Source organism: Methylobacterium sp. NPDC080182 (genome assembly GCF_050281105.1).
GTDB lineage: Bacteria > Pseudomonadota > Alphaproteobacteria > Rhizobiales > Beijerinckiaceae > Methylobacterium.
The window spans coordinates 445296-557409 of sequence record NZ_JBNNWO010000002.1; the positions used below are offsets into that span (position 1 = coordinate 445296).

At 70.9% G+C, this 112114-nt stretch carries 104 protein-coding genes and 1 pseudogene (1 of these 105 running past the window's edge); 44 read left to right on the top strand and 61 right to left on the bottom strand.

What is annotated here, in order from left to right; all coding sequences use genetic code 11:
* Nucleotides 1-170: 170 nt before the first annotated feature.
* The gene (locus ACQKQD_RS05300) at nt 171-413 is read left to right on the top strand and encodes a hypothetical protein (protein ID WP_020091630.1); all 243 of its coding nucleotides are present in this window, start codon (nt 171-173) and stop codon (nt 411-413) included.
* A gap of 51 nt (nt 414-464) precedes the next feature.
* On the opposite strand, the gene ACQKQD_RS05305 is transcribed toward ACQKQD_RS05300, so the two are convergent.
* Complete coding sequence (locus tag ACQKQD_RS05305; protein ID WP_020091631.1) at nt 465-863, bottom strand: PRC-barrel domain-containing protein; 399 nt, start codon at nt 861-863, stop codon at nt 465-467.
* Between the two features lie 279 nt (nt 864-1142).
* On the opposite strand from ACQKQD_RS05305, the gene ACQKQD_RS05310 reads away from it, so the two are divergent.
* Entirely contained in the window at nt 1143-2030 is an 888-nt protein-coding gene (locus tag ACQKQD_RS05310; RefSeq protein WP_427507690.1) for a DMT family transporter, read from the top strand.
* A 30-nt stretch (nt 2031-2060) separates the two neighbouring features.
* Here the strand turns inward: ACQKQD_RS05310 and ACQKQD_RS05315 are convergent, their stop codons facing one another.
* On the bottom strand, nt 2061-2978 hold the full coding sequence (locus ACQKQD_RS05315) for a hypothetical protein (RefSeq protein ID WP_026604700.1): 918 nt from the start codon (nt 2976-2978) through the stop codon (nt 2061-2063).
* Between the two features lie 154 nt (nt 2979-3132).
* Between ACQKQD_RS05315 and ACQKQD_RS05320 the strand changes: the two genes are divergently transcribed.
* The 5 genes from ACQKQD_RS05320 (at nt 3133) to ACQKQD_RS05340 (ending at nt 7427) form a co-directional block, all read left to right on the top strand.
* On the top strand, nt 3133-3696 hold the full coding sequence (locus tag ACQKQD_RS05320; protein ID WP_427507691.1) for a nitroreductase family protein: 564 nt from the start codon (nt 3133-3135) through the stop codon (nt 3694-3696).
* 11 nt (nt 3697-3707) lie between these two features.
* The gene (locus ACQKQD_RS05325; RefSeq protein ID WP_427507692.1) at nt 3708-4337 is read left to right on the top strand and encodes a flavin reductase family protein; all 630 of its coding nucleotides are present in this window, start codon (nt 3708-3710) and stop codon (nt 4335-4337) included.
* Nucleotides 4338-4426: 89 nt separating this feature from the next.
* Entirely contained in the window at nt 4427-5536 is a 1110-nt protein-coding gene (locus tag ACQKQD_RS05330; protein ID WP_427507770.1) for a lytic transglycosylase domain-containing protein, read from the top strand.
* Complete coding sequence (locus tag ACQKQD_RS05335) at nt 5533-7044, top strand: DUF2336 domain-containing protein (protein WP_427507693.1); 1512 nt, start codon at nt 5533-5535, stop codon at nt 7042-7044. The genes ACQKQD_RS05330 and ACQKQD_RS05335 overlap by 4 nt, the downstream gene beginning before the upstream one ends.
* Before the next feature lie 41 nt (nt 7045-7085).
* Complete coding sequence (locus ACQKQD_RS05340; RefSeq protein ID WP_082557710.1) at nt 7086-7427, top strand: hypothetical protein; 342 nt, start codon at nt 7086-7088, stop codon at nt 7425-7427.
* Nucleotides 7428-7462: 35 nt separating this feature from the next.
* Here the strand turns inward: ACQKQD_RS05340 and bcsN are convergent, their stop codons facing one another.
* The 5 genes from bcsN to bcsA are packed head-to-tail and all read right to left on the bottom strand — an operon-like array spanning nt 7463 to nt 16581.
* Nucleotides 7463-8452, bottom strand: a complete 990-nt coding sequence (bcsN, locus tag ACQKQD_RS05345) for a cellulose biosynthesis protein BcsN (RefSeq protein WP_427507694.1) — start codon at nt 8450-8452, stop codon at nt 7463-7465.
* Nucleotides 8449-10458 (bottom strand): hypothetical protein, encoded by a 2010-nt coding sequence (locus ACQKQD_RS05350; RefSeq protein WP_427507695.1) that lies wholly within the window; start codon nt 10456-10458, stop codon nt 8449-8451. Before ACQKQD_RS05350 ends, bcsN begins: the two co-directional genes overlap by 4 nt.
* On the bottom strand, nt 10443-11594 hold the full coding sequence (locus ACQKQD_RS05355) for a glycosyl hydrolase family 8 (RefSeq protein ID WP_427507696.1): 1152 nt from the start codon (nt 11592-11594) through the stop codon (nt 10443-10445). The genes ACQKQD_RS05350 and ACQKQD_RS05355 overlap by 16 nt, the downstream gene beginning before the upstream one ends.
* Nucleotides 11591-14182 carry a cellulose biosynthesis cyclic di-GMP-binding regulatory protein BcsB gene (locus tag ACQKQD_RS05360; protein ID WP_427507697.1) on the bottom strand — a complete coding sequence of 864 codons (2592 nt, stop codon included), beginning with the start codon at nt 14180-14182 and terminating at the stop codon, nt 11591-11593. Before ACQKQD_RS05360 ends, ACQKQD_RS05355 begins: the two co-directional genes overlap by 4 nt.
* Before the next feature lie 5 nt (nt 14183-14187).
* Nucleotides 14188-16581 carry a UDP-forming cellulose synthase catalytic subunit gene (gene bcsA, locus ACQKQD_RS05365; RefSeq protein WP_427507698.1) on the bottom strand — a complete coding sequence of 798 codons (2394 nt, stop codon included), beginning with the start codon at nt 16579-16581 and terminating at the stop codon, nt 14188-14190.
* Between the two features lie 426 nt (nt 16582-17007).
* Here bcsA and ACQKQD_RS05370 point away from each other — a divergent pair, with 426 nt between their 5' ends.
* Nucleotides 17008-19419, top strand: a complete 2412-nt coding sequence (locus ACQKQD_RS05370) for a response regulator (RefSeq protein WP_427507699.1) — start codon at nt 17008-17010, stop codon at nt 19417-19419.
* Between the two features lie 159 nt (nt 19420-19578).
* Nucleotides 19579-20394, top strand: a complete 816-nt coding sequence (gene bcsS, locus ACQKQD_RS05375; protein ID WP_427507700.1) for a cellulose biosynthesis protein BcsS — start codon at nt 19579-19581, stop codon at nt 20392-20394.
* Nucleotides 20395-20458: 64 nt separating this feature from the next.
* On the opposite strand, the gene ACQKQD_RS05380 is transcribed toward bcsS, so the two are convergent.
* The 5 genes from ACQKQD_RS05380 to ACQKQD_RS05400 form a co-directional block, all read right to left on the bottom strand.
* A complete protein-coding gene (locus ACQKQD_RS05380; RefSeq protein WP_427507701.1) occupies nt 20459-20719 on the bottom strand; it encodes a hypothetical protein in 261 nt (86 codons plus the stop codon).
* 435 nt (nt 20720-21154) lie between these two features.
* Entirely contained in the window at nt 21155-21484 is a 330-nt protein-coding gene (locus tag ACQKQD_RS05385) for a CsbD family protein (protein ID WP_091678804.1), read from the bottom strand.
* A gap of 173 nt (nt 21485-21657) precedes the next feature.
* Nucleotides 21658-23589: a catalase gene (locus tag ACQKQD_RS05390; protein ID WP_427507702.1), complete on the bottom strand. Its 1932-nt coding sequence runs from the start codon at nt 23587-23589 to the stop codon at nt 21658-21660.
* A gap of 86 nt (nt 23590-23675) precedes the next feature.
* Nucleotides 23676-24395, bottom strand: coding sequence for a hypothetical protein (locus tag ACQKQD_RS05395; protein WP_427507703.1), 720 nt, complete (start codon nt 24393-24395; stop codon nt 23676-23678).
* A 14-nt stretch (nt 24396-24409) separates the two neighbouring features.
* A complete protein-coding gene (locus tag ACQKQD_RS05400) occupies nt 24410-25084 on the bottom strand; it encodes a MarR family winged helix-turn-helix transcriptional regulator (RefSeq protein WP_427507704.1) in 675 nt (224 codons plus the stop codon).
* Nucleotides 25085-25389: 305 nt separating this feature from the next.
* Here ACQKQD_RS05400 and ACQKQD_RS05405 point away from each other — a divergent pair, with 305 nt between their 5' ends.
* A complete protein-coding gene (locus ACQKQD_RS05405; protein WP_020091654.1) occupies nt 25390-25674 on the top strand; it encodes a hypothetical protein in 285 nt (94 codons plus the stop codon).
* 136 nt (nt 25675-25810) lie between these two features.
* Here ACQKQD_RS05405 and ACQKQD_RS05410 read toward each other — a convergent pair whose 3' ends face one another.
* From ACQKQD_RS05410 to ACQKQD_RS05420, 3 genes are all read right to left on the bottom strand, one after another.
* The gene (locus ACQKQD_RS05410) at nt 25811-26062 is read right to left on the bottom strand and encodes a hypothetical protein (RefSeq protein ID WP_427507705.1); all 252 of its coding nucleotides are present in this window, start codon (nt 26060-26062) and stop codon (nt 25811-25813) included.
* A 142-nt stretch (nt 26063-26204) separates the two neighbouring features.
* Nucleotides 26205-26468 carry a hypothetical protein gene (locus ACQKQD_RS05415; RefSeq protein WP_091924500.1) on the bottom strand — a complete coding sequence of 88 codons (264 nt, stop codon included), beginning with the start codon at nt 26466-26468 and terminating at the stop codon, nt 26205-26207.
* Nucleotides 26469-26690: 222 nt separating this feature from the next.
* Nucleotides 26691-26951, bottom strand: coding sequence for a hypothetical protein (locus ACQKQD_RS05420; RefSeq protein WP_056521516.1), 261 nt, complete (start codon nt 26949-26951; stop codon nt 26691-26693).
* 303 nt (nt 26952-27254) lie between these two features.
* Here ACQKQD_RS05420 and ACQKQD_RS05425 point away from each other — a divergent pair, with 303 nt between their 5' ends.
* A complete protein-coding gene (locus ACQKQD_RS05425) occupies nt 27255-27506 on the top strand; it encodes a hypothetical protein (protein ID WP_056521514.1) in 252 nt (83 codons plus the stop codon).
* A 124-nt stretch (nt 27507-27630) separates the two neighbouring features.
* On the opposite strand, the gene ACQKQD_RS05430 is transcribed toward ACQKQD_RS05425, so the two are convergent.
* From ACQKQD_RS05430 to ACQKQD_RS05460, 7 genes and pseudogenes are all read right to left on the bottom strand, one after another.
* Nucleotides 27631-28971, bottom strand: coding sequence for a hemolysin family protein (locus ACQKQD_RS05430; protein WP_427507706.1), 1341 nt, complete (start codon nt 28969-28971; stop codon nt 27631-27633).
* 339 nt (nt 28972-29310) lie between these two features.
* On the bottom strand, nt 29311-30033 hold the full coding sequence (locus tag ACQKQD_RS05435; protein ID WP_056521510.1) for an ABC transporter ATP-binding protein: 723 nt from the start codon (nt 30031-30033) through the stop codon (nt 29311-29313).
* Nucleotides 30026-32074 (bottom strand): ABC transporter permease subunit, encoded by a 2049-nt coding sequence (locus ACQKQD_RS05440; protein WP_427507707.1) that lies wholly within the window; start codon nt 32072-32074, stop codon nt 30026-30028. Before ACQKQD_RS05440 ends, ACQKQD_RS05435 begins: the two co-directional genes overlap by 8 nt.
* A gap of 38 nt (nt 32075-32112) precedes the next feature.
* Nucleotides 32113-32985 (bottom strand): branched-chain amino acid ABC transporter permease, encoded by an 873-nt coding sequence (locus tag ACQKQD_RS05445; RefSeq protein ID WP_020091659.1) that lies wholly within the window; start codon nt 32983-32985, stop codon nt 32113-32115.
* Nucleotides 32986-33120: 135 nt separating this feature from the next.
* Nucleotides 33121-34332 (bottom strand): ABC transporter substrate-binding protein, encoded by a 1212-nt coding sequence (locus ACQKQD_RS05450; RefSeq protein ID WP_026604708.1) that lies wholly within the window; start codon nt 34330-34332, stop codon nt 33121-33123.
* A 280-nt stretch (nt 34333-34612) separates the two neighbouring features.
* On the bottom strand, nt 34613-34810 hold the full coding sequence (locus ACQKQD_RS05455; RefSeq protein WP_427507708.1) for a tautomerase family protein: 198 nt from the start codon (nt 34808-34810) through the stop codon (nt 34613-34615).
* A 139-nt stretch (nt 34811-34949) separates the two neighbouring features.
* Nucleotides 34950-35333: pseudogene (locus tag ACQKQD_RS05460) on the bottom strand (LysR family transcriptional regulator); the annotation flags it as partial.
* Between the two features lie 117 nt (nt 35334-35450).
* Here ACQKQD_RS05460 and ACQKQD_RS05465 point away from each other — a divergent pair.
* Nucleotides 35451-35846, top strand: a complete 396-nt coding sequence (locus ACQKQD_RS05465) for a tautomerase family protein (RefSeq protein ID WP_020091663.1) — start codon at nt 35451-35453, stop codon at nt 35844-35846.
* Between the two features lie 63 nt (nt 35847-35909).
* Here ACQKQD_RS05465 and ACQKQD_RS05470 read toward each other — a convergent pair whose 3' ends face one another.
* A complete protein-coding gene (locus ACQKQD_RS05470) occupies nt 35910-36638 on the bottom strand; it encodes an SDR family NAD(P)-dependent oxidoreductase (protein WP_427507709.1) in 729 nt (242 codons plus the stop codon).
* A gap of 461 nt (nt 36639-37099) precedes the next feature.
* On the bottom strand, nt 37100-40831 hold the full coding sequence (locus ACQKQD_RS05475; protein WP_427507710.1) for a vitamin B12-dependent ribonucleotide reductase: 3732 nt from the start codon (nt 40829-40831) through the stop codon (nt 37100-37102).
* A gap of 514 nt (nt 40832-41345) precedes the next feature.
* Here ACQKQD_RS05475 and ACQKQD_RS05480 point away from each other — a divergent pair.
* Together ACQKQD_RS05480 and ACQKQD_RS05485 are read left to right on the top strand one after the other, a co-directional pair.
* The gene (locus ACQKQD_RS05480) at nt 41346-41762 is read left to right on the top strand and encodes an NADH:ubiquinone oxidoreductase subunit NDUFA12 (protein WP_020091666.1); all 417 of its coding nucleotides are present in this window, start codon (nt 41346-41348) and stop codon (nt 41760-41762) included.
* A 128-nt stretch (nt 41763-41890) separates the two neighbouring features.
* Nucleotides 41891-42547 carry a DUF2155 domain-containing protein gene (locus ACQKQD_RS05485; RefSeq protein WP_020091667.1) on the top strand — a complete coding sequence of 219 codons (657 nt, stop codon included), beginning with the start codon at nt 41891-41893 and terminating at the stop codon, nt 42545-42547.
* Between the two features lie 25 nt (nt 42548-42572).
* On the opposite strand, the gene ACQKQD_RS05490 is transcribed toward ACQKQD_RS05485, so the two are convergent.
* Nucleotides 42573-43634, bottom strand: a complete 1062-nt coding sequence (locus ACQKQD_RS05490; RefSeq protein WP_427507711.1) for a polysaccharide deacetylase family protein — start codon at nt 43632-43634, stop codon at nt 42573-42575.
* Between the two features lie 240 nt (nt 43635-43874).
* Between ACQKQD_RS05490 and ACQKQD_RS05495 the strand changes: the two genes are divergently transcribed.
* A complete protein-coding gene (locus ACQKQD_RS05495) occupies nt 43875-45059 on the top strand; it encodes a GNAT family N-acetyltransferase (RefSeq protein WP_427507712.1) in 1185 nt (394 codons plus the stop codon).
* Between the two features lie 12 nt (nt 45060-45071).
* Here ACQKQD_RS05495 and ACQKQD_RS05500 read toward each other — a convergent pair whose 3' ends face one another.
* On the bottom strand, nt 45072-47291 hold the full coding sequence (locus ACQKQD_RS05500; protein WP_427507713.1) for a GumC family protein: 2220 nt from the start codon (nt 47289-47291) through the stop codon (nt 45072-45074).
* A 189-nt stretch (nt 47292-47480) separates the two neighbouring features.
* On the opposite strand from ACQKQD_RS05500, the gene ACQKQD_RS05505 reads away from it, so the two are divergent.
* A complete protein-coding gene (locus ACQKQD_RS05505; RefSeq protein ID WP_020091671.1) occupies nt 47481-48059 on the top strand; it encodes a polysaccharide biosynthesis/export family protein in 579 nt (192 codons plus the stop codon).
* A 15-nt stretch (nt 48060-48074) separates the two neighbouring features.
* On the opposite strand, the gene ACQKQD_RS05510 is transcribed toward ACQKQD_RS05505, so the two are convergent.
* On the bottom strand, nt 48075-48713 hold the full coding sequence (locus ACQKQD_RS05510) for a hypothetical protein (RefSeq protein ID WP_427507714.1): 639 nt from the start codon (nt 48711-48713) through the stop codon (nt 48075-48077).
* A gap of 176 nt (nt 48714-48889) precedes the next feature.
* A complete protein-coding gene (locus tag ACQKQD_RS05515; protein ID WP_012317333.1) occupies nt 48890-49138 on the bottom strand; it encodes a hypothetical protein in 249 nt (82 codons plus the stop codon).
* A 268-nt stretch (nt 49139-49406) separates the two neighbouring features.
* On the opposite strand from ACQKQD_RS05515, the gene ACQKQD_RS05520 reads away from it, so the two are divergent.
* Nucleotides 49407-49625 carry a hypothetical protein gene (locus ACQKQD_RS05520; RefSeq protein ID WP_020091673.1) on the top strand — a complete coding sequence of 73 codons (219 nt, stop codon included), beginning with the start codon at nt 49407-49409 and terminating at the stop codon, nt 49623-49625.
* A gap of 15 nt (nt 49626-49640) precedes the next feature.
* Here the strand turns inward: ACQKQD_RS05520 and ACQKQD_RS05525 are convergent, their stop codons facing one another.
* Together ACQKQD_RS05525 and ACQKQD_RS05530 are read right to left on the bottom strand one after the other, a co-directional pair.
* The gene (locus tag ACQKQD_RS05525) at nt 49641-50702 is read right to left on the bottom strand and encodes a hypothetical protein (protein WP_427507715.1); all 1062 of its coding nucleotides are present in this window, start codon (nt 50700-50702) and stop codon (nt 49641-49643) included.
* 28 nt (nt 50703-50730) lie between these two features.
* The gene (locus tag ACQKQD_RS05530; protein WP_427507716.1) at nt 50731-53775 is read right to left on the bottom strand and encodes a penicillin-binding protein 1A; all 3045 of its coding nucleotides are present in this window, start codon (nt 53773-53775) and stop codon (nt 50731-50733) included.
* A 156-nt stretch (nt 53776-53931) separates the two neighbouring features.
* Here ACQKQD_RS05530 and ACQKQD_RS05535 point away from each other — a divergent pair, with 156 nt between their 5' ends.
* The 5 genes from ACQKQD_RS05535 (at nt 53932) to gyrB (ending at nt 60387) form a co-directional block, all read left to right on the top strand.
* Nucleotides 53932-55599 carry an alpha-amylase family protein gene (locus tag ACQKQD_RS05535; RefSeq protein ID WP_132366321.1) on the top strand — a complete coding sequence of 556 codons (1668 nt, stop codon included), beginning with the start codon at nt 53932-53934 and terminating at the stop codon, nt 55597-55599.
* A 67-nt stretch (nt 55600-55666) separates the two neighbouring features.
* A complete protein-coding gene (locus ACQKQD_RS05540) occupies nt 55667-56050 on the top strand; it encodes a hypothetical protein (protein WP_427507717.1) in 384 nt (127 codons plus the stop codon).
* A gap of 101 nt (nt 56051-56151) precedes the next feature.
* Nucleotides 56152-56796 (top strand): MBL fold metallo-hydrolase, encoded by a 645-nt coding sequence (locus tag ACQKQD_RS05545; RefSeq protein WP_020091678.1) that lies wholly within the window; start codon nt 56152-56154, stop codon nt 56794-56796.
* A 5-nt stretch (nt 56797-56801) separates the two neighbouring features.
* The gene (locus tag ACQKQD_RS05550) at nt 56802-57764 is read left to right on the top strand and encodes an aldo/keto reductase (RefSeq protein ID WP_427507718.1); all 963 of its coding nucleotides are present in this window, start codon (nt 56802-56804) and stop codon (nt 57762-57764) included.
* Between the two features lie 178 nt (nt 57765-57942).
* Nucleotides 57943-60387: a DNA topoisomerase (ATP-hydrolyzing) subunit B gene (gene gyrB, locus ACQKQD_RS05555; RefSeq protein WP_427507719.1), complete on the top strand. Its 2445-nt coding sequence runs from the start codon at nt 57943-57945 to the stop codon at nt 60385-60387.
* Between the two features lie 33 nt (nt 60388-60420).
* Here the strand turns inward: gyrB and ACQKQD_RS05560 are convergent, their stop codons facing one another.
* Genes ACQKQD_RS05560 through ACQKQD_RS05570 form a run of 3 tightly spaced genes read right to left on the bottom strand, consistent with a single transcriptional unit; the run spans nt 60421 to nt 62513 of the window.
* A complete protein-coding gene (locus ACQKQD_RS05560) occupies nt 60421-61086 on the bottom strand; it encodes a response regulator (protein ID WP_056521453.1) in 666 nt (221 codons plus the stop codon).
* Nucleotides 61083-62216, bottom strand: a complete 1134-nt coding sequence (locus ACQKQD_RS05565) for an ATP-binding protein (RefSeq protein ID WP_427507720.1) — start codon at nt 62214-62216, stop codon at nt 61083-61085. Before ACQKQD_RS05565 ends, ACQKQD_RS05560 begins: the two co-directional genes overlap by 4 nt.
* A 3-nt stretch (nt 62217-62219) precedes the next feature.
* A complete protein-coding gene (locus ACQKQD_RS05570) occupies nt 62220-62513 on the bottom strand; it encodes a hypothetical protein (protein ID WP_427507721.1) in 294 nt (97 codons plus the stop codon).
* A 233-nt stretch (nt 62514-62746) separates the two neighbouring features.
* Between ACQKQD_RS05570 and ACQKQD_RS05575 the strand changes: the two genes are divergently transcribed.
* From ACQKQD_RS05575 to ACQKQD_RS05605, 7 genes are all read left to right on the top strand, one after another.
* Nucleotides 62747-63226, top strand: a complete 480-nt coding sequence (locus ACQKQD_RS05575; RefSeq protein ID WP_427507722.1) for a cupin domain-containing protein — start codon at nt 62747-62749, stop codon at nt 63224-63226.
* Nucleotides 63227-63315: 89 nt separating this feature from the next.
* The gene (locus ACQKQD_RS05580; RefSeq protein ID WP_427507723.1) at nt 63316-63456 is read left to right on the top strand and encodes a hypothetical protein; all 141 of its coding nucleotides are present in this window, start codon (nt 63316-63318) and stop codon (nt 63454-63456) included.
* Nucleotides 63457-63766: 310 nt separating this feature from the next.
* On the top strand, nt 63767-64447 hold the full coding sequence (locus ACQKQD_RS05585) for a Crp/Fnr family transcriptional regulator (RefSeq protein WP_427507724.1): 681 nt from the start codon (nt 63767-63769) through the stop codon (nt 64445-64447).
* Between the two features lie 23 nt (nt 64448-64470).
* A complete protein-coding gene (locus ACQKQD_RS05590; RefSeq protein WP_091678736.1) occupies nt 64471-64992 on the top strand; it encodes a FecR domain-containing protein in 522 nt (173 codons plus the stop codon).
* Nucleotides 64989-66875 carry a CHASE2 domain-containing protein gene (locus ACQKQD_RS05595; RefSeq protein WP_427507725.1) on the top strand — a complete coding sequence of 629 codons (1887 nt, stop codon included), beginning with the start codon at nt 64989-64991 and terminating at the stop codon, nt 66873-66875. Before ACQKQD_RS05590 ends, ACQKQD_RS05595 begins: the two co-directional genes overlap by 4 nt.
* Before the next feature lie 118 nt (nt 66876-66993).
* Entirely contained in the window at nt 66994-67257 is a 264-nt protein-coding gene (locus ACQKQD_RS05600) for a hypothetical protein (protein WP_427507726.1), read from the top strand.
* A gap of 143 nt (nt 67258-67400) precedes the next feature.
* Nucleotides 67401-68129: a winged helix-turn-helix domain-containing protein gene (locus ACQKQD_RS05605; RefSeq protein ID WP_427507727.1), complete on the top strand. Its 729-nt coding sequence runs from the start codon at nt 67401-67403 to the stop codon at nt 68127-68129.
* Nucleotides 68130-68211: 82 nt separating this feature from the next.
* Here the strand turns inward: ACQKQD_RS05605 and ACQKQD_RS05610 are convergent, their stop codons facing one another.
* The 13 genes from ACQKQD_RS05610 to ACQKQD_RS05670 form a co-directional block, all read right to left on the bottom strand.
* On the bottom strand, nt 68212-69429 hold the full coding sequence (locus ACQKQD_RS05610; protein WP_042675772.1) for an ABC transporter substrate-binding protein: 1218 nt from the start codon (nt 69427-69429) through the stop codon (nt 68212-68214).
* Nucleotides 69430-69512: 83 nt separating this feature from the next.
* A complete protein-coding gene (locus tag ACQKQD_RS05615; RefSeq protein WP_020091691.1) occupies nt 69513-69809 on the bottom strand; it encodes a YciI family protein in 297 nt (98 codons plus the stop codon).
* Between the two features lie 13 nt (nt 69810-69822).
* A complete protein-coding gene (gene catC / locus ACQKQD_RS05620) occupies nt 69823-70107 on the bottom strand; it encodes a muconolactone Delta-isomerase (RefSeq protein ID WP_020091692.1) in 285 nt (94 codons plus the stop codon).
* A 164-nt stretch (nt 70108-70271) separates the two neighbouring features.
* Nucleotides 70272-71894, bottom strand: a complete 1623-nt coding sequence (locus ACQKQD_RS05625; protein WP_427507728.1) for a GMC family oxidoreductase — start codon at nt 71892-71894, stop codon at nt 70272-70274.
* A gap of 33 nt (nt 71895-71927) precedes the next feature.
* Complete coding sequence (locus tag ACQKQD_RS05630) at nt 71928-72737, bottom strand: shikimate dehydrogenase family protein (protein ID WP_427507729.1); 810 nt, start codon at nt 72735-72737, stop codon at nt 71928-71930.
* Between the two features lie 41 nt (nt 72738-72778).
* Nucleotides 72779-73585 carry a 3-oxoacyl-ACP reductase FabG gene (fabG, locus tag ACQKQD_RS05635; protein ID WP_427507730.1) on the bottom strand — a complete coding sequence of 269 codons (807 nt, stop codon included), beginning with the start codon at nt 73583-73585 and terminating at the stop codon, nt 72779-72781.
* Between the two features lies 1 nt (nt 73586).
* Nucleotides 73587-74291 carry an ABC transporter ATP-binding protein gene (locus ACQKQD_RS05640; RefSeq protein WP_132366330.1) on the bottom strand — a complete coding sequence of 235 codons (705 nt, stop codon included), beginning with the start codon at nt 74289-74291 and terminating at the stop codon, nt 73587-73589.
* The gene (locus tag ACQKQD_RS05645) at nt 74278-75981 is read right to left on the bottom strand and encodes an ABC transporter permease subunit (RefSeq protein WP_427507771.1); all 1704 of its coding nucleotides are present in this window, start codon (nt 75979-75981) and stop codon (nt 74278-74280) included. The genes ACQKQD_RS05640 and ACQKQD_RS05645 overlap by 14 nt, the downstream gene beginning before the upstream one ends.
* Before the next feature lie 137 nt (nt 75982-76118).
* Nucleotides 76119-77006: a branched-chain amino acid ABC transporter permease gene (locus ACQKQD_RS05650; RefSeq protein WP_427507731.1), complete on the bottom strand. Its 888-nt coding sequence runs from the start codon at nt 77004-77006 to the stop codon at nt 76119-76121.
* Nucleotides 77007-77062: 56 nt separating this feature from the next.
* Complete coding sequence (locus tag ACQKQD_RS05655) at nt 77063-78283, bottom strand: ABC transporter substrate-binding protein (RefSeq protein WP_427507732.1); 1221 nt, start codon at nt 78281-78283, stop codon at nt 77063-77065.
* Between the two features lie 67 nt (nt 78284-78350).
* On the bottom strand, nt 78351-80078 hold the full coding sequence (locus tag ACQKQD_RS05660; RefSeq protein ID WP_091678715.1) for an acetolactate synthase catalytic subunit: 1728 nt from the start codon (nt 80076-80078) through the stop codon (nt 78351-78353).
* Nucleotides 80078-81094: an NAD(P)H-quinone oxidoreductase gene (locus ACQKQD_RS05665; RefSeq protein ID WP_427507733.1), complete on the bottom strand. Its 1017-nt coding sequence runs from the start codon at nt 81092-81094 to the stop codon at nt 80078-80080. The genes ACQKQD_RS05660 and ACQKQD_RS05665 overlap by 1 nt, the downstream gene beginning before the upstream one ends.
* Nucleotides 81091-82149 (bottom strand): alcohol dehydrogenase catalytic domain-containing protein, encoded by a 1059-nt coding sequence (locus ACQKQD_RS05670; RefSeq protein ID WP_132366335.1) that lies wholly within the window; start codon nt 82147-82149, stop codon nt 81091-81093. The genes ACQKQD_RS05665 and ACQKQD_RS05670 overlap by 4 nt, the downstream gene beginning before the upstream one ends.
* Nucleotides 82150-82261: 112 nt before the next feature.
* Between ACQKQD_RS05670 and ACQKQD_RS05675 the strand changes: the two genes are divergently transcribed.
* The 3 genes from ACQKQD_RS05675 to ACQKQD_RS05685 all read left to right on the top strand — a co-directional run bounded on the left by ACQKQD_RS05675 (nt 82262) and on the right by ACQKQD_RS05685 (nt 85480).
* The gene (locus ACQKQD_RS05675) at nt 82262-82972 is read left to right on the top strand and encodes a GntR family transcriptional regulator (protein WP_026604719.1); all 711 of its coding nucleotides are present in this window, start codon (nt 82262-82264) and stop codon (nt 82970-82972) included.
* A gap of 138 nt (nt 82973-83110) precedes the next feature.
* Nucleotides 83111-83413: a hypothetical protein gene (locus ACQKQD_RS05680; protein WP_020091704.1), complete on the top strand. Its 303-nt coding sequence runs from the start codon at nt 83111-83113 to the stop codon at nt 83411-83413.
* 399 nt (nt 83414-83812) lie between these two features.
* Complete coding sequence (locus ACQKQD_RS05685) at nt 83813-85480, top strand: methyl-accepting chemotaxis protein (RefSeq protein ID WP_427507734.1); 1668 nt, start codon at nt 83813-83815, stop codon at nt 85478-85480.
* Between the two features lie 10 nt (nt 85481-85490).
* Here ACQKQD_RS05685 and asd read toward each other — a convergent pair whose 3' ends face one another.
* Complete coding sequence (gene asd, locus ACQKQD_RS05690) at nt 85491-86402, bottom strand: archaetidylserine decarboxylase (protein ID WP_427507735.1); 912 nt, start codon at nt 86400-86402, stop codon at nt 85491-85493.
* Nucleotides 86403-86434: 32 nt separating this feature from the next.
* Between asd and ACQKQD_RS05695 the strand changes: the two genes are divergently transcribed.
* Nucleotides 86435-88126 carry an aminotransferase class III-fold pyridoxal phosphate-dependent enzyme gene (locus tag ACQKQD_RS05695; protein ID WP_427507736.1) on the top strand — a complete coding sequence of 564 codons (1692 nt, stop codon included), beginning with the start codon at nt 86435-86437 and terminating at the stop codon, nt 88124-88126.
* A 40-nt stretch (nt 88127-88166) separates the two neighbouring features.
* Here ACQKQD_RS05695 and ACQKQD_RS05700 read toward each other — a convergent pair whose 3' ends face one another.
* Both ACQKQD_RS05700 and ACQKQD_RS05705 read right to left on the bottom strand, forming a co-directional pair.
* Nucleotides 88167-88778 (bottom strand): membrane protein, encoded by a 612-nt coding sequence (locus ACQKQD_RS05700; RefSeq protein ID WP_020091709.1) that lies wholly within the window; start codon nt 88776-88778, stop codon nt 88167-88169.
* Between the two features lie 50 nt (nt 88779-88828).
* Complete coding sequence (locus tag ACQKQD_RS05705; RefSeq protein WP_020091710.1) at nt 88829-89515, bottom strand: class I SAM-dependent methyltransferase; 687 nt, start codon at nt 89513-89515, stop codon at nt 88829-88831.
* 676 nt (nt 89516-90191) lie between these two features.
* On the opposite strand from ACQKQD_RS05705, the gene ACQKQD_RS05710 reads away from it, so the two are divergent.
* The 4 genes from ACQKQD_RS05710 (at nt 90192) to mqo (ending at nt 95322) form a co-directional block, all read left to right on the top strand.
* Nucleotides 90192-90986, top strand: a complete 795-nt coding sequence (locus tag ACQKQD_RS05710) for a lytic murein transglycosylase (RefSeq protein WP_020091711.1) — start codon at nt 90192-90194, stop codon at nt 90984-90986.
* A 229-nt stretch (nt 90987-91215) separates the two neighbouring features.
* Nucleotides 91216-92340 (top strand): DUF2778 domain-containing protein, encoded by a 1125-nt coding sequence (locus ACQKQD_RS05715; RefSeq protein ID WP_427507737.1) that lies wholly within the window; start codon nt 91216-91218, stop codon nt 92338-92340.
* A 146-nt stretch (nt 92341-92486) separates the two neighbouring features.
* Entirely contained in the window at nt 92487-93035 is a 549-nt protein-coding gene (locus ACQKQD_RS05720) for a lipocalin-like domain-containing protein (RefSeq protein WP_427507738.1), read from the top strand.
* Between the two features lie 556 nt (nt 93036-93591).
* A complete protein-coding gene (mqo, locus tag ACQKQD_RS05725) occupies nt 93592-95322 on the top strand; it encodes a malate dehydrogenase (quinone) (RefSeq protein ID WP_427507739.1) in 1731 nt (576 codons plus the stop codon).
* A gap of 52 nt (nt 95323-95374) precedes the next feature.
* On the opposite strand, the gene ACQKQD_RS05730 is transcribed toward mqo, so the two are convergent.
* The 3 genes from ACQKQD_RS05730 to ACQKQD_RS05740 all read right to left on the bottom strand — a co-directional run bounded on the left by ACQKQD_RS05730 (nt 95375) and on the right by ACQKQD_RS05740 (nt 98052).
* A complete protein-coding gene (locus ACQKQD_RS05730) occupies nt 95375-96109 on the bottom strand; it encodes a DUF3750 domain-containing protein (protein ID WP_331298416.1) in 735 nt (244 codons plus the stop codon).
* Between the two features lie 95 nt (nt 96110-96204).
* Nucleotides 96205-97119 (bottom strand): triphosphoribosyl-dephospho-CoA synthase MdcB, encoded by a 915-nt coding sequence (gene mdcB, locus ACQKQD_RS05735; protein ID WP_427507740.1) that lies wholly within the window; start codon nt 97117-97119, stop codon nt 96205-96207.
* Between the two features lie 90 nt (nt 97120-97209).
* A complete protein-coding gene (locus ACQKQD_RS05740; RefSeq protein ID WP_427507741.1) occupies nt 97210-98052 on the bottom strand; it encodes a glycosyltransferase family 2 protein in 843 nt (280 codons plus the stop codon).
* Nucleotides 98053-98132: 80 nt separating this feature from the next.
* Here ACQKQD_RS05740 and ACQKQD_RS05745 point away from each other — a divergent pair, with 80 nt between their 5' ends.
* Nucleotides 98133-99545: a class I SAM-dependent methyltransferase gene (locus tag ACQKQD_RS05745; protein ID WP_427507742.1), complete on the top strand. Its 1413-nt coding sequence runs from the start codon at nt 98133-98135 to the stop codon at nt 99543-99545.
* Between the two features lie 72 nt (nt 99546-99617).
* On the opposite strand, the gene ACQKQD_RS05750 is transcribed toward ACQKQD_RS05745, so the two are convergent.
* The gene (locus ACQKQD_RS05750) at nt 99618-101600 is read right to left on the bottom strand and encodes an acyl CoA:acetate/3-ketoacid CoA transferase (RefSeq protein ID WP_020091719.1); all 1983 of its coding nucleotides are present in this window, start codon (nt 101598-101600) and stop codon (nt 99618-99620) included.
* Between the two features lie 382 nt (nt 101601-101982).
* Here ACQKQD_RS05750 and ACQKQD_RS05755 point away from each other — a divergent pair, with 382 nt between their 5' ends.
* Together ACQKQD_RS05755 and ACQKQD_RS05760 are read left to right on the top strand one after the other, a co-directional pair.
* Nucleotides 101983-102159 (top strand): hypothetical protein, encoded by a 177-nt coding sequence (locus tag ACQKQD_RS05755; RefSeq protein WP_020091720.1) that lies wholly within the window; start codon nt 101983-101985, stop codon nt 102157-102159.
* 175 nt (nt 102160-102334) lie between these two features.
* Nucleotides 102335-102655, top strand: a complete 321-nt coding sequence (locus ACQKQD_RS05760; RefSeq protein WP_020091721.1) for a hypothetical protein — start codon at nt 102335-102337, stop codon at nt 102653-102655.
* 49 nt (nt 102656-102704) lie between these two features.
* Here ACQKQD_RS05760 and arsH read toward each other — a convergent pair whose 3' ends face one another.
* Entirely contained in the window at nt 102705-103472 is a 768-nt protein-coding gene (gene arsH / locus ACQKQD_RS05765) for an arsenical resistance protein ArsH (RefSeq protein ID WP_091678676.1), read from the bottom strand.
* A gap of 50 nt (nt 103473-103522) precedes the next feature.
* On the opposite strand from arsH, the gene ACQKQD_RS05770 reads away from it, so the two are divergent.
* The 3 genes from ACQKQD_RS05770 to ACQKQD_RS05780 are packed head-to-tail and all read left to right on the top strand — an operon-like array spanning nt 103523 to nt 105509.
* Nucleotides 103523-103882 carry an ArsR/SmtB family transcription factor gene (locus tag ACQKQD_RS05770; RefSeq protein WP_091678673.1) on the top strand — a complete coding sequence of 120 codons (360 nt, stop codon included), beginning with the start codon at nt 103523-103525 and terminating at the stop codon, nt 103880-103882.
* Nucleotides 103875-104312 carry an arsenate reductase (glutaredoxin) gene (gene arsC, locus ACQKQD_RS05775; protein ID WP_132366348.1) on the top strand — a complete coding sequence of 146 codons (438 nt, stop codon included), beginning with the start codon at nt 103875-103877 and terminating at the stop codon, nt 104310-104312. Before ACQKQD_RS05770 ends, arsC begins: the two co-directional genes overlap by 8 nt.
* 33 nt (nt 104313-104345) lie before the next feature.
* On the top strand, nt 104346-105509 hold the full coding sequence (locus ACQKQD_RS05780) for an MFS transporter (protein WP_427507743.1): 1164 nt from the start codon (nt 104346-104348) through the stop codon (nt 105507-105509).
* Between the two features lie 16 nt (nt 105510-105525).
* Here ACQKQD_RS05780 and ACQKQD_RS05785 read toward each other — a convergent pair whose 3' ends face one another.
* From ACQKQD_RS05785 to ACQKQD_RS05800, 4 genes are read right to left on the bottom strand one after another with little or no spacing between them, the layout of a single operon-like run.
* Entirely contained in the window at nt 105526-106815 is a 1290-nt protein-coding gene (locus ACQKQD_RS05785; RefSeq protein ID WP_427507744.1) for an NAD(P)/FAD-dependent oxidoreductase, read from the bottom strand.
* A gap of 8 nt (nt 106816-106823) precedes the next feature.
* A complete protein-coding gene (locus ACQKQD_RS05790; protein WP_020091727.1) occupies nt 106824-107555 on the bottom strand; it encodes an amino acid ABC transporter ATP-binding protein in 732 nt (243 codons plus the stop codon).
* Complete coding sequence (locus tag ACQKQD_RS05795) at nt 107552-108205, bottom strand: amino acid ABC transporter permease (RefSeq protein WP_012317380.1); 654 nt, start codon at nt 108203-108205, stop codon at nt 107552-107554. The genes ACQKQD_RS05790 and ACQKQD_RS05795 overlap by 4 nt, the downstream gene beginning before the upstream one ends.
* 5 nt (nt 108206-108210) lie before the next feature.
* Complete coding sequence (locus ACQKQD_RS05800) at nt 108211-108984, bottom strand: ABC transporter substrate-binding protein (protein WP_091978041.1); 774 nt, start codon at nt 108982-108984, stop codon at nt 108211-108213.
* A 139-nt stretch (nt 108985-109123) separates the two neighbouring features.
* Here ACQKQD_RS05800 and ACQKQD_RS05805 point away from each other — a divergent pair, with 139 nt between their 5' ends.
* Complete coding sequence (locus ACQKQD_RS05805) at nt 109124-109741, top strand: helix-turn-helix domain-containing protein (RefSeq protein ID WP_100251083.1); 618 nt, start codon at nt 109124-109126, stop codon at nt 109739-109741.
* 15 nt (nt 109742-109756) lie between these two features.
* Here ACQKQD_RS05805 and ACQKQD_RS05810 read toward each other — a convergent pair whose 3' ends face one another.
* The 3 genes in view from ACQKQD_RS05810 to ACQKQD_RS05820 are tightly spaced (at most 17 nt apart) and all read right to left on the bottom strand, a layout consistent with a single transcriptional unit that may run on beyond the window.
* A complete protein-coding gene (locus tag ACQKQD_RS05810) occupies nt 109757-111070 on the bottom strand; it encodes a TadE/TadG family type IV pilus assembly protein (RefSeq protein WP_427507745.1) in 1314 nt (437 codons plus the stop codon).
* A 17-nt stretch (nt 111071-111087) separates the two neighbouring features.
* Nucleotides 111088-111726 (bottom strand): TadE/TadG family type IV pilus assembly protein, encoded by a 639-nt coding sequence (locus tag ACQKQD_RS05815; protein WP_427507746.1) that lies wholly within the window; start codon nt 111724-111726, stop codon nt 111088-111090.
* Nucleotides 111726-112114, bottom strand: partial view of a TadE/TadG family type IV pilus assembly protein gene (locus tag ACQKQD_RS05820; RefSeq protein ID WP_427507747.1) — the 3' portion only. It continues 205 nt past the right edge of the window; 389 of the gene's 594 nt are visible here — the last part of the coding sequence; the start codon falls outside the window, past its right edge; its stop codon occupies nt 111726-111728. The genes ACQKQD_RS05815 and ACQKQD_RS05820 overlap by 1 nt, the downstream gene beginning before the upstream one ends.

The window sequence follows — 112114 nt, forward strand, 5'->3', positions numbered from 1 at the left end:
CCCGTCGCCGGATGCCGTCCCGGGGCGGGACTACCTCATTTCGTGGATGCGCAGTCTTCGCGCTCGATTCAAAAGTTCACGTTGGCAACACTATTGCTCAGCTCCCGTGGAATCGCCATCTGTTGTTCCATAATCGGACAAGCGGCGAGTCGCGCTTCAGGATCGAGACCATGACGTCCGGAACACTCGAGAAGCCGCTGGATGTCGGCGGGCCGCTGAGCCGCAGGGCGGCGGCGCTGGCCAACGTCCGCTGGTTCCGCGCGCTGGCGTGGCGCGCCCTGCGCGACGGCGGCCCGCGGGCCGAGCTGCGCGCGTCCAACGCGCGGGCCGCGGCGCGGATCGTGCTGCGTCAGGCCAAGCGGGAGGCCCTCGTCGCCCGCCTGGCGCGACAGGCCCTCGACGCCTCCGTCTGAGTGCGGGGCGCCGGGTCGGCCGGGCGCCGGGCCCGGCCGCGGCGGTGCGCCTCAGCGCTTGAACTTGCCCTCGTACTTGAACTCCGGCGCCGCCTTCAGCTGGTCCTTGCTAGCGCCGATGATGGCCTTCCACTTCTTCGCGTCGGCGTCGTAGCCGAGCGCGATCGAGCTCGGCGAGACCGCGACGTAGCGCTCGCCCAAGCCGAGGAAGCCGCCCACCGAGACGATGTAGCCGGCCAGCTTCCCGTGATCGATCACGAGGTCCTTGATCTCGCCGACCGTGTTGTTCTGCGCGTCGGTCACGTTGAGGCCGATGAGGTTGTAGCTGAGCACCGCGTCCTGCGGCACGGTCTCGAATTTGGGCGCGACCGTCTGCGGCGCCTCGTTGGCGGCGAGCGCGGGCCCGGCGAGGGCGGCGGCGGCGAAGGCGGCGATGACGAGGCGGCGCATGGTGTACTCCAGTGGCCCGGTATGGGTGGTCTGAAATGGCCGCCTCGCGCGCATCGTTCCGCGACTGCACGGAAATGTTAATGCGCGGAACATGGAACCTTCGGCCGGCGCGCGACCCGCGCGGCGACACCCCTCACGAGGCTCCGGCGCGGTGAACGGGGTGGCCAACTGTATCGAAGATCGACCGGGACAGATTGCCCGGCCGCGCCCCGACCGTTCCTGGCCGACGGCGCCCCGGCACGGCATGCCGGGACCCGCACGTATCGGGAGGGGACATCCGTGGCGGGGGGAGTGATCGAGACGACGCGCGGACCGGCGACCGGCGCCTGGGTGGACGGCCTCATCGGCGTCGCGATCTTCAGCGCGTCGCTGGTCGCGACGCGCCTCGCGCTGACCGGCATGGACGCCCTGTTCCTCAGCGCGGCCCGGGCGGCGCTCGCCGGCCTCGCCGGCGCGGCCGCCCTGCTGGTGCTCCGGCAGGCACGTCCGTGCCGGACCGATCTATCGGCGCTCGCCATCGTGGCCGCGGGCGTCGTGGTCGGCTTCCCGCTCCTCACCGCCCTGGCCCTGCGCACGGTCGGCGCCGCGCACGGCACCGTCTTCGTCGGCCTGCTGCCCCTCGCCACCGCCCTGTTCGGCGCGTTGCGCTCCGGCGAGCGGCCGTCACCGGTTTTCTGGCTGCTCTCGATCACCGGCGCGCTGGTCACGGTCGGCTTCGCCGCGCGGGGGCTCGACGGTCCGCCAGGTCCCGGCGACGCCTTCATGCTGGCCGCGATCCTGCTCTGCGGGCTCGGCTACGCCGAGGGCGGCGTCCTGGCCCGCCGGTTGGGCGGCTGGCAGGTGATCGCCTGGGCCACCGTCCTGTCGCTGCCCGTGAGCCTGCCCCTCGCGCTGCTGCTCCGGCCGGCCGAGCTGACGGCGATCCCGCTGCCGGCCTGGGCGGGCCTCGGCTACGTCGCGCTGTTCAGCATGCTCATCGGCTTCGTGTTCTGGTACCGCGCGCTGGCGCGCGGCGGCATCGCGTCGGTCGGCCAGCTGCAGCTGCTGCAGCCGTTCCTGGGCCTCGGCGTGGCCGCGCTGGTCCTCGGCGAGCGGATCGAGCCGGCGATGATCGCCGCCGCGCTGGCCGTCGCCGCCTGCGTGGCGCTGGCGCGGCGCTTCGCCTGAGAACGGCGCGGAGCCGTCGGCCCGGGAGCGTCAGCCGGACTTCGCCACGACCTCGATGTCGCGGTCGAGCCCGCTCTCGACCTTGAACTCGCGGGTGTAAACCTGCCCGTCGTGGCGGGCGATCAGCACGTAGTCGCCCTCCGCCAGGGTGACCTGCGGGAAGGCGCCGATCGCCTCGCGGATCGTGTCGCCGCCGGGGGTCAGGACCGAGAAGGCGGTGCCCGCGAAGGCCTCGGCGCCGGGGGCGGCGACGAGCTTCAGGGTCACCGTCGCGGCGCGGTGGTTGAGTGTCGCCTCCGTGACCTTGCCGTTCTCGACGCGCAGGTCCGCGCGCTGGATCGCGTTCGATTCTCCGTAGGTCGAGACGACGTGGTACGTGCCCTCCGGCAGGCGCAGCAGCTCGCCGGTCTTGATGCCGGCGCGCACGAGCCGGCCCTCGGAATTGGTCCCGACCGGGACGAAGACCGAGAACATCACCTGACCGGGCGGGATCTTCTGATCGCCAACCGCGCCCGCCAGCTTCAGGGCGCCGGCGGCCACCCGCAGCGTGTCGGTCGTCGGCTGCCCGCCCATCACGATCCGCTTCGAGGCGCTGGCGAAGCCGTAGGTCACGGTCGCCACGTAGGCGCCCGGCGCGAGGGTGAAATGCGGCTCGGCCTCGGTCGAGCGGGCGACGATCGACGGCCGCGTGCCGTCGCCGCGATCCTCGTAGATCCGCCACGCGAGCCCCTGGCGCAGGGCCGTGCCCGGTCCCGACAGGAGCGCCGACAGGGACAGCTGAGCGTCCGGCTCGGCCGGGGGCAGGGACGGCGGCAGGTTCGGGGTGGTGATCGACGGCGAGGGCAGGGCGCCGCCGAGCCGGTTCTGGAACGGGTCCTGCTGCGCGAGCGCGGCCGGCGGGCCGGCGGCGAGCATCGCCAGCGCGGTCGCTGCAAGCCTCATGCGCATCGGTCGGCCCTTCTTCTGCTCGTCTCGCCGGTCGCGGCACCGGATCGTCCGGGCCTGCCTCTGACTCCCGACCGTGGCGGCGGCAAGGCCGCTCTTCCACCGGCGGCCCGCGCATGCCACATCCCGGTCGGGACGCGATACCGGGACGGAGCGCATGACCGCCACCCTCGATCTCCTGAAGACCCGCCGCTCGGTGCCGCCGGCGCTGCTGGACGAGCCCGGGCCCGACCGGGCGCAGCTGGAATCCATCCTGACGGCCGCCTCGCGGGTGCCCGACCACGGCAAGCTCGCGCCCTGGCGCTTCATCGTCATCGCCGGCGAGGCCCGGGCGAAGGTGGGCGAGGTCATCGCGGCGACCTTCGCGGCCGACAATCCCGGCGCGGCGCCGGAGCGGCTCGCGCAGGAACGCGCCCGCCTGACCCACGCGCCGGTCGTCGTCGCGGTGGTCTCGCGGGCGGGCCCGCACGTGAAGATCCCGGACTGGGAGCAGGTGCTCTCCGCCGGTGCCGCCACCATGAACCTCGTGATCGCCGCGAACGCCGCCGGCTTCGCCACGTCGTGGCTGACCGAGTGGTTCGCCTACGACCGCCGCGTGCTCGACGCCCTCGGCCTCGCGCCCACCGAGAAGCTCGCCGGCTTCGTCCATATCGGCCGGGCGCGCGAGGTGCCCTCCGACCGGCCGCGGCCGGCCCTCGACGAGATCGTCACTCACCTCTGAAGGGACCGGCCGTGCACTACGACCTCGATCTGCCGCGCGAGTCGCGCGCCCTCCCGCACAACCCGCTGAAGGCCATCGTAGCGCCGCGACCGATCGGCTGGATCAGCGCCATGAACCGCGCGGGCGCGCTCAACCTCGCGCCCTACTCGTTCTTCAACGCCGTGGCCGACAACATGGTCGCGTTCTCCTCCTCGGGCCGGAAGGACGCGATGACCTTCGCCGAGGAGGGCCGGGAGTTCGTCTGCAGTCTCGCCACCTGGGACCTGCGCGACGGGATGAACGATTCCTCGGCGCCGCTGCCGCGCGGAACGAGCGAGTTCGCCTTCGCCAACCTGGAGACCGCGCCCTCGCAGAAGGTGCGGCCGCCGCGCGTGGCCGCCTCGCCGGCGGCCCTGGAGTGCCGGTGGCTCCAGACCGTGCCGCTGGTGCCCCTCTCGGGCGGGGAGGCGGAGAACTTCCTGGTGATCGGGCAGGTGGTGTCGATCTACGTCGACGAGCGGTACGTCTCGGACGGAATGGTCGATACGGCGGCGATGCACCCGATCATGCGCGGCGGGTACTTCGACTACTTCCACGCTACCGCCGACACGCGCTTCCAGATGCGCCGGCCGAAGGGCGCGGGGGAGTTCACCGGGTCCTGAAACAGGAACCGGTCGCGCGCGGCCGATTGAGGACTTGTTTACCATAGCGGGCGCAGGTTCGGGCGGTCTCCAGCACCGTGCCCGCCCGGATGTTCCTGTTCACCACGCCGTCGAGCCCACCGGAGAGCCCGCCGCCCCAGGCGCGGGCGCTGCCGGGCACGCCCGCCTCCGGGCCGGTGGTCCAGGCCATCCGCGACGGGGCGACGGCGAGCGGCGTCGGCTTCGACTATCTCCTCGCCACGGCGCGGCGCGAATCCGCCCTCGATCCCGCCGCCAAGGCCGGCACCTCCTCGGCCACCGGCCTGTTCCAGTTCATCGAGCAGACCTGGCTCGGCGTGATGAAGAATGCCGGGCCGCGGCTCGGCCTGCAGGCGCAGGCCGACGCGATCACCCGGCAGTCGGACGGCACCTACACGGTTCCCGACGCGGGCCAGCGGCAGGCGATCCTCGACCTGCGCCGCGATCCCAAGATCTCCGCGACGCTGGCCGGCGCTCTGACCCAGCAGAACGCCGACGCCCTCACGGGCGCCCTCGGCCGCGAGCCGACCGCCGGCGATCTCTACGCGGCCCACGTGCTGGGCGCGAAGGGCGCGGCCGCCCTGATCTCGACCGCCCGCGCCTTCCCCGAGCGCGCTGCCGCGCTCGACCTGCCGGAGGCGGCCGGTGCCAACCGGGCGCTGTTCTACGACCGCGCCGGCCGGCCGCGGAGTGCTGCCGAACTCTATGCCAGCCTCTCGGCGGCGGCCCAGGGCGCCGCCGCCACCGACCTCACCGGCCTGCGCCAGGACGGCGCCGCGGCGCCGCAGGCCGTCTCGGCCTACGCCAGCGCGGCGACCGCGTTCGGCGGGACCTCGGACCTGCGCAGCCTGTTCCAGACGGACCAGCGCGGCGCGGCCTCCGACGGCGCGGCCCGTCTCTGGCAGGCGCGCAACAGCGCCGCGCCGGTGCAGCACGCGGCGCCGACCTATTTCCCGCGCTCCGACGCCGAGCCGCCACCGCGCGTCGCCGTCGCGGAGCCCGCCGTCACGGGTGCCATCACGGGTGCCGTCACGGGCGCAACGGCCGGACCGGCGGCGACGCCGCCGGGCGCCGCCCTCCTCAATCCGCCGCTGCCGCCCCGCCGACCTGCGGAACTCGCGGCCGCGGCGTCCATGTCCGGCAGCAGGACCAGCCTGTTCGCCCCCCGGAGCGGTCGATGATCATCCGCGACTTTCTGGCCTGGACGCAGGACGCCTCGGCCGAGCGCCGGGCCGAGGCGACCGCAACGCTGGCCCGGACCTACCTCTACGGCGACCTGGGCGCCGACGCGGCCTGGGAGGCCAAGACCGCGCTGCTCGCGCTCCTCGACGACCCGTCGCCGCTCGTGCGCCGGGCGCTCGCCGAGACCTGCGCGGCCTCGGCGCGGGCGCCGCGCCCGCTGGTCGTCGCTCTGTCCTCCGACGTTCCCGAGGTGGCGCGGCCGGTGCTCGCCCGCTCGCCGGTCCTCACCGACGCCGACCTCGTGGACGCGGCCGCCCTCGGCGACGAGGCCACCCGCGCGGTGATCGCCGCCCGGCACCACCTCTCGCACGCGGTCGCGGGCGCCCTGGCGGAGATCGGCGAGACCGACACGCTGGTCGTACTCGCGGCCAATCCGACGGCGAAGATCACCGCGGGCCGGATGCTGCGCATGATCGAGCGCCGCGGCGACGAGGCCGCCCTGCGCGAGGCGCTCCTCGCCCGCGCCGACCTACCGCCGGAGGTGCGCCATGCCCTCGGGATCGCGGTGGCGCGGGCGCTCACCGACTTCGTCACCGACCGCGCCTGGCTCGGCGCCGAGCGCTTGGACCGGATGAGCCGCGAGGCCGGCGAGCGCGTCGCGCTCGAGGCCTGCGAGGGCTTCGGCGCGGCCGCCGTGACGCGGCTGGTGACCCATCTGCGCGCAAGCCGGCAGCTGACCGCGGGCCTGATCCTGCGCGCCGTGCTCTCGGGCCGGACGGACTTCGCGCTCGCCGCCCTGGCCGACCTGTCGGGGCAGGATCATGCCGGGGTCGCCCGGGCCATGCGCGACCCGCGCCTGTTCGCGGACCTGCACGACCGCGCCGGGCTGCCCGAAGCGCTCCTGCCGGCGATGCAGGCGGCGCTCGCCGCCTGGCAGGATCTCGCCCGCGCGGCGGCCCCGGTCCGGGGCACCGGCCTGTCGCGGCGCCTCATCGAATCCGCCATCGGAGCCTGCGGCGACCTGTCGGATCCGGACATGCACCCGGTCATCACGCTGCTCAACCGCTACGAGGCCGAGGCGGCCCGCGACGAGGCGCGCGAGGTGGCTCGCGCCATTGCCGCCCAGGCGCTGGCGCGCGAGACCGCCCGCCGGGAGGCCGAGGCCGCCGACGCCGCGTGGCGCGCCGCCCTGGAGAGCCAGCGCCGGACCGCCTTCGCGGAGGAGACCGATACGGCGACCCCGGTCGTCGTGGCGATCGCCGACGCCGCGGACGGGCCTGCCGAGGCCGAGCCGGTCAACCCGGTGGGCGCGATCCTCGACGCGCTGCCCGAGCAGATCCTGGCCTGGTACCGGCCCGAGGAGGTCGACCCGGAGGTCCAGGCCGCGACCGACCTCGTGCTCGACGGTCTGGGCGACAGCATCCTCGATCATTTCCGCGCCAGCCGGGACCCCGCCGGGCCGGAGCCGGCCGCGAGCGAGGATAAGCCGGAGCGGATCGCCGCCTGATCACCGCCTGAATCCGCCAGGCCTCGCCGCTCGGGGGAGCGATGGCACCGGACATTTCCCGATATCGCCGGCTGCCGGGGGAGGAGCCGCGCTACGTCCTGGCGGAGGCGCGGACGCTGATCGCGGAGCGCGCCTACCTGTTCAGCCTCTACGCGGTCGACGTGGTCGCTTCCGACGGGCTGACCGGTCGACACGTTCTCGCCGTGCCGGTCGCGATCAGCGCGGTCTCGATCACGGTGGGCCTCGTCCTGACCGAAGCGGATTCCCGCAGGGCCGAGGCGGGCGATCTCGCGGGCGTCGCGTCCCTCGCCCAGGCCGTGCAGGGCGGATACCGGCGCTTCCGAACCTTCCCGGCGAACGAGCTCGGGCGTTTCGTGCTCTGACGGCTCAGATCCGAGGCGGACGCCCGGACCTGAACTCAGTTCGGCGGCCGATAGGCCTCCGGCGGCAGGTCGCGGAAGAAGGTCTCGCCGGGGGCCTGCCCCGGCGCCGGCTTCGGTGCGATCCCGCTGCCGCTCCCCTCGGTGATGTAGCGCTGGCCGCCCGGCTCCGGCAGCACCGGTGCGGGGGTCTGGGGGGTCGGCGGCACGATGTAGCGCTTCTGATCCGGCGCCCCGGCGCTCGGGGACGGTGCCGGCGGCGCGACGGGCGGCGCCGCGGGTGGCGCGACGGGCGACGCCACGGGCACCTGCGGCGGTGACGCGGCCGGCGTCCGCACCGGCGGAACCTCGTCTCGGCGTGCTTCGGCCGCGGCCGGCCGGCTCGGGCGGCGGATGGCGGCCCGCGGCGCGACCCGACGCGGCGGGACGCGCGCGACAACCGGCGGGGGGCGGATGCCGGGCAGGGCGATCCTGAGTCCCTCCACCGCCCGCACGAGGTCGCCGAGGCTGGCCTCGGCGGTGCGGCACAGCCGGATCCGCAGGGAGATCGCGCGGCGCGCGACCGGCTCCGCCTGGAACAGAGCGGGCGGCTGCCAGCCGGCGGACGCGGCGCCGCGTCCGCCCTCGATCCACTGCCACGCGTAGAGGCAGTCGGCGCCGAGCGCGATGCCCACCGGGCCGTAGGCGTTCCGGAGCGGCGGCCGCACCGTCATCGCCTGCCCGGGAAACCGGACGGCGATCTCCCCCGCGATCCCGAACTCGCTGGGCTTGGCCAGCCGCGGCGGGAAGGCGAGGAGCAGGTCGGCGGTCTCCCGGCGCAGGGCGATCTCGGCGTGGTTGCGACCGTCGCCGCCGGCATAGCGCAGCCGCTGGTCGAACCCGTCGCGCTCGCGCGTCTCGATCACCGCGGTCAGCGTCCCGGCGCCGGGCAGGGTCAGGACCGGGACCGTCTGCGCCCGCGCGACGGCGGGCAGCAGGAGACACGCTAGGGTGCAGAGCCGGGCCGTACGGACCGCCGCGCGCCTCACGGGGTGGTCCGCTCGGTCGTGGCGGAGGTGTCGTAGGCCGAGCGCGCGGGCAGCTGGAACCGCTTCGCCTCGGAATTCTCGGGTCGCCCGCGCTCGGCCTGCTGGTCCTGCCACAGGGTGCCGGCGGCGGGCGGCGACAGGAATTCGGGCTTGTCGACGCCGCGATAGTCCGGGAGCAGGGCGTAGCCGAACCGCTCGTACGGCATCGGGCCCGCGCCGGGCACGCGCCGGGCCACCAGGGGGGGCGCCGGGGTCACGGGCTCGCGGGCGTAGGTCCCCGCGGGAACGGGTTCGGCCAGGACTCGCACGAGCCCCGGCGGCGGGTAGCGGAGCGCGTTCTCCATGGAGACCGCCAGGGGGAACTCGTTGCGCTGCACGGCGAGGGGCTTGGCGTCCGCGCCGGCCGGCGGCAGGTCCGGCCGCGGCACCCGGTTGATCGGCGGCGTCTCGACCCGCGCCGCGGGCGCGGCGTGCCGCCCGGGTGCGGGCCCGGTGGCGGCGGGCACGGGGTCGCAGGGCAGCGGCGACCCGCCGGCATTCTCGCGGAACAGCAGGTCGACCACCTTCGCGAAGAGGCCGTCGTAGCGGTTCACGACCTCGAGGTACGGACGCTGCCGCTTCAGGCGCTGCAGCGTGAGGGCGTAGCCGAAGACGGTCCCCTCGCTCGGCATCCAGGCGACGGCCCGCTGGAACCACTCCAGCGCCGTGTCGAACTGGCAGGAATTGTAGGCGTACCACGCCAGCCCCTGGGCGCCTTCGCCCGAGGTGGAGGCCGTCACGACCTGGGCGTAGCGGGCGATGCGCGCGGGCTCGATCGCGGGCGGGCGGGGCAGCGTCAGCTTCTGCTCCAGGATGTCGATGTAGAGCAGCTCGTTGCCCACGAACTTGTCGCGCCACGCGTAGGCGACCTCCTCGGCCTCGCGCGCCATGTCGAGCTGGCGCAGGGTCAGGGCGAGCCCGTGGGCGACCATCGCGTCGCCGCCCCGGGCGATCGCCTGCTTGAACCATTCGAGCGCCTCCCGGAACTGGCGGCGCTTGTAGGCGTACCAGCCGAGGAGGCTCGTCTGGGTGGGATCGCCGCTCTTGCGGGCGACGGCCTGGAAGGCCGCGAGATCGGCGGGGGTCGGGGTCTCGGCGCTCTCCTCGTGCAGGAAGGCCGCGATCCGGGCACGGGTGATGTCGAGGCGGATCGCGTCGAATTCCGAGGCCCCGTTCGCGCCCCGATGCCCCATCTCGATCAGGCGCTCCGCCTGCGCCATGCGCAGATGCGCCATCGCCTTCTGGATGGTGGCGAGGCGCACGCCGGAATCGGCGTTGCCGTCGAGGATCGACTTGTAGAGCTCGAAAGCCTCGTCGCCCGAGCCGGTATCGCCCAGGGCGTCGGCGACCATCCAGATGCTCTGGACGTCGAGCGGATCGAGGGCGCCGGAATCGGCGCGGTAGAGGTCGATGATCGCGTCGGCGTCCTTGCCGGTGAGCGCCGTGATCCGCGAGCGGAACTCGGCCCGGCGGAGCTTGCGCGCGAGCTCCTCGGAGGGCTGCCACGCGGGGTCGATCGACCTGCGCGCGACGATCGCCGCGCGGAGGTCGTCGAACCGCCCCGCGGTGAAGAGGTCCCACAGGGGCGCCTCTTCGGGCGGGCTCGGCTGCAGCGCGTTGAGGTCCGGCGGCTCGTTCCAGCCGGGATAGAGCCGCTTCAGGCGGGCGATCTCGGCCTTCATCCGAGTCGTCTGCTTCTGGGCCGCGTAGTAGCGCAGCGCGCTCTCGTCGACCATGTCGGTCGTGCGCGACGTGGCCGGGTCGGCCAGGATCGCCGGCGCGCGCGGGCCGTCGCCGTAGACGATGCGGGGCTCGGACCGTGTCGGCGCGGCGGGAGACTGCGGCGCGGGACCGGGTCGCGCGTCGACCTGCGCGGCGGCCGGCGCGGTGGACAGCGCCAGCATCAGGAGGCAGGGCGCGGCCGGTCGGAGGCGCGCCGGCGGACGACCGGTCAGGACTTCAGGCATGACGGGTAACGCATGCGGGCCGCGGTCAGGGCGAGGAGGCTCAGAGTGGCCGGGTAGTAGTTCTGGTTGCCGATGTCGCCGCGCGCATCCTCGGGGAAGGGCGTCCCGTCGAGGGCGCAGGCCACCAGGGCCGGGAGCCCCATGTAGCCGGCCTCGGTGAGCCACTCGACCTTCCGCCCGTCGCCGGTGTCGACGATCGGCAGCCGTTCCCGATCGGCGCCCGACCACAGGGCCTGGAACGGCGCGAGGTCGTCGGGCCGCACTAGCCCCGCCCAGACGAGGTAGAGCGGGATCCGGATGGCATTGTAGGAGAACAGCGGCGGGAAGCCATTTGCGGGACGAGGCGCCTCCTTGGCGGAGATCCACTCGGTGGGCAGGTTGCTCGGACCGAAGCGCGACTGCCGCAGCAGGGCGAGGCCGCTGCGCGTCAGGGCCGCCCAGTCGTATTCCGGCGCGACGAGGGCGAGGCGCGGGAAGGCGGGGAAGATCCAGTAGGAGAGATTGATCAGCGGACCGTCCGGGCGCTCCCGGGCCGAGAAGCCCGAGACCGCGGGGAGCAGCAGCGCCCCGTGAGAGTCCCGGAACAGGATGGTCTTGCGCCCGAACTCGATGGCGATCCGGCGCGCGGCGGTCCGGTAGCTCGGCTCGTTCCAGGCCTCGGCCGCCTCGGTGAGCGCCCAGGCGATCAGGATGTCGCCGTCGGTGGCGTTGTTCATGTCGCTCACCGCCGGACGCTTGTCGGGTGACCAGCGCCACGCCAGCAACTCGTCGCCGCGGACCATCAAATTGGCCCGGGTCCAGCCCCAGATCCGCTCGAAGCTGACCCGATCACCGGCCGCCACGGCGAGCAGCATGCCGTAGCCCTGGCCCTCGCTGTGGCTGATCTGACCGTTCGCGGTGTCGACCACGCGCCCCTGGTCGGTGATGAACCGCGCGCGGTAGGCCCGCCACGCGGCGTCGTTGCCGAGCTTGCCGGCGAGCCCCTGGGTCGCGGTCCGGGGCGCCTGCGCGGGCTGCGTGCCCGGCTGCGCGGTACTCGGAGGCACGGCGGGCTCGTCCTGGGGGGAGGCCGCCGCGGGCAGGATCGCCGCGGCGAGGACGGCTGCGGCGAGGGGGGTGCGGGCGCGGCGGCTCATGGATTCTTCCTGCCGACGTTGCGCACGAGGCTCGTGGTGGCCAGGCCGAGGCAGAGAGCCATCGCGAGGGTCATGCCGACGTAGTATTCCGTGTTGATCGACAGCCAGGCCGCGGACACGAGGCGCAGGTTCGCCAGGGATCGCGGCTGCGTCTCGACGATGTCGATCCGCTCGGGCCGGGACGTCACCAGCGTGCCGTTGGACGCGTCGAGGAAGGCGGCGCTGCCGCCGAGCTTCGCCCAGACCACCGGGTCGACGAGGCAGGAGACGGACGCCTTCAGCAGCGACGCGTTCGGCGCGGTCACGATCACGGTGTTGCTCGCCTGGACCGGGGGTCCCTCGGCGATGAGCAGCGAGGCCGTCGCCGGAACCTCGACCGTCTCGTCCGGCTTCACCTGCGCCGTGATCGTCTGGCGCAGGGAGCGCACCGTGCCGGTGATCTCGTTCCAGACGCTGTCCAGGGCCGCCCAGATCTGGCGCGAGCCGCGTGTCGACGCCTCCCAGCGGTCGATGAGCTCACGGTCCGACGCGGAGCCCGGCGAGGGGGCCGGGGCCGTGCTCGGGGAGGACCCGGCGCTCGTCTCGCCCTGGGATTGCGGCGCCTGCTGGGCCGGGGCGGGCTGCGCCGGGCGCACCTGCGGGATCAGGGTCGGCAGGGCGCAACGCATCGGGAGGTTGCGGCGAAGCCGATCGAGGGTGAGCACGCCCTCGGGACCGAACTGGCCCGGGGTGGCGACCATGTCGGCGCGGCCTTCCCAGACCCGCTGGACCTGCTGCGGATCGAAACCGACCGATTCCAGGAGCGCCGGGTCGAGGGCGCGGGCGGGCGCGACCACGAGCTGGCTCGTGTCGGACACGACCTGCTGCTGGGTGACGACCTCGAAATCGATGACGCGCTCGGCCGCCATCGCTAGTCGGGCGGCGAGGGTCGCGGCCGCGTCGGCGCTGTCGCGGTCGGGCGTCGGCAGCACGAGGCGCGCGCGCTGCCCCGGGACGACGAACGGTACGGCGCCCCCCTTGATCGCCGCGAGGTCGGGGCTGCGCGCCGCCCGGGCGAAATGCGGGATCTCGATCCGCGAGCGGTCGAGGAACAGGAAGCGCGCCTGCTTGGCCGCCGGGCTGAGGGTGTCACAGACTTGGTCGGCGGCGTTCGGCAACTGCGCCGAGATCTCGACGTGGTTCACCCCCGGGCGCCAGAGGCTGAAGGGCAGGGGGATCGCGCTGTCGTCGAACACCTCGCCGCGCCCGTCGGGCAGCGGGACGCTGGCCGCGTTGCGCCCGTTGATGTCGATGACGATGCGGGCCTCCGAGGAGAGCCCGGCCACGTAGGCCCCGGCCAGGTGAAGCATCACCTTGCCGTAATCGGCCGGGACGAAATCCCCGGGAAAGCGGAGGGCGAAGCCGACATGGAGCAGGCGCCCCGAGAACTCACGGGACGTCACGCCGAGGCGGTCGAGCGTCAGGTTCTCGCCACCGTGCACCATGTAGCCGCGGAAGAGCTGGACAGCCTTGAGCCCGCCCGGCGTCCCGGTGTCGGCCGGCACGGCGAGGTTGGTGATGGCCTGACGGACGTCCTCGTCGCGGGCGCCGGTGACCACCAGGGTCGGCGGTGTGTTCGGCCGCGCCGGCAGGATGGCGAGGCGCGGCCCGCTGATCGGGCCCAGCTCGGGAACGCCCTCGACTCCGGCGATCTCGGAGGCGGTACCGACGACGAGGTTGATGCCGTTCCGGCCCTGCAGGGGAGGGCCGAAGGTCACCGTCGGACGGGCGACCCGTCCCACGAGGGCGAGGGCCTGCACCGCCTCGATCATGCGCTCCAGGCGAGCGAGGTTCGGGCGCTCGTTCAGGATGACCTGGATCGGCAGGGCGCCGCTCTCGTCCGGCTCCGCGGCGGCGAGAGACCGGACGTCCATGTCGGTCGCCGGCGGGACCACGAGGCCGGATCGCGACGGGTCGATCTGCGTCCACAATTCGTAGGTCGCCCCGACCGAGCAGTCGACGCGGTGGCGCTGGCTGGCGGTGAAGGTGACGGCGTTGTAGCCGGGCTTCAGCACGCCGTCGCCGATGGCGAACTCCACCACCTTCACGGCACCGGGCGCCTGGATGCGGGTCCAGCCGACCTTCGTCCCGTTGACGAAGGCAGCGAGTTCGGAACTCTCCGGCGCCACCGAGATCGCCGACAGGTAGGAGAGGCGCAGCCGTGCCGGTCCCCGCGTCTGCGCCTCGGTGAGGTAGACGGGGTAGCGCAGAGAATCCTCTTCCCCGGTCAGGCGGAAGCCGCGCGGGCCGGACGGAAGCCGGCGCGCCGGCGCGATGGTCGCCTGGATCGCCGCGCGCGGCACCGTCTGAGGCGCGGCGGTCCGGGGCGGCTCGGACGGGCGCGCGGTCGGCCGCGTCTCCGTCGCCGACGCGTCCGGCCGGCGTGCGGGGCCCGACCCGTCCTCGGACGGCGCGCGCAGGGCGTTGCCGCTCGGCGGGACGGTCAGCCGCTCCGCCGGCCCCGAGCCCAGGAAGCTCTGGGCCAGGGCAGGAACGCTCGCGAGACCGAGCAGCAGTCCCAGCACGGGGAGGCGGAGCCGAGCACCCATCGCCGTCACGCCGCGCTCGTGCGCCGGCCGCGAAGCTCGGCCAGGGTGCGCTCGTTCTCGTAATCCATCATCAGGCGGACCCAGTCGTCCCCGCTCTCGATGTCGGTGGGTTTGGCGGTCGCGGGCAGCGACGGCGCCGCAACGGGGGCCGCCGGTGCCGGGACGGACGGCACCGGCGCCGGTGCCGCGGCGGCGTCGTGCGGTGCGTCGTAGACCGGCGCCTCCTCGATCTCGACGGGCCTGGGGCGTCGGCTCGCGAGAAGATAGCGGAGCGCGCGGAACGGCTCGACCAAGCCCCACCACGCGAATTGCAGCGTGCCGGTCGGAATGTCCTTGTGCCGCCGCCGCCGCAGCTGGAAGCGCCGCATCGCCTCGGCGTCCCCGTACATGAGTCCCGCGAGCGCGGGGTAGTCGCGGATGGCCAGCGTGCCGAAGTTCACCCGCATGACGAGCTCCTGTCCGTCGCGCGTCGCCTGGTCCAGGTGGACCGGAAGCGGCGCGGTCCGGCGCGCGCCGGCCGTCGGCTCGACGCTGAGCGTCCCCCGCAGCGGCGGGCGCGTGAGCCCCGGATCGAGGGCGCCGCCGAGGAGGCGCAGGGTGCAGGCTTCGGCGGAGACGCGCTCGATCGAGACGTCGACGCTGTGCCCGGCGACCGTGAGGACGCCGCGGCGATCGATCGCCAGGGAGGGCGTGCGCTCGAGCTGGCGCCGCTCGGCGCAGACCCCGAGGGACGCGCCCGCGGTGAGCAGGTTGAAGAAGTTCCACAGCCCGACCACCAGCATGAGGTTGGTCACGCCGGGCTCGTACAGGTAGCGCCACGCCGCGACGGCGCAGCCGAGCATCAGGAGCAGGTAGATCAGGAAGAACGGAAGGGCGAGCGAAGAGATGTGGTCGTGGTCGAGGGTCGCCCCCTTGTTGGTGACGTTGAAGGTCGGCTTGCGGGGCGACGCGATGACAGAGACGATTGCCTTGGCCAGGTAGACGCCCTGGATGTACTCGTAGAGTTCCGACACGAACGGCCATCGGAACTTGCCGTAGATGTAGTTCTGGATCATCAAGTTGATGATGATGTAGGTCAGCGTGTAGGCGATCGACTCGTCCACGCTGGCCACGAAGATCTTCAGGTCGAAGAAGATGTGCAGCAGCGGCGCGAACATGAAGATCAGCCGGGGGATCGGGAAGAACCAGAAGGTCATGCTGGAGAGGTAGGCGATCTTCTGAATGGGCTTGAGCCCCTTCTGGAAGGCCGGGTTCTTCAGCAGCAGGATCTGGAACATCCCCTGGCACCAGCGGGAGCGCTGGCCGATGAAGTCCGCCAGTGTGTCGGGCTGCAGGCCGGCGATCAGCGGCTTGTCGACGTAGGCGCTGTTCCAGTTGCGCGAGTGCAGCTCGAAGGCGGTCTCGCAATCCTCCGTGATGGTGATGCCCGAGAAGCCGCCGGCCTCGTCGAGGGCGGTGCGGCGCAGAAGGGCCGCCGAGCCGCAGAAGAACGAGCCGTTCCACTTGTCGAGGCCGCGCTGCGTGACCGCGTAGAACATCTCGTTCTCCGAGGGCATGCGCTCGAAGGTCCGCAGATTGCGCTCGACCGGGTCGGGGTTGAGGAACGCGTGCGGCGTCTGCACGAGGAACAGGCGCGGATCCTGCGCGAAATAGCCGACGGTCTCGGTCAGGAACGAGCGGAACGGGACGTGGTCGGCGTCCAGCACCGCCACGAGGTCCCCCCGGGCATGGGCGAGACCGTTGTTGAGGTTGCCCGCCTTCGCGTGCTCGTTCCGGGCGCGGGTGAGGTAGCGGGCGCCGAGCTCGTCGCAGAGCGCCTGCAGCTCGCCCCGACGGGCGCGCGCCGCCGCGGCCTTGGCCGGGTCGGCATCGCTGCACTTCTGGTCGGTGCCGCCGTCGTCGAGCAGCCACACCGTGAGCTTCTCGGGCGGGTAGTTCAGCTGTCGCGCCGCCGCCAGGGTCATGGCAAGGATCGCGGCATCCTCGTTGTAGCTCGGGACGAACACGTCGACCGTGGGCAGGTCGGCGGCCGGGGCAGCCGGCGGCGGCTCGCGCCGCAGCGGGTCCGCGTTGATGATCAGGCTGACGAACAGGATGAAGACGCAGTAGAGCTCGGCCACCAGCAGGATCAGGCCGAAGCCGAAGCTGACCGGGTCGCCCGGCGAGGGCAGCGTGTTGGTGAGCCGCCACAGGATGTAGCGCAGCACCACGAGGCTGCCGAGCGCCATGAAGACGAACCGCGTGCGCGGCCCGTCGAGCACGGCCCACAGCACGATCATCACCGCCATGGCGGCGAGGCTCATGGCGAGCTGAGCCTGCGTCCCGACCGGCTGGCTGAGCAGGGCGAGGCTGGCGACTGTCGCCCCAACCCAGGCCAGCCAACGCAACGCCTGCCTCACGCTACAGCCTCCCGGGCCAAAAATCCCTCGGATCGAGGTGCAACGGCTCTACCGCCGGGTTTGTACAGCGACGATGGTCAATGAACAAACCCATTCGTAATATCCAGCCCACTCAACTTCGCCGGAAATTACAGTTAACTTAGGAATGGGGGCAACCTAGATGATGCCCGGCACGGCGAAGTCGATCGGGCTACGAGAGCGGGATCGGGACGCGCCGTTGCGCCGATTACATTAATATTCCGTTCTAAAGCTTCGCTATAACCGGCTTCGGTGCGGCGCAGGCGACGCAGAGCGTCACGGATAGTCGGAACGACCCGCCCGGCGGACCGCGCCCGCGTCGGGTGGTACGGCCGGGGTGCGCCGCGGGCCTTAATCGACCCTTAACGAAAATCGCGCCTCGCTCGGGACCGACCCCCGGGCGTACGGATGACCGCGAAGCCGCTGCAGATCTCCCTCGGATTGCTCAACGCGCTGCAGGTCGCGATCGCCGCGGCGGCGGGGTTCGCGGCCGCCGTCCTGATCGTCGTCCCGGCCGCGCGGCCCGGACCCGCGGCGTCCCCGCAGGAGATGGTCGGTTCGGCCTCGCGCGCCTACGTCGCCGCCCTCGCGGCGCGGCTGCGGCAGACCGTGGTCGATGCGCGCAACGCGGGCCTGATGCTCCGCGACGACGAGGGCCTGCTCTCCGCCGACCAGCGCGCCGCGCGCCTGCGCGGGTGGCTCGACCTCAACCCGGTCTACCGGGACGCCGTCCTCGTCGCGCCCGACGGTACCGTGCTGGCGGCCCGGGACGAGCGCCGCGTCGGCAGCAGCGTCGCGCGGCAGACGTGGTTCCTGCGCGGCCGCGCGGCCGGGGTCATCGTGGTCAGTGACGGGGCGGAGGCCGACTCGCCGTTCGGGACCGCCGTCGCGCTGGGCGAGCGCGGTCAGGACGGCCTGCTGCGCCTCGACGCCGACCCGAGCTATCTCACCAAGGTCGAGGAGGAGGTGCGGCGCGCCGCGGCGCTGCCCGAGACCCTCGGCTTCCTCGTCGCCACCCCGGACAGCCGGGTCCTGTCGGGGGCCACGAGCCCATTCCGGACGACGGCCGTCTCGGCCACGACGCCGATGCGTGTCGCGGCCGAGATCGGTTCGCCGGGATGGCTGGTGACGGCGCAGTCCGTGCCCTCCGGCGCGGCGCTCGCCGCGTCACCGGACTGGCGGATGCTCGGCGTCGGGCTCGCCCTGATCCTCTGCGCGGCCGCGCTCGGCTTCGTCGCGGGAGAGCGGCTGACGCGACCGCTGCGCCGCCTCCTGAGGGGCGAGGGCGAGACCGAAGCGCCCCGCACGTGGATCGGCGAGTTCGCGGCGCTCTCGGACGTCTTCGCGGGGCATCGCCGCAGTGCCGGGCTGCAGATGGCCGGCGCCGGGTCCGAGGTCGCGCGCCTCAAGGCGCGGCTGACAACCTTCGAGGCGGTCTCCGGCTGGGCCTGCTGCGAGATCGATCCGGACACCGGCCGGACCCTGCTGGATTCGCGGAGCGCGGCCGGCGACGACGGAGCCCCCGTCGCCGCCCCGTTCGCCGCCTGCTTCGTCGCCGAGGACCGGCCCGTGCTCGACCGGGCGCGCGACGCCGCCCTCGCGGCCGACGGCCCGCACGACGTGACCCTGCACCTCCGCGACTGGCCGGAGCAGCAGGTCCAAGTGAGGCTGCTGTGCCTCGCCGACGCCAAGGGCGATCGGCGGCTCTTCGCCCTGATGCGGAAGCTGCCGGGCGGCGAGGGGGCGACCCTGCCGCAGCCCGTCGAGCCGCGTCGCAACCTCGTCCTGCGGCGGGTGACCGACGGCATCGTCCACGAGTTCAACGACGTCCTGACCGTCGTCCTGACGAATCTCACGCTGCTGGCGCGGCGCCACACCCTCGGGGACGACCAGGAACGGCTGGTGGGGCGGGCGACGGCCGGCGCGCGCCGGGGCGCGGCGCTCACCCGCCGGATGCTGCACCTCGTGCGCGGCGACGAGACCGGCATCACCCTCGCCGAGACCGACCTCGCCACGACCTTCGAGGGCTACCTGCCGTTCCTGGCCGCGAACGCCCTCGGCGAGATGCCGGTCCTCAACCGCATCCCCGCCGGTCTGCCGCCCGTCCTGTGCAGCGAGCGCGTGCTGGAGCTGCTGCTCCTCAACCTGGCCTTCCATATCCGCGACGCCGGCCTCGCCGGCTTCGCCATCGCGGCCGTCGAGGGCACCCCCGAGGACATGGGCGCCGCGGCGGAAGTTGCGGCCTACGTGCGCGTGCTCGTCAGCAGCGGTCGCCGACCCGAGGCCGCGCCGCTGCCGACGGCAGCAGGCCCGACCCTCGCGGCGGCCGCGGCGCTCGTGACCGAGAGCGGCGGCCACTGGCGCCTGATCCGCGACGGCACCGGCGCCGAGCCGTTCCTGGCCGAGTTCTGGTTGCCCGCCGCGCCCCCGGCCGTCGCCACGCTCCCTCTAATCCGCGCGTCGGGGCTGAAGATCCTGCTCGTGGAGAGCGACGGCCTCGTGCGGGCCAGCGTCGCAGAGGTGCTCGCCGATCTCGGCCACGCGGTGGTCCAGGCCGCCTCCGGGGCGCACGCCCTCGAGATCCTCGCCCGCGACGCCGCCTTCGACGCGATGATCGTCGATCAATCGATGCCGGTGATGGCGGGCCTCCAGCTCGCCGCCACCGTGGTCGAGCGCTACCCGCAGATCCGGGTCATCCTCGCCAGCCCACACGGCCAGCTGCCGCGCTCCGCCGACGCCTTCCTGCGGATCGACAAGCCTTTCCGCAACGAGGACCTGCAGGTCGTCCTCGACGCCGCGGTCCGCGCGCGCGCGGCCTGATCGCCGCGCGTCCCGCCCGATTGAGCGACCGCGCGGTTCTCGCGCTCGCTCTCGGCGCGGACGCCTTGCTCGAAACTCAGTCCTTCCAAAAGTGGATGTTAACTATTGTCGACGAGTGTTGGTTAAAGCGTAAATCGTACCTTAACGGAGCCTTTGAATATGGGCGGGACTGCGGAACCAGCTGCCCGACGTCCTCTCACTCTGTACACGACCGTTCTGGCCCTCTCGTGCGCCTGCGCGGCGGCCTCCGCCACGCAGGCCGCCGCCGCCGACCTCCCGGCGCGCAGCGCCGGCGCCGACTGGTACACGGGCGCCTCGCAGCAGGCGGTCGACGACAGCTGGGCCGTCGCGGTCGACGGATCCACCAGCGTCACGTCGAACAGCTCGGCCTTCGGCTCCGTGACGGTGACCGCCGCGCCGAACGGCTCACCCACCCGCGACGGCCTGCGGGTCCGCGTGGACGCCATCGGTGGCACCTACTCGTATCCAGGCCGGTCCGTCGCGACGCGGGTCACCGGCTACCAGCAGGAAGGCGCCCTGCAGGCGGGTTACGAGTGGATCTGGAAGGACGCGGCCCTCGCAGGGTTCATCGGCTTCAACGTCCGCAGCAACCAGCTGTCGATTCCCGATCCGGGCAACCCGGTCGTCGGTACGGGCGTCGGGCTGAAGGTCGCGGGCAATTTCTACGCGACGCCGACCGACCGGACCATGGTCTCGGCCTACGGCTCGTACTCGACGAAGTTCAACGCCTACTACTCGCGCCTGCGCGTCGGCTACATGCTCGCCGACGGCGTCTATATCGGACCCGAGGCGCTGTTCCTCGGCGACGACTTCTTCCGCCAGTACCGGATCGGCGCCCACCTGACCGGCGTCCGCTTCGGACCCGTCCAGATGTCGGTGGCCGCCGGCTACGTCCGGGATCGGGTACAGGGCTCCGGGTACTATTCCAGCATCGAGGCGCGCTCGACCTTCTAGATTTTGGCGCAGGCTGCCTGACGGGACGCGCGGCTCGCTTCAGAAGCCGCGCGGACCGGAGGCGCTATCGGGACGTCGTCAGCAGCCGGCCGGGCCGCAGCGGGTCCCAGACGCCTTCGAAGACGGGCTGCATCGCGTCGTTGAGCGATTGCACCTGGGACACCGGCGACGGGGCCACCTTGGGCTGGGTGCCGACGAGCGTGGCCGACACGCCTAGGAGACCGATCAGGCAGAGGCCGGCGATCGCCCAGCGCGGCGCACCCCAGGTGTGGAGCACGCCGGCCAGCGTGACGAAGATGGCAAATAGGCCGATGAACTGATGCATTAGACACCTCTCAGCGGTGTCTAGAGCGAGAATAAAGCCAAGGACTCTGTTCCATAATGGAACACAAGTTATCAACGGCGTGGATACTGAAGGCTCATTCCCGGACTCGGGCGTGGACCCTCGCAGGTCGCCGACACCCTCTGTGCCGCAAGGATCGGCCAGGCAGCGCCGATGGGCTTCCGACGGGCGTGGCGGCTGCGTGCGTATGTGCCTGCACCCGCTCGGGTCGCTTCCGACCGATATGCGATGGTTCGATTAGGACGGCGGTGCCCGGTCGAGAACCGGCGCATCCCCCCTCCCGCGCGGGAGAAGGGGGCCCGCGCCTTTCGCGGCATGGGCTCGGCCCTGGCCTCCGTGCCGATCTAATCGCGCACGGCGCTAGCGGCCCCGCGATCCCGTCGACGTGAGGCCGACGGCGGCACGTGGCGATCCGTGTCAGAGTCGGCTGACGAGGAAACCGAGACCGAAGCCGACGAGACCTGCCACGATCAGGGAGGCGTGCGGCCACTCGACGGATTTCTGATGACCTTCCCAGGCGACGTGGCGGCTCCGGTCGTAGGCCTCGGCGGCGTGGTCCGAGACCTCGTCGGCCGCGTGCCGCACGGCGTCCTTGGCTTGGCCGTAGAGATTCTCAGCGGTCCCCTGCGCCTCCCGGAGACGCCCCTCGAGCGCGTGACGGTCCGAGCCGACGGCGTCGCCGACCGCGCCCTGCACCTTCCCGCCGAGCGTGCGCGCGGCGCCCGTGATCCTGTCTGTGTCGACCATGACCATATTCTCCGAATGTGTCGCGGGAAGGTGCCGAAGTCGCGGCGGTCGGACTCCCAACCCTCTGTGGCGACTGGGGCAACAGCGATCTGCGCCGGGCGTTCCCCGGCTCCGTGGCGGAGTCCGGTCGAAACGATCGTGGGCGGTCGACGAATGCCCCGTCCTGCCCGCCGCTACCGCGCCCGACACGTGCGCTTCTTGAGCGGACGAGCGTCGCGCCAGGCGCAAGTCGCAGCCTCATTCAGGCCGCACTCACCGCCGAAGCGGCGAGCTTGAGCGTGAGGGGACCGGATGGACGAGGGCGGACGAGCACCGCGCGGCGAGCTGCCCATTCTGCGCAGGTCCCTGTCGCTCAGCCCGGTCGCGGCCCCGACCCACGGAGTGACGACGCCGCTCGACCGGCGACGGCTGAACCTGCGCTGGCTCTGCGCCAGCTGCCTGATCGCCACCTGCGGCGCGGCCCTCATGGGGGCGGCGCTCCGCATGTCCGTCGACAGCGATCTCGCGCCGGCCAAGCCGACATTCCGCCAGGGGCCTGCCCAGGTCGCGGAGGGGCAAGGGGTGGTCGGACAGCGCGGCGACCGCCTCGTGCGGCGCCAACTCGTCGCCTCGGACCGGGAGGAGTTCTCCGCGCCGGTGACCCACCAGGTCGGCGCGCGCGAGATCATCCGGACCCAGCCCTTCGTGCGACTGGTCACGAGCCTGTCCTCCGGCGACGCGGTCGAGGGGCAGATCCCACCCTTCGATCCGACGCGCCAGCTCGCCGCGGACGGAGAGGTCGCCCCTGTCGCAGACGAGCCGGTGGACGATCCGTCCGGGACCACGGTCACGATCACGCGCTCCGCGCTCGCGGGCACGCCGGTTCCCGACGACGCGCCCGGCCTGAGCGACGAGGACGTCACGGCCCTCGTGGAGAGGCAGTCGGATGAGGCGCGCGAGACGGGGCCGCGGATCGCCGTGCCGCTCGCGCCGCAGCGGCTGCTCTCGCAGATCCTGGTCGCCGCGCCGGCCGACGCCGCCGCGACCGCCGCCGGCGCCGATACGGGCCGCGACCCGTTCCATGCGATCGAGGTGCGGGTCGTCCCGGAGAACATCACCGACCTCGCCGAGACCCAGCCCGCCTCCGGCCTGAGCCTGACTGAGACGCGCGACGTCGTGCTCAAGCGCGGCGAGACTCTGGCCGACGCGCTGGCGGCGAACGGAGCCGGGCCGGCGCGCGTGACCGCCATCCTGGCCGCCTTCAGCGAGCATGCCCGCACCGGGCTGGCCGAGGGGCAGCACATTGATCTGCTCCTCGTCCGATCGCGCGCCGGCGAGGCCGCGCGCCGGATCGCCCGGGTGCCCGTCGCCTCCGCGTCGCTGAGGGTGATCTCGCCTGCTCGGGGCACGATCTTGAACTTGAAGGGCACGGCACGGCCGTCCGCGTTGAGCCCCGTGAACGTGTGCACGCCCCAATAGACGAGGCCGGCATAGCTGCCCGGGACAGGCTTGCCGGCGACGAAGGCCGCCTGGCGCGTCGTCTCCGGATTGGCCTTCGCGAAGGCCGCGATGGCCTCCGGATTCGGCTTGCCGTCGGGGCCGGGAACGCGGACCTGCAGGAACGCGAGCATCTGGTCGACGGTCCGCGCGAAGTGGACCGGCGTGTTCTCGAACAGCAGATGGGTCTCGCCACCGTCCGACAGGAGCTTGATCGAGAAGCCGCGCAGAACGGTCCTGGTCGCGTCCGGCACCGACGGGTTGCCGCCGCCGACCGAGAACCGCCCGACGAGAGGCCACGGCCGCGTGAAACTGATCGACCGCGTCACCTGTCCCACTTCGGCCGCAGGGGTGTAGGTGCCGCGGACGCACTGCCCTTTGGCGAAGGTCGGGCGCACGCCGGGCCGACTGCCGGCGACTGTGCGCAGAGCCTCCACCAGGTCCTGGGCATCGGCGGCGATCGCCCCTGTCGGCGGCGCGAGGAGCGCGAGAAGGATCCCGCCGAGGCGTGCCAGCGCCGCGATCCTCGGCGCGGTCGGCGCCCTCACGGGTCGGCGATCGATCACGTCTGCGCGCGGCGAGAGCCCGGCCGCGGCCGGGGGTGGATCGTCGAGGCGGGCATATGCCATGGTGACTCGTCCTTCTCTGATGCTCGGAGGGGGATCTTCTGGCGGTTCGGCGATGGCAGTCGCCGAACCGCTTCCTGTCGCGCGTCCTACTTCTGAGGGCTCACCTTGCCCGGCAGCGACAGGTTGCCCGAGGCGACCTTGAAGACGTCGCTGACGCAGAGCAGCGGCGCGTGCAGGTTGCCGTTGACCTTGAGGCCGGACGTCACCCCGTCGAACGAGGCACCCTTGATGCCGGTGATGAGCGAGACCGGGATCTCGACCTGAACCGTGTCGCCCCGGAAGGTGGTCGGGTAGTCCGGGCTGTCGATCAGGAGCGGGACCTTCGGCCAGGTCGGCGGAACCTTCGGCTTCGCGCCGTCCGGGATATCGACGACCTTCAGGCCGCCGCCGCAGGCCGCGTCCTTGGCGAGCACCACCCAGTGCGGGTGCCAGACATGGCGGTTCCTGGCACCGTAGGCCGCGTCGTCGAAATCGGGGTGGAAGGTGACGGCGAGCGCCACGATACCCTGAGCCTTGTCGAAGCCGATCGCGTCGCTGTCGAGGGTCGTCGGCCAGACGTAGGCGTAGACGCTCGAGCCCTCGAACTTGCCGGTGGCATCCGGCTTGTCCTTGCCCGCCTCGCCCCGGACCCGGGTGGTGAAGACGGCGGTGTCGCCCTTGGTCGCGATCGTCGTCTCTACGATGTCGAACGACGCCAGGACAGCGGGACTCGGCTGCGCCCGGATGGGCTCGGCCGAGGCGCCGGTGGAGAGCGCGCACAGAGCCGCCGCCACGAGGCCGACGCCCCGTGCCTTGATCCTCGTCATGACAATGTGTCCTTTCAGGTCTCTCGTGGTGCTCGGAGGGGCGGCGATCCATTCGCGAAGGACGTCCAGGTGGCAGCCTGGACGTCGGGATCGGCCGCTTCATGCTCGCCGCAATCGAGCCGGAGATCCCGGGTCCCGATCGCGGCGTTCACGAAGGCGCAATGGTGGGGCTGGGCCTCGGCCGGATGGGCGTTCGGCCTGAAATGGCGGCAGCTGACGCACATCCGCTGCACGGGGATGGCGCCCGCCTGCTGCAGGGTCCGGATGAGCTTGATCTGGGTCAGGAGGAGATCCGCCTGCTCAGGCGGCGTCAGCCGCGCCAGAGCCGACATCACCTGTGACGTGGCCGCGGCGAGGGCGCGCCCGAGCGCGCGGCCTTCGTCAGTCAGGCGCACGATCACCGCGCGGGCATCCGTGGGATCGGGCGCGCGCGTCAGCAGGGCCTTACGGGCGAGCGCGGCGAGCGTGTCGGCCATGCTCGGTGCCGAGACGGCCAGCTGCGCGGCGATCTCCTTCGCCCTCAGGCCGGCCGGGCGTCCCGCGAGCAGCGCCAGCACCTGCGCCTGTGTCGGATTCAGGCCCGCATCGCCCGCGGCCGCCCACAGATCGGCCCGCAGCACGAGGGCGACGCGCTCGAAGCCCTCGCGCAGGCGGATCAGGACGGGATCTGGGTCGGCCGCGTGGTCCATGGATCGATAATTAGGAGTCCTAAGTATTGGAGTCAAGCGGAGTGGCAACCGCCGCTCCGCACGCGCACCGCAGCTCTGGAACGGGCCATTGCTTGCGGAGGACGACCTCCGACGGCGTACGGCTCCGTCCGGCACGATCGTCGGTCGCGGAGCCACAGGATCGGCGCCGACATCAGGACGAAGCGACGCGCGCGAAACAGTCGGACCTCCGCGGCGACGAACAAGGGGGCGCCGACCCCTTTTCCGACGTCCGGAACGGTCGTGACGCAGGTGCATTCTCTTCCGGATCGAAGAGGAGCATCAGCATGCGCATCGTGGGACAAGCATCCGCCATCGCTCTCGTGACACTCATGAGCGTCGGTGCGGCTGAGGCGAAGGGCTGTATCAAGGGCGCGATCATCGGCGGTCTGGCGGGCCATTACCTCGCCGAGCGCGGCGTCGTCGGCGCCGTCGCCGGCTGCCTGGGCGGCCGCTACCTCGCCAACCGGCAGGCGCGGCGCAAGGAGATCGAGTACGGGTCGCGGGTCCAGCCGCGCGACACCGGGTACGGCGCGCCCCAGGCCTACCCGCGCCGGTCCTACAGCTACTGAACACCGGCGGGGGCGGCTCGGGCCGCCCCCGCGCGTACGGTCTTCGATCCGCTGTATTGCCTGTGCGGTCAGACCCGCGCGGGACCGACGGCGAGGCTGATCGCGTCCGATCTCGGGAGACGACAGCCGGGTTGGATCAGCCCTTCTTGCCCTGCTTGTAGCTCTGGATGGCGCCCTGGCAGCCCGGCGACAGCTTGGCCATATTCTTCTCGAAACAGGCCTGGGTCTCGGGCCCATCGTCGGGCGGCATGCCACCGCAGAAGGTCGTGAAATCGCCCATGCATTGCTGCTGGAGCGCCGCCTTGTCGTCGGCCGACATGGGCGCGGCGAGCGCGGCCGTGACCCCTGCGGACAGAAGCAGAGCAGTCGTGATCAGTCGTACCGGCATAGCGATGCTGTTCCTCGTGTCGATGAACCGCTCAGAAAGCCGGACGGGCGCCAAACCGTTGCATGCGGTGCGCCGGTGATCGGAAATAAAAAAAGAGGCGCCCTGCCGGGCGCCTCTCTGCTCCGCATGAATCCGAAGCGGATCAATCGTCCCAATCGTCGTCGTGATAACGATGACCGTACCCGCGACGCTCGATTACGCGAACATCCGGACGATCCCAGTCACGGTGGCCGAAGCGAACGCCGCGATAGCCGTCGCCGTAGCCTTCGCGCACGATCACGCGAGAATGGCCGTGACCCGGACCGTAGCCGTAGCCGTAGCCGCCACCCCACTCATGGGCCTGAGCGGCAGAGGCTGCACCCAGCAGCGCGGTGCCGGCGACCAGGGTCGTGATAAGCTTCTTCATACTCCAACCTCGTTCATCGAACTGAAACGAGAAATGCAGTCGCCAATCATCGCGTTCCACGGCTCACGAAATTAATCAATCTTGCCGTTCACCGACAATTCATCTTCGGCGATCCGCGCCTCACGAGCCGGAACCGAGCCCGGATCCTTATTGATCAGCATTGCTCGACTTGCGGCCGGTTCGTCCCGTCGGGCAAAATAGCCGGACGGGACGACGGTCGCGTCAGCGACGGGTGCCGGTCGAGCTGGTGCCGGTGGTGCCCGTCGTGCTTCCGCCGCTTCGCGACGTCGAACCGGTCGAGTCCGTCCCGCCGGACTTCATCTCGTGGCCCGGCGCGTAACCGGACGCGCCCGGGCTCCCGGCCCGGCTCCCGCGATCCTGCATCTCGTGGCCCGGAGTCTTGGACGAGGCCCCCTGCTCGGCGGCGACGGCGCTGCCCCCGAGTGCGAGGGTGGCGAGGACGATAATCGGCAAGCGTGTCATGGAGCGTCTCCTGTTTTGGAGCCCCTAAACGGCAGGATATCCGGAACCGTTCCGACCATTCGTGCCGCTATCGACGTCGTGACTGCGCACGATCACGCTGTGAACGCCTGTTCCACCGGAACCTGTGCCGTTCCATCGCCACCAGTGCTTATTCTCGGACCAGCGCGATCCTGAAGACCGCGCGATTAGTCGGAGAGGCTCCGAGCTGACCGGCCTCGTGCCTTCGCGACGGCGGGGAACTGTTTGCCGCGGAGCACCGTAACTGGGGCGACGCGGGACGCCCCCGCTGTGAGGAAGGCATCCATGATCCGCACGCCAACGCTGATCCTGCTCGGCACACTGACACTGGCCGGAGGCATCCTCGGATCGACCTCGGCCGCCTTCGCCGATCCGCCCTGGGCCCGCGGAGAGCGGGGCTTCCGTCACGGCGGCCCGCCACCCTGGGCGCCCGCGCACGGCTATCGCCGCCACCGTGAGTTCGGTGGCTACGGACGCAGGGACGCGCGCTTCTACGAAGGGCGACGTTACGGTGGCTATCGCTACGATCGCTACTGACGGTCGCGATATCGCTCCGAACTCGCGCGGTCGACGGCTACCGCCGCGCGAGACGACGCGCCCGCGATTCTCACGGGCATATGCGCCGATTGGATATGCGCCGATTGATGGTCCGGCGACGCGCTCACGCCCCTCCGACCGGCGCCCGCGCCGGCAAGCGGGTGGCGAGGACCTTGTCGATGCGACGGCCGTCCATGTCGACCACCTCGAGACGCCACCCCTCCGCCACGAACGCGTCCCCCGCCGCCGGAATGCGGCCGAGCTGGAAGATCACGTAGCCGGCCAAAGTCGTGTAGTCGTCCGTGCCCGGCGGATCGTTGAAGGCGAGACGCTCGAACGCGTCCTCGGCCGGCATCATGCCGTCGATGAGCAACGAGCCGTCCTCGCGCTCGACGACCGCCGGGTCCTCACCGACCTCGGGTATGTCGCCCGCGATCGCCTCGAGGAGATCCGTCTGCGTGACGATGCCTTCCAGGCTGCCGTACTCGTCGACGATCACCGCCAGCTGCACGGGGTTGCGCTGGAAGCTCTCCAGTGCCGTGAGCACCGTCATGCCCTCGTGGACGACGTTCGGGGGCCGCATGGCGGTGGCGATATCGAGGGGTCGCCCGTCGAGGATCTGATCGAGCAGGTCCTGCTTGCGCAGCACGCCGACGACCTCGTCGATGCCGCCGCGGCTCACGACGACATGGGCGTGGCTGCAGGCGCGGACCGCCCGCGTGATCTCCTCGGGCGATCCGTCGAGGTCGACCCACTCGACCTCGTGGCGCGGCGTCATGATCTCGCGGACCCGGCGGTCCCCCAGCCGGAAGATGCGCTCGACCGCTTCCTGCTGAGCCTCGCGGATGAGGCCTGCCTCGCGGCTCGCCTCGACCAGGAGGTTGAGCTCGGCCGTCGAGTGGTGGCCGCCCTCGCCGTGGCCGGGCTGCAATCCGCACAGGCGCAGGACGCCGTTGCCGAGCCCGTTGAGGAACAGGATGGCCGGGCGGAACACGAACAGGAACACGCTGAGCGGACGGATCACCGCCAGGGCCGTGCGCTCGCTGCGCTGGAGCGCGAGGCTCTTCGGCGCCAACTCGCCCAGCACGATGTGCAGCGCCGTCATGATGACGAACGAGATCACCACGGCGACCGTGTGGGCGGCCGCCGTCGAGAGCATGTCCGGCAGCCACGTCAGTGTGGGCAAGATCAGGTGGGCCAGCGCCGGCTCGCCGACCCAGCCGAGCGCCAGGGACGAGATGGTGATGCCGAGCTGCGTCGCCGCGAGGTGGGCGTCGAGGTGGTCCGTGGCCCAGAGCAGCGCCTTCGCGTTCACGCGCCGCTCGGCGACGAGTTCGGCGACGCGACTCCTGCGCACCGCGACCAGGGCGAACTCCGCTGCGACGAAGAAGCCGTTCGCCAGAACCAGGGCAAGGACGGCAAACAACCCTAAGGCAGTCGCCCAACCGTCGTCCAAAATCGACACCTCCCGTGTGGCCGTCGCGCCGGCCGCGTCCCGACGGTCTCTACAGGAGAGCGGCGGCGCGGCCTACGGGCATCAGTGCCCGACCGGCCTCAGCGTTGTCCCCGGCGAACCTCAGCAAACACCGGGCCGCCCGCGCCCGGCGTCGGACAATCCTGTAGGGCGTTCGCGAGCGCGGGCGCTTGTCCGCGAGGGTGATGCGCCGACCGTCAGGCACTCGCGAGCCGCGCCGACGACGGTGCGCCGGGCGTGACCCGCCGGCCCCGGCGAGACAGGTTCATGCCGGGCGCCGGGACTGGGGGACATCCCAGGCCGCGCGCGGCACCGATCCGCGGTCGGGTGTCAGTGGCTGCCGCCGAGATACGCCGCCCGCACGGCCGGATCGTTGCGCATCTGCTGCGCCGGGCCCTGGAAGCGGATCCGGCCGTTCTCCAGCACGTAGGCGTGGTCGGCGACGCCGAGCGCCGCCATGGCGAACTGCTCGACGAGCAGCATCGTCACCTGCTCGGCCTTGAGCAGCCGGATGATCCGGAAGACCTCCTCCACCAGCTTGGGAGCGAGGCCCATCGAGGGCTCGTCGAGCAGGAGGATCTCGGGCCGCAGCATCAGCGCCCGGCCCATGGCGAGCATCTGCTGCTCGCCGCCCGAGAGCGTGCCGGCGAGCTGCGCGCGCCGCTCCTTGAGCCGCGGGAACATCTCGAAGGCCCGCTCGCGGTCGGCCGCGACGTCGCCCTTCGGACGCGAGCCGGTCAGGCGCGGGAAGGCACCGAGGGTCAGGTTGTCCTCGACCGAGAGCGTCGGGAAGACGCGCCGGCCCTCCGGCGAGTGCGCGAGGCCGAACCGGGCGACGTCGTGGCTTTCGAGGCCGCCGATCTCCTGTCCGTTGAGGCGAATCGAGCCCGCCCGCGGCCGGATCATGCCCGACAGGGCGCGCATCGTGGTGGTCTTGCCGGCCCCGTTGGAGCCGATCAGCGCCACGACCTGGCCCTTCGGAACCTGGAAGTCGAGGCCGTGCAGAACCTCGACCTGGCCGTAGCCGGCCGACAGACCCGTGACCTCAAGCATGGGTCATCTCCTCGTCGGCGACGGGGCTGCCGAGATAGGCCTCGACCACCTTCGGATCGGCCTGGACCTCGCGGGCGCTGCCCTCGGCGATCTTGTGGCCGAAATCGAGGACGCTGACGCGGTCGCACAGGCCCATGACCACGTCCATGTGGTGCTCGATCAGGATCACCGTGATGCCGGCGTCGCGGATCTTGCGGATGATCGTCGTCAGCTCGGCGATGTCGGGGGCGGTGAGGCCCGCGGCCGGTTCGTCGAGGAGCAGCAGGACCGGGTCGAGGGCGAGCGCGCGACCGATCTCGAGGAGCCGCTGCTTGCCGTAGGGCAGGTTGCGGGCCTCCACCTGCGCCAGGGCGCCGAGGCCCACGAAGTCGAGGATCGCCATGGCGCGGGCGCGCTGCTCGCGCTCCTCCCGGCGCCGCCGGGGCGTGCCGAGGATCGCGTCGAACAGGGTGCCGCGGAAGCTGTGGTGCAGGCCGACCAGCACGTTCTCGAGCGCGGTCATCTCGCGGAAGAGCTGCACGTTCTGGAAGGTGCGGGCCACGCCGGCAGCGGCGATCTCCGACGGGGTGCGCCCGTCGAGGCGCTTCGTCCCCTGGCCGCGCGCGAGGGTCACGCTGCCGCCGGTCGGTTTGTAGATGCCGGTGAGCACGTTCATCATCGTGCTCTTGCCGGATCCGTTGGGACCGATCAGCCCGTGGATCGTGCCCGGCCGCACCGTGAGATCGACGCCGGCCAGCGCCTTGAGGCCGCCGAACTGCATCAGTGCCTGATCGACGGTGAGGAGCGGGTCGGCGCCCCGGTCGCCGCTCTGCACGCTGAGTGCCGCGCCCTCGGCGTGGAGGCTCTTGCCCTCGGCCGTGTGGGCCGGGCGCAGGGCGGGGATCTTCTCGCGGAGGAAGCCCACGATCCCGTCCGGCAGGTAATACACCACGAACAGGATCATCAGGCCGAACACGGTCAGCCGGAAGTCGGTGACCGATTCGAGCGCGAGCGTGGCCGGGAAGAAGGCGAGGCAGAGCGCGACCGGCACCAGCAGGGCGAACCGGTTCTCTGCGCGACGCAGGAAGGCGAGAGCGCCCACGACCAGTGCCGCGGCGGCGATGATCCCCGCCATGATCCGCACCAGGCCGATATCGGCGAGCACGTTCGGCATCATCACGATGATCGCCGAGCCGATGATCGGCCCCGCCCGCGACTTGCGGCCGCCCATCGTGACGGCGAGGAGGAACAGCACGGTCAGCTCGAACCCGTAAGAGTTCGGCGCCACGTAGCGCTCCGACCACGCGAACAGCGCGCCCGCGAGGCCGGCCAAAGCCGCCGAGATCACGAAGGCGTAGACCTTGTAGCGGTAGACGCTGACGCCCATGCAATCGCAGGCGATCGGCGAGTCGCGCAGCGCCTCGAAGGCGCGGCCGTAGGGCGAGCGCACCACCCGGTTGACGACCAGGATCGTGGCCAGGAGCGCCAGACAGACCAGGTAGTAGAACTCGAGCTTGCGGCCGGCCGCGCCCCAGGGGGCCTGGAGGCCCAGCAGCGAGAAGTCGAGGACCCGGGCCGGCGGCAGGGTGATGCCGAGGGGACCGTTGGTCAGCGGCGTCAGCTCGTTGATGAAGATCTGGACGATGGTGCCGAAGGCCAGCGTCACCATGGCGAGGTAGGGGCCGGTCACCCGCAGGGCCGGCACCGCGAGCAGCACGCCGAACGCGGAGGTCACCCCGATCCCGGCCAGGATGCCCCACCAGATCCCGAGCTTGAAGTGCAGGAACAGCACCGCCGCCGAGTAGGCGCCGACGCCGAACAGGCCGGCATGGCCGAGGCTCACCTGCCCGGTATAGCCGACCACGATGTCGAGCCCGAGGATCAGGATCGCGTAGATCGCGATCACGATCATCAGGTGGATGTAGTACGAGCTAGTGACCACGTGCGGGAAGACCGCGAGGCCGACGACCAGCAGCACGGCGCCGAGGATGCCGACGTGGCGCGACAGGCTGGGGGCGGCCGCCGGGGCGGGCGCTTCGGTGGGGGCGAGGGTCTGCGCCATGGCTCAGGCTGCCGTGAGAATTGCGCGGGAGGTCACGCTCAGACCTTCTTGATGACGGCCTTGCCGAACAGGCCGACCGGGCGGATGGAGAGGACGACGAGGAGCAGGATCAGGCCCGGCACATCCTTGTAGCCGGTCGAGATGTAGAAGCCGGTCAGCGTCTCCGCGACGCCGAGGATCAGGCCACCGACGATGACGCCGAGGCCGGATTCGAGGCCGCCGATGATCGCCACCGCGAAGGCCTTGAGCGCCAGCACGGAGCCCATCGTCGCACCGGTCAGGGTGACGGGCGCCACCAGCACGCCCGCGAAGGCCGCCGTCATGGCGCTGATCGAGTAGGAGAGGGTGATGACCTTCTGGGTGTTGATGCCCATCAGCCCGGCGGCGTCGATGTCGTTGGAGGTGGCGACGACCGCCTTCCCCCAGATCGACTTGCGATTGAAGATCTCCACCGCCAGCATCATCAGCAGCGCACCCGCGACGATCAGCAGTTCCATCGGCAGGACGCGCACGCCGCCGACCTGGAGCGCCGTCTCGGGCAGCGGGGAGGGGAATTTCAGGTCGTCACGTCCCCAGACGTTCTCGGCGACGTTCTTGAAGATGATGCCGAGCGCGATGGTGGCCATGATCCACCCGTACTCGGACTTGATCTTCACGGCCGGGCGCACGCCGAGGCGCTCGACCACGGCTCCGAGGGCGAAGCCGAAGACCAGGACCAGCGGGATCATCAGCCAGTAGCCGACGAACGGCACCAGGGTCAGGCCGAACAGGGCCCCGAGGGCCAGCGCCTCGCCCTGGCCGAAATTGAGGGTCTTCGAGGTCGCGAAGGTCAGCTGATAGCCGAACGCGATGGCGGCGTAGATCATGCCGACCGCGACGCCGGACGCGATGAGCTGGAGCAGGATTTCCATGGGATCGCTGTCGCCGGAGGGACGTCCGGTCGCGCGGCGGGCGCCGCGGGACCGCTGTGCTGAGCGCCAGCGGGCTGTGACGCCGCCGGCCCTTAGGGAGACGCCGCGCCCGTCGCGGGCGCAGCGTCCGGATCCTCAATTCGAGGACTTCTCCTTCAGACGAACCACGCCGGCGTTCTTGGCGTCCTCGTCCTTGGCGTAGACGATCTTGCCGTCCTGCACCTTCCCGAACACCACCATGTTGCGCGAGATGGCGTTGTGGTCCTTCGCCGTGAAGGGCTTGTCGTAGGTCGTGACCACGCCCTCGACCTTCTCGTTCAGGTTCTCCAGGGCGGCGCGGATCTTGGCGCCGTCGGTTCCGCCGGCCTGCTTGATCGCCGCAGCGAGGAGGTAGATCGAGTCGTAGCCCTGGGCGCCGGCCACGGGGGTCGGGATCTTCGTGACACCGTAGGTCTTGTAGTAGTTCTCAAGGAACGCCTTGCGCTTCGGCAGGGTCTGATCCTCGATGAAGGTCTGGGGCATGATCACGCCGTTGCCGTTCGTGCCGGCGATGTCGATGAAGCTCTGCATCGAGGACGGCCAGCTCGTGATCATCGGGACCTTCCAGCCGAGCTTGGCCATGCCGTTGGCGATCTGGGCCAGTTCCGGCCCGATGCCGTAGGCCAGGATCACCTCGGCGCCGGCCTGCTGCGCCTTCAGCAGCTGGGCCGTCATGTCGACGTCCTTGATGTTGAACTTCTCGACCGCGACGGGCTTCACGTTCTTGGTCGCGAGATACTTCTCGATGTCCTCGCGCCCGAGCTGCCCGTAATTGGTCGAGTCCGCCAGGACCGCGATCTTCTTATGGCCCTGGGCGAGGGCCTCGTCGACCATCAGGCCGGCCTGAAGCACGTCGTAGGCGGAGTTCCGGAAGACGTAGTTGGCGTCGTAGTCCGGCTCCTTGAACTGGTTGGTGATGATCGTCCCGGTCGCGACGTTGTTGAAGACCGGGATCTCGGCCTCTTGGTAGAAGCGCTGGGCGGCCAGAGCCACGCCGGTATTGATGAAGCCGACGCTCGCGACGACTTTCTCCTTGTTGATCAGTTCCTGCGCGACCTGCGCGCCGACCTCGTTCTTGGCCTCGTCGTCGCGCTCGATCAGCTGGATCGGCCGGCCGAGAACGCCGCCGGCCTTGTTGATCTCGGCGGCGGCGAGCTTGGCGCCGTCCCGCATCGAGACACCCATCGAAGACGAGCCGCCCGTATAGGGCCCGCTCAGCCCGATCTTGATCGGGTCCGCGGCCCGCGCCGGGGCCGACACCATCGTCAATAACAGCACCGCGGCTGCAGCGCGACCTGCGAAGACCATCGTTTCCTCTCCAAGATTCCGCGTGCGCGGTGTGCCCTTCACCGTGGCACTCTGGGAGGGAGATCTCCCGAGACGGGTCGAGCCGTCAAGCTGAGATTTTGGGCGATCCCAGACGATTAATACAGATTGTCCGTTCCACATGTCGTAAAAGCTGCAGGCACCACAATTTCACGTCGTTGGTGCCGGCAGTCGGATTAAGCGCCGGGCGCGTTCGTGACAGGCCGGCGGCGCCGGTCGGCCGACACATGATCCGGCGCCCCCACCTGCGGAACGCTGCGAGCTACGCGCGGCGGCGCCCGCGCTCCGCCTGGGTCAGGCCGTCGTAACCCCAGCTGTCCTTCGGCACCTCGTGGATGACGATGTAGGACACCTCCGCCAGTTCGGCCCCGAGGACGGTCTTCAGGAGCCGGTTTACTTCAGAAATGAAGCGCGATTTCTCATCGGGCGTGTTCGTGTCCGCGCTGATGATGGCGTCCACTTGCGCGGCGCGGGCGATCGGCTCGGCACCGACGCTCCATCCCGCGGCAGGCACCGCCTCGACCAGTACGCCGACCAGAGGCGCGACCTTGTGCAGGACAGTGGCCATCAACCGGGTGATGCCCGCCTGGATCGCCGTGATCTGCTCGGGTGCGAGGGGCGTAGGCCCGCGAGAACCGCTTGAGCACCGCCGGCAGCCAGCCCTCGGCGAAATCCTGCGCGAGGCCCAGCCGCGCCCAGCCCTCGAGCTCGGGTCCGCGCAGCCGGTCGACCGCCTCGTCGTTGAGTTCCAAGAGCCGCTTCGCGTAGCCGAGCATGCTCTCACCGGCGGCGGTCAGCGCGAGACCGCGTCCCGCCTTCTGCACGAGCGGCTGACCGACCTGTTCCTCCAGCTTCCGGAGCTGCGTGCTGACGGCCGATTGCGACCGCCCCAGTCGCTCGGCCGCGCGGGCGAAACTGCCGAGCTCGAACCCGGTCACGAAGGTGCGGAGCACGTCCATGTCGAGGTTGGTGCGCGTCGCCATGCTTCAATTTCCGGAAAGTCTTTATTCAGGTGTTTCAAATTTTCCGGACGATCCTGGGGGCGTAAACGGGGAGCGTCAAGGCGGCCAGCCGCTCGACGTCGCAGGAGACCGCAAGCCATGCCCCTCGTTCGCATCTCGCTCCTCAAGGGCAAGTCACCGGCCCATATCAGAGCCATCTCGGACGGCATCCATCGCGGCCTGCGCAACGCCTACGGCGTGCCCGCAGACGACCGCTTTCACCTCATCCATCAGCACGCGCCGGACGAGCTGATCTACGATTCCGACTATCTCGGGCTTCAACGCACCGACGACGTGGTGATCATCAACATCGTCGCGGGCAATTGGCGGGACACGGCGAAGAAGAAGGCTCTCTACAGAGCGATCACCGACAACCTCGTCGCCGATCCCGGTCTTCGTCCGGAAGACGTGCTCATCGTCCTGTCGCCGAACGCGCGCGACGAGTGGTCCTTCGGCAACGGCCTGGCGTCTTACGTCCAGGACGACGTGGACTGATCCGTCCGGGGCAATGCGATCTGCCTGGCGGGACCGCCGCCTCGCGCTGACCGGTTCCGAGCCCTAGGCCGGGACGCGCGCGCCGTCCCAGGCGAAGACGCTTCCGGTGTCCGCCACGTCGAGCTCGCCGAGCACGCGCAGAAGATGAGCTGCGCTCTCGTCGGGTCGAAAGACGCCGGGGGCGCCCGGATCTGGGCGGAAGGGCCGCGACAGGTTGGAAGCGACCGTGCCCGGATGGAGGCCGACGACGATCGCGTCCGGGCGGCTGCGGGCCACTTCGATCGATAGGGTCCGCAGGATCTGGTTCAGAGCCGCCTTCGAGGCGCGGTAAGCGTACCATCCGCCCGAGCGATTATCCTCGATCGATCCGACCCGTGCCGACAACGCTGCGAACACGCAACGTCCCTCTCGTGCCAGCAGCGGGACGAAATGCTTGGCGACGAGGGCGGGGCCGATCGCGTTGATGGAGAACACGGCGGCCATCGCGCCGGGATCGAGCGCCTTCAGCGCCTTCTCGGGCGCGACGCCGTCCTGATGGAGGATGCCGGTCGCGACGATGACCAAACCGACCGGTCCGGCCTCCGCGACCGCAGCCGCGGCCGCAGCGACCGACGCCTCGTCGGTAAGGTCGATCGCGTGGCTGCGGATGCCGTGCGGGAACGATGGCTGCGAGCGCGAGAGGGCGAAGATTGGAGCGTAGGCTCCGCTCGCAGCCAGTCCGGAGACAAGGGCTCGGCCAATGCCGCCGGAGGCGCCGATCACGACCGCGCTGGTCGAAGTCGATGAGGTCATGGCGACGTCGTCTCAGCGGGCGCGCGGATCGGCTACCTTCAGTCGAGACCAGCCCGGTTCGATGGCTGGCGTTGCCTCGCACGATACATAGGCGCCCTCTGGCCGCTTGGCAGCCGCGATGACCGCGTCGTCGTGCACCCTTCCGGCTCTCGGTTAGGGCGAAGGCCTGATCCGCACCATCACAGGTGCGACCGGCTCATCGCGAACAGGTCTCGATCTCGTCGCACGCGCAGCGCAGAGACCATTGGTCCGTCTAATCGCAGCTTCCCCCGAACATGCTCGACATGTTCGGGGGATCACTGACCGGTACAGCGAGCGCGGATACCGTCCGCTAATCGGCGCCCCTCTCGGACGCAGGCGGTCGAATGCCGCTCTGAGATATATCTCGCTGAAACCTCAGCAGGTTCAACTCAGAGCGGCAAGCAACTTAGGCCTTCTTTATCGTACGAGCCGTCGGCGTATCAGGAGCACCCTGTCGTCGAACCGCAGGTGTCGCACTTCAGGCAGGTGCCGTTGCGGACCAGCGTGAAGTTCGCGCATTCCGGGCAAGCCTCGCCGACATAGCCCTTCATCTTCGCCTCGGCCCGCCGGTCTGCGACGCTCCTCTCCGCCTTGGCGAAGGGGAGGGTGTCGGCGATCGTCTCGGCCTGACCGGCCACCGCAGGCTCCGCCTTCAGCGCCGTGCTGCCGCGGAGCGCGTGGACCGTGCCGCCGGCAGGCGCCGACTGTCCGGTGCCAGCCGCGCCGACGCCGAGGCTGGCACCGGCCGGGCCACCCTGGATCAGCGTCAGCCGGTCGGCCGAGCCGCGCAGCAGGCCGCGGGACACGACCGAGGAGGCCGGCGCGGGCTTCGGGCCCTCGCGGGTCGTGTCGCCGCTCTCGCCGCCGCCGATCACCGTGCCGCCGATCTCGGCGGGGCTGACATGGGCGAGGTCGGCGCGGCCGAGATACGAGACCGCCAGCTCGCGGAACACGTAGTCGAGGAGCGAGGTCGCGTTCTTGATCGCGTCGTTGCCCTGCACGAAGCCGGCCGGCTCGAACCGCGTGAAGGTGAAAGCCTCCACGTACTCCTCGAGCGGAACGCCGTACTGGAGGCCGAGCGAGATCGCGATGGCGAAGTTGTTCATCAGGCTCCGGAAGGTCGCGCCCTCCTTGTGCATGTCGATGAAGATCTCGCCGAGGCGGCCGTCGTCGTACTCGCCGGTGCGCAGGTAGACCTTGTGGCCGCCCACCACCGCCTTCTGGGTGTAGCCCTTCCGGCGGGCCGGCAGCTTCTCGCGGGAGCGGATCCGCTCGACGCGCTCGATCACGCGCTCGACGATCTTCTCCGCGGCGGCGGCGGCCTTGGCGGCCGCCGGCGCCTGGATCAGGGCCTCGATCCCCTCATCGGCCTCGTCTTCGTCATCCGAGATGAGCGCCGAGTTGAGCGGCTGCGACAGCTTCGAGCCGTCGCGATAGAGGGCGTTCGCCTTGAGGGCGAGGCGCCAGGACAGCAGGTAGGCCGCCTTGCAATCCTCGACCGTGGCGTCGTTCGGCATGTTGATGGTCTTGGAGATCGCCCCCGAGATGAAGGGCTGCGCCGCTGCCATCATGCGGATGTGGCTCTCGACCGAGAGGTAGCGCTTGCCGATCCGGCCACACGGGTTGGCGCAGTCGAAGACCGGGTAGTGCTCGAGCTTCAGGCCCGGCGCGCCCTCCAGGGTCATCGCGCCGCAGATGTGGGTGTTGGCGGCCTCGATCTCCTTCTTGGTGAAGCCGAGGAACGGCAGCAGCTCGAAGGTCGGGTCCGACAGCTTCTCGGCGGGGACCCGGAGGGTCTGCGTGAGGAAATCGTCGCCGAGCGTCCAGCGGTTGAACACGAACTTGATGTCGAAGGCCGACTTCAGGCCTTTCTCCACCGCGGCGATCTTCTCGTCCGTGAAGCCCTTGGCGCGCAGCGTCGTCGGGTTGATGCCCGGCGCCTGACCCATCGAGCCGTGGCCGACCGCGTAGGCCTCGATCTCGGCGATCTCGGATTCGCGGTAGCCGAGAGCCCGCAGGGCGTCCGGCGCGGCCTGGTTGATGATCTTGAAGTAGCCGCCGCCGGCGAGCTTTTTGAACTTCACCAGTGCGAAGTCGGGCTCGATGCCGGTCGTGTCGCAATCCATCACGAGGCCGATCGTGCCGGTCGGCGCGATCACGGTGGCCTGGGCGTTGCGGTAGCCGTGCTCCTCGCCGAGCTTCAGCGCCCGGTCCCAGGCGGCGCGGGCATGGTCGCCCAGATCCGCCTGCGGGATGTTCGCGTGGTCGAGGGCGACCGGCGCGACGTTCAGGAACTCGTAGCCACCGGCCTCGCCGTGGGCGGCCCGGCGATGGTTGCGGATGACCCGCAGCATCGCGTCCGCATTCTCGTCGTAGGCCGGGAAGGTGCCGAGTTCCGCGGCCATCTCGGCCGAGGTGGCGTAGGCGACGCCGGTCATGATGGCGGTGAGGGCACCGGCGAGCGCCCGGCCCGCGTCGGAATCGTAAGGAAGGCCCATGGTCATCAGCAGGCCGCCGATATTGGCGTAGCCGAGACCCAGCGTCCGGTAGCGGTAGGAGAGTTCCGCGATCTCCTTGGACGGGAACTGCGCCATCATCACGGAGATCTCGAGCACCACCGTCCAGAGGCGGTTGAGGTGCTCGAAGGCCTCCACGTCGAAGCGCTTAGTGTCCCGGTCATACATCGTCAGCAGGTTCGCCGAGGCGAGATTGCAGGCGGTGTCGTCGAGGAACATGTACTCGGAGCACGGGTTCGAGGCCCGGATCCGCCCGCCCGCCGGGCAGGTGTGCCAGTCGTTCATCGTGGTGTTGAAGTGCAGGCCAGGGTCCGCAGAGGCCCAGGCGGCCTCGCCGATCCGCTCCCACAGGTCGCGGGCCTTCAGGGTCTTGGTGACCTTGCCGGTGGTGCGGGCGGTCAGCTGCCAGTCGGCATCCGCCTCGACGGCGCGCAGGAAGTCGTCGGTCAGCGAGACCGAGTTGTTGGAGTTCTGGCCGGCGACCGTGAGGTAGGCCTCCGAATCCCAGTCGGTGTCGTAGACGGGGAACTCGATCTTGGTGAAGCCCTGGCGGGCGAACTGCACGACGCGCTTGATGTAGGAATCCGGCACGGAGGCGCGGCGGGCGGCCTTGATCTCGCGCTTGAGAGCCGGGTTGCGCTCCGGATCGAAGCAGGCATCGCCCTCGGCCTCGCACTGCGTGCAGGCCTTCATCACCAGGGTCAGGTGCTTGGAGACGACCTTCGAGCCTGTCACCAGGGCGGCGACCTTCTGCTCCTCTTTCACCTTCCAGTCGATGAAGGCCTCGATATCCGGGTGGTCGATGTCGACGATCACCATCTTGGCGGCGCGCCGCGTGGTGCCGCCCGACTTGATCGCGCCGGCCGCCCGGTCGCCGATCTTCAGGAAGCTCATCAGGCCCGAGGACTTGCCGCCGCCGCCGAGCTTCTCGTTCTCCGAGCGCAGCATCGAGAAGTTCGAGCCGGTGCCGGAGCCGTACTTGAACAGGCGCGCCTCACGCACCCACAGGTCCATGATGCCGCCGTCGTTGACGAGGTCGTCCTGGACCGACTGGATGAAGCAGGCGTGCGGCTGCGGGTGCTCGTAGGCCGAGGCCGACTTGGTCAGCACGCCGGTCTGCGGGTCGCAATAGTAGTGGCCCTGGCTCGGGCCATCGATGCCGTAGGCCCAGTGCAGGCCGGTGTTGAACCATTGCGGCGAGTTCGGCGCCACCATCTGGCGGGCCAGCATGAAGCGCAGCTCGTCCATGAAGGCCGAGGCATCCTCCTCCGACGAGAAGTAGCCGCCCTTCCAGCCCCAGTAGGTCCAGCAGCCGGCGAGTCGGTCGAAGACCTGCGTGGCGGAGGCTTCGGAGACGAAGCGCTCGTCCTCGGGGATCTCGGCCAGGGCCGCGTCGTCCGGCACCGAGCGCCAGAGGAAGGAGGGGACCGCGTTCTCCTCGACCTTGCGCAGCCGCGCCGGAACGCCCGCCTTGCGGAAGTATTTCTGCGCGAGAACGTCGCTCGCGACCTGGCTCCAGCTCTCCGGCACGTCGATGCCGTCGAGGCGGAACACGACCGAGCCGTCCGGGTTGCGGATCTCGCTCAGGGCCTTGCGGAAGGGGATCCCGGCGTAGGGCGATTGTCCGGCCGTGGTGTAGCGACGCTCGAACCGCATGAAACACACCTCTCCCGTCGGGACACGAGGGTCCCGGCCCCGCGCGACGCGGGGTCTAGCCCGATAGTGGGATTCGCGGCCGACCACGCCCGGCTGAGAGACGTGCCTCGGTCCCGCGAACGAAAATTAGGAACGGCCGCCCCTGCCCAACGCACCACTTCCGCGGGGCGCGACCGATGCAGGGAGATTACCGCCGCCCTCACTCTCACGTCAACAAGTGGTGTTCGACGGCCTTGTTCCCCGCTAGATGTTGTGCCGGCTCGCAAAAGCCTGTGGATATCGTCCCGGGCCGGGATAAGTGTCCTTCCGGCTTTCGGGAATCGGATCGGGAAAATTTTAGATTCACAACCCTAGGGAGCGGAACCGGCGGATGGCCGGAACCGGAGTCCGAAAGCGCGGGCCGAGCGTTGCCCCGGGGCGACACTTCCGTCATGCGGCTGGACTCACACGCGCGCGGTCACCATAACGGCGCCGACGAGCGCCCTCGCGGCGCGCCACGATTCCGGGACCGGCGATGGCGCTGAAGGACACTTTGCTGCGCATCTTCACGTGGTGGAACGGCCAGACCGTCTCCGTCGCGCTCCAGACCGCGCGCACCGGCATCTTCGTCGGCGAGGACGAGTTCGGGAACAAGTACTACAAGGCGGAGGGCGCGCTGATCGACCGCTCGGTGGGCTCGGAGCGCCGCTGGGTCGTCTACAACGGCTACGCCGACGCCTCGAAGGTGCCCCCCGGCTGGCGCGGCTGGCTCTGCCACAACGTCGACGTCGCGCCGAGCGAGGAGACCTATCAGCCGAAGGCGTGGCAGAAGCCCCATATCGAGAACCAGACCGGCACCGCGAACGCGTACCGGCCGGCGGGCTCGCAGCTCTCCTGGGGCCAGCGGCCGGCCGCGACCGGCGACTACGTGTCCTGGACGCCGGGCGAGTAGAGCCGCGACCCGTCGCGGAGCCGGCGCCCTTTTGCCGCCACCGTTCCGGTGTTCATGACGGGTCAATCCCGATCGCCCGCCGCGCACCCGTTGGCGCGGCCGGTCACCCTCGTCCAGGGGTCCGAGCCTTGAGCCGCATCATCGCCCTCGCACGCCGCGCGCTCGCCCCCGGCCTCGCGCTCCTCGTCTGCGCCGGCCCCGCCGCCGCCGACAAGATCAAGAACCCGACCGCGGTGTTCTCCGGCCTCGACAAGATCACCGGCCGGATCGTCAATTTCGAGGTGGCGGTTGACGAGACCGTGCAGTTCGGCGCCCTGCAGCTCACCCCGCGGGTCTGCTACACGCGCCCGCCGACCGAGAGCGCCAAGACCACGGCGTTCCTCGAGGTCGACGAGGTCACCCTCGACAACAAGTATCGCCGGATCTTCACCGGGTGGATGTTCGCGTCGAGCCCCGGCCTGCACGCGATCGAGCACCCGATCTACGACGTGTGGCTGGTCGACTGTAAGGGCGGCAGCGACGTGATCGCCGAGGCCAAGGAGCAGGAGGACGTCCCGGCCGTGGCGGCCAAGCCCGAGAAGGCGAAGCGCCCCGGCAAGGACGCGACCAAGACCGCCCAGCAGCTCAATGCCAACGGGCAGGTGGACGTGGAGGCGCCGCGCGGCGTGCCGGTGCAGCCCCGCCAGAAGCCCTCGCGGAAGTTCTTCCCGTCGAACGAGGGGCCGGCGCCGGCCCCGCCGCCGCAGCAGCAGCCGCAGAACCTGTTCGACGCGCTGTTCCGCTGACGCCGCCCGCGGGCGGGTCGTCGCCTCAGGCGACGTTGAGCCGTCGCCCGCGATTCCATGCCAGGAACGGGACGCCGGAGAGCAGTCCGGCGAGCGCCGCGCGCGTCTGATGGCAACCGTTCACCGACACCCGGGGCAGGGCCTGGAGGTGCGCGGCGTGCTCGGCGAAGAGGTGGCCGGGCCGCGTGGTCACGGCCGTCGCGAAGCCCATCTCCCGCGCCAGGGCGAATTCCCGCGGGCCGGCGGAGGTCGGATCCCCGACTGGGTAGGACAGGTGCCGCACCGGCCGCCCGAGTTCCGTCTCGATCCGCGCGCGCCCCTCGGCGATCTCGCGCGCCGCGATCGCGGGAGCGTGCTTGGCGAGCATCGGATGGCTGACCGTGTGGGCGCCGACGGTGACGGCCGGGTCGGCGGCGAGGTCGCGCAGCTCAGCCCAGGACAGGCACAGGTCGGCGGTGAGGCGCCCGGGCGGGAAGCCGGCCTGCCGGCAGAGGGCCGCGATCCGGTCGAGGAGGTCCGCCTCGTCCCCGCGCCGCAGGTCGCGGTACAGGGCTTCGAAGGCCAGCGCCTTCTCCTGCGGGCTGCGCGCCGGAAGGTCGAGACTCCGCGCGCCGACGTCGATGCGCACCCGGTCCAGGCGCGCGATCGCCCGCTCCAGCTCGATCCACCAGAGCCGCCCGGCCTGGTCGGCGAAGCCGCTGGTGACGAACAGGGTCCACGGCGCGCCGTGGCGGGCCAGCACGGGACGGGCGTGCTCGACGTTATCGCGGTAGCCGTCGTCGAAGGTCAGGACCGCGAAGGGCGGCCCGTAATCCGGTTCGGCCAGCCGCTCCGGCACCGAATCGAGGCCGATGATCTCGAAGCCGCGGGCATCGAGCTCGCGCAGGGTCAGATCGAGGAACTCGGGGGTGATGCCGAGCAGGCGGTTCGGCGCGAAGGCCGGGACCGGGTCGGGGCTGACGTGATGGAAAGTGAGGATCACGCCGAGGCCGCGCGCCGCGGGGCTGAGCCAGCGGTCCGCCCCGAGCGCCTGGATCGCGCGGAATCCGGACGCGAAGACCCGATGCTTGGCACGCGACGACAGCATGGCCCTGAACCGTTCGGGCCCGCGGCCCAGCTCGGCACAGCCTTGGCTCGCCCGGGTAAACAAAGCCGAAAGCATGCGTGGCCGCGGCGAAAGCAAGCTATCATTAGCCACGACTGTTCTTTGACGGACCGTCCGGCGCCGGTATCGCGCCATCATCGATCGGAGTGACGGGCTGTTCAGCCGCTTGCCGTCAGGGTGCGCGCGGCACGGGATCGCGCGCGGTCCCCGGGAGATCGGATCATGGCGGTCGGTGTCCACGTAGCGGGAACGGACATGGTCGATTCGCGCAGCGTCGGGGGGCTCGTCGCGGAGGTCATCCCCGATCTGGCCGCGGCGGAGGCGCTGTGGCGGCGCCTGGAAGCCGATCCGGCGAGCCTCGGCACGCCGTATCAGCGGTTCGACTGGATCAGCGCCTATCTGCGGGCGACGGGACAGGCCGAGCGCGCGCGCGTCGCCGTCCTCCGGGATGCCGACGGACGGCCGCGCATCCTCGTCCCGTTCACCCTGAGCCGGGAGCACGGGCTGCGCCTCGCGCGCACGGTCGGCGGCACGCACGCCAACTATCACATGCCGCTCTTCGCCACCCGCGACGCGGCGGCCATCGGGCCCGGCAGCATCGTCGCGGCGCTGATCCGCGCCGGCCGCGCTGAGGGTATCGACGCCTTCGCGCTCAAGCACCAGCCCCGGATGTGGGACGGGGCGGCGAACCCGCTCGCCGCGACCGGCGAGGCGGAGGCCAGCGACGGCTACGGCCTCATGCTCGGGCCAGATCCGGAGGCGACCGTGCGCCGGGTTTTCAGCGCGGACGCACGCAAGAAGCTGCGCTCCAAGGAGAAGCGCCTCGTGGAGGCGCACGGCGCGATCGTCTACCGCCGCGCCGAGACCGCCGACGAGGCGTTGCGCCTGCTGGCGGCGTTCTTCGCGCAGAAATCGGCCCGCTTCGCCGGCATGGGCGTGGCCGACCCTTACGCCGATCCCGCGATCCGGTCCTTCCTGACGGCCGCGTCGACCGGCGCAGAGCCCGCCGTGGAGCTGTACGCCCTGTGTCTCGCCGAGAGCAGCCGCGTTCTCGCCACCTTCGGCGGTGCCGTCAGCGACCGACGGTTCAGCGGCATGATGACGGCGTTCGACGGCGACCCCGAGGTCGCCCGTTACAGTCCCGGCGACCTTCTCCTGCAGCATCTCGTGCGCGACCAGACCGCCCGCGGCCGGCAGGGCTTCGATCTCGGCGTCGGCGAGGCGCGCTACAAGGCCAGCATCTGCGATGAGACGATCAGCCTCGTCGAGACGATCATCCCGGTCACCCTGCGGGGCCGGGCCTACGGCGCCCTGCGCCGGGGCCTGACGCGGACGAAACGGCGGATCAAGCGCGACCCGCGCCTCTACGCCGCCCTCAAGCGGCTCCGCACCTTGCGCCGGTCCTGATCGGCGCGCGGCCTAGGCGGCGTTGAGGCGCAGCTCCGCCCGCGCCTCCTCGACATCGGACGCGGCCGGGCGATCCTGCGCGACCAGGATCTGCCCCGCGCCGGCCTCCTCGGCGAGGGCGTAGAGGTCGGCCAGCGCCGGATCCTCGGCATCGGCGTTCGACGCGATGACGACGCTGTCCATGAAGCCGGCCACGAGCTCGAGGAGGTCGACGGCCCCCGGCGCGGCGTGGAGCCGGAAGATCACCCAGTCGTAGGCCTCGGCCATGGCCTCGAAGGTCAGGGCCAGGGCATCGGGCTCGTCGAACAGGACGGTCGACTCCAGCAGCCCCGCCTCGATCCGGTGCTGGCCGCCGTCCCGGCGTGCCTGGATCACGTCGAGGAACGCGGCCTCGCCGGCGATGAGGTCGGCGAAGCCGAGCCGCGCCGTGCCGTCGTTCGGCAGGTTCAGGTCGACGGCGACGAGGCTCCCCTCGCGACCGAGGGCGCGGGTCAGGGCCTCGGGCAGCGTCTGGACGCCGCGACGGGCTTCGGTCTCGACGATCAGGACGCGGCGACCCGCCTGCGCCTCCGGTACGCGGGGCGCCGCCGCGATGCGCGCGACGAGCGGCGCGAGATCGAACGTGTCGGGGGAGCGGAGCGCCGTGGCCGCGGCGGGCGCCGCCGACGCGGCGGCAGCCGCGCCCGACGCCTCGGACCAGCGGGCGGCCGGCGTCGCCTCCGGGAAGGTGAAGGACGGCCGATCCAGCACCGGCTCGCGGCGCCGCCGATCGTCTGCCGGATCGCCGTCGCGGTCGCCGGCGGCGCGGCCGGACTCGGCCAGCAGCGCGCTGGCGATGACCCCGCCGACCGAGAGCATCAGCGTCAGCAGCGTCGCGAAAGCGACGATCGGCAGCTTCTTCGGGAAGGACGGAACCTCGGGCGTTACCGCGCGGGACACGATGCGGGCGTCGGCGGGGGTCGCGGCCTCGCCGTCGCGCGCCGCCGCCTCGCGGTAGCGGCCGAGATAGGATTCGAGCTGCTCGCGCTGCGCCTTGGCCTCGCGCTCCAGCGCGCGGAGCTGGATCTCGCTGGCGTTGCCGCGGACGACGACGTCCTGCTGGCCGTCGACGGCGGCCTGGAGGCTCTCGACCCGGGCGCCCGCGATCTTGGCGTCGTTCTCCATCGTGCGCACGACGCGCTCGGCCGAGGCCTTAATCTGGGCGTCGAGGTCCTCGAGCTGGGCGTGCAGCTCCTTGATCCGCGGGTGAGCCGGCAGGAGGGTCCGCGACTCGAGGGCGAGCTGGGCGCGCACGGAGATCCGGTTCTCGACGATCCGGCGGATGACCTCGTTGTTGGCGACGTCGGGAATCTCGAAGGCGCGCCCGTCCTTGATCAGGTCCTTGATGGCCTTCACCTTGCCGTCGAGGTCGGCCTTCAGGCTCCGCGCCGCGGAGAGCTGGCTCGACAGCTCGCCGAGCTGCTGGGCGTTGAGCGGCCGCCCGGCCAGGCCGGTGCTGCCCACGAGGCCGTTCTTGGCGCGGAACGCCTCGACCTTGGCCTCCGCCTCGGCGACGCGCTTGCGCAGCCCGTCGATGTTGCCGCCGAGCCAAGTGGAGGCGTAGCGGGCGGTGTCGACCTTATCGGCCTCCAACGATCCGATGTAGAGCTTGGCGATGGTGTTGGCGGCCTCGGCCGCGAGCTTCGGGTCCTTCGCGCGGAACTCGATCGTCAGGATGCGCGACTTGCCGGCAGGGAAGACCAGGAGGTGGTCGAAGTAGGCGTCGAGGACCCGGTCCTCGGCGGGGCGGTCCAGGGGATTGGGACCGATGCCGAGCATCATCAGCACGCGCTGCACGGCGCCGATGCTGCCCGCGCCGGGATCGAACTCGGCGTTGCCGACGAGCTTGAGCCGGCGGATCGCCTCGCGGGCGAGATCGCGGGACATAACGACCTGCACCTGGCTCGCCACCGCCTGCTCGTCGATCGGCGCGAGCTGGTCGCCGCGCTCCTGCGCGGTGCGCGCGAAGGCCGGGTCGCGGCTCTCGAGGAGGACCTTCGCCTCGCCGGTGTAGCGGGGGCTGACCACGTTGACGAAGACGCTCGCGCCAAGGGCGACCACCAGGGTCGGCCCGACGATCCAGCCGATCGAGCGCCGCAGGATCCGCGGCAGCTGCGCGAGGCCGAGGCCTTCCTCGGCGCGCGGCTGGGATCCGGGCACGGCGTAGGTCGAGCGTTGACGGATCGTGGACATGCGGACGCTCTGAACGCGGAGACAGGCCGGGCGGGCATTACTGCCGTCCCGCGTCCATTAGTGGATGTTAAGGTTGCTCAAGAGTTAAGGGCCGCGCGGACCGGTGACGGCGCCGCCTCCGTCGCGCGGTGATCAAGTTTCATTAACCTTAACGGCCTACATCACCCCGCAACTGCATCCATGACGGCGATGGTGATGAACCGGCGCGCTCTGCTCCTCGCACTCGGCTCGACTCTGGCGCTCGGCGGCTGCCTGCGGCCGAGCTTCCGCACCGACCAGCTCGATGCCACCGGCACCGGCTCGATCGCCGCGCGGTACACGCTGGCGGCGGGCGACAAGCTGCGGGTGATCGTGTTCGGCCAGGACAACCTGTCCAACATATACGCGGTCGACGGCGCGGGGCGCATCGCCATGCCGCTGATCGGGACCGTGCAGGTGGGCGGCCAGACGACCGCGCAGGCGGCCAAGGCGATCGAGGCCAAGCTGGCCTCCGGATACGTGCGCGAGCCGCACGTCACCGTGGAGGTGGACGCCTACCGACCGTTCTACATTCTCGGCGAAGTCACCACCTCCGGTCAGTACCCGTTCGTCAACGGCATGACCGTGGAGACGGCGGTGGCGATCGCGGCCGGTTTCGGCCCGAGGGCAGCGCGCGATTACGCCGTCCTGACCCGCGACGCCGGCGGCTCGCTGATCTCCGGGATCGTGCCGATGACCTACGCGGTCCGGCCGGGCGACACGATCGTCATCAAGGAACGCTTCTTCTGAGCGGCGCGGCGCCGGTCACTGCCCGCCCTGCCACGGGTTGATCACCCGCATGGCGGTCTTCTGCGCTGGGATCGGCGTCGCCACCTCGGGCATCGGCTGCCGGGCACGGGCCATCATCCGCCGCGCCTCTTGCGCGGGCACGGCGCCGACTGGCGTGAACAGCCCGGCCAGGACCTTCCGCGTGCCCCGGCTCACGAGGCGCGAGTTCTGGACCGGCTCGAAATCCCGGATCGCGTGGCGCTTGTCGGGATTCCCGGTGAACACCCGGGCGCCCGAATTCAGCACCACGATGTCGCCCGGCCGCAGCGTCTCGTCCTTGAGCAGCGCCGCCGTCGCGCCGCCCTTCATGTCGATGGGGGTCTGGCGCTCGCTGATCTCCCGCTCCTTGACGCGGATCTTGAGCGGGAGCGCCGCGTAGCGGGTCTGGAAGCGGCGGCGCGCCGCCCCGAGCCGCGGGGTCGCGTGGCGGCCGAAGGTGCGGCCGTCGAAGGCGGGGGCCGTGGCAGGGGCCGGCTGGGCCTGCTGCGGGGCCGGCCGGGCGCCGAACAGCATCTCGAGGAAACCGACCTCGGCGGCCTGGGCGCGCAGCGCCGTCCCGGCGAGGAGACCGCCGGCCGCCATGACGGCCAGCAAGCTGCTCGTGCGAAGCCTCATAGCACCCTCCGGAAGCGACGCCCGACGCGAGCATCCGACCCTCAACCGCAAGGCGTACTGGAGGGTTCCGGATGATTTAGAGTCTGCTTAGGAACGCCCCGCGGCGATCTGCCGGCGCGGGATTCGACGTCCCCGCGGTGAGGAGCCCGGCGCGCCCGGGCGCGCAGGGACGCGGTCTAGCCCGGCGCCGACTGCTCGCCTTCGCCGATGCAGTCGAGGGCGCGCTCCACGGCGCTCACGGCATCCAGGAGGTGCTGGACGGTGCGCTCGACCTCGATCGCCGGACGCCCCATCGCGGCGGCGCGGGCGCTCACATCCTCGAGCTGCTCCAGCAGGGCGAGGAGATCACCGGCCACAGTCACAACTTCGCAGCGAGCGAGGCGGGTGACGGTCGGGCGCGGACGGAAGGGCAAGACGTTGCTCATCGCGGAGGGTTGTCGCCCGAAACGACCGGGATTCGCCAGGGGGAGGGGGCCGAACTCAACACGATTGGCCGGCCCTATCCGCCGCAATCCCGGTCTGTGGTGGATTTTCCGTGGCCGGCGCGCATCGGAGGCGGCAGAACGGATTTACATCTTGCGCGCGACCTTGACGGAGGCGCCTCCGCGCTGACCATGCCGCGAGACGTCCCGTGAGGGCCGCTCCGGCCGTGGCCGGTCGCGGCCCGGCCACGGCCCGCTTTCAGGATACGCGATGCGCTTGACCCTTCTCGCCCTCTCCGCGCTGACGCTCGGCGGCCTCTGCGCCTGCAGCACCAGCGACGGCCCGGATTCCCGCAGCGGCCTCGCCGAGACCTTCAACCTCGACAACTACCGGGCCTCGGGCAACACCAACGGCACCCAGACCCGCCGCGACGTGAACCGCGCCTACACCCAGCCGACGCTGCCGACGATCGGCAACCGCGGGATGTGAGGCGCGCGCGGCGCGTCACCGCTTGGTGAGCGCGTCCGCGAAGGTGGCGATCCGGTTGCGGGCGTAGACCGGCAGGCCGGCGCTGATCGAGTTGCCGGTGTTGAAGCTGGAATTGCCCATCAGCACCTGCGCGGGCAGCAGATTCTTGAGGACCGGCACGCGGGCGTACTCGGCCTTGCGGTCGAGGACGTCGCCCTTGATCGCCAGCGCCATGTAGGTCGTGATCACCGTCTTGGTCGGGTCGTTCGGCATCGGCTGGAACACGGCCAGGAACTTGCCGAAGCGCAGGATCTGATTGACCCAGAAGATCGTCTGCTCCAGGCCGCCGGTCACCGCAGTGTCGATCTTGGTCAGCGCCTTGAGCCGGTCGCCCTGGTCCGGCCCGAGCACCCGCAGCTCGCTCTGGAACGAGACGAACTCGGCGATCTTCTTGGTCGAGCCTTCCTCGAGCTTGTTGGCGAGCTTCACGCCGAGCGGCAACTTGCCCTCGAGGTCGTAGCGCGACTCGATGCAGGCGCCCGCGCCCTCACACCACGGGCGGTCGGGCCGCTTGGCGAAGGCGGCGGCCGGGTCCTTGTTGGGCGTCACGTCGGCGACCGCCAGGGTGCGGTGCTTGATCGCCGGATCCATCTTCTGGACGAAGGCGAGGTTGGCGAAGGCCTGGAGGTCGATCGCCTCGGGCGGCCGCGGGACGACGAAGCGCCCCTCGGCGACGTAGACCTTCAGGGTCTCGTGCCGCGGCTTGGTCACGCCGTTCACCGTGACCGTGTAGTCCGGCTCCTTGTAGCCGGGATACGGGGCGAGCGCCGCCGCCTCGGCCGGCCGCGCCTTCAGCCAGTCGAGGTACGGGATCAGGCCGTTCTCCGGCGCCGACGGGTTGTCGCGGTGGTCGGTGAACAGGATCTGGCCGGGCTTGATCGCGGCCGGATCGACGGCCGTGACCGAGGGCACCTCCTTGATCCGCTCGGGCCCCGGCGCCGGGGCGGTGTTGGCGGCGGGCGTCTGGGCGCGTGCCGGGAGGGCCGGGAGCGCGGCCGTGAGGGCGGCCGCCAGGGCCGCGGGAAGCTGCTGGCGCAACGGGATTCTCGTCTGTAGGGGAGGGCTGTCAGTAACCGGGGTCTTCGCCGAACAGGTAGTCGGGATCGCGGCGGCGCGGGCGGCGCGCGTCGTCGTCCCCGCCGAAGGGCGACCGATTCGTCTGGCCCGGCCAGGGCTTGTAGGGATCCTGACCGTAGAGATCCACGTCGCCCTGCGCGCGGCGGCTGCGCGGCGCGGGACGCTCGCCGAACGGGTCGAGGAAGTCGGATCGCGGCCGCTCGCCGGTCATGTTGCCGTAGTAGTCGCCCGCGACGCTCGCGCCGTCGTCGCCGGCGAGGTCGCCGTCCTGCGCGTCGGGCCGCATGGCGTAGAGCGTCTCGCGGGGGACGAGGCGGTACTGCGTGTCCGCCATCCGGCCGTCGCCGCTGGTGCGGAAATGCTCGAGGAATCCGCCGCCGGCGACCCGCACGCCGCTGCGCGGGTCGACCGGCAGGTCGGCGATGAACGGGCGCGCCTCGGGGGAGGGGCCCCGCAGCGGCGTCTTGGCGACGCCGTTCGCCCAGGCCGCCTGCAGGATCGCCGAGGCGATCGGCACCGAGACGTGGCCGCCGGTCTGGCCGCGGCCGAGCGTCTTGCGGGTGCCGTCGGCGTTGTCGTAGCCGACCCAGACCACCACGCTGATCTCGTTGGTCAGTCCGGCGAACCACGCGTCGTTCTCGTTCTCCGAGGTGCCGGTCTTGCCCGCGACGTAGGCCGAGACCTTCGCGAGCGCCGCGGCCGTGCCGTGCTGCGTCACGCCCTGCAGCATGGTCTTCAGCTGGTAGAAGGCCACGCGGTCCGCCGAGGCGATCCGCACCGGCTCCTTGGCGGCGTGCGCGTAGAGGGGCTTGCCGTCCCGCTCGACCGATTCGAGTGCGTAGGGCGCCGGGCGGGCGCCCTCGTTGGCCACCGCCGCGTAGAAGCCCGCGAGGTCGAGCATCCGCACCGGCTGCGCGCCGAGGACGAAGGGGTAGTAGGGCTCGCACTCGGCGTAGATCTGCGCCTCGAGGGCGATGTCGCAGACCCGCTTCAGGCTCGCCGGCGCCTTCGGGGCGATCCCGCCCTGGAGGAGCCGGGCGGTGACGAGGTTCTTGGAGAATTCCAGGCCGCGCCGCAGGGTCGTCGGTCCCGAGCCGCCGCCCTCGTAGTTCTTCGGCGACCAGGAATCGCCGGCCCCGCCGATGGGCGGCAGGGTCACGGCGGAATCCATCACCAGGGTGTTCGGCTGCAGGCCGGCGTTGAGCGCGGCGAGGTAAGTCAACGGCTTCAGCGTCGAGCCGGGCTGGCGCACCGTCTGGGTGACCCGGTTGAGCTGGCTCAGCGGGTAGGAGAAGCCGCCGGCCATCGCGAGGATCCGGCCGGTCTGGTTCTCCAATACCAGGGCCGCGCCCTGGACGGTCGGCCGGACGCGAAGCTGCGCGCGCGGGCCGCCCTTGCCGGCGCTGACCTTCACGCGGATCACGTCGTAGAGCTGCAGCTTGCCGCGGGCGATGCCGGGATCGAGGGGGGCGATGCGGCCGTCGGCGAGACCGACCTTCGCGCCGCCGCGGCCGGTCTCCAGCACCACCGCCATCGGCCAGTGAACGTCGTAGAGGACCGGGCGGGCGCTCTCGAGTGCCAGGAGCCACGCCGGCTTCTTCTGCGGCACGGCCGCGACCCTCTCGCCGCGGCGCGGCTTCGCAGCCGGCCCGGCCTCCGGCCTGGCATCGGATTTCGCGGCCTCCGGCCGCGCGCCGGTGACGGCGGGCGCGGCCGAGGCGGAGCCCTCCGGTGCCGGCGTCGCCGCCTGGATACGCCGGACGCTGTCGGCGAGGTTGAGTTCCGGCCCCGTGAAGGCCTGACGGCCGGTGGCGCGCTCGTAATTGGCGAGGCCGTCCTGAAGGGCGTCCTCGACGGCGCGCTGCAGCCCCGCGTTGATCGTCGAACGGACGGTCAGCGAGCCGGAGGTCAGCGAATCCACGCCCGCGAAGGTCCGGGCCTCGCGATTGAGGAAATCCACGACGTAGAAGCCGGAATCGCGCCGCGCGGTCTCGATCGGCTTCAGACCGAGATCGGACTTGATCGCCGCGCTCATCTCGGCCTCGGTGATCGTCCCCTCTTCCTTGAGGCGGGCGAGCACGTAGGCGCGCCGCTCCCGCGCGCGGTCGGGGTACTTGTCCGGGCTGTAGAAGTTCGGCCCCTTGGGCATGCCGGCGAGGAGCGCCGCTTCCGGCAGGGTCAGCTGCCCCACCGGCTTCCCGAAATAGCTCTGCGCGGCCATCTCGATGCCGTAGGCGCCGCGGCCGAGATAGATGCCGTTGAGGTAGAGCCCCAGGATCTGCGGCTTCGTCAGGATGCGCTCCAGCCGCGACGCGACGATCATCTCGCGGATCTTGCGCTCGTAGGTGACGTCGTCGCCGACCGAGAGGTTCTTGACCACCTGCTGGGTGATGGTCGAGCCGCCCGCCGGCCGCCCCGGCGAGGCGAGGTTGGCGATGAAGGCGCGGATCACCCCGCGCTCGTCGATCCCGTGATGAGTCTCGAAGCGCTTGTCCTCGGCGGCGATGAAGGCCTTCTGGACCAGGTTCGGGACCGCCGTGATCGGCACCACGATGCGGCGGCCGTTCGGCTCCGACGCCTCGGCGAAGGGCTTGCCGGCGCCGTCGAGGATCCGGGTCATCCCCGGCAGGGCCTTGTCGCGCAGGGCCTCGGCGCTGGGCAGATCCTTGGTGGCGTTGTCGTAGAACTCGATCACCGCCTTCGCGTCGAAGGGCGAGTTAGCCGGGTTCTCGCCCTTGCAGAACTGCTTGTAGCTCGTGTTCAGCTCGGTCAGGTCGAGACCGTGCAGGATCTTCGGCGCGGCCGGACCGGCGACCGTGGACGGATCCTCCATCGCGGTGGTGATCAACTCGTCGAGATTGATGTCCTCGATGTCGAAGGCCTTGCGCATGTGGGCGCAGCCTTCGCGCAGCAGGCGCACCACCTCCGGGCCGTCCGTCGCGGGATCGAACTGCGTCCGGACCGCGTCCGGCCGTGTCGTGACCTGGCTGAGCGTCAGGGCGGTCGCGAACAGCTTGATCAGGATGGCGTTCATACGGGCCGGGTTCGGGGGACGCGACGGGGCGAGCGCGGACCTTTCGGGAGCGCGCCTGAACAGGGCGTGCACAACGCGGCTGATTTAAGGAGACGCCGCACGGCAACGCTTCGGCCGGCTCCCACGTTCGTGAGGCGCGACGATGCCGGGGGGCCCATGATCAACGACCTGTGGTATAAGAACGCGATCATCTACTGCCTGTCGGTCGGCACGTTCATGGACGCCAACGGCGATGGCATCGGCGACTTCGCCGGGCTTGAACGCCGACTGGACTACATCCAGGGCCTGGGCGCCACCGCGGTCTGGCTGATGCCGTTCCAGCCCTCGCCCAAGAAGGACGGCGGCTACGACATCGCCGACTATTACGGCGTCGATCCGGATTACGGCTCGCTCGGGGACTTCGTCGCCTTCACGCACGCCGCCAAGCAGCGGGGCCTGCGTGTCCTCATCGACCTCGTCGTCAACCACACCTCGGACCAGCATCCGTGGTTCCAGTCGGCCCGGTCCGACCCCAAATCGCCCTACCGCGACTGGTACGTCTGGTCGAAGGAGCGCCCCGCAACCGCCGACGAGGGCATGGTCTTCCCGGGCGTTCAGGAAACCACCTGGACCTACGACACCAAGGCCAAGGCCTGGTACTTCCACCGCTTCTTCAACTTCCAGCCGGATCTCAACACCGCCAATCCGGAGGTGCTGGCCGAGATCCTGAAGATCATGGGCTTCTGGATCCAGCTCGGCGTCTCCGGCTTCCGCATGGACGCTGTGCCGTTCGTGATCGCCGAGAAGGGCGCCGATGTCGGCGGCAAGCCCCGCGAGCAGTTCGAGATGCTGCGCGACCTGCGCGAGTTCCTGCAGTGGCGCCAGGGCGACGCGATCATCCTGGCCGAGGCCAACATCCTGCCGAAGCAGGACCTCGACTATTTCGGCGACGACGCTGACCGCATGCACATGATGTTCAACTTCCAGGTCAATCAGGCGACCTTCTACGCCCTGGCGGCCCACGATGCGCGGCCCCTCGTCAAGGCGATCGAGCGGACGAAGCCGCGCCCGCTCTCCTGCCAGTGGGGCATCTTCCTGCGGAACCACGACGAGCTCGACCTGGGACGCCTCACCGACAAGCAGCGCCAGAGCGTGTTCGACGCCTTCGGACCCGAGAAGGGGATGCAGCTCTACGACCGCGGCATCCGCCGCCGCTTCGCGCCGATGCTGGCCGGCGATCCCCGCCGGATCCGCCTCGCCTACTCGCTGATGTTCACCCTCCCGGGAACGCCGGTGCTGCGCTACGGCGACGAGATCGGCATGGGCGACGAGCTGGCTCTGCCGGAGCGCGACTGCGCCCGCACGCCGATGCAGTGGACGAGCGAGCACCAGGGCGGGTTCTCGACGGCCGAGCGCACCGTGCTGCCGCTGATCGACCACGGCCCCTACGGCTACGCGCACGTGAACGTCGCCGACCAGCGCCACGAGGAGGGCTCGCTGCTCAACTGGATGCAGAGCATGATCCGGCAGCGCAAGGAGGCGCCGGAGATCGGCTGGGGCGACGTCGTCGCGATGGAGACCGGGCGCCCGTCAGTCCTGGCGCTGCGCTACGCGTGGCGCGGCAATGCCATCCTGTGCGTCCACAACCTGGCGCCGGAGCCCGTGGAGGTCGCGATGGCGTCGGGATCCGAGGATCGCGAGCACGACATCCTCGTCGACCTGCTCACCGGCGCCCGCAGCGAGGTCAAGGACGACGGCCGCCACTGCCTGTTCCTGGAGGGATACGGCTACCACTGGTTCCGCGTCGGCGGGCTCGACGCGCTGCTGAAGCGGCGGCCGACGTGAGGAACACCGGAGCCCGGCTCGCCCTCGTCCGGCCGACACGGTAGGACAGGCCGGAACGAGGTGGGACATGGCCCGGACGAAGCATCATCCCCCGGACGCGACGATCGCGGACGTCCTGCCGGATCTCGCCGACGGCGAGGCCTACCTGCGCCAGGTCCTGAGCACCATGCGGATGTGCCAGAAGCATCACGGCGACGCCTGGGTGCGGATCGGCGTGACCGGCCGTTCCCCGACGCCGTCCTACCGGATCGACCGGCCGGACGAGACGGCGCCCGGCGACGGTGCCGTCGAGGCGGGCAGAGCCGTGTTCGGCGCCTATGGCGGGCGGTCCCACGACCGGTTCACGCAGGTCAACGCTGCGGAGACCCGCTGGAGCTCGCGGGCGCTCGGCATGGCCGAGATGCTGGCGCTTCACGACAGCCTGCGCCGCCCCAGGGGCGACGCGGCCTGAGCGTGCCGCGCAGGGTGCCGCGCAGGGTGCCGCCCACCTGCGTTCTACGCTAAACTGGGGCGGAGGGCGTCCGGAGCGGCGCCACCAACACGCGGGACGACATGCCAGGTACGCCACGCGCCGGGATCATCCCGGTCACGCCCTTCCAGCAGAATTGCACCCTGATCTGGGATGACGCCACCAAGGTCGGCGCCGTCGTCGATCCCGGCGGCGACCTCGACCGGATCGAGGCGGCGATCCGCGAGCAGGGCGTCACCGTCGAGAAGATCCTGCTGACCCACGGGCACGTCGACCACGCCGCCGGCGCCGACGAGCTGCGCGAGCGCCTCGGCGTGCCGATCGAGGGCCCGCATCAGGCCGACAAGTTCCTGCTCGATTCCCTGCCCGAGACGGCGGCCAATTACGGCCTCGGCGCCGCCCGGCCCGTCACGCCCGACCGGTGGCTCGACGAGGGCGACGCCGTGACGGTCGGCGGGCTCGGCTTCGACATCCTCCACTGCCCCGGCCACTCGCCCGGCAGCGTCGTGTTCGTGAGCCGGGACGCGCGATTCGCCCTCGTCGGCGACGTGGTGTTCAAGGGTTCGGTCGGCCGCACCGACCTGCCCGGCGGCAACCACGAGCAGCTCATCCGCGCCATCAAGGACAAGGTCCTGCCGCTGGGCGACGACGTCGCCTTCATCCCCGGCCACGGACCAACCAGCACTCTCGGCGCGGAGCGCGTGTCCAACCCCTTCCTGCAGGATTGACGCGCATGGACAGGCGCCGCATCGGCCGCTCCGACCTGACGGTCGCGCCGTTCTGCCTCGGCGGCAACGTCTTCGGCTGGACGGCCGACGAGGCCGCGTCCTTCGCGATCCTCGACCGGTTCGTGGAGAGCGGCTTCGACTTCATCGACACCGCCGACGTCTACTCGCGCTGGGCTCCCGGCCATGTCGGCGGGGAATCCGAGACGGTGATCGGCAAATGGCTCGCGGCCCGTCCGGGCGCGCGCGACCGGATCGTCCTGGCGACCAAGGTCGGCATGGACCTCGGCGAGGCCGGCCAGGGCCTCTCGGCGGCCCATATCGAGCGGGCCTGCGAGGCCTCGCTGCGGCGCCTCGGGGTCGACCGGATCGACCTGTACCAGTCGCATCTCGACGACGCGGCGGTGCCCCTCGAGGAGACCCTGAGAGCGCACGAGCGCCTGATCGCGGCCGGCAAGGTCCGGGCGATCGGCGCCTCGAACTATACCGCGGCCCGGCTCGCGGAGGCGCTGGCGGTCTCGGCCTCCGCGGGCCTGCCGCGCTACGAGTGCTTGCAGCCCGATTACAGCCTCGCCCAGCGCGGCTACGAGGCCGAGCTTGAGCCGCTCTGCCGGGCGGAGCAGATCGGCGTGATCGGCTACTTCTCCCTGGCGGCCGGCTTCCTGACCGGCAAGTACCGCAGTGCCGACGACGCGGCGGGACGCCCGCGGGAGAACCGGGTCGCCAAGTACCTGAACCCCCGCGGCCTCGCGCTGCTCGACGTCCTCGATTCGGTCGCGCAGGCCCACGGCGCGAGTCCGGCCCAGGTCGCGCTCGCCTGGATCATCGCCCGCCCCGGCATCACCGCGCCCATCGCGAGCGCGACCTCCGTGGCGCAGCTCGACGAGCTGCTCGGCGCCGTCCGGCTGACGCTCGCACCCGGGGCGATCGAGCGCCTGGATGCGGCGAGCGCGGGCGGCATCGAGGGCTAACGCAGCGTTAAGCGACGGGCGTCACAAAAGCGACGGGACGGGCCCGCCGCGGACCCGTAAAATCGTGCAATCTCAACGCGGAACCCCTATATCAGGCGGACCAAGCGAGAGTTCAGGCGCGGGCGCCCGAGGGCGCATCTGCCACCGACGCGATCAGGCCCGCCTGCCGAGGAAGTTCATGGCCGACACCCCCCAGACCGAGCCCGCCGATTACGGCGCGGAATCCATCCGCGTGCTGAAGGGCCTCGACGCCGTCCGCAAGCGGCCCGGCATGTATATCGGCGACACCGACGACGGATCCGGCCTCCACCACATGGTGTACGAGGTCGTGGACAACGCCATCGACGAGGCCCTGGCCGGCCACGCCGACCTCGTCACCGTGACGCTCAACGCCGACGGTTCCTGCACGGTCTCCGACAACGGGCGCGGCATCCCGGTGGACATCCACAAGGAGGAGGGCGTTTCGGCGGCCGAGGTCATCATGACCCAGCTGCATGCCGGCGGGAAGTTCGACCAGAACTCCTACAAGGTCTCCGGCGGCCTGCACGGCGTCGGCGTCTCGGTGGTGAACGCCCTGTCGTCGTGGCTGCGCCTGCGCATCTGGCGCAACGACAAGGAGCACGCGATGGAGTTCCGCCACGGCGACGCCGTGGCGCCCCTGGAGATCATCGGGCCCGGAAACGGAAGGCGCGGCACGGAAGTCACCTTCCTGCCGTCGACCGACACCTTCACGATGATCGAGTTCGACTACGGCACGCTGGAGAAGCGCCTGCGCGAGCTCGCCTTCCTCAATTCCGGCGTCCGCATCGTCCTGACCGATGCCCGCCACGCCGAGAAGAAACGCGAGGAGCTGTACTACGAGGGCGGCATCGAGGCCTTCGTCCGGTACCTCGACCGCTCCCGCAAGCCGATCGACGGGATGACGAGTCCCGTCGTCGTCAGCTCCGAGCGCGATGGAATTCGCGTCGAGGTCGCGTTCTGGTGGAACGACTCGTTCAACGAGACGGTCCTGCCCTTCACCAACAACATCCCGCAGCGCGACGGCGGCACCCATATGGCCGGCTTCCGGGCGGCCCTGACCCGGCAGGTCACCGGCTACGCCGAGTCGTCGGGCATCGCCAAGAAGGAGAAGGTCTCGCTCACCGGCGAGGATTGCCGCGAGGGGCTCACCGCGGTCATCTCGGTGCAGGTGCCGGACCCCAAATTCTCGTCGCAGACCAAGGACAAGCTCGTCTCGTCCGAGGTGCGCCCGGCGGTGGAGAACGTCCTCAACGAGGGCCTGTCCACGTGGCTCGAGGAGAATCCGAGCCAGGCGCGGTCGGTGATGGGCAAGGTGGTGCTGGCGGCCTCAGCCCGCGAGGCCGCCCGCAAGGCGCGCGAGACCGTGACCCGCAAGGGTGCGCTCGATATCGCCTCGCTGCCCGGCAAGCTCGCCGACTGCCAGGAGCGCGACCCGACCAAGTGCGAGATCCTGCTGGTGGAGGGCGATTCCGCCGGCGGCTCGGCCAAGCAGGGCCGCGACCGGACCTTCCAGGCCGTGCTGCCCCTGCGCGGCAAGATCCTCAACGTCGAGCGCGTGCGCGCCGACCGGATGCTGTCCTCCGCGGAGATCGGCACCCTGATCACGGCGCTGGGCGCCGGGATCGGGCGCTCCTCCACGGACCGGGAGGGCTTCAACCCGGAGAAGCTGCGCTACCACCGCATCATCATCATGACCGACGCGGACGTGGACGGCTCGCACATCCGCACGCTCCTGCTCACCTTCTTCTTCCGGCAGATGCCGGAGCTGATCGAGCGCGGCCACCTCTACATCGCGCAGCCGCCGCTCTACAAAGCCGAGCGCGGCCGCCGTGCGATCTACCTGAAGGACGAGCGCGCCCTCGAGGATTACCTGATCGACCAGGGCACCGACGGCGCGATCCTGCGGCTCTCCACCGGCGCGGAATTCGCCGGGGCGCAGCTCAAGAGCCTCGTCGAGGAGGCCCGGACCTTCCGGAGCATCCTGCAGGGCCTGCACACGCGCTACGACCGCTCCGTGGTCGAGCAGGCGGTGCTGGCCGGCGCCTTCGATGCCGAGGCGGCGTCGCGGCCGGGCGAGGCCGAGGTGCTGGCCGACATGACCGCGCGCCGGCTCGACGCGATCGCCGACGAGATCGAGCGCGGCTGGCAGGGCGAGTCGTTCGAGGACGGCTATCGCCTCAGCCGGACGCTTCGGGGCGTTCGGCAGGTCTCGACCCTCGACGCCGGCCTGATCACCTCGCAGGAGGCCCGGCGCCTCTCCGAGCGGGCCGACGCCTTCCGGGAGATCTACGGCGAGCCGGCCACGCTGATGCGGAAGTCCGACGAGACGGTGCTCCACGGGCCCGTGGCGCTCTTCGAGGCGGTGATGGCCTTCGGCCGCAAGGGCCTTCAGCTTCAGCGGTACAAGGGCCTCGGCGAGATGACCGCCCAGCAGCTCTGGGAGACCACACTCGACCGCGACGTGCGCTCGCTGCTGCAGGTCAAGGTCAAGGACGTCACCGATGCCGACGACCTGTTCGTGAAGCTGATGGGCGACGTGGTCGAGCCGCGGCGCGAGTTCATCCAGGAGAACGCGCTGAGCGTCGCGAACCTGGACGTGTGACGCGCACCGCTGCGGGCCGCGCGCCCGCGCGTTCTAGTCCGCTCCGACGACCGCGAAGGGATCGATCAGCCCGCACCGGATGCAGCAGTAGACGAGTTCCACGTCCGAGCTGACGCCGAGCTTCGATTTGATGGCGTAGTGATAGTTCGCGACGGTCTTGGGCGAGAGGCTGAGATCGGCCGCGATCGCGTCCGTGTGCCGCGCGTCGAGGATCATCCGCAGGATCTCGAATTCCCGAGGCGACAGCTGGTCGATCGGCGACGTCTCCTCCGCCAGCCGGCTCGCGGCCAGCAGGTGCGAGATCTCCGCGCACAGGGTCAGCTTGTTGTTGAACACGCTTCGCACCGCTTCGATGAGGAGATCCGAAGCGCTGCTCTTGGTGATGTAGCCGCGGGCGCCGGCGCGTATGGCCTGGAGCGCGTAGCTCACCGCGGCATGCACGCTGAAGACGAGGATGCGGGCGCTCGGATCCACCTGCCGGATCTGCCGGATAGCGTCGATCCCACCGCGGCCGGGCATGCTGATGTCCATGATGACGACGTCCGGCTCCACCATGCGGTAGGCGCGATAGGCCTCCGCGCCGTCCCCGGCCTCGGCAGCGACCTCCATGTCGGGCTGCCGCTCCAGGAGCCGCCGATAGCCCTCCCGCACGACGGCGTGATCGTCGACGAGCATCACGCGTATGCGCCGTTTGGTCATGACACCTCATCGGCCGCGAGCGCGGCGTGAAAGCGGACCCGCAGGCGGAACCCGCCGCCCGGGGACGTTTCCGTCACGATCTGCCCGCCGAGCGCGTGGACGCGATCGCGCATGCCGAGCAGGCCGAGACCGGAATGCGGGCGCTCCAGCGCCTCCACGGGAGCGCCGCTCCCGTCGTCCGTGAGGATCAGCTGGACCTCGGCGCCTCCGTCGGTCTCCGCGACGTTCAGCGCGATCGCGACGGTGCGCGCGGCCGCGTGGCGGACGGCGTTGGTGAGGCCTTCCTGGACGATCCGGTAGATATGGGCCGCCGCGTCGGAGGGAAGGCGATCGGCCTGCGCGTCGGCCGCGAGCGTGACGTGGATCCGGCCCCCGGCGCGCTGCGCCTGGGCGGCGATCAGACTCCGGAGCGCGACCCGCAGCCCGAGATCGTCGATCTCGGGCGGCCTGAGTGCGGCGAGGGTGCTCCGGAGCGCGCGCACGGCGTCCGACGCCATGGCGGCGAGTTCGGCACTCTCGGCCACGACCGAAGGCGACGAGGAGCGCGCGCCCTCCTGGATCGACCGGGCGAGAAGGCTCAACGCCGTCAGACGCTGCGCGACGTCGTCGTGCAGTTCGAGCGACAGCCACCGCCGCTCCTGCTCCTGGGCATCGATCAGCCGGCGCGCGAGCTCGGCACGTTCCCGCGTGGCGACTTGGAGATGGCTGGCGAGCTGATTGAAGACCGTCGCGATGCGGCGGAGCTCGCGCAGGCGGAGGCTCGGCAGACGCCATCCGAGGTCGCCCTTCGCGACGCGATCGATACCGAACAGGATCTCGTTGGCGGGACGCAGCGCGTGCGCCACCGCGCCGTAGACCAGCACGCACAGGACGACGGTCATGGCCGCGAGAGCGCCGGACACCTGCTTCAGCACGATCCACGCCGACCCGACGACCGCGTCGGGATCGATGTCCGCTTCGACGATCCCGATCCGCGACCCCTGATGCTCGAGCGGCAGGCTGACGGTGGATCCGGCGAAGAAGAGGAACCGGTAGAGCGTCGCGAACCAGTCGGGTGCGGCGCGCGCGTGCGCCTCGACGCCCAAGCAGCTCGACCGTGTCGGACCGGCCTCCGCCGGGATCAGCTGCACGCACTAGCCGGGTTGCAGAGCGTACCGGGTGACGATCTCCCAATCCGGGAAGCGTTGGGGAATGTCGGCCGCCCGCTCGATTCGCAGGAGCTGGAGGCGGAGCTGCTTGTGCACCTCATCGGCCGTCTCGGCGTTCCGCTGTCGGGTCTTCGCCGCGACGTCGTGCATCGCGTAGGCGGCCGCTCCGGCAGCGCAGAGGATCGCGATCAGCGCGATGCGTCCGACGAGGGCCCATTTGAGATCCAGCTCGCGCGCGTCCCAGACGGCCAGGACCTGCTTGAGCCTGAAGGGTGTCACCCGTGTTGTCCCGAAAGACCGAGAGTACGCGAGCCCGCGACCGTCTTGGAAGGGTCCCCGGCAAGGTCGTGCGATTTGCCCGGGTGGGTACGGGCGTTCTGCCGTAGCGGGTCCGAAGGCGCACGGTCTAACAGGACGGACCCTGTCGCGAGCGCCGCCGACGGTAAAGCGGGCTCGGCGTCAGCGGACAGGTTCGATCCGGGCTCGCCCCAGCGCCGATCTGGAGATTGTCGATGCGTCTGCGCCAGAGCTGCTGTCTCGTCCTCTTCCTCGCATGCCTCGCGCCGGACGCGCGCGCGGGCGAGATGGTCATGGTCACCGGTGACGACGCCGTCCAGTGGCGCGCCGCGCCGCCCTCCCTCCCGAAGGGCAGCGAGATCAGCATCATCGCCGGCGATCCGGACAAGCCCGGACCGTTCACGCTCAGGCTCCGGTTCCCGCCGAACTACGTCATCGCCCCGCACACCCACGCGACCGACGAGAGCGTGACCTTGCTGTCCGGCACACTCGTCCACGACATGGGGAAGACGATCGACGCGAGCCGGGGTCAGTCTCTCCGGCCGGGTGCCTTCCTGTATCTGCCGGCCAAGATGCCCCACGCGCTCTGGACGACGCGCGACCCGGCCGTGATCCAGGTCTCGGGAACAGGGCCCTTCGGGCTCGACTACATCAACCCCTCCGACGATCCGAGGAAGACGCGCCCGGACAAGTGATCGCCCACGGGGATACGATCCGCGCGCGACAGTCGCTCCGACCCGCCGCAGACGCTCTCGAGAAGCCTGATCGCGCGCGGCGCGCCGACATGGCGACGCCGCCGGTCATCGAGGCGAACGACCTGTCCCACTCGGCCGACGTGACGGCGACCGCGGCCCGCGCCGACCTCTGCCGCGCCCGCGGCAGCGCGCGGGGGTTCCGCCCGTCCGGCGCGGCGAGGGCGGACTGAATCCGTGCTGCCGCGGTCACCGACCGGTTCCTGGGCTGCACTGCCCGAGCGGGCCGCGACGTTCGGACGGTCTTGGACGCCTCGATCCTGCCCCGCGCGGCCATCGGCGACAGCCAGGCGACGTGCGGGGTGATCGGCGAACGGGCCACCAGGAAGCTGGAGCGGGCCTGCGGCCTGTAACAATCGTCGCCGCCGTGAGCACGCCCGCGGGCGGAGCCCATGATCATCCTCCGCTCTCGCAGTGTAAGCCTTGCTAATCGGCCCTCGACACGCGCATAAGCCCCAGCTCGACGGCCGGAGAGATGCAGTCGTGAGCACGCCGCACACGCTCGTTCGGTTTCTGAAGGCCAACGCGTTCTTCGCTGAGCTTGGTCCGGAAGCGATCGAGATCATTGCCGGGCTCTGCACGACGCGCAGCCTCGCGCGACACGAGATCCTCTTCCAGAAGGGCGATCCGGGCGATGCCCTCTACGCCGTGCGGCGCGGGCAGATCCGGATCGGGGCCGGCTCCGACGACGGGCGCGCGGTCACCCTCAACCTGCTCGGGCCGGGCGACGTCTTCGGCGAGATCGCCTTCCTCGACGGCCATCCACGGACCGCCGAGGCCGTGGCGCTCGAGCCGGCCGACCTGTTCGTCGTCGAGGGGCGGGCCTTCCTCAAACTGCTCCACGGCGATCCCGCCCTGGCGGTCCGGATCATCGGCCTGCTGTGCCAGCGCCTGCGCTGGATGAGCGCGCGCATGGAGGAGGCGACGCTGCTGCCGCTCGACATGCGCCTCGCCCGGCGCCTGATCATGCTGTCGGAGGATTACGGCGCCGAGATCCAGGTGACGCAGCAGGAACTCGCGGCCTTCGTCGGCGCGGCGCGGGAGAGCGTGAACCGCGTCCTGCAGGACTGGCAGAGATCGGGCCTCATCGATCTCGGCCGCGCGCGCGTCACCGTGCGGGCCTCACACCGGCTCGTCGCGCTGGGCGCGCGGGCGCAGACATGATCGGGGCGACAGGGCTTCACCGCATGAGAACGACAGCGCGCCTGGCGGCCACGGCCGCCCTCACCCTCGCGGCGTCGAGCGCCGCAGCGCAGACGCGATGTACGGAGACGACGCGCTTCGATCCGCCCTTGCGGATCCTGCACTGCGCCGACGGCCTGACGCTCGAAACCGAGCGCGCGGGCAGCCTGCGCCCCGTGGGACCCGACGGTGACGGACATCTCAAGGGCGCCGAGATCGGCGGCAACGCGGTCTTCGTCACCATCCCGGCGAGCCGCCGCGTCCGCCGCGACGGCTTCCAAATCCTCACCCCCCACGCGGTGGCCTCGGTGCGGGGCACGGTCTACGCCGTCGACGTGACGCGGGCGCGCACCTCCGTCTTCGTGGCGCAGGGACGGGTCGACGTCGCCCGGCGCACCGACCCGCAGGTCGCCGTCACGCTCGGGCCGGGCGAGGGGGTCGACGTCGATGACGGCCGCGACCCTCTGGAGGTCCGGCGCTGGCCCCAGGAGCGCGTCAGGAGCCTGCTCGAGCGGTTCGGGCGTTGAGCGAGGCCGGTCGGCCGGCGGCTCCGACGCCCGACCGGACCTTCCGGCTGGCGCGGCGCGTCTTCCTGCTCGCCGCGGTGCTCGGCGCGCTCGCCTGGGGCGCCTGGCTCGGCCATCTCCATATCGCCGGGCGCGCGACGCCCCTCGATCGCCTGGAATCCGCCCTCACGGACCTGCGCCTGCGGCTCGCCGGCCCGCGCACGCCGCCCGCCAACCTCACCGTGGTGGCGATCGACGACGCGACGGTGCGGCGCGAAGGCGGCTTCCCGGTCTCGCGGACCACGATGGCGCGGATCGTCGAGCGCGTGGCGGAGGCCCGCCCGCGCGTGATCGCCGTCGACGTGCTCTTCCTCGAGGCGGGGCGGCAGCCGGAGGCGGACAGCGCGCTCGCCGTCGCCCTCGGGAAGACCACAGCGATCCTGGCTTCGGCTGCGGTCTTCGACGGGAGCGCCAGCGAGGACGGCATCCCGTTCGCCACCGCGCTCCACCGGCCGTCGCCGAAGCTCGGCGAAGACGTCGCGTCCGGTGTCGTCAACGTCGCCGAGGACGCGTCCGGCGTACCCCGCCATCTCCCCCTGGTCGTGCGCACGGCCGACGGCGTCGCCGCGTCCTTCGTGCTGCGCGCGGCCGCCCTGGCGGCGCGCAATGACCCCGTGCTCAGCAAGGGGCGCGTCCAGATCGGCGACCGCGCCCTGTCGCTGGACCTCGGCTACCACCTTCCGCTGCGCCCCTACGGTCCGCGACGCACGATCGCGACGGTGAGCGCGGCCGCCCTCCTCGACGGGACGGCGCCGGACGCGGCGCTCTCGGACGGCATCGTCGTGATCGGCGTCACCGCGCTCGGCGGCGGCGACACCTTCGCCACCGCGTTCGATCCCGTCTTGCCCGGCGTCGAACTCCTCGCCACCGGCATCGCCCACCTCACCACGGGGGACGCCCTCGTCCGGGACGCCGGCGTGCGGCAGCGAGACGCCGCGGCCTCGGTCCTCCTGGCGGTCGGGTCCGCGCTCGCCATCGCGCTGCTGCCGCCGGGCCCGGGCCTGATCCTGGTCCTGCTCGCGACGGCAGGCTGGCTCGCCGCGGGCGCCGTCGCGTTCGCCCACGGCATCTGGCTGAGCGCCGCCCTACCGCTCGCGGCGGTGGGGCTGCCGGCGCTGGTCTGCGCGGTCGGCCGCCAGACGCTCGAGCGCCGCCAGAGCGCGCGCGTGGCGCGGTCCGAGCAGGTGCTGCGGCGGATGCAGCCTGCCGCCCTGGCCGAGCGGCTCGCGCGCGATCCGGGTTACCTCGCCGAGCCGGTCGCGCGCGACATTCCCGTGCTGTTCGTCGACCTCACCGGCTTCACGCGCCGGAGCGAGCAGCTCGGCCCGGCGCGGACGCGGGCGATGCTCAAGACGTTCCACGATCTCGTGGACGAAGCGGTGACCCTGCGCGGGGGCGTCGTGGTGAACTTCATGGGCGACGGCGCCATGATCCTGTTCGGGGCCCTCGATCCGGACCCGGACCAGGCGGCGCACGCCGTCCAGGCCGCGGAGGAACTCATCGTCCGAACGCACGCCTGGATCGCGGACAGCCCGGTCCTGCACGGGGCCGGGCCGGCCCTCGATCTGCGCATCGGCGCGCATTACGGGCCGGTGATCCTCTCGCGCCTCGGCAGCGACACCAACCAGCACATCACCGCGACGGGCGACACGGTCAACGTGGCGAGCCGCCTGCTGGCGGTCGCGGCGGACGCCCACGCCCGCCTGGCACTCAGCGCCGAGCTGGCGCAGGCGGCCGGGCTCGAGCGGTCGGAGGGCGCGTTCGAGAGCCGGACCGCGGCGATCCGCGGCCGCAGCCAGCCCCTCGAGGTCTGGCTGCGCCACCCGCGCGCGACGACGTCCTAGCCGCACCCCCGAGCGCGTCGCTGACCGACCGGAGGATCACACTGAAACTGTGACCCGGGTCACAGTCCCCCCCGGGCTCTCCGGTGCATCGTCCCCGTATCGCAACGGGAGACATCTCATGACGATCACCTCGACGAAGACCGCGATCCTGTCCTGTCTCGCCCTCGCCGCCCTGGCGACCGTGCCCGGGCGAGCCGAAGCGCGCGGGTTCGGGCACGGAAGCTTCGGGCACCATGGCGGCTTCCATCACGGCTTCCATCACCGCTTCGGCGGCCATGGCTGGTGGAGCCCGGCGGGCGGATACGCCGCGGGCGGCTTTTTCGGCGACTGTCACCTGGTCTTCAGCCCGGTGTGGGGCCGCTACGAGCGGGTCTGCCGCTGAACCGTCACGCCGTGGGGCAGCGGCCAGGCCGATCGGCAGGCGACGGGATGACGACGCGCATCCGGCCGCCCCGGGACGGCCGGACACCCTCGGACCGCTGCTCCGATGATCGCGCCAGTCGGGACTCCGGAGGAGCATCGCTCATGCATCATCACGGCCTGCGCATTCTGCTCGTCGACGATGACGCGGAGGTTCAGCGTGTCGTCTCCGGATACCTCGACGGGCACGGGGTCGACGTCGTCCCGGCGTCGACGCGGGCCGAGGCGCGCGGAGAGCTCGCGGATCCGTCGCAGTTCAACCTCGTGGTGCTCAATCTTCGCCCGGGCGCGGAGAACGGCCTCGACCTGCTGCGGGACCTGCGCGCGGTGAGCGATGTTCCCATCATCCTGACGACGGCCCATCGCTGCGAGGAGTTCGACCGCGTGCTCGGCCTCGAACTCGGCGCCGACGACTACATCGTCAAACCCTACGGCCTGCGCGAATTCCTGGCGCGCGTGCGCGTCGTCCTCCGCCGCGTCGCGGCGCAGGCCTCGTCCCGACCGGCGGAGGCGCCGTGCCGGCGCTTCGACGGCTGGGTCCTGAACCGTCGACGCCGGCGTCTGATCAATCCCGACGGGGAAGAGGTCGTCCTGGGCAAGCGCGACTACGCGCTCCTGGCGGCGTTCCTCGACGCACCTCAGCGTCCGCTCAGCCGCGAGTACCTGCTCCAGGTCACCCGCGTCCACGACGACGTCTTCGATCGCTGCATCGACGTGCAGATCCTGCGGCTGCGCCGGAAGATCGAGCGCAGGCCCAGCGACCCGAAGCTCATCGTGACCGAGCGCGGGGTCGGCTACGTCTTCGCCGCCGCGGTCGAGAGCACGTCCCACTAGGGCCGTCGCGAGCGGCGACCCCGGTGGAGACAGGGGTGCACGGCCCGCGCCCCCTATGAGTGACGAGCCGCGAAGGCGCGCGTCAGCCCTTCACCAGCTTGCACGTGCTCTCGGAAAGCGGCTGGAATGCCTGGTCGCCCGGGATCGTCTTCAGGATCTTGTAGAAGTCCCAGGGCCCCGTCGATTCCGCCGGGGACTTCACCTGGGCGAGGTACATGTCGTGGACCATGCGGCCGTCCGGGCGCAGCGTGGCGTTGCGGGCGAAGAAATCCTGGATCGGCAGCTCGCGCATCTTGGCCATCACCTTCAGGCCGTCATCCGTGCCGGCGGCTTCGGCCGCCTTCAGGAAGTGGAGCACCGCCGAGTAGTCGCCGGCCTGGACCATGGTCGGCATCCGCCCGCCCATCCGCTCGCCGAAGCGCCGCGCGAAGGCGCGCGTCTGGTCGTCCATGTCCCAGTAGAAGCCCGTCGTCAGGATCATGCCCTGCGCCGCCGGCAATCCGACGGAGTAGATGTCGGTCAGGAAGATGTTGAGCCCGCCCAGCCTCTGGCCGCCCTGCAGGATGCCGAACTCGCTCGCCTGCTTGATGGTGTTGATCGTGTCGGCACCGGCGTTGGCCATCCCGATGATCTTCGCGCCCGACGCCTGTGCCTGCAGCAGGTAGGATGAGAAATCCGGATTGGGGAACGGGTGCTTGACCGACCCGAGCACCGTGCCGCCCTTGGCCTTCACGACCCGGGTGACCTGCGCCTCCAGATCGTGCCCGAAGGTGTAGTCGGCCGTGATGAAGAACCACGTGTTCTTCGGATCGTCCGCCAGCGCCGCGGCGGTGCCGGCCGCGAGCGAGTGGGTATCCCACGACCAGTGGGCGCCGGTCGGCGAGCACGCGGCGTTGGTCAGCGCCATGGAGCCGGCGCCGGAGTTGATGTCGATCTTGCCCTTGCTGCGCGCGACCTCGCGCACCGCCAGCCCGGCGACCGAGGAATTGGTGTCGAAGATGGCGTCGACGCCCTCGGTATCGAACCACCGGCGCGCGATCGACGAGGCGATGTCCGCCTTGTTCTGGTGATCGGCGAAGACGAGCTCGACCTTCCGACCGTTGATCGGACGTCCGAAATCCTCGACCGCGAGCTGCGCCGCCGTCACCGAGCCGCGGCCGGCCAGATCCGAGTAGCCGCCGGACATGTCGGTCAGGATGCCGATCTTGATGCCGCCATCCGCGTACTGCGCGGAGGCGGGCAGGGCGGTGAGGGCAGCGGCGCCGAACGCGGCGGCCGCCACCCAAGGACGACGGATCATTGTTTCCTCCCCAATCTCTTGTTCTTCAGCGGCTGCCCCGTACCGGAAGGCCGCCTGTCCTTCAAAACCGCGTTCCCTCGGTCTCAGAGATAGCTGCGGCCGTCCAGGTAGGCCTTGCGCCAGCGCCGGATCTCGACGCGCTCGAAGAGCCCGACCTTGTAGAATGGGTCCGCGTGGATGAGCGCCTCGGCCTCCGCGCGGGTCTCGACGTCGACGACGTAGAGGCCGCCGCCGGCGTCGCTCCCGTCGTCGTTCAGCTTCGCGCCGCAGGCCAGGAGCCGGTCCTTGATCCGGTCGAGGTAGACGAGATGCTCCGCGCGGTTCGCCCTGCGGACGTCCAGGCTCCCGGCCTTGTCGAAGGTCTCGATCATGTAAGGCATGGCGGTGGTCCCGTCAGTTGGCCGCGATCGCGGAGGGATGCTGCGCCAGTGGCGTCACGCTGATCGCCATATACGGGTAGAGCGGCAGCGAACTCAGGACTTCGTGAAGTTCATCGTTTCCCGCCACGTCGAAGACACTGTAATTGGCGTACTGCCCGGCGATGCGCCAGAGATGCCGCCATCGGCCATCTTGCTGGAGCTTCTGGGCGTAGGCCTTCTCCTCGGCCTTCAGGCGAGCCGCCTCCTCCTTCGGGAGGGACGCCGGAATGTTGACCTGCATGTGGACCATGTAGAGCATGACGTCGAACCTCTGCCGCCGGTCGTTCCGGGGCGTTTGACCTGCGGTCTGCTGCGTCGCGAAGCGCCGGACGACGCCGACACGACGCCGACACGACGCCGAGACGCGGCCGAGACCGGCGCGGTGCTGCCGTACGCGCCGCGGCGCCCGATGGCCAGACCGGATCAGGCATCGGCCCGGATCAGGTCGGCGGCCTTCTCGGCGATCATGAACACCGCGGCCTGCGTGTTGCCGGAGACGATGCGCGGCATGATCGAGGCGTCGGCCACCCGAAGGCCGGCAACGCCGCGCACGCGCAGGCTGGGATCCGTGACCGAATCCGGATCGTCGCCCATGCGGCACGTGCCGCAGATGTGGTAGATCGTCTGGCCGTCGCGGCGGGCGAAATCGAGCCAGTCCGCGTCGGTCCGGCAGTCCGGACCGGGGTTGAGCTCGGCCCCGCGGAAGCGCTCCATCGGCGCCTGCGCGACGATGGCGCGGGCGATCTTCATGCCCTCGACCATCGCCCGGCGATCCTCCGCGGTGGCAAGAAAGTTCGGGCGGATGGCGGGGGGCGCGAGCGGGTCGGGCGACGCGGCGTGGATCGTCCCGCGCGATTCCGGTCGCAACTGCGTGACGCCGATCGTCATGCCCGGCAGGCGGTCGAGCTTGCGCTCGGCGGCGTTGGCGTAGCTCGCGTGCATGAAGAAGTACTGCACGTCGGGCCCGTCGAGCCCCGGCCGGGTGCGCACGAAGCCGTGGGCGAGACCGGTTCCCAGAGCCAGGATGCCCTGCCGCGTCGCGAGGTAGCGCGCCGCCGCGAGGCCGAGGCGCAGGCCGCGGGTCTGCTCGTTCAGCGTCACCGGCAGGCGCACGCGCCAGTTCATGCGCGTGCAGTAATGGTCCATGTAGTTGGCGCCGACGCCGGGGAGGGCGCGCCGCACGGCGACGCCGAGCCCTCCGAGGATCGCCGGATCGCCGAGGCCGGACAGTTCCAGGATCTGCGGGGTCTGGGCCGCACCCGCGGCGAGGATCACTTCCCCGCGGCAGCGGAAGAGCCGCTCGCGGCCGCCGACCAGAGCGGCGACGCCGCTCGCCCGACCCGCGTCGAAGGTCAGCCGCAGGACGTGCGCGTCGGTCACGACGGCGAGGTTCGGGCGGGCCAGGGCCGGCCGCAGATAGGCATCGGCGGCGCTGACCCGCCGGCCGCGCCGCTGGTTCACTTGGTAGTAGCCGAAGCCGTCCTGGCTCTCCGCGTTGTAGTCGGGATTGCGCGGGTAGCCTGCCGCCTGCGCGGCGGCGATGAAGGCCTCCGCGATCGCCGGCCGCTCGGCCACTTCCGTCAGCGGCAGCGGACCGCCGCGGGCGCGCAACGGTTCGCGGCCGCCCTCGTAATCCTCGAGCCTGCGGAAATAGGGGAGCATGTCCGAGAATCCCCAGCCGCGGCACCCGGCCTGCGCCCAGGCATCGTAATCCTGCGGCTGTCCGCGCACGTAGATCATGCCGTTGATCAGCGTCGACCCGCCGAGGCCCTTGCCCCGCGGGACCGCGATCACCCGGCCGCCGGTCGCCGCCTCGGGCTCGGTCCGGAACCGCCAGTTGTAGGATGGGTGCTGGAGCAGGCGGCTGAAGCCCGCCGGGATCGCGACCCAGGGGCTGCGCGCCCGTCCCCCCGCCTCGAGGAGCAGGACCCGGTGCGTCCCGGACTCGGTCAGGCGGTTGGCCAGGACGCAGCCCGCGGTGCCGCCGCCCACGATCACGTAGTCGAACGCGCCGGCCGCGACGGCGTCGATGTCGGTCGGTCCCACGGTGCGCCCCAAGCTCAGTCCCCGGTTCCCGCCTCAGAGGGCGCCCATGTGGCGGGCCATCAGGGCGATCTGACACTCCAGCATCGGCAGGCCCTTCTGGACGCGGCAGCCCGCCCTCAGCGCGGCGGCGAGCAGCGGCGTGGTCTCCGGATCCATGATCGCCTCGGCGACGAACTGGCCGGCGTGGAGGGCGCCCAGGTCGAAGGGGGCGGCGTCCTGCGGGCGCATCCCGAGCGACGTGCCGTTGACGAGGAGGTCGTGCTCCGCCTGGACGCCTTCGGCCGCGACCGCCAGCCCGGGATAAGCGGCGCGCAGGCGCTCCGCCAGCGCTTGGGCGCGGTCGGCGGTGCGGTTCAGGATCGTCAGGCGGGCGACACCGGCCTCGGCGAGCGCGAAGGCGATGGCGCTCGCCGCGCCGCCGGCCCCCGCCAGCGCCGCGCTCCGGCCGCGCGGCTCCAGGCCCGAGGCGCGCAGCGCCTCGACGAAGCCGATCCCGTCGAGCATCGTGCCGACCATGCGCCCGTCCGCCTCCCGCCGGACGCAGTTGACCGCCCCGATCTGCTCGGCCTCCCGGGTGAGGGCGTCGCACAGGCCGGTCATCGCGGTCTTGTGCGGGACCGTGGCGATGAAGCCGCCGAAATTGCGCAGGTGCCGCAGCCCGTCCATCACGGCGGCGAGGCCGTCCGCCGTCACGTGCAGCGGGACGAGGACGCCGTCCACGCCGTGGCGGGCGAAGAGCGCCCCCATCACCTCGGGCGCCTTCACGTGGTAGATCGGGTCCGCCAGGATCCCGTAGACCCGGGTCCGCCCGGTGATCCCGGTCGCGGTGACCGCGCTGCTCATGGCCGTCCTCCCGTCCATCGCCTGTCCCGACCGGTCCCGGCTCACGTCATGTAGAGGCCGCCGGCGACGTCGATGGTCTGGCCGGTGACGAAGCTGGCCTCGGCGGAGGTCAGGTAGAGGGCGAGATCCGCGACTTCCTCGGGGGCGCCGAGCCGGCCCATCGGGGTCAGGCGCACCTGCTCGTCGTTGACGGCACGGCCCACCGCCCGGACCATCGGGGTCTCGATCCGCCCCGGCGCGATCGCGTTGACGCGGATGCCGAACGGGCCGAGCTCGGCCGCGAGGTGCTTGGTGAGCCCGATCAGCCCGGCCTTCGAGGCCGCGTAGTGGCAGGCGACGATCGGCGAGTGGGTCTTGCCCGCCACCGACGACATGTTGACGATCCAGCCCCGCCCGGCCGCGCACATCGCGGGCGCCAGCGCGCGGACGGTGTTGAACGCCCCCGTCAGGTTGACCGCGACGACGCGGTTCCACTCCGCCGGATCCATCTCCCAGACCCGGTGGGCCGCCCCGTCGTGCTTGGGCGAGATGCCGGCGTTGTTGACCACCGTGTCGAACGCGCCGCCCATCGCGGCGGCGGCCTCCGACAGGGCCGCCTCGACGGCCGCGTAGTCGGCGACGTCGAGGCGCAGCGGCAGGGCGCGACCGTCTCCGCCCTCGATCGCCGCGACGGTCGCCGCGACGTCGTCCGGGTTCACGTCGGCCACGCCCACCAGGGCGCCCCGCGCGCCGAACCCCTCCGCGATCGCCCGGCCGATCCCGCGGCCGGCCCCGGTGACGAGGACGCGCCGGCCGGCGTGGCTCGGGCGCCGCGCGATCGCCTCAGCGTTCGTCTGCCGCTCGGTCATCTCAGATCCCCAGATAGGCGCGTCGGACGTGGTCGTTGTCGAGAAGGGCCGCGGACGCGTCGGCGAGGACGACCTCGCCGTTCTCCAGAACGTAGCCCCGGTCGGCCACCTGCAGCGTGTGGAACACGTTCTGCTCGACGATCAGGACGGTGGCGCCGGTCTTCACGATCCGGTCGACCACCGCGAAGACCTGCGCCACCACGATCGGCGCGAGGCCCAGCGAGGGCTCGTCGAACATCAGGAGCTTGGGACGGGCCATCATCCCGCGGGCGATGGCCACCATCTGCTGCTCGCCGCCCGAGAGGGAGCCGGCGTTCTGGTCGAGGCGCTCGCGCACCCGCGGGAACAGATCGAGCACGTCCGCGAGCGTCTCCGACTGGCGCTCGCGCGCCGCGCGGCGGTAGGCGCCCATCAGCAGGTTCTCCCGCACCGTCATCTCGGGGAAGAGCTGGCGCCCCTCCGGGATCAGGGTGACGCCGCGCGCCACCATCTCGTGGCCCGAGAGCCGGGTGACGTCCTCGTCCTCGAACAGGATCCGGCCGCGGGTGGGCTTCACCAGGCCCGCGATGGTCCGCAGCGTCGTCGTCTTGCCGGCCCCGTTGGCGCCGACGATCGTCACCACCTCGCCAGCGCGCACCTCGAGCGAGACGGCGTGCAGGATGCTGGTCGCGCCGTAACCGGCATCCACGCGCTCAAGCGTGAGCATGGGCGAACTCCTTGCCGAGATACGCCTCGATCACGGCTGCGTCGCGCACCACGTCCTGCGGGCTGCCCTGGGCGATGATCTGCCCGGAACTCAGGACGATCACCCGGTCGGAGAGCGCCATCACCGCCTGCATGACGTGCTCGATCGCGATGATGCTGACGCCGGTGTCGCGGATCGCCAGCATCAGGTCGATGGCGCGGCGCACGTCGGTCTGGTTGATGCCGGCCATGACCTCGTCAAGCAGCAGCACGCGCGGGCGCATCGCCATCACGCGGGCGACCTCGAGCCGCTTGAGGCCCCCGATGGTGAGGCCGCGCGCCTCGCTCCCGAGCCAGGGCGCGAGCCCCATCCGCTCGGCGGTCTCGCGCGCGACCGCCCGGGCCTCGCGGACGTCGCTGTGGCGGTGGAACGCGCCGACCATGATGTTCTCCTCGACCGTCATGGCCGCGAAGGGCTGCACGATCTGGAAGGTGCGGCCTACGCCGAGCGTCGCGAAATCCGACGGCCGGCCCGGCCGGTGCCACGTCCCGTCCGGCGCGCGGACGCTCACCGTGCCGGCATCGGGCTTGAGGAAGCCCGAGATCATGTTGAAGACGGTGGTCTTGCCCGCCCCGTTGGGGCCGATCAGGCCGAGGATCTCGCCCTCCCGGAGCGTGAAGCCGACATCGTTGGTGACGTGCAGGCCGCCGAAGCGCTTCTGCAGGCCCTCGACCCGGATCAGGTCCGCGCCGACCGGCGGCCGCTCCGGGGCCCGCGGAACGGCCGGAACCGACGCCGCCTGCGCGCCGCGGCCGCCCGCGCGGGTCCGCGCGAAGCGGGACACGAGGCCCATCAGCCCGTTGGGCAGGAACAGGACGACGAGCACCAGAACGAGGCCGTAGACGAGGCCGTGGAGCCCTAGGGCCTTGGCGCCCAGCCAGCCGCGGGCCAGCTCGGTGATCGGCACGAGGAGCAGCGCGCCGAGGAGCGGCCCGAACACCGTGCCGAGTCCGCCGATCAGCGCGAACATCGCGATCTGGATCGACAGGGTCAGCGAGAACATCGCCGCCGGCTCGATGAAGGTCAGGTACATGGCGTGGAAGGTGCCGACCATCGCGGTGAGCGCCCCCGACACCGCCACGGCGACGAGCCGCACCCGCACCGTGCGCACGCCCGCGGCGCGCGCGGCCGATTTCCGCTCGCGGGTGGCGACGAGATAGAAGCCGATCCGGTGGCTGCGCATCCACCACGCGACCGCCAGGGTCAGCAGGAGGAGCCCGAAGGCGATGGCCAGCGGCGGCCAGCGATCCCGGAACACCATCCACGTCCAGCCGAACTTCAGCGGGATCATCAGACCGGTAGCGCCGCCGGTCAGGTCCCGGAAATGCAGCGCCAGGACGCGGAAGACTTCGAGGAAGGCGATGGTCGCCAGCGAGAAGAACGGCCCGTGCAGCCGGAAGCACGGGTAGCTGATCGCCAGCGCCACCAGCACGGCGAGGGCGGCGCCGGCCACCATGCCGATCCACGGGCTGATCCCGGCGCCGACGAGCAGCATCCCGCAATAGGCGCCGAGACCGTAGAAGATGCCGTGGCCGAGGGAGAGCTGGCCGGCGTAGCCGCCGACGATGTTCCATGCGGTCGAGAGCGCGGCGAAGACGCAGATCGTGATGAAGACGTGGTAGATGAACGGGTTGCCGACCGCGACCGGCATCGCCACCAGGGCCGCGAGGACGAGCGCCAGCGCTGCCGCGCCCCGGCGCGGGAAGGCGGACGATGCGGCGGACGGTGCGGCTGTCGGGGCCGCGGACGGTGCTGCGGCGAGCGGGATATCGGTCATCGCGGGCTCCCTCACGGCGAGACGTGGGACAGCCGCAGCTGCCGCCCGAAGAGGCCCGAGGGCTTCAGGATCAGGATCGCCAGGAACACGCCGAAGACCGCGACCTCGCGCATGTCGGCGCCGACGTAGAAGCCCGTGACGCTGTCGATCAGGCCGATCAGGATCGCTCCGACGAAGGCGCCGCGGATGGAGCCGAGGCCGCCGAACACGACGACCACGAAGGCGATCAGCACGAAGTAGGTGCCGCTGTTGGGCGAGGTCGGGTAGAGCGGCGCGATCAGCACCGCCGCCACCCCGACGCAGGCCGCGCCGATGCCGAACGTCAGGGCGTAGATCCGGTCGACGTCGATGCCCATCAGCTCGGCCGCCGCGCGGTTCTGGGCGACCGCGCGGATCGCCCGGCCCGTGCGGGTGCGCGCCAGGAACATCTGGAGCCCCGCCACCAGCACGATCGCGGAGCCGAGGATCACCACCTGCCCGAGCAGCACCCGGACCGGGCCGATCTCCAGCGGCTGGCGCAGGCCCGACGGCGGCGTGTTGGCGATGTCGGCCCCGAAGACGAGGAGGGCGAGGTTGATCAGCACCGTCGACAGGCCCACCGTGGCGAAGATCTGGATGTGATGGTCGCCCGCGGCGAGCAGGGGCTGGATCAGGAACCGCTGGGTGAGGGCGCCCAGCAGGAACAGGACCGGCACGACGAGGATCACCGCCGCGAAGGGGTGCAGCCCGAGCCCGGTCACCGCGAGATAGGTCAGGTACATCCCGACCATCAGGAACTCGCCGTGGGCGAAGTTCACGACCTTCACGATGCCGAAGATCAGGGTCAGTCCGACGCTGACGATCGCGAACAGGCCGCCGAGCATCACCCCGTTGGCGAGCACTTGGAGGAAGACGTCCATCCCCGATCTCCGTGGACCTGCGTGACGGCGGCGCTGTTACCTTCGGAGACCCGCGGTTACTTGCGCATCTCCATGGGCGCGACGGCGGCGCTGTCGGGATAGACCGTGACGAGCTTGCCGCCCTGCCACTGCATGCCCATCATCGCGGCGCGCTCGTTCTGGTTGTTCTTGCCGAACTTGAACCCGTAGCCGACCGCGGTGACGCCGTCCTTCACGTCGATGGCCTGGACGGCCTTGACGATGGTGTCGGGCTCGAAGCCCTTCGCCTTGCCGATGGCCTCGAGGATGAGCTTGGCGCCGACGTAGTTGTTCAGGGAGTGCCCGGAGCGCGGGGCGCTCCCGTACTTCTTCTCATAGGCCGCGACGAAGTTCTCGATACCGGGCGTGTACTTCGTGTTGACGAGGTACTGTGTGAAATCCGTGTCGAGCACGCCCTCGATGACCTTGTGGCCGACCGCGTCGGCGGTGGGCTGCATCGAGTAGCCGCCGCCGCCGCCGATGATGGCGCCCGGCTTGAAGCCCGCCTCGTTGGCCTGCTGCAGGAACAGCACGGAATCGTTCTGGTAGGACGTCTGGAGCAGGACGTCGATGCCGCGCCCCTTCAGGTCGAGGACGAGGGAGGACATGTCGACCGTGGAGGCCGGGTAGCCCTGCGCGGTCACCACGTTGAGCTTGGCCTGGGCGGCGAACTTCTTCTGGAAGCCCGCCACAGAGGTGCCGTAGCTCGAATCCTCGTAGATGATGCCGATCTTCAGGTCTTCGGGCTTTTTGCCAAGCCCGGCGGCGACCTTGTTGACGATCATCTCCACCGCGAGCTTGGCCATGTCCTCGGCCGTCGGGTTGGTGCGGTAGAGGTATTGCAGCCCGCGCCCGGTGACCTCCTCGGCCACCGCGCCGAGCTCGAAATACGGGATGCCGGACAGCTCGGCCACCTGGCTCGCGGCGATGGAGCGGGCGGACGAGTAGGAGCCGAAGATCGCCGCCACCTTCTCCAGGGAGATGAGGCGGCGTGCCTCGCCGATCGCCTGGTTGTTGTCGACGGCGTCGCCGCGGGCGAGCACCACCTTCTGCCCCTGGACGCCGCCGGCGGCGTTGATCTCGTCGACGGCGATCTCGACGCCGCGGGCGCTCTCCTCGCCGAGCAGGGCGAGCTGCCCGCTGAACGGGAAGAGCGCGCCGAACTTCACGTCGGCGGCTCGGGCCGTCGTCGGTCCCGCCGCCTGGGCCGCGGCGCCCAGCACGAGGGCGGCGGCGAGTGCACGCGCCAGAACTCTCATCGTTTCCTCCCGTGTCAGTCGTCGACCCGGCGCTTCGCGCGCCTTCCGGTCGGGTCAATCGTCGGCGTCAGTAGGCGAGGGCGTCCTTGCCCTCGAAGCTGGTGATCGGCGGGTAGGCGCGCTGGTCGGTGATCACGTCGATCACCGTCACGGCGCCGCCGGCGAGCGCGTCGCGCAGCGCCGGTGCGAGATCCTCGGGGCGCTCGACCCGCGTCCCGGCACAGCCGCAGGCCCGCGCGATGGCGGCGTGGTCGACCGCCTCGAAGTCGCAGACGTCGGTGAAGTCGCCGAACAGGCTCAGCTCCGCGTGCTTCTGGTAACCGAGGATCTGGTTGTTCAGGACGACGACGATGACCGGCAGCCGCATCCGCCGCGCCGTCTCCAGCTCCGACCAGACGTGGCCGAAGCCGCCGTCGCCGGTCACGCAGATCACGGGCGCGTCCGGGCGGGCGGCCTTGGCGCCGAGGGCGAAGGGCAGGCCCCAGCCGAGGCCCGCGATGCCGCGCGGCGTCAGGAAGCGCTGGCCGGCCTTCCGCGCCGTCAGGAAGTTGGCGATCCAGATCGAGGCGTAGCTCGCGTCGGCGACGACGACGGTCTCGGCGGTCGTGACCGCGTCGATCTCCGCCATGATCCGCTCCGGCCGGATCGGCGCGGCCTCCATGTCGACGAGGCGGGCCATGTCGCCGGCCTGGGCCTCGCGGGCGCGGGCGATCGTGTCGGCGAGCGGCGCGCGGCGGCCCTCCAATCCCGCGAGGTCGCGCTGCCGGAGCGCCTCGGCGAGGGCGGCGAGGGTCAGCTTGGCGTCGCCGACGAGGCGCAGGGCCTCGTAGTTGCGGCCGACCTCGCCCCCGTCGACGTCGAGATGGATGAAGCGGGCGTCCGCCGGGTAGAGCGACCAGCTGTCGGTGCCGTTCTGGTTGGTGCGGTTTCCGACGAGGAGGACGACGTCGGCCTCCGTGACGAGGCTGCGCAGGTGGGACGAGCGCGCCCGCGGCGCCATGAAGTACCCGACGACGCCGACGGAGAGCGGGTCGGTCTCGGCGACGGCCCCCTTGCCCATCACCGTGGTGGCGACCGGCAGTCCGAGACCCTGCAGGGCGGCGAGTTCCGGGTAGGCCCCGGAGGAATGGACGCCGCCGCCCGCGATCACGAGGGGACGCCGCGCGCCGGCGATCAGGTCCGCGGCCTCGGCGATCCGGGCCGGGTCGGCGACCGTGCGGTCGAGGGGGTAGGTGCCCAGGCTCGCCGACCGGCGCGGCGCGGCGGCCTCGAAGTCCGGCCGCTCGTCGAGGAGGTCCAGGGGCACCAGCAGCACCGCCGGCCCGGGCCGCCCGGAGGCCGCGGCCGCGAAGGCCATGTCGACGTAGTCGTCGATGCGCTCGGCGACCGCGACCCGGCGGACCCACTTGGCGACGCCCGCGAACAGGGCGAGGTGGTCCAGTTCCTGGAAGGCGTTCCGGTCGGTGAAGCGGCGGTGGACGTCCTGGACGATCGCCACGACCGGAATCGAGGCCTTCAGGGCTTCCGCGAGGCCCGGCACCAGCAGGGTCGCGGCGGGCCCGTTCTGGGCCGCGACCACCGCGACCCGGCCGGAGATCCGCGCGTAGGCGTCGGCCATGGCGGCGCCCGCGTTCTCGGTGCGGTAGCCGATCTGGCGGATGCCGTGATGCGGCGCGGCCAGGAACAGCGCCGAGGGGATGCTCTGGCCGAACACGTCGCGGACGCCGTGCCGGTGGAGCGCGGCCGCGAGGGCGTGGGCACCGGTCATGTTGGCGCGCTCGGACATCTCGGACATCAGCGGCTCCCCTGCGCGGCGTCGCCCATCGACAGGACGATCTTCCCGATATGCTGGCCCGCATCCATGCGGGCATGGGCCTCCGCGACCCGCTCGAACGGGAACACGGAATCGATCGGCGGCCGCGCGCGGCCCGCCGCGAGCAGCGGCAGGACGTGCTCGGCGAGGGCTTCGGCGAGGCGCGCCTTCAGGGCCACCGGCCGGGCGCGCAGCGTCGAGCCCGTGAGCGTCACCCGCTTCATCAGCAGCGGCTGGAAGTCGATCTCCGCCACCCGCGAGCCCTGCTGGAAGGCGATCTGCGCGATGCGCCCGTCGACCGCCACGGCATCGAGGTTGCGGGCGATGTAGGGGCCGCCGACCATGTCGAGGATCACGTCGGGCCCGCTCCCGCCGGTGGCGGCCTTGGCCGCGGCGACGAAATCCTCCCGCCGATAATCGATGGCCGCGTCCGCGCCGAGCGTCAGGCAGGCCGCGCATTTCTCGGGCGAGCCCGCGGTGACGATCACCCGGGCGCCCCGGGCCTTCGCCAGCAGGATCGCCGTGGTGCCGATACCCGAGGAGCCGCCGTGGATCAGGAGGCTCTCGCCCGCCTGCAGCCGGGCGCGCTCGAACACGTTGCTCCAGACGGTGAAGTAGGTCTCGGGGATCGCCCCCGCCTCGACCGCCGGGAGGCCCTCCGGCACGGGCAGAGCGACCGCCTCGTCGACGACGGCCCACTCGGCGTAGGCGCCGCTATGGACCAGCGCCATCACCCGGTCCCCGGTCCGGAAGCGGCCCGCGCCGGGCCCGAGCGCCTCGACGATCCCGGCGAGTTCGAGCCCGAGCACGTCCGAGGCGCCGGGGGGCGGCGGGTAGCGGCCCTCGCGCTGCATCACGTCCGGACGGTTGATGCCCGCGGCCTCGACGCGCACGAGCACCTGGCCCTGCCCCGGCTCCGGGCGCGGACGCTCGACGATCCGGAGGACGTCGGGACCGCCCTGTCCGTCGGCGATCACGGCTCGCATGCCCATGCTCATCGCTCCGTTTCCCGGCTCGCCGCCGCTTCCGGGAGAAGCAGCACCTTCATGGCCTGCCGGCTGCGCGCCAGCTCGAACGCCGCCCCGGCTTCCGCGAGGGGGCGGCGGTGGGTGATCAGCGCCTCCAGCGTCCCGGCATGCGCCGCGAGGAGCGCGAGCGCGGCGTCGAAGGCGCGCGCCGTCGTGTCGTGGGCCGCGCGCAGCTGCTTCTTGCTGCGCACGAAACCCGTCAGGTCGAGGTCGAGGGAGCCGGAATGGATGCCGGCCACCACCATCACGCCGCCCGAGCGCAGGACGGCCAACCCGTCACTGACCGACCGGGCGGAACCGGTCGCCTCGATCACCCGGTCGGCCTCCCCGTCGAAGGCGCGCCGGACGGCGTCGTCCAGGCCGATGTCGGCGAGATCGACCGTGTGGCGGATGCCGATCCGCCGGGCGAGGTCGAGGCGCGCGGCGTCGTCGAGCCCGGCGAGCAGCACGTCCGCGCCCCGCTGCTGTGCCACGAAGGCGATGCAGAGGCCGATCGGGCCCGGCCCGAGCACCGCCACGCGGTCGCCGGGACCGACCTCCGCGACGTCCACCGCGTTGACCGCGACCGCCAGCGGCTCGGCCAGGGCCGCGACGGTCAGCGGCAACCCGTCCGGCAGGCGGCGGCAATTGTCGGCCGGGACGACGACCTGCTCGGCGAAGGCCCCGTCGGCGTGCAGGCCGACGATGCGGCGGCCCTGGCAATCCTGCGGCCGCGCGGCGGCGCAGGCCGCGCAGGCGCCGCACGGCACCGTCGGCCAGCAGGTGACCCGGTCGCCGACCGCGAGCGCGGTCACGCCGTCCCCCACCGCCCGGACCGTCCCGGAGAACTCGTGACCGAGAGTGACCGGCATGAACGCGGTCATGAACCCGTAGCCCGGGGTCCACTCGAAGGCGTGGATGTCGCTGCCGCAGATGCCGGCCGCGGCGACCGCGACGGTGACGCGTCCCGTGCCCGGGACAGCGGGCGCATCGACGTGGACGAGGTCCGCCCCGAAGGCGGCGGTCGCCTTGCGCAACGCAAGCATTTCCGTCCCCTGTCTCCCGCCGAGCCTGCCGGCCCGGTGGCCTGCCTCGCGGCACGTGCCGTCGACGCTTGGCGTAATTTGTTATAACAAACATCGGACGAAGGGGAGGAATATGTCAAGCGCTTCGGCGTCCGAACCGGAAACAGGCGATATCGTGCCGGACTGGGTCCGTCCGATCGTCAAGGAGAGCCTGAGCGAGCGGGCCTACCGCGAGCTGCGCGTCGCGCTGATGCGCGGGCAGTTGCGACCCGACACGCGCCTGCGGCTCCGGCCGATGTCGGCCCGGTTCGGCATCAGCGCGACCCCCATGCGCGAGGCCCTTCTCAGGCTCGTCGCCGAGAAGGCCCTCGCCCTCGACGCGCGCGGCAGCGTCGTCGTGCCCCGCCTGACCCTGGATCAGCTCCTGGAGATCCGGGCGATCCGCACCGATCTCGAGGGGCGTGCCGCCGCCGCTGGGGCAGCCAGCCGCGCGGCCGAGGTCGACGACCTCGAGGCGATCCACGCGCAGATCTCGCACTGTCACGCGAGCCGCGACTTCGCGCGGGCGGTGAACCTCAACACCGAGTTTCACCTGACGCTGTGCAGGCTCGGACAGATGCCGATCCTGTACGAGATCGTGGAGTTGCTGTGGGTGCGCTGCGGCCCGATCCTGTCGCACCTCTACGATGACGGCGTCCCCGACTGGGAGCCGCACCCCCATCGCCGCATCATCGACGCCCTGCGCCGCGGTGACCCGGAGGCGGCCCGGGATGCCGTGCGCGAGGACATCGAGCGCGGCGGGAGCGGCCTGTTCGCGCATGTCCGCGCGGCCGCCACAGGGTGATGACCGGCTCGCGGAGAGTCCACGAGCGATCGATCGATGGCCGAAGCAACGAGCCGACCTCGGCGGCCACGGCCCCGAAGGCGCCGGCGTAGATTGGCCCGCGGTTGCGGAACGCCGGAGCTCGATTATCGTGCGCCCATGCGCGCCGATCTCGCCGTCCTCGCTCTGGTCTTCGCCGCCACGGGCGCGCGCGCCCAGCAGCAGCTTCCGACCGTCCCGGAATTGCTGACGGCCGAGGCGAACGCCGCACGCGCCTGCGAGAGCACCGGCGATCCCGCCATCACGCGTGAGCAGTGTCGGCTGCGCGATCGGCTGAGCGGACGCCTGGCGCAGGCGGGCTATTGCTGGGGCCGCAAGGGGCAGGCGGACGAGAAGAAGGAATGGCACGCCTGCCAGCCGGACTCGATCTACGAGGATGATATCGAGGCCGTGCAGCGCTGAGCGGCAAACTTCGTCGTCGAACGCGGCCCGCCACCCGAAGGTCTGTACGCCGGGCTACAGCAGGACACCGTTCCGCAGAATCGACGGCGCTGTGCGCGAGTCGTCGCTGTGGTGCTGCGCGGCGTTCACGGAGCCGCCGGCATCGAACTGGACGCATCACCTGAACGCCCGCGCTTCAACGTCCATTCGAGGAACAGAATTGGCATTGCTCGCACGATCGGACCAATGAACAAGTCATTATCTCAATGAAACTGTCCTTTTTCCGATAAAACAGATCTTACGTGGTGAAATCTCCACGGTATCGCCGTCTCGAAGTACACGAAAATTCTTGAAACGCTCATGCAGAGTGTTAGACCGCCATCGTTGCTCGAGACTCCGACTACGATACGGTCGCCATCGATGATTCACACGATCAAAGGCAGGCTTTTCGCGCTTCTCGGGGTGCTGGGTACACTCCTCGTAGGATCAGCAGCACTCAGCAATTACGCGCTCTACAAAGATTTCCGGGGCCTCGAATCGATCTACGCCGACAGGGTCATGCCGCTCAGCCAGTTCGGCGCGATGCGCGATGCCTTCGATGCCATGCTGACCGCGACGCGGGATTTCGAGTTCCACGCGATTCAGGCGTCCGAAGCCGTGACGATCCTCGATCGCCAGCTGGCACGGGCGAAGGAAGCCTGGTCCGCCTACCTGACCACGTACCTCACGCCCGAGGAGGCACAGCTCGTCGCGAGCCTGACGACGCGATTCGATCGGGACGTGGCGATCGTCACCGACCTCGTCCGCGCCTTGACGAAGGGGGACCTCAACGCTGTGACCGCGACCCGGATCGATCTGCTCCGCGCGATGGGTCCGACGACGGCGGCCATCGGCGAGTTGTCCGACCTGCAGGTCCGCGAGGCCCGCGCCGAGTTCGAACGCGCGGACGCGATGGCGCGGCGCCTCCGAATCCTGCTCTTCGCGACACTCGCCGGGGCCGCGCTCGCGGTCGGGTACGGCATCCGCGTGATCCTCGTCCAAGTCACCCGCCCGATCGCGCGGACCACGGCGACGATGACCCGTCTCGCCGCGGGCGACCTCGACGTGCGGATCGACGGTGCGGACCGCGGTGACGAGATCGGCGCGATGCTCAAGGCTGTCCAGGTCTTCAAGGACGCGCTCGTCGCGAAGCGCGCGACGGATGCCGCCGCCGCCAACGAGGCGGCCGCGAAGGCGCGCCGCGCCGAGACGTTGGACAGCGCCACCGCGGCGTTCCGTGCCCGGATGGATCGCCTGACCGAGGCGCTGTCCGCCAGCGCCTCGTCCATGGAAGCCGCCGCCGCGACGATGGACCGGAGCGCCGGCGAGACCGCGACGCAGCTGCTCCAGGTGTCCTCGGCGGCCGAGCAGACAGCGGTCAACGTTCAGACCGTCGCGGCGGCCGGCGAGGAACTGGCCACGTCGATCGGGTCCATCAACGGCCAGATCACGCGCTCCTCGGACATGGCCCGGCGCGCGGCCACTGAGGCGTCGGAGACGAACACCCTCGTGATGAGCCTCGCCGACGGCGCCGAGCGGATCGGGACCGTGGTCAGCCTGATCGCCGGGATCGCCGCGCAGACGAACCTGCTCGCGCTGAATGCCACCATCGAGGCGGCCCGCGCCGGGGAGGCGGGACGCGGCTTCGCCGTCGTCGCCACCGAGGTCAAGGCGCTGGCGGCGCAGACCGTCCGGGCGACCGAGACGATCTCCGAGCAGGTCGCGACCATTCAGAAGGAGACCCACCGCGCGGTCGACGTCATCCAGGCGATCACCGCCGCTGTCCTGGACCTTCGGACCATCGCCACGGGCGTCGCGGCCGCGATGGAGGAGCAGGAGGCGGTGACGCAGGAGATCGTGCGGAACGTCAGCCAGGCCGCCGACGGCACCCAGGCGGTCACGGTCACGATCGGGCGCATCACGCAGGCCGCGGGCGAGACCGGCCGGACCGCGGCCGCGGCCCTGGACGCGGCCACCGCCCTGTCGCGACAGTCGGAGACCCTGAACGCGGCGGTCGCGGAGTACCTGGCGGCGGTGCGGGCCGCCTGAGGCGACACGCTCAGCGGCCGGGCGATCCAGGGAGCGGTGGTAGCCGCATCAGGGGCTCGCCGACCCGCAGGATCGATCCGACGGCGAGCCCGGGGCAGAGCGTGAAGCCCGGAGGCGTCAGCACCACGATGGTGGAGCCGTGCTCGAACCAGCCCATCTCGGCGCCCTTCGCGAGGCGCGCCGCGGTGAGCAGGGTCCGTCCGCCCGTCTCGCGCAGGGCGAGACCCTCGGACAGGAAGCCGAGCCGCAGCCCGGCAACGAGGATGGCCGCCACCGGCACCAGCGTCACCGCGTGGCCGCCCTCCGCGAGGCGCAAGCGCAGGACGGCGCGCTCGTTCCGACAGAACAGCGCCTCGACGCGTTTCAGGGCGATCGGGTTCACGTTCCAGGTGTCGCCCCAGATATGCCGCACCGACTCGACCCGCAGGTCGTGCGGCGCGTGGAATCGGTGATACATCCCGGCCGTCAGGCGCAGGGTGGCGTAGCTGCCGCCCTCGTGGGCGCGCGCCAGAGCGACGTCCCCGCCGAGCAGGTCGGCGAGCGGGTAGGACAGGCCCTTGATCTGGAGCAGGCGGCCGGCCTCGATGCGCCCATGGGCCCCGAGGATCGCGTCGCTGGGGCTCGTGAGCACGGCCGGATCGGCCGCGATCGGCCGGGCACCGGGACGCAGGGCGCGCACGAAGGCGGCGTGGAGGCTGGGGAAGCGTGTCTCCCGCGCGTCGCGGAGGTCGACGTCGCAGAACAGCCGCCAGGTCGATATCGAGAGGTCGCGGATCAGCGGCTGCTCGATCCGGCTGAACCAGCCCATGAAGCGGGTGGCGAGACGGCGCGGCAGGCGGTTCGTCAGCAGGAAGTTGAGATCCTCCTGCGCCCCGACACGCGCCAGGACCGTCCGCAGCCGGGATCCGGAAACCGTCATCATGCCGTGAACCGCCTCCGGTAGGGCGCGGGGCGATGTCCGCGCTCCTCGTCACCCTGTCCGCCACTACCGTCGCCGCGGTGCTCGCCCTGCCGCGGGCGGCCGAGCGCCTGCAGCTCTCCCGGGCGAAGCATCGCTCGCTCACCGGCCACGCCCGCATGGCCCGGCGCGTCGCCGGGCTGATCCCGAACTACGCCTACTCGGAGCGCGCCTTCTTCCGGTCGGACGATCCGGACGAGGCGGTGGCGCGCCGGCGCGAGGCCGGCTTCGCGCGGCTCTCTGACCTGTTCCGGGCGCGCTTCGCCCGGACACGCGCCGAGACCGAGGCGGTCCGCGACGGGCTCTCGGATCTCCAGTTCACCGGGCTCTACCGGGTGCCGTTCCAGTACGCCCGGCACGTGCGCGCCCATCTCGGCACCGGCGCCTTCGCGGCCGCCGCCGCCGGCGTCACCGTCACGGACCTCGACGGCAACGTCTTCTACGACCTCGCCGGCTCCTACGGCGTGAACCTGTTCGGCGTCGATTTCTATCGGGCCTGCCTGGAGGAGGGCGCGGCGCGGGTCTCGGCCCTCGGTCCCGTGCTCGGGCCGCTCCACCCGGTCGTCACCGGCAACGTCGCGCGGCTGAAGGCGATCTCGGGCCTCGACGAGGTCTCGTTCCACATGTCCGGGACCGAGGCGGTGATGCAGGCCGTGCGGCTCGCCCACTACCACACCGGCCGCCGCCGGATCGTCCGCCTGTGCGGCGCCTATCACGGCTGGTGGGGCGAGGTGCAGCCGGGCATCGGCAACCCGGTCCCGACCCGCGACACGCTCACCCTGGCCGACATGTCCGAACGGACGCTGCGGGTGCTCGCCGGCCGCCGCGACGTCGCCTGCGTCCTGGTCAACCCGCTCCAGGCGATGCACCCGAATGCCGGCGCGCCGGCCGATTCCGCGCTGGTCGACAGCGGCCGCAGGGCGTCCTTCGACCGCGCCGCCTACACCAAGTGGCTCCACGACCTCCGGGCGGTGTGCAGTGCCCGCGGCATCGTGCTGATCCTCGACGAGGTCTTCCTCGGCTTCCGGCTCGCCCGCGGCGGCGCGCAGGCGTATTTCGGCCTGCGCGCCGACATGGTCACCTACGGCAAGACCCTGGGGGGCGGCCTGCCGGTCGGCGTCCTCTGCGGGCGCGCCGACCTGATGCGCCGGTACAGGGAGGACCGGCCCGTCGACATCTGCTTCGCGCGGGGCACCTTCAACGCCCATCCCTACGTGATGGGAGCGATGGGCGCGTTCCTCGACCGGCTGGACAGCCCGGCGGTGGCCGCACTCTACGCCGACCTCGACGCGACCTGGGACGCGCGCGCACGTCACCTGAACGCCCGGCTGGCGGAGGCCGGCCTGCCGGTGCGGGTCGCCAACATGTCGACGGTGTGGACGGTCCTGTACACCGAGCCGTCGCGCTACAACTGGATGCTGCAATTCTACCTGCGCGCCGAGGGGCTGGCCCTGTCGTGGGTCGGGACCGGCCGGATGATCTTCAGCCTCGCGTACGACGACGCGGCCTTCGAGGCCGTGGCGACGCGCTTCGAGGCGGCGGCGCGGGCCATGCGGGCGGACGGCTGGTGGGACGGCGGCGCGCCGAGCGACAGGGCGATCCGCCGGTCGATCCTGCGGGAGGTCGCGGCCATCCGTCTGGGCGGCCTCGGGGCCCGCCTGGGCCTGCGGGCACCGGATCAGGGTTGATCCGGCGCGCCGGGGAACGGGCCCGGCGCGCGCCCCCCGCTCAGGCGCCGCGCTCGTGCGGCTCCCGCTCCTCGACCAGCTCGCCGTGCAGCAGGGCCAGCGGCGCCTTGTGGTAGAGCTTGATGTCGTGGAACGGGTCGGTGAGGATCTTGGTCACCCAGACGAGGCCGGTCTGGACGTCGCGCTGGACGAAGAGCTGCACCATCCGGAACAGCAGGCCGGCGAGCGCCAGCCACAGCCAGATCCAGCCGACGTTGCGGATCAGGTCCGCGGTGCTCTGGTGCGGCGCGATCAGGCCGAACAGGCTCGGGTCGAAGTAGAGCGGCAGGGGCGACAGGGCCCAGATCGCCAGGAGCACGACCTTCCGCTGCAGGTTGTAGCCGACCTTGATCTCCTCCTTGTGCTCGTGGGTCGCGTCGTTGACGTGGTCGTAGCCCTTGGGCTCGAAGAACAGGTGGCCGGCCTGCCGCGAGGTCATCGCCACCAGCCAGCCGATCAGGGCCGCCGTGGCCGGATCCCTGAACGCCAGGGCGTAGGCGACCAGGAAGCTGATCGCGCTCACCACGTGCAAGCTCTGATTGACGCGGTTGTGGTGATAGTAGCGGTGGTCGTCCCAGCGCTGAACGCGCAGTGCCTCCCGAAAACTCGCCATGATGTGGGTCCCCGATCGATGGTGGTGGGTTGGTCGAAGCTGATGCGCGTTCAGGCGGCGCGCTTGCGCAGGCGCAGCAGGGAGAAGTGGCCGAGCGGCGGGAGCGCCCGGCGCTCGACGATCTCCACCGGCGCGCCGGCGGCCCAGGCCGCGTAGCGCTCCCAGGCGAACTCGGTCCGCCATCCGAGGCGGCTCGTCACCGGAGCGAGGGTGCGCTCCACCGCGCGCCGCAGGCCGGCCTCGGCGCCGATCCGCGTGGTGATCACGATCTCGCCGCCGGGGCGCAGCACCCGGGCGAACTCGTCCAGCGCCGCCTCGGGATTGGGGACAGCCGTGACGACGTACTGCGCCACCACCACGTCGAAGGCGGCGTCCGGGAAGTCGAGCTGCTCGGCGTCCATGACGGCGAGGCGCTCCACGTTGCGCAGACGCAGCCGCGCCACGCGCTGACGCGCCTTCTCGAGCATGGGGGCCGAGATATCGATGCCGACGATGCTGCGGGCGCGCCTGTAGGCCGGCAGCGACAGGCCGGTGCCGACGCCGACTTCCAGGATGCGGCCGCCGATCCGTTCGGCGGCGGCCGCCGCCAGGGTACGGCCCTGCGCGAAGACGGGCCCGAAGACCAGATCGTAGACCGGGGCCCAGCGGCCGTAGGCCTTGGCGACGCCGTCGCGGTCGAGATCGGGCCCGAGCGTGCCCGCGCGCGAGGAACCGGTGTCGTGCATTCCGAGGGCCATGGGCGTCCTGTCTCGTTGTCGGCTAGGTCGGCCCGACGGCTCGCCTCGACCGTGGGCTGCAGGTCTGAGGCAGGCGTTCACCAGCTCAGTTCGCGTCACCGCGCGTCCGTCGGTCAGACCAAGATCCAGCCAAGGGCTCGCGCTTGTCCGCCTCGAGAGCGCCGAGCGGCGTCGCGACAAGGCAGGGGGCGGTCACAATGGGCGAGGGAGGCGGGATCTCGATCGTGCCACGCCGCCCGGATCATCAACGACCCCACCCCGCCTCTCCGCAGAAGTCTTTCCGCCGGCAAAGCTATGTCGTTCGTTTGACAAGCTTGTGACATGTCCGTCAAACACGCCAACGGCCATTCCATTTGCTGGCAAAATACTGATGTGCCACGCGTCACATCTATGCACGAGGGGTGATATGCGACCCTTCGAGCTACCTGATCTTGCCCGGTGACGAACGCCTCGGCCGCGCATCGGCCGCGCGTCGGCTTCTCGCACACGCGGTGTTCACGATGCTCCGAAGACCCTGCCGTTGCGGTCTCGTCGCAGATCCCGAGATGCGCGATGATTTGAGGGCGGGAAGCCTGCAGGTCGCGCCTTCGACATTTTCTCGCCCTGATATCGACGAGATGTGACCCGGTATCCCCAGCAGGACAGGGCGCGACGACGCGCCGAAGGAGTGTTTCGCGTGATCGAGAATTTGCGGCGTCAGACCATCGCGGTCGCGGCCTTCGCCGGGATCGCTCTCAGCGCCGGGCAGGCGCAGGCCGCGCAGTGCGGCAACACCGCGGCCGGCTTCGATGCGTGGAAGCGGCAATTCGCCGAGGAGGCGCGCGGCCGGGCCAGCGCGGCCAGCCTCGCGGCGCTGCAGAACACAACCTACTCGACCGCCACCATCTCGGCGGACCGGGGGCAGCACAGCTTCAAGCTGTCGCTGGAGCAGTTTCTCGCCAAGCGCGGCGGCCCGACCATCGTCAAGCGGGGCCGCGCGCTGAAGCAGCAGAACGCGGCCCTCTTCGACTCGATCGAGCAGCGCTACGGCGTTCCGCCGGGCCCGCTCCTGGCGATCTGGGGCATGGAGACCGGCTTCGGCGCGGTGCGCGGCAACGTCAACACGCTCTCCGCGGTGGCGACGCTCGCCTACGATTGCCGGCGTTCCGAATACTTCACGGACCAGCTCTACGCTGCGCTGACCCTGGTCGATCGCGGGCTCCTGACACCGAATACCCGCGGCGCGGCGCACGGTGAGGTCGGGCACACCCAGTTCCTGCCGAAGAACGTGCTGGCCTACGGCACCGGCGACCTCAACAACGTCGGCGCCGCCCTGTCGTCCACGGCCAATTTCCTCAAGGCGCACGGCTGGCGGGCCGGCGCCGGCTACCAGCCCGGCGAGCCGAACTTCGCGGCGATCCAGGGCTGGAACGCGGCGCCGGTCTACGAGAAGGCGATCGCCATTCTCGGGCGCCAGATCGACAACAATTAGCAGTATCTCGGCCTCGAATAGACCGAAACGTATTGCGAGAACTGCGGCGGCGCGCCCGAAAATGGTCCCGATCGAGCCAAGATCGACCATCGCATCGCCCCAGAAAAGCCGGCCCGACCCCGCTGTCTCATGCTGAGCGGGGCCGGTCCGCCCGCCGCGGATCCGCAGCCTGTGCGGAGGGCGGCAGACGGCAAGCCCCGCCTCGCGACGAGGAGCATGGGCAACCGCGATGGCTGTCGAATCCGTGCCGCTGGACGGCCTCAAGACCCGGAACGCGCGCAGCACGTGGCTCGCGCCCCTGACAGTGCTCACCGGCGCGGTGACGCTCGCCGCCCTCGGGGGCAGCGTCCTGCATCGCGCCCCGGTCCCGGTAACCGGCATCGAGAACGCACGGACGGAAGCGCCGGTGCCCGCACCGTCCGCGGAGGACAGGGCCGAGACCGCCGCCGCCGAGCCGGAGGCCGCCGAATCGCCCGAGCCCGGTCGCGACGCCCTCGGCAATTCGCAGTCACGATGGGCCTGGAATCAGATCGCCCCACCCTCGCTGACGCCCAAACCCGCTCCTGAAGGCGCCGATGCCGGCGCCGACGCGCAGCCCGGAACGCAGGTCACCGAGACACCGCTCAGCGCGATGGTGGTCCCGCTGCCGATCCCCCGTCCGCCCGAGTTCCGCGGGCCCGCGGGCACCGCACTCGCCCGGCGGTCCGACCGGCGCATGGCGCGCCGCGAGGTGCCGCCGGCGGCTCAGCCTATCCCCCAACCCGAAGAGCGCTCGTTCATCGAGAAGCTGTTCGGCATCGAGCGCGGACCGGCGCTGGCCTACACGGCGCTCGAGAGCAAGCCGGCCGACGTCGCGCCGCCGCAGCAGCGCGTCTCGCCGCCGCTGGCCCCGGCCCGGGATCCGGGCCCCTCGGCCGGCATCGCGGTCTACAACATCGCAGCCCGGACCGTGACCCTTCCGAACGGCGAGCGCCTGGAGGCGCATTCCGGCCTGGGCGAGGGGCTGGACGAGCCGCGCCTCGTCAACGTCCGGATGCGCGGCCCGACTCCGCCCGGCACCTACGATCTCACCGAGCGCGAACGGCCCTTCCACGGCGTGCGGGCGATCCGCCTCACGCCGGTCGGCGGCAACGAGGCGGTCTACGGCCGTGTCGGCCTGCTGGCACACACCTATATGCTGGGCCCGCGCGGCGACTCGAACGGCTGCGTGTCGTTCCGCGACTACGACCGGTTCCTCCAGGCCTTCCTGCGCGGCGAGGTTCAGCGGCTGGTGGTCGTCAGTGGCACGCAGGACCCGCTGCCGAGCCTCGCCGCCGGCACGGTCACGACCCGCATGGCCCGCAACGGCGGCTGACGACGGCTCGCCCGCGGCAACGGCCGCAAGCGCGCAGACGGTCTACCAGCACTGCTCGCGCGGCGCTTGGAACGCGCCGTGCCGGCCCGCAGAACGCGGTGGCGGCGCATTCCGGCGCCGCGACACGCGAGTCCCCGGTCCAGACCATGCCCGCACAACGATCGGCCGCCGCGGCCGTCCGTACCCTCCTGGCGCTTTCCGGTCTCCTGGCGGCCGACTTGGCCTGGAGCGCCTCCGCGCCGGACCGCGTCGGCGCGGCGGTGGTCGGGGCGCGCTTGGCGGACCGGATCGTCGGCACCTGGGAACTCGTCTCCTACAAGGTCGAGGACAAGGAGACCAGCACGCTCGTCGACGCCATGGGCGGCACGCCGCGCGGTCGCGTCATCTTCACCAAGGACGGCTGGGTCGCCTTCAACCTCGAGGGCAGCGCCCGCACGCCGGCGACCACCGACGCCGAGCGGGCCGCGCTGATGAAGACCCTCGTCGCCTATATCGGCCGCTACCGGATCGAGGGTGACCAGTGGGTCACCAGCGTGCAGACCGCGTGGGCGCCCGAATGGGTCGGCACCGAGCAGCGCCGCACCATCCATATCGACGGCGACTGCGCCGACGTCACGACTCCCTGGCGCGTGATGCCCAACTGGGATGACGGCCGCCTGTCGCGCAGCATCATCCGGTTCAAGCACATCCCGTAGCGGCGCGCCTTCGCCACGCCGTCGCGTCGAGCGACGGACCGGGCGACCGATCGGGCGACCGATCGCGGCCAGTCTATCAGCGGGTCGCCGCCATGCGCGCCGGTCGTCGCGACGGACTGACAGGATGGCGGCGATTGCAACCCTGGCAGTAATTGTCCTTTCAGGCCCCGTCCTCTATGAGGCCACCATCAATCTGCTGAGCCAAGCCAGCCAGCATCTTCCTGCCCACCCGGCAATCGCGCCACCGCGCGAGCGAGGTCTTGAACCGGTGATCCGTTCTCCGGCGAGATCGCGCGCCTAGGCGGAGGGAAGGCCTCTGCGTCGCGCGAGCGCGCCCCGTCGTCCCACGATCCGTGCGGCTCGGGGACGACGGACGCGATGCGGGCCAGGGCAGGACCGTCGTGCCGGGTCGCGCGAGACCGCGAGCGTGCCGCGACGGGAACGGGGAAACGATCCGGAAGGCCGGACGGGCGGGATTCGCGCCCGTCGCATCGAGTGTCTTCCGTACGCGCGGCGGCCGATCGGGCCGTGCGGTACGCAAAAGCGGGATCTGCCCATGCGTGGCGACGACGAGACCCAACACCGGCGCGACCGCCGGGCCGCGGACGTGCTGCCCCTGAGCCGGCGGCGGCTCCTCGGCACGGCCGCCACCGGCCTGGCGCTGGCGGCCCTGCCGGGCGCGCTGGCCCTGGCCGAGGGCGCGGACAGCAAGGTCGACGTGCTGCTGATCGGCGGCGGGATCATGAGCGCGACGCTGGGCGTCTGGCTGAACGCGCTGGAGCCGAACTGGTCGATCCAGATGGTCGAACGGCTGGATCAGGTCGCCCTCGAGAGCTCGAACGGCTGGAACAACGCCGGCACCGGACACTCGGCCCTGGCGGAGCTGAACTACACGCCCGAGAAGAAGAACGGGCAGATCGAGATCGCCAAGGCGGTGGAGATCAACGAGGCGTTCCAGGTGACCCGGCAGTTCCTGGCGCATCAGGTCAAGACCGGCGTGATGACGGACCCGCGCGCCTTCATCAACTACACGCCCCACATGAGCTTCGTCTGGGGCGACGACAACATCGCCTACCTGAAGAAGCGCTGGGAGGCCCTGAAGGCGAGCCCGCTCTTCGCCGGCATGGAGTACTCGGAGGATCCCGAGCAGCTCCGCAAGTGGGTGCCCCTGATGATGGAGGGCCGCGACCCGAAGCAGAAGGTCGCCGCCACCTGGTCGCCGCTCGGGACCGACTGCGAGTGGGGCGAGGTGACCCGCCAGTACGTCGCCCACCTGCAGAAGCAGCCGAGCTTCAACCTCCGGCTCTCGACCGAGGTCGAGAGCATCACCAAGAACGGCGACGGCTCGTGGCGGGTGACCGCCAAGAACCTGAAGGACGGGACGCGCCGGACGACCGACGCCAAGTTCGTGTTCATCGGCGCGGGCGGCGGTGCCCTGCACCTCCTGCAGAAATCCGGCATCCCCGAGGGCGACGAGTATGCCGGTTTCCCGGTGGGCGGCTCGTTCCTGATCAACGACAATCCCGACGTCGCCACGCTCCATCTCGCCAAGGCGTACGGCAAGGCGTCCGTGGGCTCCCCGCCGATGTCGGTGCCGCATCTCGACACGCGCGTGATCAACGGCAAGCGCGTGATCCTGTTCGGGCCGTTCGCGACCTTCTCGACCAAGTTCCTGAAGGAGGGCTCGTACTTCGACCTCCTCAGCTCCACGACCACCAGCAACATCTGGCCGATGATGAAGGTCGGCGTCGACGAGTTCCCGCTGGTCGAGTACCTGGCGGGGCAGCTGATGCTATCGGACGACGACCGGATCGCGGCGCTGCGCGAGTACTTCCCGAAGGCCAAGAAGGAGGAGTGGCGCCTCTGGCAGGCGGGGCAGCGTGTGCAGATCATCAAGCGCGACCCGAACAAGGGCGGCGTGCTGAAGCTCGGCACCGAGATCGTCAACGCCAAGGACGGCAGCATCGCGGCGCTCCTCGGGGCCTCGCCCGGCGCCTCCACGGCGGCGCCGATCATGCTGCAGGTGCTGGAGAAGGTCTTCGCCCAGAAGGTCGCCACGCCGGAATGGCAGGCGAAGATCCGGGAGATCGTGCCGAGCTACGGCACGAAGCTCAACGACGATCCCGACCGCGTCGCGCGCGAGTGGACCGACACGAGCGCGCAGCTCCAGCTCCCGACCCCGCCGCAGATCGACCGGGCCGTGCTGAAGCCGGTCTCGACCGGCAGCACCGTGCTGAACAGCAGCGTCACGCCGGTGAAGGAGCCGGTCCACGACCTCGCGCCGTGAGCGGCGCGTCCCGGGGCGCCGACGACCGCGCGCCCCGGGAGCGCGTCGGCGCTCAGAGCCCGACCCGACCCAGGGCCGGCAGCTTGAGACCGGGCCGGCGCAGGTCGATCCCGGCGACGCCGCCGAGCAGGTTCAGCTCCAGGCCCTCGACCCAGCCGAGGGTTACCCCGGCATAGCCGCCGAGGTTGATGCGGATCCCGGTCCGCGACGGCGTCAGGCCGATCCAGCGCCCGTCATAGGGGAAGTCCTTGCCGATCGCGGTGGTGGGCAGGCTCTCGCGGATCTCCGGCACCGCCGCCATGACGGCGGCCACGAAGGTGTTCGAGTTCGGGCCGGGCCACACGACGTAGTCGCCGGGCCGGCTGAACCGGTACTCGGCCACGGCCTGCCGGATCCGCGGCAGCATCGCCTCCGCCTCGGCGCCGTCGGCCGCGAACACCACCGTCGGCGGGTTCCCGAACCACCGTCCGTCCGGCACGAACCGGTCGACCCAGATCGGCTGGCCCCAGGCCGTGTAGTCGAACCGGCTGTAGGCGCGGGCGCCGCGCTCCTTGACGACGATCCAGCTATGCGTGGCCACGATGCCGCGCCAGCTCACGGTCCGCGCCGAGAAGATGCGCAGCACGGCGCCGGGATGCGCGTCCGCACGCGGCAGCAGGCCGGCGCTGGACCGATCCGCCAGACGCCAGTCGCCGCTCGCCCGCGTCGCGTAGAGCAGGGCGGAGATCGCCACCGGCACGAGGAAGAGCGCGGCGAGCGCGAGGAGGGCGATCCTGAACAGGGTCACGGGCGGTCCGGGGGGGAGGGCGGGATAGAATCCGCATGTAGGTAGAGCCCGCATCCGCGAAACTGCGACCGACGCGCCCCGGGGCTGCGCGCGCGTCAGGGTGGGGAGGCGAGGGCGTCCAGCAGCAGCGTCGCGGCGAGGAGATCGGCGCAGCCGCCGGGGCTCAGGCGCGCGGCCACGAAGGCGCGGTGGATCGCCGCCGCGCGCGCCCGCCAGTCGGGGGCCGCGATGCCTCCGGCGTCGAGAAAGGTCGCGGCGGCCGCGCGCGCGCCGACGAGGCCGTCGGCACCGCCGCGGTGCAGGAGGTTCGTGTCGTCGACGACCGCCAGGAGGGCGAAGAAGCAGTGCACGCGGGCCGCCTCGGCATCGTGGGGGGCGCACGATCGGCCGAAGCGGAGAGCGGGCAGGCCGACGGCGCGGATGGTCGGAAAGCCCGCCGCGGCCTCGGCGCTGGCGCCACCGACGCCGAAGCGCCGCGCCGCGCGGCCGCCGTGGCTGACGGCCGAGACCGGCGCCCGGGTGATCGCTGTCCCCCAGAGATGACCGACCGCCTCCGCCAGCCCTTCGGCGCTCGCGCGCTCCGCACCGGGCCCCACGCCCCGCGCTCCCGCCGCGGCACAGATCAGCCCCAGCGAGAAGATGGCGCCCCGATGCGCGTTGACGCCGCCGGTCGCCCGCATCATCGCGGTCTCGGCGGCCAGACCGATTGCCCGGAGTTCCGCCATTCCCGCATCGCGGGCGCCCGCCGCGACCAGTTCCGCGAAGAACGGCCGGAGCGCCGCCGCGCTCCGGCGGAGCGTCTCCGCATCCATGTCGTCGTGGCTGCCGGAATCGACCGGGCTCACGAGGCCGGGCTTGGGCCAGGTCTCCAGTTCGCCGATGAGCGCCGCGTGCGCGAGATCCGCGACGCGTTCGGCCCAGGGCGCGGTGGCGTTGCTCCGGTCCGCGCCCGGCGCGATGAAGCTCTGATCGTCGCGCAGGGTCGAAGCTCCCCAAGGGTTCGCCGGCATGGCCGAAGCGGCGTCGGGCGGCCCGAGATATACCGGATGGCCGTGCCGGCACAGACGCGGCGTTCTCCGAGCCGGTTCGACTGTCCTGCCCTAGAAGGATCCGACGAAGCGCTCGGGCAGCGTCCAGAGGTCGGGCGCCTGGATCGCGCTCTTGCGCTCGATCGCGTCGGCGAACAGCCGCTTCGTGGTCTCGAAATGCGCCTCACCCGGACGCATCTGAACGGGGCGGCGCGGGACGCGACCGATATCGGCCTTCACGAAGGTCAGGAACTCCGTCGGGTCGATGGCGTGGTGGGAGTTCGGGATGCCGATCGGCGCGGCCGCATTCCGCTTCTGCTGGCGCCTGAAGAGGATGTCGTGGTCGAGATACGCCAGGTGGAACAGGAACAGGTCGCGGAAATCGGGGCGGTGATCCTGGATCAGGCAGTGGAAGCCGACGTGCCAGTCGACCCGCTCCGACACGATGGTCGCCTTGCACAGGGTGGATATCGGCCGGATGTATCCCCGCTGGCCGGAGATCGGCGCCGCGACGTCGATAGGGGCCTCGTCCCCGACGTGCATGACGTCGGCCCCGAACAGATCGAGGATGGGGGGCAGCGGCCGCGCGGAGATGTAATCGGAGAGTGTAGACGATACGTCCGGATCGGGGAGGATCAGCTCGTCGCTATCCGCATAGAGAACATATTTGAAGCCGATGAACAGCGATGCGCAGAAATCCCTGACCGTGTGGGCGCGCTCCCACTCGTTCAGGGGCAACCGCGGCAACCGGACGACGTTCGCGCGCAGTCCGGTCGTCGAGCCGTCGTCGGAACCGTGGTCGAGGATATAACAGTTTTCAGCCCCGACTTGTCGCTCGTAGTGCTTCAGCCAGAGCGGAAGCATGGTCTTTTCGTTGTAGGCCATCGTGACGGCGGCGAGCGGCCTCTTGTGCAACGGTATTCCTTCCCGCCAACGCGGCCTTCACCGCGCTTCTACAGCGCATTCGCGAAGCGTTTGATCGGAGCTTAGTGGCAATGGATCGTGCGCAGCAACTCCTGAGGTCGTTGACCAAGGACGCCCGCATCGTGGAGATTGGCCCGAGCTTCAGCCCGCTCGCGCCGAAGCGCGACGGCTGGAACACGTTCGTCATCGATCACGCGCCGCGCTCGGAGCTCATCGAGAAGTATCACGACCAGACGGTCGACCGCATCGAGGAGGTGGATTTCGTCTGGACAGGCGGCTCGATCGCGGACGCGGTCCCGGTCGACCAGCACGGCACCTTCGACGCGTTCATCGCCAGCCACGTCATCGAGCACACGACCGACATCGTGACCTTCCTGCGCGCCGCCGAGACGCTGCTTCGGCCGGACGGCGTGGTGATCCTGGCCGTGCCCGACAAGCGCAAATGCTTCGATTTCTACCGTTCCCTCACCGGGACGGCGGACGCGGTCGCGGCGTTCCTGGAGAAGCGGAACCGGCACACGGTCCGGACCCACATCGACTACGCCCTGAACATGGCGCTGAAGGACAACGGCACGGTCGGCGCCTGGTCGGGCCAGGACACGCGGCCGGCCATTCCCGCGAATCCGCTCACCGACGAGCCGCAGTGGCTCGGCGCCGCGCAACTGCCCCACTACGCCGACGCCCATGCCTGGGTGTTCGTGCCGGCGAGCTTCAATCTGATGATCCTGGAGCTGGCGCAGCTCGGCTACATCGATCTGCGCGTCGAGGATTTCCTCGACCGGGACGCGACGGAATTCTTCGTGTGGCTCCGCAAGGGACGCCAGCGGCTGGCGCCGGACGAGATCCGCGAGCAGCGCACCGCGCTGATGCAGCGCGCCATCGTCGAGCTGGCGGAACAGGTGCAGCAACTGCCCGAGACGTCCTTCGTCGAGATGGCCTCGGCGGGGGCGCTGCGGGATCAGCTCCTCAAGGCGACCTACCGGACCGAGGCGCTCCGCACCGTGCTGGCGGCGCTGCGGGCCAGCATCGGCCGTTTCGGGCTCGATCGGGCCAAGTTCAAGCGCCTGATCGGCGCGGCGAGCCAGAAGGTTCCGGGGAACCTCTCGGCGGCGGTCCAGCACAAAATCCTGCTGATCGAGGCGACCAAGATCCTCGACGGCATCACGGATTCTGCGGTCGAGACCGACGACCGGGATCCCGCCGTCATCGACGGCGCCGTCTTGGTGGCGCCGCTCGGCGCGGCCCAGTTCGGAGATCCGCTGCTCGCCGCCGAACTGGAGCGCGAGCGCCAGCGCGCCCGGGCCGTCCGCATGGTGCTGGACGCCGTGCTCGGAAGCCTGCGCGGCCGCGCCCTCGACAAGAAGCGGTTCCGGGACCTCGTCACGCAGGCGGCCGCGCGGACGCCGAATGACGGCCCCGAATCGGCGCGCCACGCGGTGCTGTCCGAGGAATCGCGGCGGGTCCTCGGCCTGCCGGTCGCCTGAGGCAGGCCGCGGCACCGACCGCGCCGCGGCGCGAGCGGGGCCCGGCGCGCCCGGAGTGGGCCCGGCCGGCCGTCACGCCGCCGACGCGACCGCCGGGGAGATGCGCTTGCGGGCCTTCTTGTCCTCGGTGCTGCTGACGAAGGCCTGCGCCTCCTCCTTGCGCTCGAAGACGTGCGGCGCGACCCCGCGCTTGTTCAGGGCCTCCTCCATCTTGAGGCGCAGGAAGGCGCTGGTCGCGTAGCGGGTCGTGGTCGCGTAGTAGTTCGCCTGCAGGTACTGGACCATGCCGGCGTAGTCGTCGACCAAGTTCTCGTTGAGCCGGAAGCCGTCGTGATTGATCACGGCGTTGACCCGCTGGCCCGCCTTCCGGCAGGCCTCGACGATGGTCATGCGCAGCTCGTCCATGTCGCCCTTCACCCGGCAGTACCAGCCTTCCAGGTTGACGAAGAGGATGTTGCGCTCGCCGTCGTAGCTGACGCGGGACTTCAGATCGAGGTTGAGCAGATCCGAGATCAGCTCCATCGGCTCCTCGCGGAAGATGCGCGGATCCATCGGCACCGGATTGCGCACGACGGGGGCGAAATCCATGTGGGCGAGGATGTCGCGCTCGATGTCGATCCCCGGCGCGACCTCGATCAGCTCCAAGCCTTCCGGAGTCAGCTGGAAGACGCACCGCTCGGTCACGTAGAGGACCGGCTGCGACCGCTCGACCGCGTAGGGGCCCGAGAAGGTGTTCTGCTGGACCTGGGTGACGAACTTGCGGGCCTTGCCCTCGTTCACGATGCGCACCTGACCGTCGGACACCGCGATCTCGAGACCGCCGGCCGTGAACGTCCCGGCGAACACGACGGTGCGGGCGTTCTGCGAGATGTTGATGAAGCCGCCGCAGCCGTTCAGCTTGCCGCCGAACCGCGAGGTGTTGACGTTGCCGGCCGCGTCGCACTCGGCCATGCCCAGGCAGGTCATGTCGAGGCCGCCGCCGTCGTAGAAGTCGAACATCTGGTTCTGGTCGATGATGCAGTCGGCATTGGTGGCCGCGCCGAAGCTCGAACCGGACGCCAGCACCCCGCCGACCGCGCCCGCCTCCGTGGTGAGGGTGATGTAGGGGGTGATCTTCTCCTCGTTGGCGACCGACGAGATGCCCTCGGGCGCGCCGACGCCGAGATTGACCACGCCGTTCGGCGGCAGCTCGAAGGCGGCGCGGCGCGCGATGATCTTGCGCTCGTTGAGCGCCATCCGCTTGATGCCGGTGACCGGGACCCGGATCTCGCCGGCGAGCGCCGCGTCGTGCATCACGCCGTAGTTCATCCGGTGCATCTCGGGTTCGGCGACCACCACGCAGTCGACGAGGATGCCGGGCACGCGCACGTCCTTCGGCAGGAGGTAGCCGTCGTCGACGATGCGCTCGACCTGGGCGATGACGATGCCGCCGTTGTTGCGGGCCGCCATGGCCTGGGCGAGGCAGTCCAGGGTCAGCGCCTCCTTCTCGTAGGAGAGGTTGCCCGACGGATCGGCCGAGGTGGCCCGGATGAAGGCCACGTCGATCTTGGTCGCCGTGTAGAACAGCCACTCCTCGCCATCGACCTCGACGAGCTTGACGATGTCCTCGGTGGTCAGTTCGTTGACCTTGGCGCCCCCGTGGCGCGGGTCGACGTAGGTCTTCAGGCCGACCTTCGAGAACAGGCCCGGCTGACCCGCCGCGCAGGCCCGGTAGAGCTGGGAGATCACGCCCTGGGGCAGGTTGTAGCCGCGGATCAGGTTGTCCTGCGCGGCCTTGGCGACCTTGGGCATGCGGCCGAAATTGGCCGCGATGACCCGCGTGAGGAGGCCGTCATGGTGCAGGCGGCCGGTGCCGAGCCCTTTGCTGTCGCCAGCGCCGGCCGTCATGATCAGGGTGAGGCCGCGGGGTGATCCGGTCTCGACGAACCGCTTCTCGAGGGCGGCGTGCAGGGCCTCCGGGATGCAGCTCTGGACGAACCCCGTGGTGGTCACGACGTCGTTCTCGCGGATCAGCGCGATCGCCTCCTCCGCCGAGATGACCTTGTTCTTCCTCATGGAGCCCGTGATCCTCCCCGGCACGTGGAGGTGCGGCCGGCCGTGATGCCCGTCGCCTCCGCCTGTGCCATGCGCCGCCCCCGTGGTGCCGGGACGTCTCGGCCCCGGAGATCGGCTGAGTTTTGAATACGATCGTTATTGCACCGCATCAATATTTGCGGCATCGCACGAGGGCACATGCCGGCGCCGTGACAGTACTCCGAAAATGAGTGTGGGCGCTCCTGAAAAACTCTTCGGTCCACGATCAGAAAAATTGCGCGCGTCGCGGGGCCGTCGGCCGCCTGTGCTCCGCCGCACGCGATTTCCATGGTCCGCGTGCGCCGCCTCACCGCGGCGTCCCGGGATCCGGTGTCTCTCGGTCTGGACACGACAGGAGGCGATCATGAACCGAGATCCGAGAGCCCGGAGCAGGCAGGCCGACGGCAAGGCCCGGACGGCGGAGTCCGACCGCGAGAATGATGCCCGCGCACGCGCGGCGGTGGTGGATGCCTGGCGCCGGGCACTGCTCCGGATGCGCGAGCGGCGCGCGACCGAGGACCGCGCCGATCCGGGCCATTGAGGCCTGGGGAGAGCCGAGCGGACCGGTCCGGCGCCCGGCGGCGACGCGGGGCCGGCGGTCCGGATCGGGCCCCGACGTCGCCCGAATGGGGACGGGGACCGACCCTTTTTCTCTACTTGGCGCGACGCGGCGGGAGCGGCACAGCGTGAGCAACGAACGGGGAGTATGTGAGCCGATGGACGACGACGTCGCAGACGGCATGGACGGCGGCGACGCGAGCTCCGCGGCGGCTCAGGAGGCGAACGGGATCGCCTTCCTGCTGGCGAGCGCCGCCTACCTGACGCTCGCAGACGCGCATCTGCGGCGGGAAGGTCCGGAGGGGCTCGCCCTGATGGACGAGATCGAGGACCGGATCACGGAGGCCCTGCGGAGCTTCGTCGAGGAGACGTCCTACGAGGATGCGCGGCCGGACATCCTCCAGCACGCGACCCGCAAGGTCCGCGCCCTCCTCGAAGCGGGGCGCTCGCTGGCGCCGGAGATGCGGCGATTCCAGTGAGCTTCGGCCCGGGCCGGACCGCGTGGCGGCGCGCTCGGGCCGGCGGGGCTCAGGCGCCCGGCGGTGAGGGCTTCGCGAAGCCGATATCGGCCGCGACACCGGCGAGCCGGTCGGGATCGCGCTCCTTGCGCTCGCTGTAGCGGTCCACGAGGTAATCGGCGCATCCGCGGGTCAGCAGCGTGAACTTCATGAGTTCCTCGCACACGTCGACGACCCGGTCGTAGAGCGGCCCGGGCCTCATACGGCCCGCCTCGTCGAACTCCCGGTAGGCCATCGGCACCGAGGACTGGTTGGGGATCGTGATCATCCGCATCCAGCGGCCGAGGACGCGCAGGGCGTTCACGGCGTTGAAGCTCTGGGAGCCGCCCGAGACCTGCATCACCGCGAGGGTCCGGCCCTGCGTCGGGCGCAGACTCCCCTCGGACAGGGGCAGCCAGTCGATCTGGCTCTTCATCACGCCGGTGAGCGCGCCGTGCCGCTCGGGCGAGACCCAGACCTGCCCCTCGGACCAGGCCGAGAGGGCGCGGATCTCCCGCACCTTCGGATGGTCGGCGGTCGCGTCGTCGGGCAGCGGCAGGCCGTCGGCGTGGTAGATGCGGACCTCGCCGCCCATCGCCTCCAGGAGCCGCGCGGCCTCATAGGCCAGGAACCGGCTGAAGGAGCGCTCGCGGAGCGACCCGTACAGGATCAGGAAGCGCGGCGCGTGCGCGAGCGGGGTCCCCCGACCGGCCCCGTCGGTCGGCGTTGCGAAATGCGCCGCGCTGAGATTCGGCAGGCCGTCACGGACCGAAGGGGCAGGGGCCGGGCTCTTGCTCACCGGGACGCTTTCTCATACGTTCAAACAACCGTTTGAAGATTGTCGGGAAAATGGACGACGCGCAAGCCCTGGCGGCCTTCGCGGCCCTGGCGCAGGAGCACAGGCTGCGGCTGGTGCGGGCGCTGGTGAGAGCCGGTCCGGAAGGGCTCGCCTCCGGGACGCTGGCCGCGGCGGTCGGCGTGTCGGCCGCCACGGTGTCGCATCACCTGAAGGAATTGAGCCGCGCCGGGCTGGTCGGTTCGCGGCGCGACGGTCGCTCCATCCTCTACAGCGCCGCCTACCCGGTGCTGGCCGATCTGATCGCGTTCCTGATGCGCGATTGCTGCCAGGGCCGCGCGGAGATCTGCACGCCGGCGGCGGAGACCCTGGCCGCCTGCCTCAGCCCCTCGGGAGACGCAGCACATGTCTGAGCCGTTCGACGTCGTGATCTACCACAATCCGGCCTGCGGCACGTCGCGCAACACCCTCGCGATGATCCGTAACGCCGGGATCGAACCTCACGTGATCGAGTATCTCAAGACGCCGCCGACCCGCGCGCTGCTGCTGCAGCTCCTCGACCGCGCCGGGTTGTCTGTGCGCGACGTGCTCCGGGAGAAGGGCACGCCCTACGCCGAGCTCGACCTCGGCAACCCGGACCTCACCGACGGGCAGTTGCTCGACGCCGTCGCGGCGCATCCGATCCTGCTCAACCGGCCGCTCGTGGTCACGCCGAAGGGCGTACGCCTGTGCCGCCCCTCGGAGGCGGTGCTGGATCTCCTGCCGCCGCAGCGGGGCGGGTTCGTGAAGGAGGACGGCGAGCCGGTGGTCGACGAGCAGGGCCGCCGTGTCGCCACGGCCTGAGCGCCCGCGGGCTGTGGCGGCGGCGGTCCAGACATGAGCGAAGCCAGCCGCTGGCCGGTGATCGCCGCACTCGGCGTCGTGGAGATCCTCGCCTGGGGCTCGTCATTCTACCTGCCGGCGGTGATGGCGGCCCCCATCGCCGAGAGCACCGGCTGGCCGCTCGCCTGGGTGGTCGGCGGACTGGCCTTCGGCCTCCTCGTCGCGGCCCTCGCCTCGCCGCATGTCGGGGCGGCGATCCACCGGCACGGCGGGCGGCCGGTCCTCGCCCTCGCGGCGCTGCTCCTCGCCGCCGGGCTGACCGTCGTGGCCGTGGCGCCGAACCTGCCGATCTATCTCGCCGGCTGGCTGATCCTCGGCGCCGGCATGAGCTGCGGCCTGTACGACCCCGCCTTCGCGACCCTCGGGCGGCTCTACGGCGCGGCCGCGCGGCCGGCCATCACCACGCTGACCCTCTGGGGCGGGTTCGCCAGCACCGTGTGCTGGCCGCTCTCGGCCTTCCTAGTGGCCCATATCGGCTGGCGGGGCGCCTGTCTCACCTATGCCGGCCTGCACCTCGCGGTGACGCTGCCGCTCATCCTCGCGATGATCCCGCACGCGCCGGCACTCCCGGTCTCCGACGGGCCACAGGGAACGGGGTCCGCGCCGCTATCGACCCAAGAGCGCCGCGCGTTCCTGCTGTTCGCGGGGGTGCTGGTCCTCGGCGGCGCGATCATGTCCCAGGTGTCGGTCCACCTGCTCACCCTGCTGCAGGCGCGCGGCGTGTCGCTCGCCGCCGCCGTCTCGTACGGGGCGCTGATCGGGCCCGCGCAGGTGAGCGCCCGCGTCGCCGAGATCTCCCTCAAGGGCCGCCACCACCCGCTCTGGACACTGACGGCCGCCTTCGGCCTGATCGCCCTCGGGCTGTGGCTCCTCGCGGCCGGGCTGCCGGGCGTGGCGCTCTGGCTGGTGCTCTACGCGGGCGGCAACGGGATCTACTCGATCGCCCGCGGCACGGTCCCGCTCGCCCTGTTCGGCCCCGTGCGCTACCCGCTGGTGGTCGGCCGCCTCGCCCGGCCGGCCCTGGCCGCCCAGGCCCTGGCGCCGCCGGCTGGGGCCGTCGTGCTCACCCATGTCGGGCCGGGGGCCCTGTGGTGGATGCTCCTCGCGCTGGCGCTCGCCGCCCTGGGCCTGATCGGGGCGCTGTGGCGCGCGCGGTGACGGCGAGCCGGTAGGATCAGCGGATGCCGCCGTCGCGCAGGCGGTACCACGCGATGATCGCCGAGACGTACAGCCGGTTCAGCCCGTGGAGCGGCAGCGGCTCGATCGGCGTCAGCGGCAGGGGCAGGTTGCCGGCATCTCCGGTCGCGATGTAGGCGGCCATCGCCCGGCCCATCGCCAACTGGAGGCCGACGCCCCGGCCCTGGCAGCCGATATCGATGAGGAGCCCGGGCGCCGGCTCGTGGAGATGGGGCAGGTAGTCCCGGGTGATCGCGACGCGGCCGCACCAGCGATGGTCGAAGGCGATCCCGTCGAGCTGGGGGAAGAGCTTGCCGACGATCCGCTCGAGATGGGCCCAGTCGGCGGGATCGCGCGGCTCCCGGAACGGACCGCGGCCGCCCATCAGCAGGCGTCCGGTATGGTCGAGGCGGAAGTAGAGCAGGAGCTTGCGCGTGTCCGAGGAGACGTGGCCTTCGGGCAGGATCGAGCGCCGCAGGTTGTCGGTCAGCGGCACCGTGGCGACCTGGAACGAGTTCGCCGCGATCACCGTCCGCGCGAGGTTCGGCCACAGGCCGCCCGTGTAGCCGTTGGTGCACAGCACGACCCGGCCGGTCGTCACCCGCTCTCCCTGGGCCGTGGTGACGGTCCAGCCCGATCCGGTCCGTTCGAGGCCGGTGACCGGGGATCCGCCGTGGATCGTGGCGCCGGCCTTCTGGGCGGCCCGGGCGAGGCCCCGGGCGTAACTCAGGGGCTGGATCGCCCCGCCGCGGCCGTCGAGCCAGCCGCCGAGATAGCGGTCGGTCCCCAGCAGCTGCTCGGTCTCGGCCCTGTCGAGGACGCGGGTGGGCGCACCGAGATCCGCCCACTGGGCCGCCCGCTTGGCGACCTCGGCGAGCCCGGCCTCGGTGTGGGCGCCCTGGATCCAGCCGGCGCGGGAATGCGGCACGTCCATCCCGTGCCGGGCGATGAGGTCGAACACGACGTCGGCGGTCCCGCCGGCGAAGCGCGCGAGTCGCTCGCCGCGCTCCCGACCGAACCGCGCCACGAGGTCGGCGGGATCGTATTTCAGGCCCGGGATGACCTGGCCGCCGTTGCGACCGGACCCGCCGTAGCCGACCTCCTGCGCTTCGAGCACGACGGGTCGGATGCCGCGCTCGGCGAGATGCAGGGCGGTGGACAGGCCGCAGAACCCGCCGCCGACGATCACCACCTCGGCCAGGCCGGATCGGGCCAGCGGCGGCGTGTCCGGCGCGGGCGCCGCCGTCGTGGCCCAGAGCGAGGGTGCGAGCGGGAACGATTCGGCCACGGCGTGTCCTAGAGCGGGTGCAGCACGCGCTGCAGGAAGTCCCGGGTACGCGGATTCTGCGGCCGGTTGAGGACCTCGGCGGCCGGCCCCTGCTCGACGAGTCGGCCGCCGTCGAGGAAGAGGACCCGGTCGGCGACCTCGCGGGCGAAGCCGATCTCGTGGGTGACCACGAGCATCGTCATACCCTCGTCGGCGAGGGCGCGCATGACCTTCAGCACGTCGCCGACGAGCTCGGGATCGAGGGCCGAGGTCGGCTCGTCGAACAGGATCGCCTCCGGCCGCATGGCGAGCGCCCGGGCGATCGCCACGCGCTGCTGCTGCCCGCCGGAGAGCTCGTTCGGCCGGGCGTGCTCCTTGCCCGAGAGCCCGACCCGGGCGAGCAGGGCGCGCGCCCGCTCCTCGGCCTCGCCCCGGGGCTCGCCCTTCACGTGGATCGGCCCCTCGACGACGTTCTCGAGCGCCGTCCGGTTGGCGAACAGGTTGAAGCGCTGGAAGACCATGGAGACCCGCGTGCGGATCGCCTTGATGCCGCGCTTGTCCCGATCGACCCGCTGCCCGTCGACGCGGATCTCGCCGCCGTCGTAGGCCTCGAGCCCGTTGATGCAGCGCAGGAGGGTCGACTTGCCGGATCCCGAGGGCCCGATGATGCAGACGACCTCGCCTTTGGTGACCTCGGCCGAGACGCCCTTGATCACCTCCAGCGCGCCGTAATGCTTGCGGACGTCCTCCAGCACGATCATCGATGCCGTCCCTTCGCCTCGAAGTGGCGGACCAGCAGGATCAGCGGCAGGCTCAGCGCGAGGTACATCAGCGCCACCAGCGTGTAGACGCTGGTGTTCTTGAAGGTCGACGAGGCGATCAGCTTTCCCTGGAGCGCCAATTCGGCGACCGTGATGGTCGAGGCCTGCGACGAGTCCTTGAGCATCATGATCATGATGTTGCCGTAGGGCGGCAGCGCGATCCGGATCGCCTGCGGCAGGATCACCCGCCGCATGGTCATGCCCCAGCCCATGCCGATCGACAGCGCCGCCTCGACCTGGCCGCGATCCACCGCCTCGATGCCGGCGCGGAAGTTCTCGGCCTGATAGGCCGAGTAGGCGATGCCGAGCCCGATGATCGCCGCCTGGACCGCGGTGAGCGACAGGCCGAAATCGGGCATCACGAAGTAGATGTAGAACAGCTGCACGATGATCGGGATGCCGCGCAGGATGTTGATCATCACCGCGCTGAAGCCCGACAGGATCGCGATGCCGGAGACCCGCATCACCGCCCAGACCAGCCCGAGCAGCGTCGAGACCACCAGGGACGCGATCGTGATCAGGATCGTGAGCTGCACGCCCTGCAGCAGGATCGGCAGGTAGTCCTGGGCGTCGGCGAGGAACTCGCGCATGAAGGTCAGGACCGGTCGGCCGATGGCGGCAGACCCCACTTGGTCAGGATCGCCTGGAGCGTCCCGTCGGCTTTCAGCTTGGCGAGCGCCTTGTCGATCTTGGCGAGGAGCTCTGTGTCGGTCTTGCGGACGCTGAGGCCGACCGAGGCGACGACGGTCGGCTTGAAGGTCTCGACGAGGCGGACGCCGGGAAACAGGCCCTGCTTGACGTAGTAGGCGAGGATCGGCGCGTCGGCGAAGCCGGCCTTCAGCCGCCCGGAATTGACGTCCCGGATGATGTCGGGGATCGCGTCGTAGATCTTCACCTCGTTGAAGAGGCCCGACTTCTTCAGCGGCTCGACGAAGGCGGTGCCGACCTGGGCGCCCACCGTCTCGCCCTTCAGGTCGGCGAAGGACGTGTAGTCCTTCGTGTCGGTCTTCGGGACGATCAGCCCCTCGCCGTAGCTGTAGACGGGCGCCGAGAACGACACGACCTCCTTGCGCTGCGGCGTGATGAACATCGCCGCCGCGATGATATCGATCTTCGAGGCGGTGAGCGCCGGGATCAGCGTCGAGAATTGCAGCGGCTCGACCGCGACCGTGAAACCCGCCTCCTTGCTGACCGCGTTGACGAGGTCGACCATCACGCCTTGAATGCTGTTCGTCTTGGTATCGAGGAAGGTGAAGGGCAGGCCGGTGGGCGTCGATCCCACTTTCAGGGCCTGCGCGCCGACAGGAGCGCCGAGGACGCCGAGGAGCAGCGCCGACGACAGACACAGCTTGGCCAACCGTCTTCTCATGGTGCCGCTCCCGTGCAGTGCCCGGGTCACGCGGCGGAAGCCGGGCCCGATTTCATTCTCGTGAAGAATACCGCACGTTTTCGGTATCGACGCAAGCGACTTTCACGTGCATGAAGAAGCACACGAGAGGCAGGCTGGCGTGACGGTGAGCATCCCCCGAGGCGAGGCAACGGGTCCGGAACCGGTCGACCGGGCTGTGGGTCAGCGCCTGCGCGGCCTGCGTCGCGCGCGCGGACTCTCGCTGGAGGCGGTGGCGTCCAGCACGGGCCTGTCGATCGGCTTCATCAGCCAGGTCGAGCGGGGCCTGTCGTCGCCGTCCCTGCGGGTCCTGGCGCTGCTCGCCGACACGCTGCAGATCGGGATCGGCGGCCTGTTCGAAGCGGGGCCGGACGCGCCCGACCCAGATCCCATCGTCGTGTTCCGGAAGGACCGGCCGGAACTTCAGCTCTGGCGGGCCGGCATCACCAAGCAGCTCCTGACCCCGCCAGGGGGCACGCAGGGGATGAGCCTGTTCCACATGGTGCTGAAGCCCGGCGCGAGCACCGGCGACGAGCCCTTCAGCCACGACGGCGAGGAAGCCGGCCTCGTCCTCGCGGGGCGCCTCACCCTGATCGTCGAGGCGCGGACGCTCCAGCTCGCGGAGGGCGACAGCTTCCGCTTCGAGAGCCGGCGGCCGCACCGCTTCAGCAATCCCGACCCGCGCAGCCAGACCACCGTCCTGTGGGTCAACGTCCTCGGATCATCGGCGACGACGTGAGCGGGGCGCGGCGCGTCAGTTGCTCAGGCGCACGCTCGCGAGCGTGGTGCTGAAAAGCTTCAGCATGGCGGCGGTGATGTCGCCGTTCGTGGTCACCGGAAAATACATGCCGTCGGACGCGCAGGCCTGCAGGGCCGGCCCGATCTTCGACTCGTACGGCCTCACGTAGCTGTTGTAGAAATCGTTATCGTAGATCGGCAGGTACTGCGTGTAGATGATGCCGATCTTGACGTTCTTGTTCTTGAGATTCGTGCAGGTCGAGGGACTCAGCGGCCCGATGAAGCGGTTGCTCTGGATCTGGAAACCCGCGCTCTGGTTGGTGACGCTGCCGCCGGTGTCCTCGACGCCGTCGGTGACCATGAACAGGAACCGGATCGGCTTGTCCGGCGTCAGCCCGTCGCCGCTGGCCGGGATCGTCGCGTTCATCTTCGCGATGGCGCGCTCGAAATCGGTCTGATTGTCGGACTGATTGTAGTAGGCGTAGGCGATATCGATATTCGGGGTCGCGGTCTTGATATTGTTCAAGGTCGGCGTCATCGCCTGCAGCCGCGTCTGCGTCACCGAATCGTTGAAGGTCCACATCTCCATCTGGAACTGTTGCGGCAGCAACATGCTGACATTCGCCTGATCGACGAGCGCCGAGACCGCGTCCCTCAGAACCTGGATGCGGAGCTTGATGTTGTTCCGCGACGCCACATGGTAGAAGTCGTTCTGATCGTCGCCGATGATGTTGCCCTTGTTGTCGAAGGTGTGCTGGTGGCAGGCGAACGCGCACCCGTTGGTCGCGCGCTTCATGTTGCTCACGTCGGCATCGGTCGCCGCGAGCCCCATCGACGGCGAGTTGTCGAGCAGCAGGTAGTAGTTGATGTACTGCGAGGTGTTGCGGGTCGCCGAGGACGTGCCGCTGATGGGCATAGCCGGGATCTGCATCATCGATGCCAGGCTGGTCTTGACCGTCGCCGTGTAGGTGGCGGTGAGGCTCAGCGTCTTCGCGCTGTTCACCGGCGCGCCGGGGGCGAACGAGGTCACCGTGACGCCCGGAACCTTGGCGGCCTCGGCGCGGAACTGCGTCTCCATGTTCTGCAAGGTCGTCGCCGGGATCGTGTTGGTCTTCTGCGACATCACCGCGAGCACGGCGCCGTCGAGGGCGGTGTCGAGCTGGGTCTTCGCGGCGTTGCGGCGCCCGTAATCGATCGCCGCCGCCGTGGCGAACATGACCGGCAGCGTGACGAGCGCGAACGTCAGCGCGACCTGACCGGAGCGCGCCCGCGAAAACGCCGCGACGGCCAGCCTGAGAGCGCGGTTCAACCGGATGCGGAACACCGACACGGGCCTTCCCTCAAACACTAGTTGTAGACCGGGCAGGCGGTGCCGCCCGGCATGACGATCTCGCTGGGGGTGCGCTCGGACCACGGGATCTGCCGCGTGAAGGTCAATCCGCGGCCGCCGAAGATCCAGCGGTACAGGGCACTCCCGATGATCGGGGTGTAGGGCATCGTGACTTCCGCCAGGATGTAGCGGGCCCCGTCGAACTGATAGGCGGCCGGCGTCGCGGGGAGTCCGTTGCTCCCGTTGGCCTGGTTGGCCGGGCGCTTCGTGGCGTTCTGCGGCCAGCTGGAGCAGACGAAGCCCTTGAGCGACCCGTTGACCGTTTCCACGCCCATCGCGTTGACCACGATCTGCAGGCCGGACGCGTCCAGCGGGCGCAGGATCGCGGCCGCCGCGCTGGTGATCTTCGTCATCCCGTCCTGCGTCGCCAGAGCCATCCCGTTCTGGGTCGCCAGAGCGTTGTCCACCCGTCCGGACAGATCGCCCAGCGTGCGCGCGAACAGGGTGAGTTTCCGGGTCGCGTCGACGACGCGCGTCAGCTCGGCGGTCCCGAAATACAGGACGATCAGCAGGGGCAGGACGAGCGCGAACTCGACGGCGGCGATCCCGCGCTCATCGCGGCGGAAGCGGCTCAGGCCGATCGGCAGGCCGCCCATCACGAGCACCCCGACGGTGCGGTGTAGGGCTCCACCTTGAACACCGTCGCGGCCTGCAGCACCCGCCGCTTGTTCGGCAGGTTGGGCACGGCGGCACCGAGCAGCGGGAAGAAGACCGGGATGTCCACCGCGGCCTGCACGATCACGATGGCCGAGTTTCCGGCGCAGGCGTAGCTGGCGAAGTTCGGGTTCCAGTCGCTCGCACCGCTGGCGTTGGTCGCGACCGGCGAGACCGGGGTGGCGGACCCGTAATCGGCCACCTTCATCACGCTGACCCGGACGTTGGCGCAGGTGAAGATCGTGATCCGGGGCGTGCCGTTCGGCTGCGTGCAGATTGCCGTCCGGAAGCGGCTCATCAGCGTCGCGGGGTCGGTTGTGCCGGCGTTCG

Bases quoted from the DNA above. Each gene is read 5' to 3' on its own strand.
- ACQKQD_RS05300 (WP_020091630.1), top strand. From the start codon at position 171: ATGACGTCCGGAACACTCGAGAAGCCGCTGGATGTCGGCGGGCCGCTG.
- ACQKQD_RS05305 (WP_020091631.1), bottom strand. From the start codon at position 863: ATGCGCCGCCTCGTCATCGCCGCCTTCGCCGCCGCCGCCCTCGCCGGG.
- ACQKQD_RS05315 (WP_026604700.1), bottom strand. From the start codon at position 2,978: ATGCGCATGAGGCTTGCAGCGACCGCGCTGGCGATGCTCGCCGCCGGC.
- ACQKQD_RS05320 (WP_427507691.1), top strand. From the start codon at position 3,133: ATGACCGCCACCCTCGATCTCCTGAAGACCCGCCGCTCGGTGCCGCCG.
- ACQKQD_RS05330 (WP_427507770.1), top strand. From the start codon at position 4,427: ATGTTCCTGTTCACCACGCCGTCGAGCCCACCGGAGAGCCCGCCGCCC.
- ACQKQD_RS05335 (WP_427507693.1), top strand. From the start codon at position 5,533: ATGATCATCCGCGACTTTCTGGCCTGGACGCAGGACGCCTCGGCCGAG.
- ACQKQD_RS05340 (WP_082557710.1), top strand. From the start codon at position 7,086: ATGGCACCGGACATTTCCCGATATCGCCGGCTGCCGGGGGAGGAGCCG.
- ACQKQD_RS05350 (WP_427507695.1), bottom strand. From the start codon at position 10,458: ATGCCTGAAGTCCTGACCGGTCGTCCGCCGGCGCGCCTCCGACCGGCC.
- ACQKQD_RS05355 (WP_427507696.1), bottom strand. From the start codon at position 11,594: ATGAGCCGCCGCGCCCGCACCCCCCTCGCCGCAGCCGTCCTCGCCGCG.
- ACQKQD_RS05360 (WP_427507697.1), bottom strand. From the start codon at position 14,182: ATGGGTGCTCGGCTCCGCCTCCCCGTGCTGGGACTGCTGCTCGGTCTC.
- ACQKQD_RS05370 (WP_427507699.1), top strand. From the start codon at position 17,008: ATGACCGCGAAGCCGCTGCAGATCTCCCTCGGATTGCTCAACGCGCTG.
- bcsS (WP_427507700.1), top strand. From the start codon at position 19,579: ATGGGCGGGACTGCGGAACCAGCTGCCCGACGTCCTCTCACTCTGTAC.
- ACQKQD_RS05380 (WP_427507701.1), bottom strand. From the start codon at position 20,719: ATGCATCAGTTCATCGGCCTATTTGCCATCTTCGTCACGCTGGCCGGC.
- ACQKQD_RS05385 (WP_091678804.1), bottom strand. From the start codon at position 21,484: ATGGTCGACACAGACAGGATCACGGGCGCCGCGCGCACGCTCGGCGGG.
- ACQKQD_RS05390 (WP_427507702.1), bottom strand. From the start codon at position 23,589: ATGGCATATGCCCGCCTCGACGATCCACCCCCGGCCGCGGCCGGGCTC.
- ACQKQD_RS05395 (WP_427507703.1), bottom strand. From the start codon at position 24,395: ATGACGAGGATCAAGGCACGGGGCGTCGGCCTCGTGGCGGCGGCTCTG.
- ACQKQD_RS05400 (WP_427507704.1), bottom strand. From the start codon at position 25,084: ATGGACCACGCGGCCGACCCAGATCCCGTCCTGATCCGCCTGCGCGAG.
- ACQKQD_RS05405 (WP_020091654.1), top strand. From the start codon at position 25,390: ATGCGCATCGTGGGACAAGCATCCGCCATCGCTCTCGTGACACTCATG.
- ACQKQD_RS05410 (WP_427507705.1), bottom strand. From the start codon at position 26,062: ATGCCGGTACGACTGATCACGACTGCTCTGCTTCTGTCCGCAGGGGTC.
- ACQKQD_RS05415 (WP_091924500.1), bottom strand. From the start codon at position 26,468: ATGAAGAAGCTTATCACGACCCTGGTCGCCGGCACCGCGCTGCTGGGT.
- ACQKQD_RS05420 (WP_056521516.1), bottom strand. From the start codon at position 26,951: ATGACACGCTTGCCGATTATCGTCCTCGCCACCCTCGCACTCGGGGGC.
- ACQKQD_RS05425 (WP_056521514.1), top strand. From the start codon at position 27,255: ATGATCCGCACGCCAACGCTGATCCTGCTCGGCACACTGACACTGGCC.
- ACQKQD_RS05435 (WP_056521510.1), bottom strand. From the start codon at position 30,033: ATGCTTGAGGTCACGGGTCTGTCGGCCGGCTACGGCCAGGTCGAGGTT.
- ACQKQD_RS05440 (WP_427507707.1), bottom strand. From the start codon at position 32,074: ATGGCGCAGACCCTCGCCCCCACCGAAGCGCCCGCCCCGGCGGCCGCC.
- ACQKQD_RS05445 (WP_020091659.1), bottom strand. From the start codon at position 32,985: ATGGAAATCCTGCTCCAGCTCATCGCGTCCGGCGTCGCGGTCGGCATG.
- ACQKQD_RS05450 (WP_026604708.1), bottom strand. From the start codon at position 34,332: ATGGTCTTCGCAGGTCGCGCTGCAGCCGCGGTGCTGTTATTGACGATG.
- ACQKQD_RS05465 (WP_020091663.1), top strand. From the start codon at position 35,451: ATGCCCCTCGTTCGCATCTCGCTCCTCAAGGGCAAGTCACCGGCCCAT.
- ACQKQD_RS05470 (WP_427507709.1), bottom strand. From the start codon at position 36,638: ATGACCTCATCGACTTCGACCAGCGCGGTCGTGATCGGCGCCTCCGGC.
- ACQKQD_RS05475 (WP_427507710.1), bottom strand. From the start codon at position 40,831: ATGCGGTTCGAGCGTCGCTACACCACGGCCGGACAATCGCCCTACGCC.
- ACQKQD_RS05480 (WP_020091666.1), top strand. From the start codon at position 41,346: ATGGCGCTGAAGGACACTTTGCTGCGCATCTTCACGTGGTGGAACGGC.
- ACQKQD_RS05490 (WP_427507711.1), bottom strand. From the start codon at position 43,634: ATGCTGTCGTCGCGTGCCAAGCATCGGGTCTTCGCGTCCGGATTCCGC.
- ACQKQD_RS05495 (WP_427507712.1), top strand. From the start codon at position 43,875: ATGGCGGTCGGTGTCCACGTAGCGGGAACGGACATGGTCGATTCGCGC.
- ACQKQD_RS05500 (WP_427507713.1), bottom strand. From the start codon at position 47,291: ATGTCCACGATCCGTCAACGCTCGACCTACGCCGTGCCCGGATCCCAG.
- ACQKQD_RS05505 (WP_020091671.1), top strand. From the start codon at position 47,481: ATGGTGATGAACCGGCGCGCTCTGCTCCTCGCACTCGGCTCGACTCTG.
- ACQKQD_RS05510 (WP_427507714.1), bottom strand. From the start codon at position 48,713: ATGAGGCTTCGCACGAGCAGCTTGCTGGCCGTCATGGCGGCCGGCGGT.
- ACQKQD_RS05515 (WP_012317333.1), bottom strand. From the start codon at position 49,138: ATGAGCAACGTCTTGCCCTTCCGTCCGCGCCCGACCGTCACCCGCCTC.
- ACQKQD_RS05520 (WP_020091673.1), top strand. From the start codon at position 49,407: ATGCGCTTGACCCTTCTCGCCCTCTCCGCGCTGACGCTCGGCGGCCTC.
- ACQKQD_RS05530 (WP_427507716.1), bottom strand. From the start codon at position 53,775: ATGAACGCCATCCTGATCAAGCTGTTCGCGACCGCCCTGACGCTCAGC.
- ACQKQD_RS05535 (WP_132366321.1), top strand. From the start codon at position 53,932: ATGATCAACGACCTGTGGTATAAGAACGCGATCATCTACTGCCTGTCG.
- ACQKQD_RS05540 (WP_427507717.1), top strand. From the start codon at position 55,667: ATGGCCCGGACGAAGCATCATCCCCCGGACGCGACGATCGCGGACGTC.
- ACQKQD_RS05545 (WP_020091678.1), top strand. From the start codon at position 56,152: ATGCCAGGTACGCCACGCGCCGGGATCATCCCGGTCACGCCCTTCCAG.
- ACQKQD_RS05550 (WP_427507718.1), top strand. From the start codon at position 56,802: ATGGACAGGCGCCGCATCGGCCGCTCCGACCTGACGGTCGCGCCGTTC.
- gyrB (WP_427507719.1), top strand. From the start codon at position 57,943: ATGGCCGACACCCCCCAGACCGAGCCCGCCGATTACGGCGCGGAATCC.
- ACQKQD_RS05560 (WP_056521453.1), bottom strand. From the start codon at position 61,086: ATGACCAAACGGCGCATACGCGTGATGCTCGTCGACGATCACGCCGTC.
- ACQKQD_RS05575 (WP_427507722.1), top strand. From the start codon at position 62,747: ATGCGTCTGCGCCAGAGCTGCTGTCTCGTCCTCTTCCTCGCATGCCTC.
- ACQKQD_RS05580 (WP_427507723.1), top strand. From the start codon at position 63,316: ATGGCGACGCCGCCGGTCATCGAGGCGAACGACCTGTCCCACTCGGCC.
- ACQKQD_RS05590 (WP_091678736.1), top strand. From the start codon at position 64,471: ATGAGAACGACAGCGCGCCTGGCGGCCACGGCCGCCCTCACCCTCGCG.
- ACQKQD_RS05600 (WP_427507726.1), top strand. From the start codon at position 66,994: ATGACGATCACCTCGACGAAGACCGCGATCCTGTCCTGTCTCGCCCTC.
- ACQKQD_RS05605 (WP_427507727.1), top strand. From the start codon at position 67,401: ATGCATCATCACGGCCTGCGCATTCTGCTCGTCGACGATGACGCGGAG.
- ACQKQD_RS05610 (WP_042675772.1), bottom strand. From the start codon at position 69,429: ATGATCCGTCGTCCTTGGGTGGCGGCCGCCGCGTTCGGCGCCGCTGCC.
- ACQKQD_RS05615 (WP_020091691.1), bottom strand. From the start codon at position 69,809: ATGCCTTACATGATCGAGACCTTCGACAAGGCCGGGAGCCTGGACGTC.
- catC (WP_020091692.1), bottom strand. From the start codon at position 70,107: ATGCTCTACATGGTCCACATGCAGGTCAACATTCCGGCGTCCCTCCCG.
- ACQKQD_RS05630 (WP_427507729.1), bottom strand. From the start codon at position 72,737: ATGAGCAGCGCGGTCACCGCGACCGGGATCACCGGGCGGACCCGGGTC.
- fabG (WP_427507730.1), bottom strand. From the start codon at position 73,585: ATGACCGAGCGGCAGACGAACGCTGAGGCGATCGCGCGGCGCCCGAGC.
- ACQKQD_RS05640 (WP_132366330.1), bottom strand. From the start codon at position 74,291: ATGCTCACGCTTGAGCGCGTGGATGCCGGTTACGGCGCGACCAGCATC.
- ACQKQD_RS05645 (WP_427507771.1), bottom strand. From the start codon at position 75,981: ATGCCGGTCGCGGTCGGCAACCCGTTCATCTACCACGTCTTCATCACG.
- ACQKQD_RS05650 (WP_427507731.1), bottom strand. From the start codon at position 77,006: ATGGACGTCTTCCTCCAAGTGCTCGCCAACGGGGTGATGCTCGGCGGC.
- ACQKQD_RS05655 (WP_427507732.1), bottom strand. From the start codon at position 78,283: ATGAGAGTTCTGGCGCGTGCACTCGCCGCCGCCCTCGTGCTGGGCGCC.
- ACQKQD_RS05660 (WP_091678715.1), bottom strand. From the start codon at position 80,078: ATGTCCGAGATGTCCGAGCGCGCCAACATGACCGGTGCCCACGCCCTC.
- ACQKQD_RS05665 (WP_427507733.1), bottom strand. From the start codon at position 81,094: ATGAGCATGGGCATGCGAGCCGTGATCGCCGACGGACAGGGCGGTCCC.
- ACQKQD_RS05670 (WP_132366335.1), bottom strand. From the start codon at position 82,149: ATGCTTGCGTTGCGCAAGGCGACCGCCGCCTTCGGGGCGGACCTCGTC.
- ACQKQD_RS05675 (WP_026604719.1), top strand. From the start codon at position 82,262: ATGTCAAGCGCTTCGGCGTCCGAACCGGAAACAGGCGATATCGTGCCG.
- ACQKQD_RS05680 (WP_020091704.1), top strand. From the start codon at position 83,111: ATGCGCGCCGATCTCGCCGTCCTCGCTCTGGTCTTCGCCGCCACGGGC.
- ACQKQD_RS05685 (WP_427507734.1), top strand. From the start codon at position 83,813: ATGATTCACACGATCAAAGGCAGGCTTTTCGCGCTTCTCGGGGTGCTG.
- asd (WP_427507735.1), bottom strand. From the start codon at position 86,402: ATGATGACGGTTTCCGGATCCCGGCTGCGGACGGTCCTGGCGCGTGTC.
- ACQKQD_RS05695 (WP_427507736.1), top strand. From the start codon at position 86,435: ATGTCCGCGCTCCTCGTCACCCTGTCCGCCACTACCGTCGCCGCGGTG.
- ACQKQD_RS05700 (WP_020091709.1), bottom strand. From the start codon at position 88,778: ATGGCGAGTTTTCGGGAGGCACTGCGCGTTCAGCGCTGGGACGACCAC.
- ACQKQD_RS05705 (WP_020091710.1), bottom strand. From the start codon at position 89,515: ATGGCCCTCGGAATGCACGACACCGGTTCCTCGCGCGCGGGCACGCTC.
- ACQKQD_RS05715 (WP_427507737.1), top strand. From the start codon at position 91,216: ATGGCTGTCGAATCCGTGCCGCTGGACGGCCTCAAGACCCGGAACGCG.
- ACQKQD_RS05720 (WP_427507738.1), top strand. From the start codon at position 92,487: ATGCCCGCACAACGATCGGCCGCCGCGGCCGTCCGTACCCTCCTGGCG.
- mqo (WP_427507739.1), top strand. From the start codon at position 93,592: ATGCGTGGCGACGACGAGACCCAACACCGGCGCGACCGCCGGGCCGCG.
- mdcB (WP_427507740.1), bottom strand. From the start codon at position 97,119: ATGCCGGCGAACCCTTGGGGAGCTTCGACCCTGCGCGACGATCAGAGC.
- ACQKQD_RS05745 (WP_427507742.1), top strand. From the start codon at position 98,133: ATGGATCGTGCGCAGCAACTCCTGAGGTCGTTGACCAAGGACGCCCGC.
- ACQKQD_RS05750 (WP_020091719.1), bottom strand. From the start codon at position 101,600: ATGAGGAAGAACAAGGTCATCTCGGCGGAGGAGGCGATCGCGCTGATC.
- ACQKQD_RS05755 (WP_020091720.1), top strand. From the start codon at position 101,983: ATGAACCGAGATCCGAGAGCCCGGAGCAGGCAGGCCGACGGCAAGGCC.
- ACQKQD_RS05760 (WP_020091721.1), top strand. From the start codon at position 102,335: ATGGACGACGACGTCGCAGACGGCATGGACGGCGGCGACGCGAGCTCC.
- ACQKQD_RS05770 (WP_091678673.1), top strand. From the start codon at position 103,523: ATGGACGACGCGCAAGCCCTGGCGGCCTTCGCGGCCCTGGCGCAGGAG.
- arsC (WP_132366348.1), top strand. From the start codon at position 103,875: ATGTCTGAGCCGTTCGACGTCGTGATCTACCACAATCCGGCCTGCGGC.
- ACQKQD_RS05780 (WP_427507743.1), top strand. From the start codon at position 104,346: ATGAGCGAAGCCAGCCGCTGGCCGGTGATCGCCGCACTCGGCGTCGTG.
- ACQKQD_RS05790 (WP_020091727.1), bottom strand. From the start codon at position 107,555: ATGATCGTGCTGGAGGACGTCCGCAAGCATTACGGCGCGCTGGAGGTG.
- ACQKQD_RS05795 (WP_012317380.1), bottom strand. From the start codon at position 108,205: ATGCGCGAGTTCCTCGCCGACGCCCAGGACTACCTGCCGATCCTGCTG.
- ACQKQD_RS05800 (WP_091978041.1), bottom strand. From the start codon at position 108,984: ATGAGAAGACGGTTGGCCAAGCTGTGTCTGTCGTCGGCGCTGCTCCTC.
- ACQKQD_RS05815 (WP_427507746.1), bottom strand. From the start codon at position 111,726: ATGGGCGGCCTGCCGATCGGCCTGAGCCGCTTCCGCCGCGATGAGCGC.